The organism is Rhodococcus sp. 5G237 (genome assembly GCF_053764735.1).
This window is the reverse complement of record NZ_JBSNCD010000007.1, coordinates 228,863-344,205: the sequence shown is the minus strand read 5'-3', so window position 1 is coordinate 344,205 and position 115,343 is coordinate 228,863. Positions and strand designations below refer to the sequence as shown.

Below are 115,343 nucleotides of genomic sequence, written 5' to 3'. Positions count from 1 at the left end.
GCCGAGGAGGCCGCCTTGCGCGAGCTGCACGAGGAACTCGGACTCGACCTCGGCCCCGAGGCCGTGCTCGGCCGGCTCGACGACTACATCACGCGCTCCGGTTACGTCATGTCGCCGTTCGTCGTGTGGTCGGACACCGCCGTGACCGATCTGAAGCCCAGCCCCGACGAGGTCGACGTGCTCTTCGCCGTCACCACCGACGAACTCGACGTCGATCCGCGCTTCGTCACCATCCCCGAATCCGACAAGCCGGTGATCCAGTGGCCCTTCCGCGGTCACCTCGTGCACGCACCGACCGCCGCGGTGGTCTACCAGTTCCGCGAGGTCGTGCTGTGCCGGCGGGCCACGCGCATCGACGGTCTCGAGCAGCCGGTCTTCGCCTGGCGTTGACACCCCGGAATCTCCGGTCGCGCGGCTGTGGAAGGCTGGACTCCGTGCCCGAACGGAACTCCGGCGGGGCACCACGCGAACGACCTCACGAGAACACGGAGCGGCCCACCATGACCGATGCGACCGGAACCGCCGACGCGCGCGGATCGGACCGCATCCTCACCGTGCCGAACGTCCTCAGCTTCGTCCGACTGCTGGGTGTGCCCGTCTTCCTCTATCTCGTCCTCGTCGCCCACGCCGATGTCTGGGCGCTGATCCTGCTGGCCGCGAGCAGTATCACCGACTGGGCCGACGGCAAACTCGCCCGGCTGCTCGACCAGACCTCCCGACTCGGCGCCCTTCTCGATCCCGCCGTCGACCGCCTCTACATCGTGGCCACCCTCGTCGCCCTCGTGGCGCGCGACATCGTGCCCTGGTGGATCGCGGTGATCCTCGTCGGCCGCGAACTCGTCCTGGCCCCGACGCTGGCCGTCTACCGGCGCCGGGAACTGCCCCCGCCGGACGTGCTGTACCTCGGCAAGGGCGCCACCTTCCTGCTCATGTGCGCACTGCCGCTGATGCTCGGGGCCGTCGCAGTGCCCGCCTCGGAGCCGATCACCGGCCCGCTCGGCTGGGCTGCCCTGATCTGGGGGACCGTGCTGTACGTGTGGACCGGCCTGCTGTACCTCGGGCAGGCCGTCGTGACGGCACGGATCGTGCCGGCCGGGCGGTGATCCGATGAGCCGCGCATGGGAACGCATCCGGCGCAATCCGGTGCCCTCGCTCCTGAAGTCGCTCCTCGAGGATCATCTCGACCCCGGCTACGCCGCGTCCGCCGCGGACCGGGCGGCAGGGCGCTCGAGCACCTCTCCGCGCGCGTCGCGCGCGTGGCTCGGCGTCGGAGTTCTCCTCGCCGGCCTCGTGATCGGCGTCGCGTACGCGCAGAACGCCGACGTGCAGGCCGGCACCGACAGCACCCGCGCCGAGATCCTCGACTCCCTTCGGGCAGGGGACGAACGCATCGCCGCGCTCACTGCCCAGCGGGACGAACTCGGTGCCGCGGTCGACGAACGACGCACCGCCCTGTTCTCCGACGGAGGCGACGGCGCGACCATCCTCGACCGACTCCGCGACGCCGAGACCGCAGCCGCGGCAACACCGGTGCGCGGTCCGGGGATCACGGTCACCCTCACCGAACCGACCGCGCGACCGAACCTGTCGGATGCGGCGCGACTCGAGGACCGACCCACCGCGCTCGTCCTCGACCGCGACCTGCAGTCGGTCGTCAACGCGCTGTGGGCGGCCGGTGCGGAGGCCGTCGAGGTCGGGGGCGTGCGGGTGGGTCCCGGCGTCACCATCCGGCAGGCGGGGGGAGCGATGCTCGTCGACAACCGGCCCGTATTCTCCCCGTACACGGTCTCGGCGGTGGGATCTCCCTCCCGGCTGCAGACGTCCTTCGTCGTCAGCGACGCCTACCTGCGCATCGCGGGGATACAGCAGCTCTACGGGGTGGGATTCACCCTCGCCGAGGAGGACGATCTCGAGTTTCCGGCCGCCACGGTCCGGAAACTCGGCAGCAGTGGAGAAACGGGGTACAGGTGAAGCGACTCGAACACGGTCACGCGCTCTACGCGGTGCTCGCACTGGCGATCGGGATCGGCGCCGGAATCGTGTTCAGCCCACAGGTACCCGACGTCGTACAGCCCTACCTGCCCATCGCGGTGGTCGCCGCGCTCGACACGGTCTTCGGCGGTCTGCGCGCCTATCTCGACGACATCTTCGACGCGAAGGTGTTCGTGGTGTCGTTCGTCTTCAACGTCCTCGTCGCCGCACTGATCGTGTGGCTCGGCGACCAGCTCGGGGTGGGCACCCAGCTGTCGACCGCAGTCATCGTCGTCCTCGGCATCCGCATCTTCGGAAACGCTGCCGCCCTACGTCGTCGCCTGTTCGGAGCCTGACCGTGACCGAACCGCAACAACCCGGCCCCACGCGCGACACCGGTACCACGCCCGAGACCGGCGCCGGCGCGGGCGACGAGACCACCACCGGGTCCGACGCGAGCCGCACCACCCGCTCGCAACGCGTCTTCCTCGTCCTCGCGGCGATTCTCGTCGTCCTGCTCGGCGCCGGCATCGCCACCCAGGTGCGCACGACCGACACCGGCGACGACCTCGACTCGGCGCGCCCTGCGGACCTGCTCGTGCTGCTCGACAACCTCAACCGCCGCGAAGCCGCTCTCCGCCAGGAGATCACCGAACTCGAGCGCACCCTCTCGAGTCTCGAACAGGAAGGCTCGGAAGCGGCACTCGAGGAAGCCCGCACGCGCCTGTACACGCTGTCGGTGCAACTCGGCACCGAACCCGCCACCGGGCCCGGAGTGGTTCTCACCGTCGACGATCCGCGCGAGGGCGTCGGATCGGAGGTGCTGCTCGACATGATCCAGGAGCTGCGCGCGGCGGGTGCCGACACGATGCAGATCGCCGGGGCGAACGGCGAGACCGTGCGCATCGGGGTCGATTCGTGGGTCACCGGACCGGGCGGCGACATCGTCGTCGACGACCGCGGACTCGACGCTCCGTACACCGTCACCGCCATCGGCGACGGACCGACTCTCGCCGCCGCATTGAACATTCCCGGCGGAGTGGTCGACACGGTCGCCCGTGCGGGCGGATCATTGTCCGTGGAACAGTCTCCGCAGGTGGAGGTGTCCGCCTTGCGGGAGATCGAGCCACGCCAATACTCTCAGCCCGGTAACTGAATCCGACGTTCCGGTCGAACGTCGTCTCCGAAAGGACCAGTCTTGACCGATTTCGCGACACCCGAGGATCTGCGGTACACCCCCGAGCACGAGTGGGTGCGCAGGACGGGCGCGACGACCGTGCGCATCGGGATCACCGACTACGCACAGTCCCAACTCGGCGACGTGGTCTTCGTGCAGCTGCCCGAGGCGGGCGCCGAGATCGCCGCCGGCGAGTCCTTCGGAGAGGTCGAGTCCACCAAGAGCGTGTCGGACGTGTTCGCGCCGCTGACTGCGAAGGTGACCGCCGTCAACACGGAACTCGACGCGAATCCCGAACTGGTGAACAGCAGCCCGTACGAGGACGGCTGGCTCGTCGACGTGGAGATCGGCAGCGAGAGCGACCTCGACGAGGCGCTCGCGGAGACGCTCGACGCGGAAGGTTACCGCGGGATCACGGAAGGCTGACGGACCCGACAGGTAACGTGACCGCGACTGTCTGCGTCAGTACCCCCGAGCGGGGTACGGTCGGATATGGCGTGTGCCGTGTCGGACCTGAACGGGGCGAACGAATCAGCGACCGTCCGGGATCACCCGGGTGGTCGAACGGATAAGGAGAAACGGTGAGCGAGAACGGCAACGCGGGCTACGAGGAGACTCCTGCAGAGACCACTTCGGTATTTCGCGCCGACTTCCTGAACGAAGTGGAGGGCGCGGGTTCGGCCACCACCGAAGCGCCCGTCTCGGGTGTCGAGGGCCTGCCCGCCGGATCGGCGCTGCTGGTGGTCAAGCGGGGACCCAATGCAGGATCGCGCTTCCTGCTCGACCAGCCCACCACCTCGGCGGGTCGGCATCCCGACAGCGACATCTTCCTCGACGACGTGACCGTCAGCCGTCGGCACGCCGAGTTCCGCCAGGACGAGGGCGAATTCCAGGTCGTCGACGTGGGAAGCCTCAACGGCACCTACGTCAACCGCGAGCCGGTCGACTCCGCCGTTCTCGCGAACGGCGACGAGGTGCAGATCGGCAAGTTCCGGCTGGTGTTCCTGACCGGTCCGCGAGGTAACCAGGGCGCGGGTAGCTGATGACCGCGGCCCGCCAGCCGGCGCCGGCCGGAATGTCGATCGGGTCGGTGCTCGACCGCCTGCGTCCGGAATTCCCGGACGTGACGATCTCGAAGATCCGGTTCCTCGAGGCCGAGGGACTGATCAGCCCGGAACGCACCCCCTCGGGCTACCGACGCTTCTCGATCGCCGACTGCGAGCGTCTGCGGTACGTGCTCACCGCGCAGCGCGATCAGTACCTTCCGCTCAAGGTGATCAAGGAGCAGCTCGAGGCGATCGACCGCGGCGCCGCCACGGTGGGATCGGTCGAGACCCGGATCACCCGGCCGCGCCCGCTGGCGGTCGCCCGCGGCGAGGTCTCGCCGGAGGATCTGCGCACCGACCGCGAGATCCGGGTGAGTCGCGACGATCTGTGCACCCGTGCGGGGATCGACGCGGCCTTCCTCACCGAGCTGGTGGGGGCGGGCCTGGTCAAGCCGGGCCCGGCCGGTTTCTTCGACGAGGACGCGGTGCTGCTCGCCCGCACGGCGAAAGCGATGGCGGAGTTCGGCCTCGAGGTTCGGCACCTGCGGGCGTTCAAGCTCGCCGCCGACCGCGAGGCCGCGCTCGTCGCGCAGATCGCCGGTCCGATCGCGAAGGGCCGCGACGCCGGGGCGCGGCAGCGCGCCGAGGAGATGGTGCGCGAACTGGCCGCACTGTCGTTGACATTGCACACCTGCCTGGTGAAAGCGGCGGTGCAGGGGGCCCTCGACCGTTAGGCGACGAATTCATCGCCGTGTGCGACCACGGGCCCTTCGTCGGGTGGTGACGTACGGCACCTGACGGATGCGCTGGAGGACACTAGAATTCCAGGCAGTACCTGTCGGGTGGTCCCACCACCGACGAGCAGCAGGACGGAGGCATCGCGATGAGCGAGATGCGGATAGTAGGGATTCGTATCGAACAGCCGCAGAACCAGCCTGTCCTCCTGCTGCGGGAGGTCGACGGCGATCGGTATCTGCCGATCTGGATCGGGCAGAACGAAGCGACCGCCATCGCCCTCGAACAGCAGGGGGTCGAACCGGCGCGGCCGCTGACCCACGACCTGATCAAGAACCTCCTCGAGGCGTTCGGTCACAACCTGCGCGAGGTGCGCATCGTCGACCTGCGCGAAGGGACGTTCTACGCGGATCTGGTCTTCGACGGAGGGATGCGCGTGTCCTGCCGGCCCTCCGACGGGGTCGCGGTGGCCTTGCGCATCGGCGCGCCGGTCCACGTCGAGGAACCGGTGCTCACGGAGGCAGGACTGGTCATGCCCGACGAACGGGAGGACGAGGTCGAGAAGTTCAAGGAGTTCCTCGACTCCGTCTCGCCCGACGATTTCAAGGCGACGGACGGCTGAGCGCCGTCCGTCCGCACGGCGACGAGCGTTGGCGCGCGCGTCGGCCGTGACGGTAGTAATGTCGAACGTTGCCTTCCGGTCGGCGTGTTGCAGCCCGACGCCCAACACCGGAGCGTACGCTGAGTTGATCCGCCAGGGATGACTCGGTGAGCCTGGGAGCGCTCGATGATCGGATGTGGTCGGGGGGATCCGCCAATCGATCGTTGCGAGGCAGAACTGGGCGCGCGAGAGGGAGTCAGTAGTGCGAGATCGGACGAAGGGACAGCCACTCGGCGTCGATTCCGGCGATCGCTCGAATCCGGCGCCGCGGACGAACGAGACCGACGAGATCCAACCGGGCCTGTTTCCGGACAACTCGGTACCCGACGAGCTCGTCGGCTACCGCGTGCCCATCGCCTGTCAGATCGCGGGAATCAGCTACCGCCAGCTCGACTACTGGGCCCGCACGAATCTGGTCGTACCGTCCATCCGCGGGGCCGCCGGCTCCGGTAGCCAGCGGCTGTACTCGTTCAAGGACATCCTCGTCCTCAAGATCGTCAAGCGCCTGCTCGACACCGGTGTCTCGCTGCAGAACATCCGCGTCGCCGTCGACCATCTCCGCAGCCGCGGGGTGGGCGACCTCGCGAAGATCACCCTGTTCTCCGATGGCACCACCGTCTACGAGTGCACGTCGCCCGAAGAGGTCGTCGACCTGCTGCAGGGCGGGCAAGGTGTCTTCGGGATCGCGGTGAGCGGCGCGATGCGCGAACTCACCGGCAGCATTGCCGATTTTCCCGCCGAACGCGCCGATGGCGGCGGCGTCGAGGAACGCCCCGAGGACGAACTCGCGTCGCGTCGCCGCGAACGCATCAACCGCCGCATCGGCTGACCCCACCACTGATGTCGCATCGGCCGACGACACCGCCGATCCATCTCTGCTGATCCATCTCCACCACCTGCGGCGCTTTCCGCACCTGCGGTATTTCGACCCCTGCGACGTGATCTAGACTCGAAGATGCGTCGCCATCACGCGGGAGAGACCCGGACACCGAGCCGGGCGCCGAAGGAGCAGCACCTCCCCGTCAATCTCTCAGGCAACCGGGACCGCGTGAGCTCCGACGTCTCTGGAAAGCGGCGGGAGCACCCGCCCGCCCACGGGGAAAGGCTCTGGCCGGCCGAATCTCTCAGGCGCTCGCTCCGCGAGCTCACGACAGAGGGGGAGGAACCACCTCGCGCGACCGCGCGCATGTGGACCTCGCCGACCAGCCCGGGAGCTGCGATGACAGATGCCGTCACCTCGAACTTCGCCGATCGCCACATCGGCCCCGACACCGCCGGCCTGAACCGGATCCTCGACGTCGTCGGAGTCGATTCCCTCGACGCCCTCGCCACCGCCGCGGTACCGGCCGCCATCCTCGACGACCGTGCAGACAACGTGCCGACCGGCCTCGACGTCCTCGACGCGCCCCGCTCCGAGCACGACGTACTCGCCGAACTGAAGGCACTCGCGTCGCAGAACACCGTGGCGACGTCGATGATCGGTCACGGCTACTACGACACGCTCACGCCGCCCGTGCTGCTACGCAACATCATCGAGAACCCCGCCTGGTACACGGCCTACACCCCCTACCAGCCGGAGATCAGCCAGGGACGCCTCGAGGCGCTGCTGAACTTCCAGACCATGGTCGCCGACCTGACCGGCATGGAGATCGCGAACTCGTCGATGCTCGACGAGGCCACCGCCGCCGCCGAGGCAATGACCCTGCTGCGCCGCGCGAACCGCAAGTCCAAGAGCCCGCGCCTGGTCGTCGACGTCGACCTGTTCGCGCAGACCGCCGCGGTGCTGGCGACCCGCGCCGAACCACTCGGCATCGAGATCGTCACCGCCGACCTCGCTGCCGACGGACTGCCCGAGGGCGAGTTCTTCGGCGTGATCCTGCAGGTGCCCGGCGCTTCGGGACGCATCATCGACGCCGCTCCGATCATCGCGGCCGCCCACGACCGCGGCGCGCTCGTCGCCGTCGGTGCCGACCTGCTGGCCATGACCCTGATCACCCCGCCCGGGGAGCAGGGCGCCGACGCGTGCTTCGGCACCACCCAGCGGTTCGGTGTGCCGATGGGCTTCGGTGGGCCGCACGCCGGCTACCTCGCCGTCGGTAGCGCCCACACCCGCACCCTGCCGGGACGCCTCGTCGGTGTCTCGGTGGACGTGGACGGCAACCCGGCCTACCGGCTCGCGTTGCAGACCCGTGAGCAGCACATCCGCCGTGAGAAGGCCACCAGCAACATCTGCACCGCCCAGGTGCTCCTCGCCGTGCTCGCGGCCATGTACGTCTCGTACCACGGCGCCGAAGGCCTCACCGGCATCGCCCGCCGCGTCGCCGGGCACGCCCGCCGCCTCGCCGACGGTCTGCGCGCCGGTGGCGTCGAGGTCGTCCACGACGAGTTCTTCGACACCGTCCTCGTGCGCGTCCCGGGGCGCGCCGACGCCGTGCTCGCCGCCGCCCTCGAGGCCGGCATCAACCTGTACCGGGTCGACGACGATCACGTGTCGATCTCGTGCGACGAGGCCACCACCGCGGCGCACGTGGACGCGGTCTTGGGCGCTTTCGGCGTCGACGCCGGGGAGGCCGCCGAGGGAACGGCGCTGCCGCAGGCCCTGGCCCGCACCAGCGAGTTCCTGCAGCACGAGGCGTTCACCCGCTACCGCACCGAGACCGCGATGATGCGTTACCTGCGGCGTCTGTCCGACAAGGACCTCGCCCTCGACCGGACGATGATCCCACTGGGCTCGTGCACGATGAAGCTCAACGCCGCCGCCGAGATGGAAGCCATCACCTGGCCCGAGTTCGCGGGTCTGCATCCCTTCGCTCCGGCGGACCAGACGGGCGGCATCCGCCGTCTCATCGCCGACCTGGAGGGTTGGCTCGCCGCGGTGACGGGCTACGACGCCGTGAGCCTGCAGCCCAACGCCGGCAGCCAGGGTGAGTACGCGGGTCTGCTCGCGATCCGCCACTACCACCTCGACCGCGGCGACACCGATCGGGACATCTGCCTGATCCCGTCGAGCGCGCACGGCACCAATGCCGCATCCGCTGTGATGGCGGGCATGCGTGTCGAGGTCGTCGCGTGCCGTCCGAACGGCGACGTCGATCTCGACGACCTGCGCGCCAAGATCGCCGACCACGGTGCGCGACTGGCCGCGATCATGATCACCTATCCGTCCACGCACGGTGTCTACGAGCACGACATCGCCGACATCTGCGGTGCCGTGCACGACGCCGGCGGTCAGGTGTACATCGACGGCGCCAACCTCAACGCTCTCGTGGGTCTGGCGCGGCCGGGCAAGTTCGGGGGCGATGTCAGCCACCTGAACCTGCACAAGACCTTCTGCATCCCGCACGGTGGTGGCGGTCCGGGTGTCGGCCCGATCGGTGTCCGTTCGCATCTGGCCCCGTACCTGCCGGGTCATCCGGCGGAGCCGGGACTCGGGGGAGCAGGACCGGTCTCGGCGGCGCCCTACGGGTCGGCGTCGATCCTGCCGATCACCTGGGCGTACATCAAGATGATGGGTGCCGAGGGACTGCGTCGCGCGTCGCTGACGGCGATCGCGTCGGCCAACTACATCGCGCGTCGTCTCGACGAGTACTTCCCGGTGCTGTACACGGGGGAGACCGGCATGGTCGCCCACGAGTGCATCCTCGATCTGCGTCCGCTGACGAAGGCGACGGGGGTGACGGTCGACGACGTCGCGAAGCGTCTGGCCGACTACGGCTTCCACGCGCCGACGATGAGCTTCCCGGTGGCCGGCACCCTCATGGTCGAACCCACCGAGAGCGAGGACATCGCCGAACTCGACGCGTTCATCGACGCGATGATCTCGATCCGCGGTGAAATCGACCGGGTCGGGGCAGGAGAGTGGCCGGTGGACGACAATCCGCTGCGCGGGGCTCCGCACACCGCGGAATGCCTGGTGGGTGAGTGGAACCACCCGTACTCGCGGGAGATCGCGGTGTTCCCGATGGGGAAGAGCCGGGCCAAGGTGTGGCCGGCGGTGCGGCGTATCGACGGCGCACACGGCGACCGGAACCTGGTGTGCTCGTGCCCGCCCTTGGAGGCGTACAGCGGCTGACGCCGGGGATGGCCGACGGACATGTCCGTCGGCCATCTTCATCGGTGGGGCAACTCCGAACAGTACGGAAACCAAAGAAATACAGAAATACCACCGGGTAAGGACACATCTCACCGAGCCCTGAGGGCAAGGCCGTCAGTTCGCGGCGGTCAGCTCGAGGACGGAGATCTCCGGTGGGGTGCCGACCCGCACGGGCGGTCCCCACGCGCCGGTGCCCTGGGATGTGTAGATCTGCGTGTCGCCGAAGCGGTCGAGTCCGGTGACGGTGGGGTTGGCGAGGGAGACGAACGGCCGCAGCGGCCACATCTGTCCGCCGTGGGTGTGCCCGGACAGCTGCAGGTCGACTCCGCGTTCGCGGGCCTCGTCGATGTGCCGGGGCTGGTGGGCGGCGAGGATCACGGGGGTACCGTCCGCGATGCCGTCGAGGGCGGTGGGCATGTCCGGGTGGTGGGGTTCGGTGGCCGTGTAGTCGTGGACGCCGGCGAGCGCGACGACGTCGCCGTCGCGTTCGAGGACGACGTGCTCGTTGCGCAGGGTGCGTACACCGAGCGTCTCCCAATGGTCGAGCCATGATTCGGCGTCGTCGGAGTAGTACTCGTGGTTGCCGCTGACGCCGTACACCCCGAGCGGGGCCTGCAGCTGCCGGAGCGGTTCGAGGTCGGAACCGACGAGGTCGACGGTGCCGTCGGCGAGGTCGCCGCCGAGCACGATCAGGTCGGGCTGCTGTTCGGCGACGAGGTCGACGACGCGTTGCACGAAGTCGGCGCCGCGGGCAGGTCCGACGTGCAGGTCGGTGACGAGCGCGATCCGGGCGCCGTCGAAGCCGGTGGGCAGGTCCTGCAACGCGACGGGCACGGTGACGATCCGCGGCCGGTCGGCTTCGACCGTGCCGTATCCGACGGCGGCGACCGCGGCCACGACGAGCACGGCGGTCGCGATGCGCAGACCCCGTCGCGGGGTCACGTCGGTGGTCGGCCCGGGGCGTCCGCGCCAGACGAGGCGGGCGACGAGCAGTCCCGCTCCGACGAGCAGGAGCCCGAGCATCAGGTACAGCACCACCGCCATCCAGCTCCAGCCGAGGAATCCGATGGGGCGGGCCCAGGCGGGGTCGAGCGCCGTGCCCACCCCGGAGGCACCAAGCGTGAGGACGAACATCGCCGCCAGGACGAGGTCGGCGGCGAGGGCGGCAGGACGCGGCAGGCCGGGTGCCCGGACGAGTCGTCGATGCAGCAGGTAGGTGAGGAGGGCGAGGAAGACCCCCATGACGAGAAGTCGGAGCACGGTCAGGACGTCAGCTTTCGGAGGAGGTCGGTGAGATCGGCCGGGTCGGTGGTGTCGACGACGGTGAGGTTGCCGTCGGTGGCCTCGGCGGCTTGCTCGAGGACGGGGTCGGTGCGGTCGCCGAGGATGACGACGTCGATCCGCACAGGGGTGGCAGGGGACGCGAGTTCGTCGATCGCCGCGCGCAGGTCGCGGGCGGCCGTCTCGTCGGGGTCGTCGCTGTCGACGACGACGAGCACGGAGTTCGGTCGGCCCGGGTCGTAGTTGTCGACGGCGTCGCGGTAGGCGGCGGTGAGGGTGGCGTAGACCGGTTCGCGGTCGACGAGGTCGATGTCGTCGAGGACCGAGGACATCGCCGCGCGCTTGGACTCGGTGAGGCCGTCGCGGATGACGGCGACGCGGTGCCCGCTGGGGGTGTCGGCGAAGACGTACATGCCCATCACCGAGTTGATGGAGGCTCGGCGCATGGCCTCGCGCAGGGCCCCCGCGGTGGCGGTGAGGCGGGTGTCGTCGCCGGCGGGGGTGCCCATGGAGGTGGAGGTGTCGACGACCATCGTGACCTTGCGCGGGGACACCGGGGCGAGACGCAGTGCGACGAGGACGTCGTCGACGGTGGGGTCGGCGGGGGCGAGGACGGTGTCGACGCGGGGCAGCGGCAGTTCCCCGGCGGGTTCGGGGACGGCGTCGGCGGTGCGGAAGCCGTGGGCGGTGAGGATGCCGGTCTGTTCGGGGCGACGCGCGTAGTCGGTGAACTCCGCGGCGGCGCGGGCGAGGGTCTCGTCGACCCAGGGGGCGTCGACGACGGCGGTGGGGAAGTCGACGACGGGTGCGACGCCGATCGGCAGGTGGCCGGTGAGGCCGCGGACCTGCCCGTCGGTGAGGGCGCGGTGCAGTTGCTGTTCGACGACCGGCACGGCGTGGATGGGGGCCTCGGTGTCGGGGCGGGCGCCGAGCGCGGCGAGGGTGTCGGCGGTGGTGCCGACTGCGCCGAGGGTGTCGGCGCCGAGCGCGAGGGTGCTCACGGCGGTGATGGCGGTGGGGGTGGCGGCCTGTTCGAGGGTGACCGGTCCGGCGCCGATGCCGGTGGTGGCGGCGGTGACGGCTTCGAGGGCGAGGGTGGTGGCGTGGGTCTCGGTGCCGGTGGGCAGGGCGAGGCCGAGGGTGCCCCAGATGTCGAGTCCGCTCTCGCGCATGGCGGCGGGGTCGTTCTGGAGTCGGGGCAGGTCCTGCCAGCGGACGGTGGCGGTGGTGAGGGCGCGGCCGAGGTCGGTGGGGACGGCGAGCACGACCGGGGAGGTGGCGAGGGAGCGGGGGGTGCCGTCGATGGTGTCGGCGGCGCGGGCGCTCATGCGGGTGTCGAGGGGCACCCACAGGGCGGGTTCGGGGCCGAGTGCCGGATCCCAGGTGCCGGCGGTGAGGGTGTCGGCGGCGGCGAGGCTGTCGACGGCGGTGATCTCGGCGGTGACGCAGTGGTCGCGGATGACGCGGACGCCGCCGTCGGTCCACTGGTCGGCGAGTTCGGTGAGGGCGGGAGCGATGAGGGGGTCGGCAGCGATGTGCAGGACGGTGTCGCCTTCGACGCAGGTTTCGGCGGCGGCGGTGGCCTGGTCGTCGATGTTGTCGCGGAGGCGGAACCAGCCGAGGACGGCGAGCAGGGCGAGTACTACGCCTACGGCGACCACGATGACGCTCGTGCTGATTCCTCGTCGTCCGCTACCGCGATGTCGCCCGCCCACGTCGTGTCCGCCTCGTTTCGTTCGTCGATCCGATGGTCGAGTCTAGTGAGAGACGGGATGTGACCTGGCTTCGCCGCGCGGTGCGGGGACGGGCAGGGCCCCGATCCGGTGTGGATCGGGGCCCTGGGGTGTCGGTGTGCGGGTCAGGCGTACTTGGCCTTGTTCTCGCGGCGACGGCGGTGCAGGATCGGCTCGGTGTAGCCGCTGGGCTGCGTGGTGCCTTCGAGGATGAGTTCCTTGGCGGCCTGGAAGGCGATGTTGTCGTCGAAGTTCGGGGCGAGCGGCCGGTAGCCGGGGTCGCCTTCGTTCTGCCGGTCGACGACGGGTGCCATGCGCTCGAGGGAGGCGATGACCTCGTCGGCGGTGACGACGTCGTGGCGGATCCAGTTGGCGAGGAGCTGGCTGGAGATGCGCAGGGTGGCGCGGTCCTCCATGAGCGCGACGTCGTGGATGTCGGGGACCTTGGAGCAGCCGACGCCGGCGTCGATCCAGCGCACGACGTAGCCGAGGATGGACTGGCAGTTGTTGTCGAGTTCTTCGCGCTTCTCCTCGTCGGACCAGTTCGGGTTCTCGGCGAGGGGGATGGTGAGGATGTCGTCGACGGTGGCGCGGCTGGTGCCCTTGAGCTCGTTCTGGACGGCGAAGACGTCGACCTCGTGGTAGTGGGTGGCGTGCAGGGTGGCGCCGGTGGGCGAGGGCACCCAGGCGGTGTTGGCGCCGGCCTTGGGCTGGCCGATCTTCTGCTCGACCATGTCGCGCATGAGATCGGTCATGGCCCACATGCCCTTGCCGATCTGGGCCTTGCCCTGCAGGCCGCAGGCGAGGCCGGTGTCGACGTTCCAGTCCTCGTAGGCGGCGATCCAGCGCTGCTGCTTCATCGCGGCCTTGCGGACGACGGGGCCGGCCTCCATGGAGGTGTGGATCTCGTCGCCGGTGCGGTCGAGGAAGCCGGTGTTGATGAACACCACGCGGTCGGAGGCGGCCTTGATGCAGGCGGCGAGGTTGACGGTGGTGCGTCGTTCCTCGTCCATGATGCCGACCTTGAGGGTGTTGGTGGGCAGGGAGAGGACCTCTTCGACGCGGCCGAACAGTTCGGTGGTGAAGGCGGATTCCTCGGGGCCGTGCTGCTTGGGCTTGACGATGTAGATCGAGCCGGTGCGGCTGTTGGCGAGCGGGCCGTGGTCCTCGTCGATGTGCAGGCCGTGGATGGCGCACAGGCTGGTGACGAGCGCGTCGAGGATGCCTTCGGGGACCTCGTTGCCGTCGCGGTCGAGGACGGCGGGGTTGGTCATGAGGTGTCCGACGTTGCGGACGAACAGCAGGGAGCGGCCGTGCAGTTCGAGGTCGCTGCCGTCGAGGGCGGTGTAGACGCGGTTCGGGTTGAGCGTGCGGGTGAGGGTCTTGCCGCCCTTGTCGAAGGATTCGGACAGGTCGCCGCGGTTGAGGCCGAGCCAGTTGCGGTAGCCGATGACCTTGTCGTCGGCGTCGACGGCGGCGACGGAGTCCTCGAAGTCCATGATGGTGGTGACGGCGGATTCGAGGACGACGTCCTTGACGCCGGCGGCGTCGGTGCTGCCGACGGGGGACTCGGGGTCGATCTGGATGTCGATGTGCAGGCCGTGGTTGCGCAGCAGCACCGAGGACGGGGTGGCCTTGTCGCCGAGGTAGCCGACGAGCTTGTCGGGCTGGGCGAGTCCGGTGACGGTGCCGTCGCCGAGGGTGACCTTCAGTTCGGTGCCGTCGATGCGGTAGCCGGTGGAGTCGGCGTGCGAGCCCTGCGCGAGGGGTGCGGCCTTGTCGAGGAAGTCGCGGGCCCAGGCGATGACCTTGTCGCCGCGGACCTTGTTGTAGCCGGTGCCCTTCTCGGCGCCGCCTTCTTCGGGGATGACGTCGGTGCCGTAGAGCGCGTCGTAGAGCGATCCCCAGCGCGCGTTGGAGGCGTTGAGCGCGAAGCGGGCGTTGAGGACGGGCACGACGAGCTGCGGGCCGGCGGTCTCGGCGATCTCGGAGTCGACGTTCTCGGTGCCGATGGTGAACGGCTCGGGGGCCGGGACGAGGTAGCCGATCTCTTCGAGGAAGGCCTTGTAGGCGGCCGGGTCGTGGGGCTGTCCGGCGCGGTCGCGGTGCCAGCCGTCGATCTGGGCCTGGAGTTCGTCACGCTTGGCGAGCAGCGCCCGGTTCTTGGGGGCGAGGTCGTGGACGATCTTGTCGGCACCTGCCCAGAAGGTGTCCGCGTCGAGCCCGCTGCCGGGGATGGCCTCGTTGTTGACGAAGTCGTAGAGAACCTGCGCGATCTGAAGTCCGCCGACCTGCACGCGTTCTGTCATCACCCTCACTCTTTCCGGTTGCTGTGCGGCCGGAAACGTCCCGGCCGCACGGAATCGTCGATTATGTTACCCGCCAGTAGTATCGGGCGCAGTGGTTCTGTGCGCCTGCAGGGCGGTACATCGATTCACCAGCTCTTCTCTCAGAGCTGCGGCGCGACGGGTGAGCGCCGACTGCTCGCGGACGTACTGTGCGCGTCCGGCGGCAGTCTCGATCCTGATGGGCGAGTAGCCGTAGTCCTCGAGATCATACGGGCTTGCCCGCATATCCAATTCACGGGCTGCGGACGCGTGTCGCAGGCACCGCACCGTCAGCTCCGAATCCGTCAACGGCAGCAGCTTGTAGGCCCACTTGTACAGGTCCATGCCGGCGTGCAGGCAGCCGGGTTGCTCGCTGCGTACCTGCTGGTCGCGGGTCAGTTCGGTGGCGTTGCGCGGGACGGCGTCGGGGGTGAAGAACCGGAACGCATCGTAATGGGTGCATCGGAGCTGCATTGATTCCACCACCGTGTCGGTTCCGGTGTGGCCGAGCCGCAATGGCACCGACGAATGCCGCACCCCCTCGACCCCCGCCCGGTACACCATCGCCCACTCGTGCAATCCGAAGCAGCCGAGCTGCGGCGGCCGGGAGGCCGTCGCAGTGAGCAGCCCCGCGACGAAGTCGACGGTGTCGGCGCGCCGGTCGAGCACCTCCCGGCCCACCCGCACCCCCGGCTGCCCGTCGACGGTGACCCGCTCGTAGCCCGGATGGTCGCGGTAGCCGCGCACCGCGGCCGCGCCGAGCAGCACGGTGCCGTAACCGGGATGCCAGCGCCGCAGCTGGCTCGGCCGCAGGCTGTAGTAGGTGAACAGGAAGTCGTGCACCGGGTGGCCGCGCCCGGTGGCGCGTCGTTCGAGATGCCCGGCGAGCAGCTCGTCCACGACGGCGTGGTGGGCGTCGCGCCGCGCGGTCCATTCGGTCTCGGCCAGGATCGCCGGGCGGTCGGTCACGGACGGGGAGCGGGTCATGGTTCTCGTTCGGTCGATCGGGGTGCGGTCGTGCGGGGGCGGTTGCCCAGCGGATCCGCGACCCGGTGGGTGGCGTCGCGGACCGTCCCGACGAACTCTTCCACGAGGTCCTCGAGCGCGACGATGCCCCGCAGCGTTCCGGTGGTGTCGGTCACCCCGGCCAGATGCGCGTTGTTGCGGCGCAGCGCGGCCAGCGCCTCGTCGAGACCGTCGCCGATCCCGATGGCCGGCAGCTTCCGGATCACCGCGGTAGGGATGACGGTCTCGGGACCGGTGGACTGTTCCCGCACCAGATCGAGCACGTCCTTGATGTGCACATAGCCGGTGATCGTGCCGTCGGGTCGGCGCGTGGGATACCGGGAGAAGCCGGTGGTGGTGACCGCGTGCTCGACGTCGCCGAGGGTCGGGCCCGCGCCGGTGTGCGGGACGGTGCGCACCCGGGCGAGCGGGATCATCACGTCGGCGACGGTGCGGTCGCCGGTGGCCAGAGCACGGGTGAGGCGCTTGTGTTCCTCCGCGTCGAGCAGCCCCTCGGAGCGGGATTCACCGATCATCTCGGTGAGCTCCACGGCGGAGACGGAGGTGTCGAGTTCGTCCTTCGGGTCGATGTGCGCCGCGCGCAGGGTGGCGTTGGCGCACAGATTGTAGAACGCGATGACCGGCCGGGCGGGTCGCATGAACAGTAGGTGGATCGGCACGAGCAGCATCGCGGCGCGTTCCGGGCCGGCGATGGCGATGTTCTTCGGCACCATCTCGCCGAGCAGGATGTGCAGCACCACCACGATCGTGAGCCCGATGGTGAACGCGATGGGGTGCAGCAGCGCGTCGGGCACCCCGGCCGCATGCAGCGGCACCTCGATCAGGTGCGCGATGGCCGGTTCGGCGACGCGGCCGAGCAGGATCGAGCAGATCGTGATGCCGAGCTGGGAGCCGGCGAGCATGAGCGAGAGGTGTTCGCCGGCGTGGATGACGGTGCGGGCGCGGGTCTTGCCCTGGGCGAGCAGTGTCTCGAGGCGGTCGCGGCGGACGGTGATGAGGGAGAACTCGGCGCCGACGAAGAAGGCGTTGCCGGCGAGCAGCAGCACGGCGAGGACGATCGCGAACCAGTCGCTCATCGACGCTCACCACCCTCGTCGGCAGCGGGGGCGTCGTCGCTGTCGTCCCTGTCCCCATCGCTGTCGCCGTCGGGGTTCTCGGGGTCGGGGGCGGCGCCGGGGACGAGCAGCACCCGGTCGATGCGGTGTCCGTCCATCTCGAGGATGCGCGCGTACCAGGTGAGGTCGCGTTCGCCGCGGCGCAGCGGCAGCTGGATCTCGTCGTCGACCTCGGGGATGCGGCCGAGTTCGGTGAGGATCAGTCCGGCGAGGGTCTCGTAGTCGCCGTCGGGGGCGCGGTAGCCGGTGAGCTGGGCGAGCTCGTCGGTGCGCAGCAGACCCGTGCACGACCAGCCGTCCCCCTCGCGGTGGGCGTCGAGTTCGGTCTCGTCGTGTTCGTCGCGGACGTCGCCGACGATCTCCTCGACGAGGTCCTCCATGGTGATCAGTCCGGCGGTGCCGCCGTATTCGTCGACGACGAGCGCGACCTGCATGCCGTCCGAGCGCACCCGTTCCATGACGGTGTCGCCGTCGAGGCTGGACGGCACGGTGGGCACGCGGCGGGCGAGGGCGCCGACGGCGGTGGTGCCGCGCGCCGGGCCGGGCACGGTGAATGCGTGCTTGACGTGCACGACGCCGAGAGGGGCGTCGAGGTCGCCGTCGACGATCGGGAAGCGTGAGTAGCCGGTGCGGGCGGACAGTTCGATGAGGTCGAGGACGGTGGCGTTGCGGTCGAGGCTCTCGACGGTGCTGCGCGGGGTCATGAGGTCCTCGGCGGTGCGGTCCCCGAACTGCAGGGAGCGGTAGACCAGGCGGGCGGTGTGCTCGTCGAGGGTGCCGCTGCGGGCCGAGGCGCGCACCAGCGACCCGAGTTCCTGCGGGGAACGCGCCGAGCGCAGTTCCTCGGCCGGTTCGATGCCGAGGCGCCGCACGATGTGGTTGGCGGCGCCGTTGAGTCCGAGGATGGCCCAGCGGAACAGCAGCGAGAACGCCAGTTGGAGGCCGGCGGTGGCGCGGGCGGTGCCCATGGGCCGGGCGATGGCGATGTTCTTGGGGACCAGTTCGCCGAAGACCATGGAGAAGGAGGTGGCGATGAGCAGCGCGAGGACCAGCGAGACGGTTGCGGCGACGGAGGTGCTCAGGCCGATCGCGTCGAACAGCGGGGTGAAGAACTGCGCGAGGATCGGTTCGGCGAGATAGCCGGTGATCAGTGTGGTGATGGTGATGCCGAGCTGGGCGCCGGACAGCTGGAACGACAGGGTGCGGTGCGCGTGCTGGACCTGCCGGGCGCGTCGGTCGCCGTCGTGGGCGTGCGCGTCGACGGCGCTGCGTTCGAGGGCGGTCAGGGAGAACTCGGCGGCGACGAACAGGGCGGTGCCTGCGGTGAGCGCCACGAAGCCGAGGAGGGCGGCGATATCGAGCAGGACGGACATCAGGGGCGGTCCTGCCGGGCGGGGTGGTGGCCGGGGTGGTGACCCGGCCCGCTAGAGGATCCTTCCGGCCCGGAGTCGCACTCCGGGCAGGGGGAGCTGGTGTCGGGTGGTGGGCTGGTGGTGGGTGCCGCGGGCACCGGTGTCCTCTCGTCGGGTCCGGTCGCGGACGGTGTCCGCCTGCCGGAAGTGGTTTCGACGGGTACCGATTCTACTGAGCGGGGTTGCCGTGTGTCGCGGTGCAGGCGACGGTGCGGCGCCTACGGTGGGGGTCGAGCAGGTGTCCCGGTGGAACGAAGGAGCGTGGATGAGCGGCGGCGAGGGTCCGGAACACGGCGGCAGCGGCGAGCGGGTGCCGAGCCGGTGGGAGGAGATCGTGGCGGAGAATCCGGCGCATTCGTCGTGGTACGTCGAACGGTTCCGCACGATGGTTGCTCAGGGGCAGGACACCGTCGGGGAGGCCCGGTTGATCGATGCGATGGTGCCGCGCGGGGCACGGATCCTCGATGCCGGGTGTGGACCGGGCCGGCTCGGCGGCTATCTGCACCGGGCCGGGCACCGTGTGGTGGGGGTGGATGTCGATCCGGTGCTGATCGCGGCGGCGGAGGAGGATCATCCGGGGCCGGAATGGCTGGTCGGGGATCTGGCCGAGCTGGATCTGCCGGCCCGCGGTGTCGACGCCGACTTCGATGTGATCGTGTGCGCGGGGAATGTGATGACCTTCGTGGCGCCGTCGACCCGAGTGGCGGTGCTGCGCAATTTCGCGGCGCATCTGGCGCCGCAGGGCCGGGCGGTGATCGGTTTCGGGGCGGGCCGCGAGTATCCGTTCGAGGAGTTCTTCGCCGACGCGCAGCAGGCGGGTCTGGCGGTGCAGGTGCGGCTCTCGACCTGGGATCTGCGGCCGTTCAGCGACGACGCGGAGTTTCTGGTGGCGGTGCTGGGTCGGGCGTAGCCGCGGTCTCGGCGGGGGTGTCGGCGGCCTGGGCGCGCGAGAGCGCCACGGTGGTCACGAGCATCACGACGACCGCGGCGCCGACGAGGATCCGTCCGGGGCCGTCGGTGCGCAGGTGTTCACCGAGCACGGTCATGCCGAGCACGATCGCGGCGAGCGGTTCCCCGACGGTCAGGGCGGGCAGCGATGCGGTGAGCGATCCGGCCTGGAAGGCGCGTTGCTGCAGGTAGATCGCGGCGGCGCCGGCGGCGACGAGCGTCCAGGTCTGCCACGAGGTGAGCAGTGGGCCGATGCCGTCTTCGGCGAGGTCGGTGACGTGTTTGGTGAACGCGCTGGTCACGCCGTAGAGGATGCCGGCGGCGATCCCGAACGACAGCGCCCGTAACCGCGGTGAGAGCAGGGCGACGACGACGGCGGCGGCGGTGACGGCGAGTACCGCCCCGAGCGGCAGCGCCCAGCGGACGGCGGCGGCGTCACCGGTGCCTTCGCTGGGGTTGCCGACGAGCAGGAAGATCGCCAGCGCCGCGCACAATGCGCCGGCGAGCAGCCAGGTCGTGCGGGTGACGCGGCGGCCGGTGGTGGCGGCGGCGAGCGGCAACGCGAACAGCAGCGACGCGACGAGCAGGGGCTGGACGAGCAGCACCGACCCGAACACGAGCGCGATCACCTGCAGGACGTAGCTGCCGCCGTCGCCGAGGATCCCCGCCCACCAGCGGGGGCTGCGCAGCAGCGAGCCGACGAGCGAGTCGGTGTCGGGCACGGCAGCGGCCGAACTCTGTTGCGCGACACTGCCGACCGCGATGAGCGCGGCGGCGGCGAGTGCGCACAGGACGGCGACTGCCGTGCCCGTCATCGGGTCAGGCCTGCACTTCGGAGCGGTCCCCGCTCCACAGGGTGTGGAACTTGCCGGGGCGGTCGGTGCGCTCGTAGGTGTGGGCACCGAAGAAGTCGCGCTGGCCCTGGGTGAGGGCGGCGGGCAGCCGGTCGGCGCGCAGTCCGTCGTAATAGGACAGCGACGACGCGAACGCCGGGACGGGGATGCCGAGCTGGGTGGCGGTGACCACCACGCGACGCCAGCTGTCGATGCCGATCTCGATGGCGTCGCGGAAGTACGGCGCGAGGATCAGGCTGGGCAGGGCCGGGTCGGCGTCGTAGGCCTCCTTGATGCGGTTGAGGAACTGGGCGCGGATGATGCAGCCGCCGCGCCAGATCGTCGCGAGCGCGGCGCGGTCGACGTTCCAGCCGTATTCGGCGCTGCCGGCGGCGATCTGGTCGAAGCCCTGCGCGTAGGCGACGATCTTCGACGCGTACAGGGCAGCGCGGATGTCCTCGGTGAACTGCGCGGCGTCGGTGGGGGCGGCGCCGAGGTTGCCGGCGGCGAGGCCGCGGGCGGCGGCGCGCTGGTCGCGGGAGCCGGACAGGGCGCGGGCGAAGACCGCTTCGGCGATGCCGGTGACGGGGACGCCGAGGTCGAGGGCGGCCTTGACGGTCCAGCGGCCGGTGCCCTTTTGTTCGGCGGCGTCGACGATGACGTCGACGAGGGGCTTGCCGGTGGCGGCGTCGGTCTGGCGCAGCACCTCGGCGGTGATCTCGATGAGATAGGACTCGAGGGTGCCGGTGTTCCAGTCGGCGAAGACGTCGGCGATCTGCCCGGCGTCGTAGCCGAGGGCGTCGCGCAGCAGGTGGTAGGCCTCGCCGATGAGCTGCATGTCGGCGTATTCGATGCCGTTGTGCACCATTTTCACGAAGTGGCCGGCGCCGTCGGGGCCGATGTGGGTGCAGCAGGGGGTGCCGTCGACCTGCGCGGCGACCTTCTCGAGCAGCGGGCCGAGCGCCTCGTACGATTCGGCGGGGCCGCCGGGCATGATCGACGGGCCGTTGAGGGCGCCTTCCTCGCCGCCGGAGATACCGGCGCCGACGAAGTGCAGGCCGCGGGCGCGCAGGGCGGCTTCGCGGCGGATGGTGTCGGTGTAGAGGGCGTTGCCGCCGTCGATGATGATGTCGCCGGGTTCCATCGCGTCGGCGAGCTCGTCGATGACCGCGTCGGTGGCGTCGCCGGCCTTGACCATGATCAGGACGCGGCGTGGCTTCTCGAGGGCGGCGACGAACTCGTCGATGGTTTCGGTGCGGACGAAGGTGCCGTCGCTGCCGTGCTCGGCGAGCAACGCGTCGGTCTTGGCGATGCTGCGGTTGTGGAGGGCGACGGTGTAGCCGTTGCGGGCGAAGTTGCGGGCGATGTTCGAGCCCATCACGGCCAGTCCGGTCACGCCGATCTGGGCCTGCGGTGTTTCGGTGCGTTCGACGGTCATGGTCTACAGCTTCCCCCGAAACGGGGGCCGATCGAAATCGGGGCGGGTCGAACGGTGCGGCGTGTCGCGGCTCAGAGGCCGAGCAGCAGGGACAGTTCGGTGAGCCAGGGCACCGCCACGGCGATGGTGGGCACGACGAGGATGGCGGCGGCGGTGGTGTAGGCGGCGGCGGAGATCCCGAGGTGGGGGCCCGGTCCGGTGAGGCGCTGCACGCGCAGCACGGTGCTCGGTCCGCCGACGGCGAGGGCGCCGGTGGGGGTGTGGGCGCCGGCGCAGGCGACGAGGGCGCGGGCCAGTGGTGCGGGGCCGGTCTTGCGGACGGCGGAGTCGTCGGCGAGCAGCTCGACGAGCAGTTTCACCGAGCCGAGCGCCGAGCCGGAGCGCACGACGCGGGGGAACGCTTCGTAGACGGCGGTGAACGCCTCGAGGATGAGGTCGTGGCGGGCCCGCAGGTGGGAGTGTTCGTGGCGCAGGATCGCGCGCAGTTCGTCGTCGCCGAGGTTGTCGAGGGTGCCTTCGCTGAGCACCACCCGGTGCCGCAGCCCGGGCAGGCAGTAGGCGATGGGGTCGGCGGTGTCGAGGATCCGCACGTGCGGGTGGTGGCGGACGGCGGCGCCGCTCTCGCGGCGGTCGAGCAGGTCGACGAGCATGCGGTGGCGGGAGCGGCGGCGGCGGGTGCGCACCGCGACGCGCAGCATGGAGAAGGTCAGGCGGGCTCCGATGAACACGGTCAGGGCGAACACGATGACGTAGGTCAGCCACAGGGGCAGACCGAGGGCGTCGATCTCTTCGAGGGGGCCGGTGGTGGGTCGGCCGTCGGCGCCGGGCGCGAGGAGGCGGGCGGCGATGGCCAGGCCGCAGGAGAACGCGGAGAGCACCGCCGCCAGCGCCACGGACTGCCACAGCACGAGTGCGGCCCGGGGGTTGCGGTGCGGCCAGGTGGCGCGGGCGAGCAGCCCCGGCACCGGACCGGCGAGGAGAAGCGCTGTGGTTCCGAAGAACAGCGCCGTGGTCGCGTTCATGACATCGAGTGTGTCAGCCGGCCCGCTCGGTGTCGTGGCCGGTGTTGTCGTCGCCGTGTTGCGCTTCGAGTTCGGCCAGCGCCGCGCGCAGGGCGGCGGCTTCGTCGGCGCCGACGCGGCCGACGAAGTGGACGAGGGCAGCGGCGCGGCCGGCGGTCTCGTCGGCCTGGTCGAGGGCGTCGACCATGAGGCTGGCGACGAGTTCGTCGCGGCCGTGCACCGGCAGGTAGCGGTGGGCGCGGTCGTCGCGTTGCTGGATGACGAGGTTCTTCTTGGCGAGGCGCTGCAGGACCGTCATGACGGTGGTGTACGCGAGGTTGCGTCGAGCCGAGAGGGCTTCGTGGACCTGCCGGACGGTCTGTGGTTCGGGGGTGGACCACAGGTGATCCATCACTGCGCGTTCGAGTTCGCCGAGTGCTGCCATGGGTCGATTCTACGGATTTCTCCGACGAATGTGCGTACTACCCCTGGTCGTAGGGTCTGACCTGCGGTGAGACCCTCGTCACCCCTTGTGAGGACCTCCGGCGGCGCCGTAGACGTGGCGGGTGCCGATGGGCACGATCAGCGGCCGGTCGGACACCGGATCGTCGATGACCGAGGCGTCGAGATCGAACACTTCGCGCAGCAGTTCCACGGAGATCACCTCCGAGGGCACCCCGGAGGCGACGACGCGGCCGTCCTTCATCACCACCAGATGGTCGCTGTAGCGCACGGCCAGGTTCAGGTCGTGCAGCACCATCACCACGGTGCGGCCGAGTTCGCTGTGCAGCCGGTCGACGAGGTCGAGGACCTCCACCGAGTGCGCCAGGTCGAGATAGGTGGTCGGTTCGTCGAGCAGCAGGATGTCGGTGCCCTGCGCGAGCGCCATGGAGATCCAGGCGCGTTGCCGTTGCCCGCCGGACAGTTCGTCGATAGGCCGGTCGGCGAGGTCGGCGATGCCGGTGCGTTCGAGGGCGATGGCGACCTCGTCCTCGTCGTCGGAGGACCACTGCCGGAACCACGACTGGTGCGGGTGCCGGCCGCGGGAGACCAGATCGGCGACGGTGAGCCCTTCGGGGGCGACGGGGGCCTGCGGCAGCATGCCGAGCACCCGGGCGACCTCGCGGGTGCGCATGGTGGTGATGTCGTGCCCGTCGAGCAGCACGGTGCCGGTGCGGGGTTTGAGCAGCCGGCTCAATGCGCGCAGCAGGGTGGACTTGCCGCAGCCGTTGGGGCCGATGACGGTGGTGACGACTCCGGTGGGGATGGACAGGTCCAGGTCGTCGACGATGAGCCGTTCGCCGTAGCCGAGGCTGATGTGTTCGGCGACCAGCCGCGGCGCCGCGTGCTCGATCGGGCCGGGGGCCGGGGCGGGGGGCAGATGGGTGTCGGTCATCGGGAGACCTTTCGGTTGGAACGCACCAGCAGGTACAGCAGGAAGGGACCGCCGAGCGCGGAGGTGACCAGGCCGACCGGCAGCGGCACCGGCAGGATGGTGCGGGCGATCAGGTCGGCGGCGACGACGAACAGCGCCCCGGTCAGGGCGGAGGCGATGATCGGGCTGCCCGCCGAGCCGACGAGGCGCAGGGCGATCTGCGGGGCGGCGAGGGCGACGAAGCCGATGGGCCCGGCGGCGGCGGTGGCGACGGCGGCGAGCGCGCACGCCGCGATGAGCAGCAGCGCCTGCTGGGTCTGCAGCTTGACGCCGAGGGAGCGGGCGGTGTCGTCGCCGAGGCGCAGCGCCCCGACGGTGAACGAGGCGGTCGCGGCCCAGCCGCCGACGAGCAGCAGCGCGATCGCGGCGGGCACCACCTGGTTCCACGACACGCCGTTGAGGGAGCCGGTCAGCCACACCTGGGCGCGGCTGACGTCGTTGATGTCGGCGGAGACGAGCATCCACTGGGTCAGGGCGATGAGCATGGCGTTGATGCCGATGCCGATGAGCACGAGCCGGAAGCCGTCGGCGCCGCGCCGCCAGGCCAGCAGATAGATGACGGTGGCGGTGAGCAGCGCGCCGAGCAGCGCCGACATCGGCAATCCGAGGGTGGCGAGCAGTCCGACGATGGAGCCGCCGCTGGTGACGACGATCAGGGCCACGGCGGCGGCGGAGGCGCCGGCGGTGATGCCGAGGATGTCCGGGCTGGCCAGGGCGTTGCGGGACACCGATTGGGTGATGGCGCCGGAGACGGCGAGGGCGGCGCCGACGACCACGGCGGCGACACCGCGCGGCAGCCGCAGGTCGAAGACGATGAACCGGTCGAGGCGTTCGCCGCCGCCGAGGAGCACCTCGACGACCTGCAGGGGGCTCAGGGGGTAGTCGCCGCGGCCGAGGGAGATCGACAGCAGCACCGCGGTGGCGACGACGATCAGCGCGCACACGATGACCATGCGGGCGCGCCAGACGACGGAGACGGAGCCGAGCCGGAAAGCGGGCCGGCCCGGCACGCGGGTGGAGACCTGCACGGGTGAGCGGCGCGTGCCCGTCGTGGGTTCGTCCTTGTCGAGGGAGGGGGTGGGGGTGTCGTTCACAGGGCCACCAGCTTCCGGCGACGGACGAGGGCGATGAAGAAGGGGGCGCCGATGAGGGCGAGCACGATCCCGACCTGCAGTTCGCCGGGGCGCACCACGATGCGGCCGATGACGTCGGCGAGGACGAGCAGCGCCCCGCCGAGCAGCCCGGCGTAGGGCACGAGCCAGCGGTAGTCGGGGCCGGTGACCGCGCGGGCGATGTGCGGGACGATCAACCCGACGAACGCGATCGGCCCGCACGCCGCGGTGGCGGCGCCGGTGAGCACGGTGATCGCGGCGATGCCGATCACCCGGGTGGTGACGACATTGGTGCCGAGCGAGCGGGCGACGTCCTCGCCGAGGCTGAGCAGATTCAGGGCCGGGGTGGAGGCGAGCGCGACGAGCAACCCGACGACGATGAACGGCAACACCTGCCAGAAGACGTCCATGCCGCGGCCGGCGACGGAACCGACCACCCAGAAGCGGTAACCGTCGAGGCTGGTCTGGTCGAGCAGCACGATGGTCTGGATCATCGCCTGCAGGAAGAACGCGACCGCCGCGCCCGCCAACGCGAGGCTGAGTGGACTCGAGCCGCCGTTGCCGATGGACGCGAACCCGAACACCACGATGCTGGCGAGCGCGGAGCCGGCGAAGGCGAACCACAGATACTGCGCCGGGGTGGAGAGCCCGAACAGGTAGATCGACAGCACCACCAGGAAGGCGGCGCCGGCGTTGATGCCGAGCAGGCCGGCGTCGGCGAGTGGGTTGCGGGTGTGCCCCTGGATCAGCGCACCGGCGACGCCGAGCGCGGTGCCGACCAGCAGCGCGAGCAGGGTGCGGGGGATGCGCAGTGAATGCACGATGACGTCGGTTTCGGAGCCGTCGTTGACGACGAGGGCGTGGAAGACCTCCGCGAAGGTCATCGGGCGGGCACCGACGGCGATGCTGGCGAGCGCGCCGAGCACCAGCAGCGCGAGCAGCGCGGCCAGGCCGAGCAGGCGCCGGCGGCGCAGGGCGGCGACGCTGCCGTCGGTGGGGCGGGGGGTGAAGTCGTCGTGGCGGGCGTGGCGTTCGGTGACGATCTCGGTGCCGCGGCGCAGTAGGGCAGGGCGGGTACCGGCCGGTCCGGTGGTGGCGCGGTCGCGCAGCACGAGCCCGGTCCACTGCAGGCCCAGGCTCTGGCCGGTGCGTCCGGCGCGGTAGCCGTGGTTCCACCACAGCAGCCCGGCGGCCGCGGCCAGGGCGGCGCCGCCGAAGACGATGCGGTCGGTCTGGCCGCCGCCCTTGGCGTCGGCGAGGGTGTCGACGACGAGGGCGCCGACGAGCAGGGGGATGGCGAGGAGCGCGAGATCGCACAGGACGGCGGCGATCCGGCGGCCCGCGTGGGGCGGGGCGGTCGGGTCGGCGTCCGGTGGGGCGTGAGGGGTGACGGTCACGGGCGCGGGGTGCTCCTCGGGAAGGCGGTGGTGCGGTTCGGGTCGTCGCGGATCGTGGGGAACGCGAAGGCCTTCGGAGTTAGGTTACGGAATCCTATGTCTCGGCGGGAGTAGGGGGATGGGGTTGCGCACACCACCCCCGGATGCAATGGTTAGGCTTACCTAATCATGATTCACCGTCGATCAGGAGGTGTCGGATGACGACGCTGCTGCTGCCGCCCACGGCGGCACCCGTCCGCCCGTTCGAGGACACGCGCGCCCGGCTGCGCGCACTCGCCGCGGGAGCCCCCCGCGTGTATGCGGTGGCCTGTATCGACGAAGAACCCCGCCGCCGCTGGTGGTTCCTCGGCGGCGGTGAACGGCAGCAGCGCATCGAGGCGCTCTACGACCGCGCGCTGCTCGACACCGAGGACCCGCGCATCGCCGTCGAACAGGTCGCCGGCGCCCTCATCCACGCCGTGGTCGGCCGCGTCCTCGCCCCCTACGCCCTCGAGGGTCGCGTCTGGGATCCGGGTCTGGACAATCTGTGGCTGCATCAGGACAGCGACGGCTGCATCGACTGGGCCGGTCTCGCCGACGACACCCTGCGGGTGCTGCCCGAGGACCGCGCCGTGGGGCAACGCGACGTGGTGGTGCTGCCGTGCGAGCAGGCGATGGCGGTGTGGACCGCGCACCGCGCCGCGACCGCACTCAATGCCGTCCATCTCGCGCTGCGGTCCCTCGCCCCGCTCGACCGGAACCGGTTCTGGGGGATCGTCGGGCGCACCGTCGTCACCGGCGCCGCCCAGCTGCCCGTGCTCGGTGGCGCCTCCCGCCGCACCGCCGCGCGCCGCGGTCAGGCGTTGCTCGACGCCTTCGTCGCCGCCGGCTATCCCGTCCGAGGCCTTGCCGGATTAGGGCAGCCTTCCCTATAATCGAATCCGTTCCGACTGCCGGACCGCAGCGGAGTCCTGAGGGCTGCAGTGACTCCCGGTCCCTTCCCGCGGCGGGCCCCACATCCATGTGGGGCCCGCCGTCGTGTGTCCGGAGCCCTGCGCCGTCGACGCACAGCGCAACCGGCCGATCGCAGGCGCGGCGGTGGCGAACCCGGAGGATGCTGGAGGAATCCGCGCCGCGACCTGGGAAGCACCGAGAGATGACCACCCTGTGGATGATCGAAGACCTCGAACCGTGGCCCGATCAGCCTGCTCCCGGGCAGGTGTGTGAACCGACCACCTCCTGGACCACCCCCGGCGCGAGCGACTGCATCCGCGAACTCGTCCGGCACGTGCCCGCCCGCGTCGAGCAGATCACCGTCGACGATCGGGTCGAACTGCTCGCCCATCTCGGTCACGGCTTCACCACCGTGCTTCCCCCGCAGCTCGACACCCTCGGTGACGTCGTGCTTACCGGGCATCTGGTGTGGGACCGCTATCTGTGGACGCTGTACCGCACCCGACCGCAGGGGCGCGCCCTGGTCGCCGAACGTCACCCGGTGATCCAGCGGACCATCAGGATCCCGACCGCGGACGCGGGCTGGTACGGCGTCGAGTACGAGGGCGCGCGGACCGTGCACCGGTTCGGGTCGATCCCCGACGGCTACTCGATCGTCGCCTACGCGCTGCTGGTGACCCTGCAGTGACCACCCCTGCGCGCCGCGGTCGGAGGTGGGACGGCCGAAAACCGCCATGTCCTACCATCGTTCGACGGCCACCTGTCCCGGCGGCCGGTCGACCCCACGCACGAACAAGGGAAGCCCGTATGAGCGACCAGTCCACCTCCGCCCCGGCCCAGCACGACGTGCAGGCGATCAACACCGTCAACGACACCGGCTTCAACACCGCCCTCGGCCTCGAATTCGTCGAACTCGGCCCCGATCTCGCGCGCGCCCGGTGGACGATCACCCCCACGCAGCACCAGCCCTACGGCATCGTGCACGGCGGGGTGTACTGCGCGGTGATCGAGACCGTCGCCAGCGTCGCCGGCGCCAACTGGTTGGGGGACAAGGGCAACGTCGTCGGGGTCAACAACAACACCGACTTCCTCCGCGCGACCCGCGAAGGGGTCCTCACCGCGACCGGCACCCCGGTGCACCGCGGCCGCACCCAGCAGCTGTGGCGGGTGGAGATCGTCGACGAACAGGACCGCCTCGTCGCGCAGGGACAGGTACGGCTGGCGAACATCACCAACGCGGACCGTATCGGGCACTGACCCGGTAGCCGGGCGGCTCCGGCCGGGACACCGCGTCCGGCCGGAGCGCCGACGGTCAGCCCGCGGCCTGCGTCCCGCCGCGGCCCCGCCCGGCCGGAGCCTGTGCGGAGCGGTCCCCGTCCTTCGTCGAGGTCTCGCCGTTCTGCGAGTCGCCGTCGGGTTCGTCCGCGCGCATGTGTTCGAGCGCGATCCGCGCGAACACCTGCTGTTCGGTCGCGGCCATCTCGTTGCGGCCGGTGGAGAAGAACGCCTGCGCCCAGGACAGCAGCGTCGACAGCTTCGACGAGAACCCCACCAGATACAGCAGGTGGATGAACAACCACGCCACCCAGCCGAGAAACCCGCTGATCTCGAGTTTGCCGACCTTCGCGACCGCACTGAACCGCGAGATGGTCGCCATGCTGCCCTTGTCGAAATACTTGAACGGTTCCCGATGGCTGGGGTCGGCGCCGTCGAGGGAGGCGATGATCTGCCGGGCCGCGTACTTGCCGCCCTGCATCGCCACCTGCGCCAGCCCGGGCAACTTGTTCAGCGACATCATGTCGCCGATGACGAACACGTTCGGATGCCCCGGCAACGTCAGATCCGGCAGCACCTCCACCCGGCCCGCCCGATCGACCTGCGCCCCGGACTGTTCGGCGAGCTGCTTGCCGAGCGGACTGGCCGACACGCCCGCCGACCACACCTTGCACTGCGACTCGATGCGCCGCTGCGAACCGTCCTTCTCCTTGACGACGAGACCGTCGGCGTCGACGTCGGTGACCATCGCACCGAGCTGGATCTCCACCCCGAGCCGTTCGAGGGTGTTGCGGGCCTTGCGGCTGAGTTTGCCGCCGTAGACCGGCAGCACGTCGGAGGCGCCGTCGAGCAGCACCACCCGCGCCTCGGTCGGATCGATATTACGGAAGGTGCCCTTGAGGGTGCGGCGCGACAGCTCGGCGATCTGCCCGGCCAGTTCCACCCCGGTCGGGCCGGCGCCGACCACCACGAAGGTCAGCAGCCGGGCGCGTTCCTCGTGATCGTGAGACAGTTCGGCCTGCTCGAACGCCCCGAGGATCCGGCCGCGCAGCTCGAGGGCGTCGTCGATGGTCTTCATGCCCGGCGCGAACTCGGCGAACTGGTCGTTGCCGAAATACGACTGGCCGGCGCCCGCGGCGACGATGAGACTGTCGAATTCGGTGGTGGTGTAGCGCTCGAGGAACCGGGAGGTCACCGTCCGATTCTCCAGGTCGATCTTCTCGACGTCCCCGAGCAACACCTGCGCGTTCTTCTGTTTGCGCAGCACCATGCGGGTCGCCGGGGCGATGTCACCGACCGACAGGATGCCCGTGGCCACCTGGTACAGCAACGGCTGGAACAAGTGATGGGTGGTGCGCGCCACGACCGTGACGTCCACATCGGCACGAGCCAGGGCCTGGGTCCCGAACAGCCCACCGAAACCGGATCCGATCACGACCACACGATGACGGCGGGGTTCGGTCTGCTCGACGCTCATGGATGCTCCTTCACGTTGCCGGATGGATCGATCCCCAGTCTTGCAGTTGCCGCGCCCGCCCACAGCGCAACCGACGAGCTAACCCGGCCCGTCGCCGAGCGACTCACGACCCGACCCGAGCAACCCGTAGACGGGGTTGTGGCGCGCCGCGTGCCGCACCGCATCGTTGGTCGCCGAGGTGTACACCTGCACGGTCTGCAACGACCGGTGCCCGAGCAGCTGCTGCAACTCGACCATCGTCGCGCCGCTGTCGGCCAGGCTCGTCGCGAAGGTGTGCCGCAACGCGTGGGCGAGCGCACCGCGTTTGCGTTCGGACTCGATACCCGCGCGGCGGTAGATGCGCCGCACCCGGTACTGCAGGGTGCCACGGGTGATGCGTGTGCCGTCCGCGCCGACGAACAGCGGGTCGGCCGGGTCGTGCCGCTCCCACACGGGCAACTCGTCGCGGTCGCGGGCGCGGCGCCGCGCGGCAGGGAAACGGGCGTAGCGTTCCTCGAGATAGGCGGCGACGATCGCCGTCCAGCTGTCTTCGAGGGGGATCTCCCGTTCGATCGCGCCCTTGCCGAGCACCCGCAGCACCGGGGCCTCGCGGCCGCCGAGGATGCTGCCCACATCGAGCCGGATCAACTCGTCCGAGCGGATCCCGGTGAGCAGCAGCGTCGCGATGAGCGCCAGATCGCGTTGCGGCCAGTCCCGCGCCGACTCCGCCGGGCGTTGCGCCTCCACGGTGATGGTGTCGACGAGTTGATTGATTGCGGTGGGGGAGAACGCCTTCGGGGTGTGCTGCGGCTTCTTCGGCTGCGCGATCGAGGCCATCGGGTTGCCTTCCGACACCCCTTCGGAGACGAGGAAGTTGCAGAAGTTGTTCCACACCGACCAGGCGCGGCGCACCGACGCCGGTTGCCGTTCGGCGGCGAACGCCGCGAACGCCGACCGCAACCCGCGCACCGTCACATTCCCGAGTGTCAACGCGTCCTCCGGCACCGCGCAGGTCGCGGCGAGATGCGCGCGCACCGCGTGCAGGTCGAGCCGGTAGGCCTTGATGGTGTGCGGGGACCGTTTCGCGGTCTGCAAGGTCTCGAGATACGACCCGATCCAGTCCGACAATCCCGGCTCGGTCGCGCTGCCCGCCACGATGCCCCTCCCGTGAAGATCCGCTCGTACAGATGTGCGAGTCCAGTGTGACAGCAGGGACCGACGGGACAGCAGGGACCGCGTCCGGATTCGGGGACACCGACGCCGGGTACGCGGTGGACAACCGCCCCTTCGTGGAGAGGAGCACCCCATGCCCGCCGGCGATGTCGAAACGTTCCACCAGGACGGATCCTGGCACAACCGCATCGAGGGCTCGAGCGACCTGCTCGGCACCTATCCCACCCGCGAGGAGGCCGTCGCCGCCGGCCGCGACGAGGCGCGCCGCCGCAAGGTCGAACACCTCGTCCACAACCTCGACGGGACGATCGGCGAACGCAACACCTACGGTCACGACCCGCGCGACATCCCGGGCTGATCGACCGCGACCGAGCGACACCGGCGCGGAGCGGTACCGAGGGGGTCAGCCGCGGCGGCGTTTGGCGCGCGCGGCGAACTCGTCGAGCACCCGCACCACGTCCTTGGCCTGCCAGATGCGATTGCGGCGCCCCTCGGTGATCTGTGTGAGGATCCCCGTATCCATCAACCGGTCGATGGCGATCTGCGCGTTGGCGCCGGTCACCGACAAGGCCGCGGCGGCCGACCGGTTGTCGATCACCGGCTGGCGTAGTAGCACGTCCACGAGCCGGTGCACTGCCGAATCCCGCCGCGCCGTCACCCGGGACCGCCACAGTTCGCGTACCGCCTCGAGATCGGCGACGAGGGTGCGGCCGTTGGCGACCGCCGCGAACGACGCATCGACGATCGAGTGCACGATCGGCCCGAGATCCCCGGCGCGGTAGGCGCCGAGCGCATCGAAGTACTCCCCGGTGTTGTGCAGCAGGCCTGCGGAGACCGGCACGGCGACACTGCGGGTGAGTTGCCCGCCGCGCAGCATCGCCTGGATCAGCGCGCGGCCCACCCGGCCGTTGCCGTCCGGAAACGGGTGGATGGTCTCGAACTGCGCGTGCGCGACCGCGATCTGCGCGACCACCGGCAGATCCACCCGATTGGCGAAGACCACCAGGTCGTCGATCAGCTCGGGCACCCGCTCGTGGTGCGGGGGCACGAACTGCGCGGTGTGCGGGCCCAGACTGCCCCCGCCGATCCACACCTGCTGGGTGCGCCACCGGCCGGCGATCGCCGGATCGTCGTGCTCGAGCAGCGCGTGGTGCATCCGCAGGATCGCGGCGGCGTCGATCGCGTCGGACAGCTCGAGCGCCGCGCGCATCGCCCGCACGTTGCCGACGATCAGGCGGGCGTTGCGGGAGGCGTGTTCGCCGAGTTCGGCGAGCGCGATCTGCCGCGCCCCGCTGGAGAGGTTCTCGATCTCCGAACTCGACGCGCTCTCGGTGCGCAGCAGGATGGAGGCGAACGGGGCGGTGATGTGCCCGACCTCGACATCGAATCGGGTCAGTTCCGTGGCGGCTTCCTCGGTGAGGGCCTGCAGTTCGCTGTCGAGCGGGACGGGCCGGTGGGCGATGAGCGGGGGGACCGCGGCGCGGTAGGGGCCGGTGGTCAGGCGCTTCTCGCGCCGCGAGCCGTAAGCATCGCTGCTCACCCACGGGTGCTGTTCGTAGGTGACCGCGGGCCAGCCGGATTCGACGTCAACCGATGCCATCCCCGGACCATACCATCGGATAATCGATGATCCGATGGTATGACTCGGGTGAGGGTTCGGTTCGCGCCGGTGTACACCGCCGGAACCGGGGGGTTGGGGTCGCGGGTGGTTCGGACGTATGGTGCAGGGCCATGGCACTACCGACCTTCGACATCGACACGCCCATGGCCTATCACGTTGCGCAGCACAACATCCTGCAGAGACTCGATGCCGGCGACGACGCCGGGACCGTGCGGGAGGAATGGCGGCAGGCCATCGGACGCATCATCGACAATCACCTCGCCGGCCACGACGCGCTGCGCTTCGTGACCGCTCCCGGGCTCGGCCCGGTCGACTAGATCCAGCGCACCCCGAGAACGGGACGCCGCCGTCGACGAGTACGGCGTCCCGTCCACCCTCTACGGTCGCCGTCGCGGCGGGATCCCGTGCGCCGAGAACCGGCGCGCCTCCGCGGCGGCGACCGCCCACTCCGGGTCTCCGGGTAGCGCACCCATCGGATCCCGTTCCGCGCACGGCACCCTCGCATCGGCGGGCAGCACCGCGCGCTGCAACGCCGGTACGATCCCCAACGGCCGATGGGTGGCCGGGACCAGGCGGCCGACCCACCGACGATCGCGGGCCGTCATGTCGTGCCGCAGGCTCTCCATCAACGCTGCCACGGTTCCCGACGGCACCTCCGTCAACCACGAGCCGAGCCGGCCGATCACCGCGCCCGGCAATCCGGCGACGGTGACCTGGGCGCGCGGCATGCCGGTGATCTGCCCGTAGCGGCGGAGCAACTCGGGATAGCGCAGCGACTGTCCGCAGCCCACATCGAACGAGTCCGTGGGAGTGTCCGCGACGGTCGCCCCGAGCACCGCGGCGACCAGGTCGACGACCGCGATCGGCTCGACCCGCGACTCCATCCAATCGGGCACCACGGTGACGGGCAGGCGCCCACCGAGCTGGCCGAGCACTTCGAAGCTCGTCGACCCCGAGCCGAGCACCATCCCGGCCCGCAGCGTGATCACCGTGCGGCGCGATCGGGACAGTTCCCGCTCGACCTCCCAGCGCGAGAGCAGATGCTCGGACAGCTCGTCCGGCGCACACTCGGGGACAAAGCCGGAGACGTAGACGACGCGCGTCACCTGCGCGGCATCGACCGCGCGCCGCACGGTGCGGGCCGCCGCCAGGTCGAGGTCGCGGAAGTGCGCCGAGCGCATCCCGTGCACGAGATAGACCACGACGTCGACATCGTCGAGCGCCGGTGGGAGAGTGTGCGCGTCGGTGACGTCCACCCGCGCGGTCTCGACCCGGTCGTGCCACCAGAAGCGTCGCAAGGCCTTCGGGTTCCGGGCGGCGGCGCGCACGGTGCAGCCGGTAGCGAGGAAGGTGGGGACGACCCGGCTGCCGACATAGCCGGAGGCGCCGATCACGAGAACTCTCATGCGCTGCCCCGTCCCTTGTCGACTTCGGGAGGGATGCACGCGCGGGACCGTCGCGAAACATCAGGAGTGGTTCCCATCACCAGAAATAGTGTTACCGTTGGTCACAAATACAGTGGCCGGTATCGAAGGAGGCCTCCCATGTCGATGCTGCGCGGCAGCCCACTGCGACATCGGATCCTGTTCGTCCTCGCCGTCCCCCTCGGCGCCGGACTGCTGTCCGCACTCGGACACCTCGTCCAGCGCCGCCACGGCCGGCCCACCTCCGTCTCCGAATCCCTCTTCGCCATCGCCAGCAGCCTGCGGCGCCGCACGCTGTTCACCCGACCCCCCGGCGACCACCCACCGGCCCCCGAGACGCCAGGACAACCATGACCACCCACACCGTCACCAACGGGCCCGTCCGACTCCACGTCGCCGAGGAAGGCAACCCGCACGGCCCGACCCTCGTCCTCGTCCACGGCTGGCCCGACACCCACGCCCTGTGGGACCGCGTCGCGCCCCTGCTCGCCGACGACTTCCGCATCCTGCGCTACGACAACCGCGGCGCCGGCGCCTCCACCGTCCCTCCCGAGGTGGCGCACTACCGGCTCGATCACCTCGCCGCCGACCTGCACGCCGTCATCGACGCCCTCGCCCCGAACGAACCGGTCCACCTGCTCGGCCACGACTGGGGCGCGGTGCTGTGCTGGGAAGCGGTGTGCGAACCCGACGCCGGCGATCGCATCGCCTCCTACACCTCGATCTCCGGCCCCAATCTCGACCATCTCGGCCTGTGGATGCGCCGTCGTCTGCGTCGGATGCGCCCACTCGGCCCCGCCGAACAGGCTCTCGCCTCCGCCTACACCCTCGCCTTCCAGATCCCCGGTCTGCCGAATCAGGTGCTGCGCGGCCGGCTCGCCCGCCACTGGCCGGCCTTCGTCGGCTTCTTCGACCGCACCGATCCTGCTGCGATCGCACCGGTCGCCCCGACCCTCGCCGACGACATGGTGCACGGACTGTCCCTGTACCGGGCGAACATCCGTGCGCGGCTCGCCCGACCCCGCGAGCGGCGCACGGACGTCCCGGTCCAGCTGATCCAGAACCTGCGCGACCGTGCGGTACGCCCCGTGAGCTACGAGGACACCTCCCGCTGGGTCACCGACCTGCGCATCCACCCGCTCGACGCCGGGCACTGGTCGCCGCGTTCCCATCCCCGCGACGTCGCCGACGCCACCGCCCGGTTCGTGCAGCAGATCGAAGCGGCGCGCACCTGACCGCCGGCTCGACGAGTCGTGACCTCAGCCGGACCACTCCGCGCGCGGCACCGACTCCACCGGCGGATCGTCGTGCACCGGTAGCCGACGCGGACCCGGACCCTGCTGCCCGAGCACATCCCCGGGATTCGCGAGCGGACACGACGCCAAACTCAGACACCCGCAGCCGATGCACTCGGTGAAACTGTCCCGCAACGCGGTGAGATCCTCGATGCGGCGGGTCAGCCGGTCGTGCCACGCCCGCGACAACCGCGCCCAGTCCTCCGTCGTCGGCACACGACTGTCCGGCAACGAATCGAACGCCTCCTTGATCTCGTCCAGCGACACCCCGACGCCCTGCGCGACCTTGATGAACGCGACCTTGCGCAGCGTGTCGCGACGATAACGCCGCTGATTGCCCGAGGTGCGGCGACTGGTGATCAGACCACGCGACTCGTAGTAGTGCAGCGCCGAGACCGCCACCCCGGAACGGTCCGCCAACTGGCCGGGTGTCAGCCATATCGCAGGGTTCATCGGCCCCCTCCTCGCCCCGCAGACATCGTGATCGGGTTGTGCTGCACAGTACCGGCCATCGGAGGCACCGAGCACCCGGATCGCGTGCCCACCCGGGGTCAGAACGACGGCGGCCCGAACTCGGCAGCGACCTCCGGCGCATCCATCCGCAACATGTCGTACGCGGTGTGTGCCAGCGTCCGCACCGACTTCGGATACGGCCGCTCGAACCGCTCGCAGACCCGCGCGGTCGCCAACGCCGCCTCGAACCGCCACTTACGCGAGCCGCTCACGAACGTCCGGGCCTGGAACAGATAACTCGATGCGGGGATCGTCACGCCGACCACCGTAGAACCTCCGACCGGCACAACGGGGGAGCGGCACCCCGCGTGCCACGCCGATCCCGCCCGTCCCGACCACATTCCTAAGGGAGTGTTAGGAACCGCCACAGACCCTTCCGCAACCGCTGTGACCCGAACCACTGTGGGGAGCGCACAGATCCACGCAGCGAAAGGAGTCCCGGGTGAGCACCACCTCGACGGGCGAACGCCGAGTCATCGGCAACGTGTTGAAAGGCTCGGTCGGCAACCTGATCGAGTGGTACGACTGGTACGTCTACGCCGCGTTCAGCGTGTACTTCGCGAAAGAATTCTTCCCCGAAGGCGACCCCACCGCCCAACTGCTGTCCACCGCAGCGATCTTCGCCGTGGGATTCCTCATGCGACCGATCGGCGGCTGGATCATGGGCCGCTACGCCGACCGGCACGGACGGCGCTCGGCGCTGACCCTGTCGGTCACCGTCATGGCCTTCGGCTCCCTCATCATCGCCGTCACCCCCGCCTACGCGACCATCGGACTCGCCGCACCTCTTCTTCTCGTCCTCGCCCGCATGATGCAGGGACTGTCCGTCGGTGGTGAATACGCCACCAGCGCCACCTATCTCGCCGAAGTCGCCTCACCCGGACGCCGCGGGTTCTACTCGAGCTTCCAGTACGTCACCCTCGTCGCCGGCCAGCTCATCGCCCTCGGCGTCCAGATCGTCCTGCAGCTCACCCTCTCCGCCGAGGCCATGCAGGCGTGGGGCTGGCGCATCCCGTTCGTCATCGGCGCCGTCGCCGCCGTCGCTGTGATGTGGCTGCGCCGCACCATGGACGAATCCGAAGCGTTCACCGAGGAAGTCGCGGCCAAGAGCGCCGTCGACCTCCCGCAGGGCAAGCCCGAGCAGGGCGGCATCCGGATGCTGCTGCAGTACCCCCGCGAATGCCTGCTGGTGTGCGCGCTGACCCTCGGCGGCTGCGTGGCGTTCTACACCTACACCACCTACATGCAGAAATACATGATCAACACCTCCGGCATCTCCAAGGACACCGTCGCCTGGATCAACTTCGCTGCCCTGCTGGTGTTCATCGTCCTGCAGCCCATCGGTGGTGCCCTGTCGGACCGCATCGGCCGGCGCAAACTGCTCATCTTCTTCGGGGTCGGCGGCACCGTGCTCACCATCCCGCTGATGACCGTGCTCGGCAACACCACGAACCCGCTGATCGCGTTCGGGTTGATGATGCTCGGCCTGACCGTCGTCACCGGCTACACCTCGGTCAACGCCATCGTGAAGACCGAACTGTTCCCCACCAAGGTCCGCGCGCTCGGCGTTGGCCTGCCCTACGCGCTGACCCTCGCGATCTTCGGCGGTACCGTCGAAACCGTCGCGCTCGCCCTCAAGCGCGCCGGCCACGAATCGCTATTCTTCTACTACGTGACCGGCTGCATCGCCATCTCGCTCGTCGTGTACTTCTTCATGCGGGAGACCTCCGACGGCTCACCCCTGGACCGCACGAGCACCCACACCCCCGACGAGCACGCCGACCTGCTCCTCGGCCACCGAGACCTCGACGTCGTCATCCTCGACCTCGGCCTGCCCGACGCCGACGGCCTGCAGGTGCTCCGGCAACTGCGGGCCGTCAGCGACGTCCCCGTCGTGATCCTCACCGCGCGCGGCGACGAACGCTCGGTGGTGCGCGGCCTGCGCGGCGGTGCCGACGACTACCTCGTCAAACCGGCCCGCCTGGCCGAACTGCTCGCCCGCGTGGACGTCGTCACCCAACGGCGCCGCGCGCTGTCCGAGGCCTCCCGCATCGTCCGGGCCGGCGACGTGGTCGTCGACCTCGACGCCCGCGAAGTCGAGGTGGGCGGCGAACCGGTCACCCTCACCCCGAAGGAATTCGACCTGCTCGCCGTCCTCGTCGCCCGACCCGGCGCCGCGGTCAGCCGCCAACAACTCATGGACGCCGTGTGGGGCGACGCCTACGTGGCGATCTCCCGGTCGCTCGACGTGCACATGACCGGGGCTGCGCGCGAAACTCGCCCGCCCCGGACTCATCTCCACCATCCGCGGCTACGGCTACCGGTGGGGCGGCTGACATGCGCCGGCGAGTCCTGGCGGTGCTGCTCGCCCTCGCCACCAGCGCCGGCCGCACCGCCGTCCTGGGAGCGAACCGGGAAGCCGACGCCCACCACTTCGCCACCCTCGCCGTCCAGATGCGCGCCCCCGGCAGCACCGCCCTGCTCGACGAGGAGGTGACCCGCTACCACCGGCTCTACGACGAAGGCGTGCTGATCGTCGACGCGCGCGGCGCACCCCGCGCGAGTGCGGACCTGACCCCGACCGACCCCGGTGTGCCGGAGGCGATCACCGCCGGTCTCCGCAACCAGAAACAGGGCATAGGCGGTCCGCTGACCCCGTGGTCCCCGCAGCGGGTCCTGCTCGCCGTGCCGGTGGGCACCGGCGCCCAGGTCGAAGGAGCCGTCGTCGTCGACGTGTCCACCGACGCCGCCCGCCACGACATCCGCACCTCGTGGCTGCTCATCGTCACCGGGGCGGCAGCGGCCCTTGCGCTCGTCACGATCCTCGCGATCGCCCTGTCGCGGTGGACGGTCCGCCCGCTCACCGCGCTCACCGCGCGGGTCGCGGCGCTCACCGACAGCGTCCCGGCGCTGCATCCACGCTCACGGACCGGCGACGCCACCGTCTCGGTCCGGTATCACGGTCCACCGGAGGCACGGGAACTCACACAGGCCTTCGACACCATGTCCGAGGCCGTCCGCACGTCCACCCGCGCCCAGAAACAACTCATCGCCGACACCGCGCACCAACTCCGGAACCCGCTCGCCGCCCTGCACATCCGGCTCGACTCCCTCGAACCGCACGTCGCCGCCGCCGGCGCGGAGACCTACCGGCGGACGGCCGTCGAAGTCGACCGGCTCGGCGGCATCCTCGACGGTCTGCTCGCCCTCGCCACCGCAGAATCACCCATCGACACCACGGACACAGAAGGGCACGACGGGTGCGATGTCGGTGTCGTCGTCGCCGACCGTGTGGACGCCTGGTCCGATGCCCTGGCCGAGACCGGCATGACCGTCACCGTGGACGAACCATCCGAACAGCGCCTGCACGCCTGCTTCTCCGCCGACCACCTCGCCCAGGTGCTCGACGTGCTGCTCAGCAACGCGAGCAAGTACGCCCGCGCGGCCACCGGGGTCCGCATCACCACCCGACACCACGGCGGGATGATCCGGATCCGCGTCGAGGACGACGGCGCTGGAGTCGCACCTGACGAGCTCGGCGCCCTCACCTCCCGGTTCTTCCGCGGGTCCGGAGCCGACGGGCCCGGCACCGGCCTCGGGCTGTCCATCGCGGTCGCGCTCGTCGAGAGCGGCGGCGGCACCCTCGACCTCGCCGCAGCCGTTCCGCACGGACTCGCCGTCACCCTGACACTGCCCGCCGACTCCCGCGCGGAGGCATCATGATCACCCGCCGTGATCTCCTGCGGTCCGTCGCGTTGCTGGCGGTGGGCGGAGCCGTCGCCGGCTGCACGCGCACCGGTGAGCGTGAGGAACTGATCCTGGCGGCAGGGGAGGAGGGCGGGTTCTTCTGGGAGTTCGCGGAACTCACCGCCGCCGCCGCCGACCGGGCGGGTCTTCCCATCGCGGTCGTGCCGGAACGCACCCCGGGATCGGTCACCAATCTCGCCGCGCTGACGGCAGGGGACGCGGAGCTGGCGCTGACCCTCACCGACGTCGCGGTGCGTGCCCACGACGAGGGCGCGCAGTTCACGGCGATCGGGCGGGTCTACGAGAATTACATGCAGTTGGCCGTGCGCGCAGACTCGCCGATCCGTGAGATCGCCCAGCTTCGGGGCGCACGGATCAGCCTCGGCGCTCCCGGATCGGGTGCCGAATTCACCGGCGAACGCATCCTCGACGTCGCCGGGCTCGCCGAGCCGGGAACCGTCACCCGCGTGCACCTGTCGATGGCCGACGCCGGTCGCGCGCTGGTGGACGGCGAGATCGACGCCGTCCTGTGGGCGGGCGGTGTTCCCACCCCGTCGTTCGCGAACGTGGGTGTGCCGCTGCGGCTGATCGATCTGTCCGTGCTCCTCGAACCGCTGCGGGCGCGATTCGGTCCGCGTTACGAACCGGTCCTCATCCAGCCCGGAACGTACGGGCAGCCGGACGCCGTCGCCACCATCGGCTTGGGCAATCTGCTGCTCGCCGGCGCCTCGGTGTCGGACGAGGCCGCCGCTGCGCTGGTCGATCTGCTCGTCGACCACGCCTCCGAACTCGTGCCGGCCCAGGCCACCGGCAGCCAGTTCCTCGACCGGCAATCGCTGATCGTCACCGCCGATGTCCCGCTGCATCCGGGAGCGGTGGCCGCGTACCGGCGCCATCACGGCTGACGAGACGGGGTGGGCAGGGGAGAAGGACCCCGAATTGTGCCGTCCCAAGGGCAGATAGTGGGGTGGAAGGCATGCGCTGGTGTCGTGGGGATGCGGTGCGGAGATCGGGCTCGCCCTCGAGGTTCGAGGAGATCGGGACCGGATCGGCTGTGCGGGGGACATGCGCGGGGCACAATGGAACCGTTCACTTCTGTGTACGTGAAATTTGTTGATTACCAACATGATTCATGGATAACGGTGATTATCCATCAAATGTGGAAGAGGTGAGAAGGGGTGATCGGTGGTCGCGGCACCCCGGGGGACGGGATGATCTCACACCACCAGCATGCGCATCGTCCGCGCGATCCAGTGCGCGCGCAACATGCACGCGACGACGACACGGTGCTGTCGCAACGCCGCATCGGCGAACCGTGAGTCGTTGCAGTGTGCGCGTCGCTGCAGCATGGCACCGATGCATGAGCAGCCGAACGCGCGTCGAGCGGATCGGCGGCTCGATCCGGTACGGGCGCCGGCGGGTTACGGCGGCGGAGTTCGGTCCGGAGGCGAGCCGGCCTCGGGTCGGAGGCCGGGTGACAGGCGGGGCCGGGTGACAGGTGGGGCCCATCGCATCGATCCGGGTCGAATCAGGGATTTCCGAATGTCTCGGACGCCCTTGCCGCACCTAGCCGGAGGAGGTCCGATTTCATTCTAGTTAACATAATGTAGATTATCGGCAGTTTTGTTATGCGCGGTGACCTGGGGTTCCGCGCCGATAATCCCGAGGTTCCGACGGGCGTCCGGATTCTTGTCTCTGCGGCGTCGTTGCGTGCACTGCCTCGCATTGTGCGCCATGTCGTCTATCGCGCGTTGTTCCCTTGCATCCCGCGGCATGCGAACAATCCCGCACCGACTCGCTCCCGGCATCCGAACTGCCACGCATCTGTCATGGCCGGCCCGCGCCGACCTGATCCACGGCTTGTGGTCCGCCCGGGGCCGCCGCCTCGCGCCCGTCTGCCGCTTCGGGCGTCCGAGGTGGCCTTCCGGGCCTGCCGACCTCGTCCCCTACTCGTCCGCTCAACCGCCGTCAAAACGTCACAGTGACGTTTCCATATGGGCTCCGCGGTCCTGCGGTGAACGTGAATCTCCGCCGATTCCATCGGCGCGGTAGTGACGACGCGATCCGGGAGGTCGACGGTGACGCAATTACGGCTCCTGCGCTTCTGGGTGGTCTTCGTGATCACCATCGTCCCGTTCGATCCCCGGGGTATCGCGGTCGTCCTGACTCTTCTGCGGGTCGCGTTCCGTCGGGTCGATGGCGTGGACTCCCCTTCTCCCCTCCGGGCGACCGGCCCTGAAACGTCACTGTGACGTATTGATCGCGGTGCACGGGAACTCGGTTCACCGGTGTCACGACGGTCGCCGCAACCGCCGCAACTGTGCGGACAGATAGTCCCGGGCACGACGATGGCCACCGACCCGGACGAGTTCGTCGGCGAGTTCCTCGAGCAGTCGCGTCAGCAGCTTCTCGTCGGGCGTCCAGCCGTCGCGCTGCCGGCACCGGTCGAGCCATTCGACCGGCGCGACGTGTCCGCGGTCGGCGTTGCAACGTCGGCACGCGGCGACCTCGTTGGCGGTGATGCTCGGCCCGCCCTTCAGCCGCGGCACCAGATGATCGGTGGTCGGGGTGATCAACCGCCCGAACTCCCGTCCGCACCACAGGCACCGCCCCTCCTGACGGTCGAGTGCGAGCGAGAGTCGGGTGACGCGGTCCATCCTCCGATCGTGGCCCATCGGCGCCGCCGGGGTCGCCGATGGGTCCGATCCGGTGTGCCGACGAGTGACTCAGGGGCGTGCTTCGAGGACGAGATTGAAGGGAGTTTCGGTGGCGCGCCGGAAGGTGCCGAAGCCGGCTTCGGCGGCGACGTCCGCGAGCCGCCGCTCCCCGGCCTGCGCGCCGAGCCCGAGTGCGACCGGCTGGTCGAGCGACGACGGGGTGCACAACACCGTCGACGCGGCGTAGTACATCCGGCCGACCGGATTGAGGTTCTCGGACAGGCTGTCGCGGGCGAACGGTTCGACGAGCATCACCGTGCCGTCGTCGGCGAGCGCGCCGCGCGCGTACCGCAGTGCGCCGACGGGATCGCCCATGTCGTGCAGGCAGTCGAAATAGCAGATCAGGTCGTAGTCGGATCCGGGGAAATCCACGGCCGAAGCGACCTCGAAGGTGGCGTTGTCGACACCCTCCTCCGCAGCCAGTTCGCGGGCTCGTGCGATGGACCCGTCGTGGTAGTCGAAGCCGCGGATGGTGGACTGCGGGAATGCTTGCGCGAGCAGGGTTGTCGAGACACCGTGGCCGCAGCCGATGTCGGCGACGGTGGCGCCGGCACGCAGTTTGTCGACGACCCCGTCGAGGGTGGGCAGCCACACGTCGACGAGGTTGGCGCGGTAGCCGGGGCGGAAGAACTGTTCGGTGCCGACGAACAGTTCGGGATCGTGTTCGTGCCAGCCGAAACCCTCTCCGTTGCGGATGCGTTCGGTGATGCGTAGCCGGTCCTTGTAGACCGAACTGATCAGGTGGAGGCCGCCGGCGAGGTAGACCGGGCTGTCCTCGCGGGCGAGTGCCATGGCGTGTTCCGGGGACAGTGTGAAGGTGTCGTTGTCCGGCTCGTAGGTCAGATATCCGCTTGCTACCTGTGCGGAGAGCCATTCGCGTAGATAGCGTTCGCGGAGGCCGGTGCGGGCCGCGAGTTGTTCGCTGGTGGTCGGGCCGGATTCGTCGAGGGCTCGCCACAGGCCCAGATCGACACCGATCAGGACCAGGGCGCCGTTCATGGCCGCGCCCATGTCGACGACGAGTTGTCCGAGGGTCTGTTCGAGTCGTGCTTGGTCGGGTTCCTGTATCTTCGTGGTCATCACGCACCTCCTGGCGATGGGAGTACTCGCTCACGGTAGGTCGCGTGGCCGGTTCCTCGGCGTCGGCTCGGGTTCGATCGGGTGTCGATCCGGGTGGTGGTGCGGACCGGGAGGTCACGAACCGGTGTTGAGGGAATGATGCGGGGGTGCACGTCGTGTTGCAGACAGCTACGCTTGTAGCAGACTGCAACATCAGGAGGCCGTCATGACGTCGTCCACCGACAAGGTCACCCGCTTCGACGCCGAACTCGTCGACAGCGCCATCGCCGAGGGCGGCCGCCAGAATCGCACCGGACGCCAGCAACTCGAATACTGGGCCCGCATCGGCCGCGCGATGACCGCCCACGAGACCGCCTCCCTGCACCGGGTGCACGAGGCGCTGGCCGGTACGCGGGAGCTGAGCGAACTCACCGCCGCCGAGGGCCGCTTGTTCGACGCGGAGATCGATGCGCGCCTGGCGGACGGGCTGGCCCGCACCGACTACGTCGAGATCCTCGCTGCGCGTGGGGTCACCACGGTGGTGCTCGACGACGAGGGCCGGTTGGTCGAGCAGCGTCCCGACGGTAGTCGCCGGGTGCTCGACGACGCATGAGGCGTCTGGATCTGATCGTCGGTCCCAACGGGTCCGGCAAGTCGACGTTCGTCGAGTTGTCCCTCGCTCCCCTGCTGCCGCGCAGTGTGTTCGTCAACGCGGATGTGATCGCGCGGCAGCGGTGGCCCGATCGTGCCGAGGAGATGTCCTATGAGGCGGCGCAACTCGCCGCGGCGGCGCGGGACCGGCTGTTGCGGCAGGGCCGGTCGTTCATCGCGGAGACGGTGTTCTCGCATCCGTCGAAGCTGGAGTTGATCGACCGCGCGCACGAGGCGGGGTTCACGGTGGTGCTGCACGTGATGCTGGTGCCCGAGATGATGTCGGTGCTGCGTGTGCAGCACCGGGTGGCCTCCGGTGGGCATGCGGTGCCCGAGGACAAGATCCGGGCGCGGTATCGACGGTTGTGGCCGCTGGTGGCCGAGGCGATCGGCCGCGCCGATCAGGCGTCGGTGTACGACACGGCGTCCGGAACCCCGGCGGTGGTGGCGCGGTTCGCGGGTGGGGTGCCGGTGGGTGCGGTGCGCTGGCCGGGGTGGGCGCCGGGGGCGCTCACCGGGCTCGGCTGAGACCGAGCCCGGTGAACTCGGGACGACGAGGTCAGTTCGCCGCGCTCGTAGTGAACGGCAGCACCAGCCGCGAGGGGTGCGCGGCGTCCCGGTAGATCTTGTGGGTCACCGGGCGGCCGACGGGCAGGTGGAAGGCGTCCGGCGGCAGCAGTGCGTTGTGTTCGTCGGCGAGCGGTTCGTTGTTCGACAGTTCCACGACGAGCTTGTGGCCCGGCATGAAGGTGTTGGCGAACGGATACAGCCGCAGCACGTATTCCTCGATGGTGCCGGGTTCGACGGGCACGGCGCGGGTGTGCGGGTGGTAGGGGTCGCCCTCGGTGGTGCGTTCGTCGAGCTCGCGGTGGGAGGCCTTGAGGTAGCCGGTGGTGATCAGCTGCCGCTTGCCGTTCGGGGCGTAGTCCCACATGCGGAGGATGAAGTTGGTGTCGGGTTGGTCGATTTCGGCGAAGAGGTGGGCGGCGCCGGTGCCGATCATCTCGGTGGGTTCGGCGAACACCGGGGTTTCCCAGCGCAGGATCTCGACCTTGTCGGTGACCGTGAGCGGGGCCTGGTAGAAGCCGTCCGGGGCGGCGTACTGCGCGCCCATCGGTTCGGGTTCGGTGGACAGCTTGCCGCGCGGCCGCAGATACAGCGCCCGGTGCTCGACGTCCTTCGGCGGCCACTGGTCGGCGGTGACGCGCCGGCGGGAGCCTTCGACGAAGACGTTCACGGCGGGTTCGTCCATGATGCCGTTGTCGATGCCCTTGATCCAGTAGTCGTACCAGCGGAACATCGTGTCGTGCTCTTCGATGAAGGGCCGCGACTGCATGGGCGGGTAGGGGCCGATGTCGAGCTTCTTCGGCCCTTGCAGGGCGTGGAACAGTTCGATGGTGCCGTCCATCGTCCAGCCGCGGCCCTGGTCGATCTGCAGGTAGACGGGGATGTCGATGTTCCGGGCGAGATTGATCGGGTTGCGTTCCTCGTACCACTCGCCGTCGAGTTCGTTGGTGATGATGTCGAACCACGCTTCGTGGTGCTTCGGGTAATGCAGCACGTGCACGAGATTCGGCCAGGCCGCGACATCCGGGTCGGCGAGCCGCTGGGCGACCCGCGCCCGGATCTCGTCGGGGGTGTAGGTCTCGAGCATGCGGGACTTGACCCGGTCGGTGAACGCCCAGCCGGAGTCACCGCCGCGGCCCTCGCGGGCGGCGCGGGGCATGAACCACATGACGCCGCCGTGGTAGGTGGTCTCGTAGAAGTCGTAGTGGCCACCGGAGACGAAGATGGCCTTCAGGTGCGGGGGTCGTTCGGCGGCGGCGAGGACCTGCATGGACCCGAAATAGGAGATGCCGATCATGCCGACGTTGCCGTCGCACCACGGCTGCGCGGCGACCCATTCGATGAAGTCGTAGGCGTCCTGCCCGAGGGAGACCCCGCCGGCGTTGTAGTTGCCGATGTGCTCGCCGTCGGAGTTGCCGGAGCCGCGGATGTCGCCGATGACGTGGACGTAGTCCTCGGCGACGACGCGGGCGATGTCGCCGGCCTCGATGCAGCCGTCCCACATGGGGCTGGGGCGGCGCTGCGGCGGGGTGGTCAGGGCGAGGGCCTGCAGTTCCTTGCCGTAGGGGCTCAGTGCGACGAGCGCGGGGCGGGGCTTGTCGTCGACGCCGTGGTAGGCGTCGGCGGCCAACTCGACGCCGTCGCGCATGGGGACCCGCAGGTGCTTGCGGATGTGGATGGTCTGTCCGCCTGCGTCGAACGTTTCGAACTCGGCCATGAGAACCTACGACTCCTCTTCGTGATCAGTGCTGGTGCGAGAACTGGGTGCGGTAGCCGTGCAGTGTGGTGAAGAACGGGGACGGCTCGAGGGTGGGATCGCCGGTGTAACCGAGGTCGTCGGCGACCGGGGCGAACGGCGAGTACGCCGAGTCGGTGTCGAGCAGTCCGTGGCACAGGCAGCGGTGCGTGGCGCCTCGCACTCCCCCTTCGATGTCGACGCTCTCCCGAAGGGCTTCGGCGGCCTGGTCGCGGTCGAGTTCGACGCCGTAGGGGGTGCCGTCGGCGCGGCGGTAGGGATGCCCGAGATAGAGCTTCTCGGGGCGGATCGTCTCGCGCAGGTAGGCGAGGCTGTCGCGGTAGGCGTCGGGGTCGGTGTAGCCGGGGAATCCGTTGGCGGCGCCGTGCACCTGGACGGCGTCACCGACGAACACGCTGTTCCGGCCTTCGACGACGTAGGCGACCGACCCCGGGGTGTGCCCGGGGATCGAGTGCACGGAGATCTCGACTCCCCCGCCGAGGGAGAGGGTTTCCCCGCCGCGCACGAGCATGGTCGGTTCCATCTCCCCGGAGATGACGGCCTCGGTGGCGGCGGTGACCTTCGCGGCCCCGTCGGGGTCGTTCAGGTACCGGCCGCGGCCGGTGAGGTAGTCGTCGACGTGGGCCTGCCGCGAGCGCAGCAGCGGGGCGTCGGCCTCGTGGATGACCACCTGGGCTCGGCGGCCGGTGGCCTCCCACAGGGCGTGGGCGCCGCCGATGTGGTCGATGTGCCCGTGGGTGAGCAGGATCCACCGCACGTCCTCGAGTCGCCGGCCGAGCTTTTCGAGGGTGGGGGCCATGCCCTCGGCCGGGGACGACGCGATGCCGGTGTCGACGATCGCGGGCTGTTCGGCGTCGATGAAGAAGGTGTAGAGCCCGAAGCGTCCCCATGGGGAGACGATCGGGTGGATCGGTGCCTCACTCATGCGCGGTGCCCTCATGCGCGGTGCCCTGCAGGAAGGTGGCGGTCTCGTCGAAGACCTGCGCGTATTCGGGGATCCACGAGAAGTTCTGCACGAAGCCGTGGTTGGCGCCGGCGTAGCGGCGCAGTGTCACCGGCACCCCGGCTTCCTCGAGCCGCCGGGCATAGAGTTCGCCTTCGTCGCGCATCGGGTCGAACTCGGCGGTGACGACCAGCGCCGCCGGCAGCCCCGACAGGTCCTGGCGCTTGATCGGTGAGACGCGCGGGTCGGCGGGGTCGGCTCCGCTGTCGAGGTAGAAGGCGTTGAACGGCTTCAGCCCGGCGGTTTCGAGGCCGTAGCCGACGGCGTTCTCCCGCATCGACGGGTAGCGGTCTTCGTCGAAGTCGAGGTCGAGGGACGGGTAGTACAGCACCTGGTGGGTGATGCGGTCGAACCCGTCGTCGTGGGCGAGGCCGGTGACGGCGGCGACGAAGTTGGCGCCGGAGCTGTCCCCCGCGACCGCGAGAATCTTTCCGTCCCAACCGAGTTCGTCGCCGTGCTCGGCGGCCCAGCGCACGACGCCGTAGCAGTCGTCGAGACCGGCGGGGAACTGCGCTTCGGGGGCGCGGCGGTAGCCGACGGACACGACCGTGCAGCCGGTGGCCTTCGCCAGGTGCCGGGCGACGTGGTCGTGGGTGTCGAGGCTACCGAGGAAAAACGCGCCGCCGTGGAAGTAGACGACCAGGCCACGGGTGTCGGCGTCGGTCGGGGTGTAGATCCGCACCGGCACCTCCCCTGCCGGGGTCGCCGCGATCGCGTCGCGGACCTCGTGCAGGGGCAGTCGCTCCTCGAGCGGCGGAACCTGCGCCTGCTCCCCGGCGCGCATCGCGGCCGGATCGAGCGGTCCGGGCGGCGGGGCGGGCAGGTCGGCGAGGATCCGGGCGATCTCGGGGTGCAACGGCATGGCCGGTCGTCTCCTTCGGGCGGTGAACGGGTGGGGTGGGGATCTACTGGGCGGGCTGCTGCGCGGCGGGCTTCTGGCCCGGGAAGACGTCCTGGACCTCGTCCTCGGTCCAGCCCTGGCGGGAGATGCGCTGCAGTTCGTCGGTGACCGGCTTGCGCTGCGCCTGGAAAGCGGCGAGCGCCGCGGCGACGGTGTCGGTGTCGCGCAGGCAGTCGGCGAGCACCCCGGCGTCGAGGATCGCCGAGTTCGCGCCCTGGCCCTGGTGGTGCAGCATCGAGTGGGCGGCGTCGCCGATGAGCACCACCGAGTTGCTGTGCCAGCGCTCGATCGGGTCGATATCGTAGACACCGCGGATGTTGACGATGTCCATGTCGAGGCCGGCGGTGATGTCGACGATGCGCTGATCGAACCCGGCGACGGTGGCGAGCATGTCGTCCTTGCTCACCTGCGGCGCCCAGTCGGGATCCGGGCACAGGGCGGTGATGTCGAAGGACACCTGGCCGCGGTGGCGCAGCGGCAGCAGGTACACCTTGGTGCCCTTGCCGATGTACATGCGCAGGTTGTCGTCGGTGACCATGCCGTGCGCGTCGGTGATGTCGATGACGGCGCGGTAGGCGCGTTCGCCGGAGAATACCGGTTCGGCGTCGGAGAACAGCTGCTCACGGACCACGGACTTGATGCCGTCGGCGCCGATGACCAGATCGGCGTCGACGCGGGTGCCGTTGGTGAAGGTCAGGGTGCTGCGGTCGCCGTGGTCCTCGATGCGCTCGAGCCGGTGGCCGAGTTTGACCATGCCGTCGGGCAGGGAGGCGATGAGGGTGTCGATGAAGTCGCCGCGGTGGATCAGGTGGGTGTGTTTCTGGTCGCCGTGCGCCGGCCAGGTGTCCTTCATGATCGGCTCGCCCGTGGCGGTGAGGATCTCGAAGTAGTCGCTCGGGGAGCTGACCTTCGCGATGTCGTCGAAGATGCCCCACTCGCGGAAGCGGGCCATGCTCGACGGGCGCAGGCCGATGCCGGCGCCGACCTCGCGGATCTCGGGGGCCTGTTCGTAGACGGTGACGTTCGCGCCGAGCAACGACAGGGCCCGGGCGGCGGCCGCACCGGCATAGCCCGCGCCGACGACGGCGATGGTGAGGTTGGTCGGATCCGAGGTCTGCATGTGAGTGTCTCTTTCGGAGGGCGCGGGGGTGCGCCGGGAGATTCGGGTCAGGGTTGCGCGATGGTGAGGAAGTCGGCGGGGTTCTCGACGAACAGCTTGGTGATGGTGGCCTCGTCGAGTCCGGCCTCGCGCAGGTCCGGGATGAGGTCCTCGAACAGGTAGTTCACGGTGTGTCCCTTGACGCCCGGCCAGCCGAGTGGGCTGCAGTTGGCGTCGACGCCGGCCAGGGCCTGATCGAGGTGGCCGGCGTTCAGGAAGCGCAGGAAGTGGGCGAGGCGCTCTTTGCGGGGGCGGGCCCAGAACGGCGGGTCCTCGAGTTCGGTTTCGTAGCCGAAGGTGTCGAAGCCGACCCGGCCGCCCTGCTGCGCGATCCAGGTGTCGCGGGTCTTGTCGGCGTTGACGCCGTCGTCGGCGTGCCCGAACAGCACCCGGTGCAGCGGCAGGCCCTCCTCGGTGAAGATGGCGATGGCGTTCTCGGCGTCGATCGCGAGGTGGGTGAGGATCGGTACGCCGGTGGCGAGGGCGGCGCGGGCGGCGGCGCGGTAGATGCGCTTGTCGAGTTCGGTCATCTTCCCGCCGCGGGAGACCCCGACCTTGATGACGCCGGCGCGGCTGCCGGTGTCGCCGATGCCGACGGTGATCTCGTGCACGAACTGGCGCATCAGGTAGTCGACGGAGGCGCGTTCGAAGAACGGCAGGGCGGTGTCGCCGCCGACGAAACCGGTGCAGGCGACGATGTGCACACCGGTCTTCGCCGAGAGGGACTTGTAGTAGTCGATGTCGCGGCCGTTGCAGATGCCGGTGACGTCGACGAAGGTGCCGCCGCCGTACTCGTGGAACTTGCGCAGCTTCGGGACGGTCTCCTCGTAGCGGACCTCGGGGCTCTTCCACCAGCGGGTGTCCAGCTCGGAGCCGGGCATGCCGTATCCGATGTGCTCGTGGACGGCGACGATGCCCAGTTCCTCGGGCGCGATCGGGCCCAGGACGGTGTTGACTCTCGACACAGCAATTCCCCTTCGGGACGAAGACTTCTCGGTGATGGGTGGTCGGCGGCGGTTCAGCGCGCGGCCAGCAGGTCCTGCGGGTTGGCGAGGAGGATCTGCTGCACGACGTCGTCGGTGAGACCGGCGGCGGTCAGCTGCGGCACGAAACCGGTGAGCACCGTCTCGTAGGGCAGATCGTTCGCCGGATGCCCCTTGGCGACGCCGGTAGCGCTCGACGACAGCAGGATCCGGTGTCCGAGACCGGCGTCGACGAGATCGCGGACCAGGGCCACGCGCTCGGCGTCGGAGATGTGGGTCTCGTCGTCGGTCCCGACGTGGTCGAGTGCGAGGTAGGCGCCGCGACGGGCGATCTTCTCCGGCGCGCCGGCGGCGACGGCGTCGCGGCGGTCCAGGCCGGCGACGACGAGGCGGTCGGCGGGCAGTTCCTCGCCGAGCGCGACATCGAGGTCGGCGAGGGCGTCGGCGCCGTAGCGCAGGATCGCCGCGACCCCGGTGTCGCGGGCGGCGCGGGCGGCGCCGCGGAACAGGCTCTCCTCGGTGGCGGTCATGCCGTCGGGATTCGCGGCGGTGGCGACCAGGCCGGCGGGGCTGCGGCGTTCGACGCGCGGCACGACCATGCCCTCGGTGATCTCCTTCGTGAACAGGTCGGCGAACTTGTCCGCGGGCCACGGGGTGGGCGGGTTGGTCTGCGGGGTCAGGAAGTAGCCGCCGAGCAGGGTCTCCGGGCCCAGGCCGGTGGAGGCGACGATGTGCACCCCCGCCGCGCGGGAGAGGTTCTCGTACATCGGCACGTCGCGGCCGTGGAACATGCCGGTGGCGTCGACGACGGTGCCGCCGCCGGCGGCGCGGAAGGCGCGGAGTTTGGCGAGCAGCGTCGCGAAGATCTCGGCGCGGTCGAAGTCGATGTCGTAGGCGTGCTCGGCGCCGGGCAGCACCGACAGCAGGGCCTCGTGGACCGCGACGACACCGAGGTCGTCGGCGGGGACGGGGCCGAGGACGGTGTGGACGGTGCGGGGCGCGGCGCCTGTCATCGGCACTTTCCTTTCGTCGACGTCGCCGGGAACGCGACGTGGTGACAGTCACAGTACGGATTCGGATTACAGACTGTCAAGTGAAATTGCTGAACGATGTGTGACTGTACTCGCCGGTAACTGCTGCGTCGAGGATAGGATTTCCGCCATGTCGCTCCGTGCCGCCCAGAAGCAGATGACCTACGAGCTGTTCCTCACCAAGGCGCTCGACCTGTTCGGCACCAAGGGCTACGCCGCGACCACCATCGACGACATCGCCACCGCCGCCGGTTCCACGAGAACCACCTTTTACCTGCACTTCTCGTCGAAGGCCGACGTGATGAGCGCGCTGCTGACGAAGGTCGACTCGATCCTCACCGCCGCCGACGACCCGTCGCTGACCGAGGTTGTCGCCTCCGGCTCACGCACCCTGATCCGGCAGTGGCTCGACCGCAAACTCACCCAGTGGGACGAGATGAAGCCGTACATGACCGCCTCCTACCAGGCGGCCCACGAACCGGACGTCGCGGCGACGACCGAGCAATGGTTCGAAGGCGCGGTCACCGATATGACCGCCGGTCTCGACCGGGCCGATCGACTCGACCCGGAGCGCCGCCGCATCCGCTGCGTGCTGGCCTTCGGGCAGCTCGAACACATGTCGCGCTGCTACTTCTCGGTCGGCTGGCGCACCCCGCGCGAGATCTGCCTCGACGAACTCACCGACTCGTGGTGCCACCTGCTCGACGCGCAGAACGACTGAACGGCGGGCGCGGTCACTCGCCGAGGTTCGCGCCGCTGGTGGCCTCGACGAGGATCGCCCGCAACCAGGAGATGAACGCGGTGTCGGCCAGGCGCGGATTCCACACCATGTCGATCCCCAACGGCGGCACCGGCAACGGGAACTCCTCGATCCGTAGCGGCAGCTGACGGCGCATCTGTGCCGCGACCCGCCAGGTGTGGATCGCGACCCCACCGGCACGCGCCACCAACTGCGGCACCATCAAGAAATCCGAGACCAGACCGCCGATCCGATAGGGCACCCCGGCCGCATCCAGCGCCGCATAGGGGGTGATGCGGTGCCGCGCGTCGTAGGCGGTGTGTGGCACCGATTCGAGCAACTCCAGCGCCCCGGCGTCGGGAGCGGTGTCGGGGTGGGCGACGACCACCCACCGGTTCTCGTAGAGCCGCTCGCGCGGATAGGGCGCGGCGAACGCCTCCGATACGAGCACCACGTCCACCCCGTCGTCGGTGAAGTCCGCCGGCTGGGGCTCGACGAAGGTGCGGAGGCGCACCGACGCGTGCGGGGCCCGCTCGCCGATCGCACGCATCAGCTCTGCCCCGACCACGAAGGCGGTGCTGGTGGTCATCGCCAGGGTGATGGTGCGCGTGTCGCGGGCCGGGTCGAAACCGGGGAAGTTCACCACCCGCGCGGTCTGCCGCAGCACCTCCCGCAGCGGCGCGATCAGCTCGACGGCGCGCGGGGTGAGCATCAGCCCGCTCCCCTGCCGCACGACCAACTCGTCATCGAGCAACCGGCGCATCCGGCCCAGCGCATGACTCATCGCCGGTTGCGTCATCCCGACCCGCGCGGCGGCGCGGGTCACCGAACGTTCCTCGAGCACCGCCAGCAGCGGCACCAGCAGGTTGAGGTTCACCGCGGCCAGCCGCGCGAGGTCGGGATCGGCCGGATGCTCCGAAGGGCGGGTCACCCTCACGAACCTACCGAGCCGCCGTCGCGGGGGTCGGCAGTTCCCCGGTGGCCGCGGCGCGCCGCAGCCGCGGGATGGGGATGCGGTGGTTGATCGCCACCGCCACCCCCGCGCCGTCCGGATGCCGCCAGTGCAGCAACGCCGCGTCGCGCGGATCCTCTCCGGTCAGGACGGTGGGCTCCCCGTCGACGGGCAGGTGCCCGACCGCCTTGAGATGCAGTCCGAACTGCTCGGTCCAGAAATACGGATCGGCATCGAACTCGGGTGCGGCGTCGCCGAGCAGCACGGCCGTTGCGGCGATGCGGGCCTGTTCGATCGCGCTGTTCCACAACGGGATCCGCCGCACCACTCCACGGATCGGTACATGCGCGACGTCGCCGGCGGCGACGATGCCCGGCGCGACCCGTCCACGCGAGTCGGCGACCAACCTGCCGTCGGTGAGCACCCCGGACTCGCGCAGCCACTCGACGTTCGGGATGTCGCCGATCGCGGCGACGACCAGCTCCGCGGTGACGCGGCTGCCGTCGTCGAGGGTGATCGTCCCGGCGGCGAAGCCGGTGGCGGTGCCGTAGACGAGTTCGACCCCCGCGGCGGTGGCGGCGGTGGTGAACAGGTCGGACAGATACGGCCCGAACTGCGGGCGCATCGGGGTGGTGTCGGCGACGACGGTGACCTCGCAGCCGGCCTGCACGGCGGCGGAGGCGACCTCCATGCCGAGCGGGCCGGCGCCGACCACCGCCACCGAGGGCCGCTCGGCGAGCCGCTCGCGCAGGGCGAGGGCGTCGTCGAGGGTGCGCAGCACCAGCGCCTCCCCCAGCGGCCGGGGCCGCGCACCGGTGGCGATGACGAGCCCGTCGAACTCCAGCGCGGTGCCGTCGTCGAGGTGCACGAGCCGTGCGTGCACGTCCAGGCCGGCCGCGGCGACGCCGAGGCGTTCGGTGGCGCCGTGCGCGGGGGCGGCGAGTTCGTGGGAGCCGCCGTCGGTGAGCAGCGCCTTCGACAGCGCGGGCCGCGAGTAGGCGGGGACCGGTTCGTCGCCGACGACGGTCAGCTGCCCGGTGAACCCGGCGCCGCGCAGGCTGTCGCAGGCGGTCTGCCCGGCGATGCCGTTGCCGACCACCACGATCCGCTCCATGACGGTGGGCATGTCGGCTGCGGTGCTCATGTCAGCCTCAGGGCCGCGACGGGGCACACGCGGACGGCGGCGCCGGCCGCGGCGGCCTCGGCGCTGTCCGCGGACACCTCGGTGACATCGAGGATCAGTTCGCCGTCGTCGTCGAGGTGCATCAACTCGGGGGCGGCCTCCTCGCACAGGCCGTGGCCTTCGCAGCGGGGACGGTCGAGGGTGATCTTCATGCGGGCACAACCTCCAGGATCTCGAGGGCGTCGATGGAACGGGTGGTGTTGCTGGGCACCCGGATCGGGTCGGCGGCGACGAAGCGGCGCGCGTGCCGTGCCAGGGCGGCGATGATCGCGTGCGCCTCGAGGCGGGCCAGGCCCTGCCCGGCGCAGCCGTGCGGGCCGTAGCCGAAGGACAGGTGATCGACCGGGTTGCGGGCCACCCGGAAGGCATCCGGGTCGTCGTAGTGCCGCGGGTCGCGGTTGCCGGAGCCGAGCAGCACCGCTGCCTGTGACCCGCCGGGGATCAGGTAGCCGTCGATCTCGACGTCGCGGGTGACCGCGCGGCCCCAGGCGTGCAGCGGCGCCCAGTAGCGCAGCACCTCCGCGAAGGCGGACGGCACCAGCGTCGGATCGGCGCGCACGAGATCGAACTGGTCGGGGAACGCCGCGAACAGCGCGATCAGGTTGCCGATCGAGGCGATGGTGGTGTCCACCCCGGCCCCGAGGTACTGGTGGATGATGTGCCCGGCGCTGCCGGTGGGGATGGCGCCGCGCGCCTCGGCGTCGAAGATGCCGCGCCCGACCGAGCCGGGGGTCAGATCCTCGGCCTGCACCTGCGAGCACCACGCGTAGAGCTCCCCGGCGATGGGGAAGTTCTCGGCGGTGCGCTGGTTCATCGGGCCGAGGACCTCCATGGCGGCCTGCCCCCAGCGCAGCATGTTCGCGCGCACCTCGCCGGTGAAGCCGATGAGGTCGGCGACGACCTCGAGCGGGAAGGCGCGGGCGAGGGCGTCGATCGCCTCGAAGGAGCCCGTGGCGACGAGGTCGGCGACGAGCGTGTCGGCCTTGGTCTCGATGGTGATCTTGAGTCCGCGCAGCGCGCGCGGCGAGAGATTCTCGGTGAGGGTGGCGCGCAGCTCGGTGTGGACGGGCGGGTCCGAGGCCAGGGAGGTGCCCTGGAGGGCGTCGTTGGCGGCGGGGTTGAAGGCGATGGCGCGGGAGGAGAACGTCGCGGTGTCCGCGAGGGCGCCGCGGATGACGTCGTAGCGGGTCAGGGCGTAGACGTCGTGGTGCGGCAGGTACACCACGGGTCCGAGTTCGCGCAGCTGCGCGAAGGTCGGGTAGGGGTCGACGAGGACGTCGTCGGCGAACAGGTCGACGTCGGCGGTGGGAGGGCTGCTGGTCATGCCCTCAGTGAATCGCCCCCCCGAGAATTAATCCAACTCATAATGTGCATCTCGGATCATGCAGTGCGTGCATGATGTGGGGTCAGTTGCGGCGGTTCCCGTTGCGTCCGGCGGCCTGCACTTCGATCCGCCCCCACCGGCGCAGTGTCGCGTCGCTCTCGGTCAGCCGCGCCGACAGCACCGCGATGATCGTCTCCACCGCCCGGGCGCTCACCATCTCGTGGTGGTCGCAGTCGAGCCGGTACTGGTGGATCTCCCCGGCGATCACGTTGTGCCAGGCCGCCACCGCCGGAACCGGGGCCTCCGAGCGGGCCGCGGTGAAGAACAACGCGTCCCCGTCGAAGGTGTCCGGTTCGTGCCGCCGCGCGGCGCGGGCGGTGTCGGTCGAGCCGGCGTGCAACCGTTCGAGGTGGGCGGCGGTCAATCCGGTGCCGCCGCCGAACGCCTCGTCGAGCACCGCGGCGGCGTGCTCGAAGCTCGGCTCACCGTCGTCGACGGGAAGACCGAGATCGCGCAGCATGTCGCGGGTGCCGACGGCCGGGGACGCCCCGACCACCAGGTGGCTGTCGAGCAGTGCGAGGGTGTCGACGATCTCCCCGGCGCGGCGCAGTTCCACGGCGACGGCGTGCGCGACCACCCCGCCGAGCGACCAGCCCAGCAGGTGATACGGGCCGTGCGGCTGCACCCGGCGGATCTCCCGCACGTAGTGGCGGGCCAGCGCGGTGATGGTGTCGTGCCGCGGACCACCGGACAGCGCCGGCAACTGCAGTCCGTAGACGGGCCGGTCGTCGTCGAGCCGGTGCGCGAGGGTGCTGTACGGCCAGGCCAGTCCCGCGGCGGGATGGATGCAGAACAGTGCGGTGCCGGTGCCGGGGCGCAGCGGCACGAGCACCCGGAACGCCTCGTCGATGTCGCTGCTCGCCTCGGACTCGCCGCTGCTCAGGTGCGCGGCGAGTTCCGCCGGGGTCGGGTGCGTGAAGATCGACGCGATCGGCACCCGCCGCCCGAGTCGTTCCCCGAGTGCCGGCAGCAGCCGGGTGGCCAGCAGCGAGGTGCCCCCGAGATCGAAGAAGTCGTCGTCGACCCCGACCCGGTCGAGACCGAGATGCTCGGCGAACAGGTCGGTGACGAGCGTGTCGAGGTCGGTACTCGGTGCCCGGTAGTCCCCGGCCGGGGCGGTGAAAACGGGGGCGGGCAGCGCGGCGCGGTCGAGTTTGCCGGCCGGGGTGAGCGGGATGTCGTCGAGCACGGTGATCACCGCCGGCACCATGTGCGGTGGAAGATGCTGCGCGACGAAGGTTTTCACCTCGGCGGCGGTGACATCGGCGTCCGGGGCGAGGCGGAGGTAGGACACCGGCACCGCCTGACCGGACGGGGCGGTGTGGCCGAGGGTGTGGGCGAAGACCACCTGCGGGTGCGCGGCCAGTGCCGCGTCGATCTCGCCGAGTTCGACGCGGAAGCCGCGGATCTTGACCTGGAAGTCGGTGCGGCCGACGTAGTCGAGGCGATGATCGGTGGTCCACCGCACCAGATCCCCCGTGCGGTACATCCGCTCCCCCGAGCCGGTGGGGTCGGGCACGAACCGGGCGGCGGTCAGAGCGGGCCGGTCGTGGTAGCCGCGGGCCAGACCCGGCCCGGCGACATACAGTTCCCCGGCCACCCCGACGGGCACGGGCTGGAGCCGTCCGTCGAGGACCAGCGCGCGGAAGCCGCGGCTGGGGGTGCCGATGGTGACGGGCTCACCGACGGTGAGCGGGTCACCGAGGGAGGTCATGATCGTCGCCTCGGTGGGACCGTAGGCGTCGATCACCCGCCGCGACGCCGCCCAGCGCGCCACCAGCTCCGGTGGCAATGCCTCGCCGGCGACGAGCAGGGTGTGCAGCTCGGGGACGGTGTCCGGATCCAGCGAGGCCAACGCGGTGGGGGTGATGAAGGCGTGGCTGACCCGCTGCGCACGCAGCGCCGCGGCGAGCTCGTCGCCGCCGTAGACGTGCGGCGGCACGACCACCAGCGTCGCCGCCGCGCACAGCGCCATCATCTGCTCGAAGATCGACGCGTCGAAGCTCGGCGACGCCAGATGCGACACCCGGGCCGCGGCGGTGACCTGCAGCCGCTCGCGTTCCTCCCGGGCCAGGGAGGCCAGGCCGCGGTGGGTGACCGCCACGCCCTTGGGGCGGCCGGTGGAGCCGGAGGTGTAGATCAGGTAGGCCGGATGATCCGGGCGCAGCACCGTCGGCCGGTTCGCGTCGTCGACGGGTGCGACCGGCCCTTCGGTGAGGTCGAGGTCGTCGAGGACGAGCCAGTCCACTTCGTCGGGCAGTGCAGCGCGGTGCGCGGCGACGGTGATGCCGATGCGGGCGGCGCTGTCGTCGAGCATGAAGGCGATGCGGTCGGCCGGATAGGTGGGGTCGACCGGCACGAACGCCGCGCCGCTGCGCACCGTCGCCCACACCGCGGTGACCGACTCGAGCGAGCGCGGGATCGCCAGGGCGACGACCTGTTCGGGTCCGGCGCCGCGGTCGAGCAGGTGCCGCGCGAGCCGGTGCGCGCGGGCGTCGAGCTCGCGGTAGGTGACCTTTCGGTCGCCGTCGACGACCGCGACGGTATCCGGGGCGGCGGCAACAGCGGTGTCGAGCAGCTGCGGCCACAGCACCGCCGGTTCGGCCTCGGGTCCGATTGCGGGCACCAGGGCGGTGTGTTCGGCGGCGGTGAGCAGGTCGAGATCACCGACGGGGCGGTGCGGGTCGGCGGCGATCGCGTGCAGCAGCCGGCCGAACCGGTCGGCGAAGCCCCGCACCGTCTCGGCGTCGAACAGGTCGGTGGCGTAGACGAAAGCGGCGTCGAGACCACCCTCGGTGTTCTCCCCGACGAGCAGTTCGAGGTCGAAGTTGCACACCGTCGGGTCGAGGGCGACGCCCTGCACGCTCAGGTGCGGCAGCTCCACCGCGGGCAGCTCGGCGGTGTGGAATTCGATCGAGACCTGGAACAGCGGCGAGTGCGCGGTCGAGCGGGCCGGGGCGAGGGCGTCGACGACCCGGTCGAAGGGCAGATCCGCGTGTGCGAAGGCATCGAGGTCGCTGTCGGTGACGGCGGCGAGCAGCTCGGTGAACGACGCGTGTGCGGGCACCGCGGTGCGCAGCACGACGGTGTTGACGAACATGCCCACCAGATCGTCGAGGGCACGGTGCCCGCGACCGGCGACCGGGGAGCCGACGGCGATGTCGTCGCTGCCGGACAGCCGCGCGAGCAGCACCGCGAACGCCGCGTGCACGGTCATGAACACGGTGCTGTGCCGGGCGGCGGCGAGTTGCTGCAGCCGGGCGAGCAGATCGGCGTCGACGGTGAAACGGGTGATGTCGCCGCGGAAGGACTGCTGCGGCGGCCGGGGCCGGTCGGTGGGCAGCGGCAGCACCTCCGGCAGCCCCGCGAGGCGTTGCTGCCAGTAGGTGGTCTGGTCGGCGGCGAGGGTGCCGGGGCCGTCCGGGTCACCGAGCCGGTCGAGCTGCCACAGGGTGTAGTCGGCGTACTGCACCGGCAGCGGCCCGAACGCCGGGGTCTCCCCGCGGCTGCGGGCCGCGTAGGCGATCATCAGGTCGCGGGCGAGCGGACCGGTCGAACCGCCGTCGGCGGCGATGTGATGCACCACCAGCACGGCGAGATGGTCGTCACGGCCGAAGGAGAACACCCGCGCCCGCACCGGGATGTCGACGGTGACGTCGAAGCCGGCGCCGAGGAAATCGGCGATGGCGGTGTGCACGGTGTCCTCCCCGGCGGGCACCACGTCCAGCGGCAGCGGGGCGTCGGCGGCGGCGAGGATCCGCTGGTGCGGTCCGGCCGCCGACGCCGGGTAGACGGTGCGCAGGCTCTCGTGCCGGGCCAGCACATCGTGCAGGGCGGCGCCGAGCGCGGCCGGGGACAGGTGCCCGGACAATCGGATGGCCAGGGGGATGTTGTAGGCGGCGGAGGTCGGGTCGAACTGGTTGATGAACCACAGTCGCTGCTGCGCCGGGGACAGCGGGATGTGCTCGGGGCGCGGGCCGGCGACCGGGCCGGAGGTGGTGCCGGCGGCGGGTTCCTCGCTCTCGGGGGCGGGTCGGTCGTCGAGGTGCGCGGCGAGCGCGGCCACGGTCGGAGCTTCGAACAGTGCGCGCACCGGTACGGGTCGGCCGAGCCGGTCACCGAGGCGGGCGACGGCGCGGGTGGCGAGCAGCGAGTTGCCGCCGAGGTCGAAGAAGTTGTCGTCGACGCCGAGCCGGTCGAGGCCGAGCACGTCGGCGAGTTCGTCGGCGACGAGCGACTCGAGCGGGTCGGTGGGTGCCGGGCGGTCGCCGGCGGTCAGCTCCGGTGCCGGCAGGGCGGCGCGGTCGAGTTTGCCGACCGGGGTCAGCGGGATCTCGTCGAGCACACTGACCACGGTGGGCACCATGTGCGCCGGAAGACGCTCGGCGACATGGGTTTTCACCGCGACCGGGTCGATGTCGGCGCCGGGCGTCGGGTGCAGGTGGGCGACGAGGACCGTCTCCCCGCTCGGCGCGCGGTGCGCGACGGTGGCGGCGAATCCGACGGCCGGGTGGGCGGCGAGCACGGCGTCGATCTCGCCGAGTTCGACGCGGAAGCCGCGGATCTTGATCTGGAAGTCGCTGCGCCCGACATAGTCGATGCGCAGATCCCGCCGGTCGAGGTCACCGACCCAGCGCACCAGATCCCCGGTGCGGTACATGCGTTCGCCGGGGGCGCCGTAGGGGTCGGCGACGAACCGGGCGGCGGTCAGCGCGGGCCGGGCGTGATAGCCGCGGGCCAGGCCCCAGCCGGCCAGATACAGCTCGCCGACGGCGCCGAACGGCACCGGCCGCAGCGCGGTGTCGAGGACGACGGCGTGCACCCCGCGCAGCGGACCACCGAGCGTGAGTGGGTCGTCGACCCCCAGGGGGTCGCTGATCGCGGCCATGATGGTCGTTTCGGTGGGTCCGTAGGCGTCGACGAGACGCCGCCCGCGCGCCCAGGTGGCCTGCAGATCGGCCGGCCACGCCTCCCCCCCGACCGCGAGATCGGTGAAGGCGGTCAGATCCGCCGGATCGAGGGAGGCGAGCGCGGCGGGGGTGATGAACCCGTGGGTGACCCGCTGCTCGCGCAGCAGCGCGCCGAGTTCGGCGCCGCCGACGATGTGCGGGGGCACGACCACCAGCTCGGCGCCGGACCCGAACGCGAGGAGGTATTCGAAGATCGACGCGTCGAAGCTCGGCGACGAGACGTGCATGACCCGCGCGCCGGGACCGGCGTGGAAGCGGCCGCGCTGATCGCGGGCGAAGTTCTCCAGGCTGCGGTGGGTGGTGAGCACACCCTTGGGGCGGCCGGTCGAGCCAGAGGTGTAGATCAGGTAGGCGGGGTGATCGAGCCGCAGCGCGACGGGGCGGTCGGTGTCGTCGATCGTGGCGGTGCTCTCCCCCGCGGCGTCGCGGTCGAGGTCGTCGAGCAGCAGCCACGGCACCGTGTCCGGGAGCTGGTCGCGGTGCGCGGTGGTGGTCAGGCCGACGGTGGCGCCGCAGTCGTCGAGCATGAACGCGACGCGTTCGGTCGGATAGCGCGGGTCGACGGGCACGAACGCCGCGCCGGTCTTGGTGATCGCCCACATCGCGGTCACCGACTCGACGGAGCGGGCGATGCCGACGGCGATGAAGGTTTCCGGGCCGGCGCCGTGGCGCAGCAGCACCCGCGCCAGCCGGGTGGAGCGTTCGTCGAGGTCGCGGTAGGTCAGCACCCGTTCCCCGTCGCGCAGCGCCGGCTGATTCGGGTGTGCGGCGGCGGTCGCGGCCAGCAGGTGCGGCAGGGCGATGTCGCTGCCCCCGGCCGGTCCGTGCACCGGCAGCAGTGCGTCCTGCTCGGCGGTGGTGAGCGCCGGCAGCGTGGTGATCGGGGCGGCCGGGTCGCCGGTCAGGGCGTCGAGCACGGCGGTGATGCGTGCGGCGATTGCGGTGACGGCATCGCGGTCGAAGACCTCCGGCAGGTACTTCATGCGCAGGTGCACCGCGGTGTCGGTGTGCACGACCACCGACAGGGGGTAGTGCGCGGCGTCGCGGCCGGTGATGTCGGCGACCCGCATGCCACCGAGGTCGGTGTCGCGGTCGAGGCCGGCGCGTTCGACCGGATACGACTCGAAGACGGTGAGGGTGTCGAACCGCACCGCGGCCCCGAGATGCCGGTCGAGGGTGCCCAGGTCGAGATGATGGTGATCGAGCAGCGCGACCTGTTCGGCCTGCACCCGGTCGACGAGCCCGCCGACGGTGTCGCCGGGCCGCACGGTGATGCGCACCGGGACGGTGTTGATGAACAACCCGACCATCGCCTCGATGCCGGGGATCTGCGGCGGCCGTCCGGAGACGGTCGCGCCGAACACCACGTCGGTGCGGCCGGTGAGCGCGCCGAGCACCACACCCCAGGCGGTCTGCACCAGGGTGTTGACGGTGACGCCGCGGGCGGTGGCGGTGTCGTGCAGCCGCACCGACAGGCCGGTGTCCAGGTCCAGGTCGAGGTCCTCGGAGATCCCGGCGGTGGTGCCGGGCCGGTGCTGCGGGGCGAGCAGGGTCGGCTCGTCCACCCCCGCGAGGGCACGGCGGTAGGCGTCGAGGGAGGCCTGCGGGTCGCGGTCGGCGAGCCAGGTGAGGTAGCTGCCGTAGTGCGGTGCCGGCGGCAGTGCCCGCTGGTCCGCGTCGGTGGCGTAGAGCATCAGCAGTTCCCGGATCAGCACCGGGGTGGACCAGCCGTCGAGCAGCAGATGATGATTCGTCAATGCCAGCAGGTGCCGGCCCGGGCCGGTGTGCACGACGGTCGCGCGCAGCAGCGGCGCGGTCTCGGTGTCGAAGCGGGTGCGCCGATCGAGGGCGAGCAGCTGCGCGGCGGCGTCGTCGGGGTCGGGGTCGTCACTGGTGTCGGCGACGGTGAACGGCACCTCCACGTGGGTGGGGATGACCTGCACGTGCCCGTCCCCGGCGGCGGGGAACGCCGCGCGCAGCGCCGGATGCCGGTCGAGCAGCAACTGCAGGGAACGGCGCATCCGGCTCGCGTCGACCTCGCCGCGCAGGTCGAGCACGAGCTGCACGATGTAGGCGTCGGGGCGGTCCCCGGCGAGCAGGGCGTGGAAGAGCAGACCGGTCTGCAGCGGCGCGGTCGGCCACACGGTGTCCAGGCGCCCGTAGCGCTGCTCGAGGCGTTCGATGACGTCCTGGTGCAGTCGCACCAGCGGCAGATCCGAGGGGGTCAGGCCCCCGGCGTGCGGGCTGCGGGTGTGCCGGGTCAGCGCGGTGGCGGCGGTGGCGAAGTAATGCGCGAGGGCGGTGACGTCGGCGTCGTCGAGCAGCCCGGCCGGATACGACCAGTGCACCTTGAGCACCGGACCGGTGGGGGTGTCGGCGGTGACGGCGTTGATGTCGAGCACCGCGGCGGCGGGCATGTCCGGGCTCTGCGCCCCACCGCGCGGGAAACCGTCGATGGGCAGCCAGGGGGTGTCGGTGTCGGTGACCCCGGCGGTGGGGCGGCCGAGATAGTTGAAGCTGACCTGCGGGGCCGGCGCGTGCGCCAGGTCGGCCGCGGTGTCGGGGTCGAGATAGCGCAGCAGCCCGAAGCCGGTGCCGTGGTCGGGGACGGCAGCGAGGTGTTCCTTGACGGTCTTGACGGCGCGACCGGCGGCCGGGCCGGCGGCGAGCGCGTCGTCGAGGTCGATGCCGGTCAGGTCCAGGCGCAGCGGGTGGATGGTGGTGAACCAGCCGACGGTGCCGGACAGGTCGGCGCCGGCGGCGGCGGTGCTGTCGCGGCCGTGCCCTTCGAGGTTGAGCAGCAGCGAGGTCGGGTCGTGGCCGCGGTCGCGGCGCCACGCCGCCACCGCCAGGGCGAGCGCGGTGAGTAGCCCGTGGTCGACGGCGCCGTGGAAGGCGGTGGGCACGGCGGTGAGCAGCGCTTCGGTGACCGAGATGGGCAGTTCGGTGGCGACGGTGGTGACGGTGGCGTTGGTGTCGCGCGCCGGATCGAACGTCCGGTGCCCGAGCGGCGGGTTCGGTCCGTCGAGCACTCCGCGCCAGAAGTCGAGTTCGGTGCGGCGTGCGGGGGCGGCGTCGCGCAGGGCGTGGGCCCAGCGGCGCACGCTGGTGCCGGTGTGCGGGGGCAGCAACGCACCACTCGTGGCGCCGCCGGCCGCGGCGGCCGCCCACGCGGCGACCAGATCGGGGACGAGGATGCGCCAGGACACCCCGTCGACGGCGAGATGGTGGATGACGATGAGCAACCGGCCGGCGCCGCTGGTGGCGTCGAACCACACCAGCTGCACCACTGCCCCGTGGTGCGGGTCGAGGCGGTCGGCGGCGGCGTCGAGTTCGGTGGCGGCCAGGGCGAAGAAGTCGTCGCTGTCGGCGGCGCTGGTGACCGGCACCCGGTGGACGACGGTGTCGACGTCGACGCTGCCCGGGGCGGGTACGTGCAGTACGTGCAACACGTGTCCGCCGGGGGCGTCCGGCGCCGGACGCAGTTGCACGCGCAGCATGTCGTGCCGGTCGAGGACGGCGGTGACGATCGCCCGCAGCGTGGCCGCGTCCAGTCCGGTGGGCAGGCGCAGCAGCAGGGCCTGCGAGTAGCGGCCGATGCTGCCGCCGCGGTCGAGCATCCAGTGCGCGATCGGCGGTAGCGGCATGTCCCCGACCCCGCCGCCGGGCAGCTCGGCGAGGGTCTCCGCGGGGGCGGTGGTGCCGACGACGGCGGCGAGCGCGGCGGGGGTCTTGTGTTCGAACACCTCGCGGGGGGTCAGGTCCAGGCCGGCGGCCTTGGCGCGGGAGACCAGCTGGATGGACATGATCGAATCGCCGCCGAGGGCGAAGAACGAATCGTCCACCCCCACCGTCGGCAGGCCGAGGACCTGGGCGAACAGTTCCACCAGCACCGTTTCGGGGCCGCGCGCCGGGGCGCGGGAGACGGTGGTGCGGGCGGCGAAGTCGGGGGCGGGCAGCGCGCGCCGGTCGAGTTTGCCGGTCGCGGTGACCGGCAGCGTGTCGAGCACCACCAGGGTGGACGGCAGCATGTACGCGGCGAGTTCCCCGGCGGCGTGGTCGAGCACCACGTCGACGTCGAGATCGTGGCCGGTCTCGGGCACCACATAGCCGACGAGACGCCCGGTGCCGGCGGTGCCGGAGGTGCCGGCGATGTCAGAGCTGTCCGAAACGTCGTCGGTGTGGACGACGACCACGGCGCGGCCGACACCGGGGGCGCGCAGCAGCGCCGCTTCGATCTCGCCGAGTTCGATGCGGAATCCGCGCAGCTGCACCTGGAAGTCGGCGCGGCCGAGATATTCGATCTCGCCGTCGCGGGTGCGGCGCGCCAGGTCCCCGGTGCGGTAGAGCCGGTCGCCGGGGGCGCCGTGCGGGTCGGCGACAAACCGGGTGGCGGTCAGATCCGGGCGGTGCAGATAGCCGCGGGAGAGCTGGGCGCCGGAGACGTACAGTTCGCCGATCACCCCGGCGGGCACCGGATGCAGCCGGCTGTCGAGGATGTGCAGGCGCAGCGACGGAAGTGGTTGGCCGATCAGGCTCGCCGCGGCGGTGGCGGCGAGGTCGCGGGTGATGGTGCGGGCGGTGACGTGCACGGTGGTCTCGGTGATGCCGTACATGTTCACCAGCGTCGGGGCGGTGTCGTCGTGGCGCCGGTACCAGCGGTCGAGCTGCCCGAAGTCGAGGGCTTCCCCACCGAAGATCACCCGGCGCAGCGCCGGCAGGTCGGTGCCGGCGGCGCGGTCGGCGTCGATGAGCTGGTAGAACGCCGTCGGGGTCTGGTTGAGCACGGTGACCCGTTCGCGGCGCAGCAACGCCAGGAACTCCTGCGGGTTGCGGGCGGTGTGGTAGTCGACGACGACGAGCCGGCCACCGTGGGCGAGCGCGCCCCACAGTTCCCACACCGAGAAGTCGAAGGCGTAGGAGTGGAACAACGTCCACACATCGGAGGCGTCGACACCGAACATCTCGGTGGTGTCGGTGAGCAGGGTGACGACGGTGCGGTGCGGCACCATCACACCCTTGGGGCGGCCGGTGGACCCGGAGGTGTAGATGACGTACGCCGCCGCATCCGGGTGCACGCGCGGCAATCCGTCACCGCCACCGGGCATCTCGGAAAGTCGGGTGCGCACCGCCGGGTCGTGCAGGTCCACGACCGGTGGGGTGTGCGGGGGCAGGGCGGTGGCGTGTTCGGCGGTGGTGAGCAGGCACACCGGGGCCGCGTCGTCGAACATGTACGCAAGCCGGTCCGGCGGGAACGCCACGTCGATGGGCAGATAGGCGGCGCCGCTGTGCAGCACGGCGAGCAGCGCGACGATCAGGTCGGTGCCGCGCGGCAACGCGACCGCGACGAGCCGGTCCGGTCCGGCGCCGTGCTCGACGAGCAGCCGCGCCAGGCGCTGCACCCGGTCGGTGAGTGCGTCGTAGCGCAGCGACCCGTCGGGGGCGGTGACCGCGATCGCGGCCGGGTCGAGTCCGGCGCCGCGGGCGTACAGATCGAGCAGGGTCTCTGCGGCCGGGCGCAACGGAGCGGGGGCGGTGGGACGTTCGTCCTCGGTGAGCAGATCGACGTCGCCGATGGGGCGGTGCGGGTCGGCGGTGACCGCGTCGAGCAACCGCACCAGCCGCTGCGCGAACGAGGCGACGGTGTCGGGATCGAACAGATCGGTGGCATAGGTGAACGCCGCCGGCATCCCGCCCGGCTCCCCCACCCCGGCCGGATCGGTGTCCTGCAGGGTCAGTTGCAGGTCGAACTTGGCGACGGGCAGTTCCGGGTCGAGGGCGTCGACCTCGAGCTCGGGCAACACCAGATGGGCCTGCTCGGTGTTGCCGTATTCGAGGACCACCTGGAACAGCGGGGACCGGTCGGTCTCGCGGGCCGGGGCCAGCACGTCGACGAGGGTCTCGAAGGGCAGCTCGGCGTGCCCGAAGGCGGCGAGGTCGATCTCGCGGGTGCGGTGCAGGTGGTCGGTGAACGACAGGGCCCCGTCGACGGGGGTGCGCAGCACCACGGTGTTGACGAACATGCCGACCAGCTCGTCGAGGGCGCGGTGCCCGCGACCGGCGACCGGGGAGCCGATGACGATGTCGGATGTGCCGGTCAGGCGGGCCAGCAGCGCCGCGAACGCCGCGTGCGCGGCCATGAACACGGTGGTGTCGTGCTCGGCGGCCAGCGCCTCGAGGCGCCGCTGCACGTCGGCGGGCACGGTGAAGCGGTACAGGGCGCCGTGGAAGCTGCGCTGGGTGGGGCGCGGCCGGTCGGTGGGCAACGGCAGCAGTTCGGGGGCGTCGGCGAGGGTGTCGCGCCAGAACCGCAGCTGCGCGGCGGCGAGGGAGGTCGGGTCGTCCGGGTCGCCGAGCAGCCGGCGCTGCCACAGGGCGTAGTCGGCGTACTGCACCGGCAGCGGTGCCCGGTCCGGGTCCGTCCCGCCGGTGCGGGCGGTGTAGGCGAGCATCAGGTCGCGGGCCAGCGGCGCCATCGACGAGCCGTCCGCGGCGATGTGATGCACCACCACCGCCAGGACATGGGCGTGCTCGTCCAGGCGCCACAGCCGCAGCCGCACCGGCACGGCCGCGGCCACGTCGAAACCGGCACCGACGAACTCGCCGAGCTCGGTGGGCAGTTCCTCGGCGGTGACCGGCCGGGCAGTCAGCGCGCCGAGCACCCGGTCGGTGTCGACGACGACCTGGCGGGGACCCTGGTCGTCGCCGGGATACCAGGTGCGCAGGCTCTCGTGCCGGTCGAGCACGTCGCGCACCGCCGCGGTGAGCGCCGCGACGTCGAGGCGGCCGGACAGGCGGATCGCCAGGGGAATGTTGTAGGCGGCGGAGGTGGTGTCGAACTGGTTGACGAACCACATGCGTTGCTGCGCCGGCGACAGCGGTAACCGTTCGGGCCGCTCGGCGGCGACCAGCGGCACCCGCCCGTGCCCGCCGTGATCGTCGAGGATCCGTGCGGCGAGCGCCCGCACCGTGGGGGCCTCGAACAGGGCACGGACCCCGGCGTCGGTGCCGAGCGCGGCGTTGAGGCGGGCGACGACACGGGTGGCGATCAGGGAGTTGCCGCCGAGATCGAAGAAGTTGTCGTCGACGGAGACCTGCGGGTGCCCGAGGACCTCGGCGACGATCTCGGCGACGGTGGCCTCGAGATCGGTGCTCGGGGCGCGGTAGTCGCCGCCGAGCCGCGTCAGATCCGGCACCGGCAGGGCGCGGCGGTCGAGTTTGCCGACCGGGGTCAGCGGCAGCTCGTCGAGCACCACCACCGCGGCGGGCACCATGTGGCCGGGCAGCCGCGCCGCGGCCCAGGCGCGCAGCGCCCGCGGATCGATCTCCCCGGCGGTGGTGTCGGTGGTGTCGGGCAGCACGTAGGACACGAGCACGGTGTCGCCGCTGGGTGCGGTGTGCCCGATGGTGTGGGCGAAGGCGATCGCGTCGTGGGCGGTGAGCGCGGCGTCGATCTCGCCGAGTTCGATGCGGAAGCCGCGCACCTTGACCTGGAAATCGGAGCGGCCGAGATATTCGACGGTGCCGTCGTGCCGCCACCGCACCACATCACCGGTGCGGTACATGCGTTCGCCGGGGGCGCCGTAGGGGTCGGCGACAAACCGGGCGGCGGTCAGATCGGGGCGGCGATGGTAGCCGCGGGCCACGCCCGGCCCGGCGATGTACAGCTCGCCGGCCACCCCGACGGGGACGGGCCGCAGCCGGTCGTCGAGAACGGTCTGGTGGAAACCGACGGCGGGGCCGCCGATGGTGACGGTGTGCCCGGGCCGCAGCTGCGGGCTGACGCTGGTCTCGATGGTGGCCTCGGACGGACCGTAGCCGTTGAACATGCGCCGTCCCGGCGCCCAGCGCGCCACCAGTTCCGGTGGGCAGGCCTCACCGGCGACGACGAGCACCTCGAGGTCGTCGAGTCCGGTGGGGTCGAGGGACGCCAGCGCGGTGGGGGTGATGAAGGCGTGGGTGACCTTCTCCTCACGCAACAGCCGGGCGAGTTCGTCGCCGCCGTAGACGTCCGGCGGCACGATCACCAGGGTGGCGCCGGCGCAGAACGCCTTGGTGAACTCGAAGATCGACGCGTCGAAGCTCGGCGACGCCAGGTGCGAGACGCGGGCCCGGTGGGTGATGGTGAAGTGGCTGCGCACCTCGGCGTTGAGGTTGGTCATGCCGCGGTGGGTGACCACCACGCCCTTGGGGCGGCCGGTGGAACCGGAGGTGTAGATCAGGTAGGCCGGGTGATCGAAGTGCAGCGCGGCGGTGCGGTCGGCGTCGGTGATCGGCGCGTCGCTCGTCGCGGCGATCCGGGCGGCGACGGCGTCGTCGTCGAGCACCAGCCACGGCACCTGCACCGGCAGCGCGTCGCGGTGCGCGGCGGTGGTGATGCCGAGGACGGCGGCGCTGTCGGTGAGCATGTAGCTCACCCGCTCCGGCGGGTAGGCGGGGTCGACGGGCACGAACGCCGCGCCGGTCTTGGTGACCGCCCACACCACCGCGACCGATTCGACCGAGCGGGTCGACGCCAGCGCGACCACCGTTTCCGGGCCGATCCGGTGCTCGTCGACGAGCAGCCGGGCCACGCGGGTGGACCAGGCGTCGAGTTCGGCGTAGGTGACCTGCCGGTCGGCGAAGCGCAGGGCGACCGCGTCGGGCAGGATCGCGGCGATCGAGGTGAGCAGTTCCGGCCACAGTTGCGGGGAGACCGGCGGCAGGCCCCGCGCCGGGGTCAGATCGGCCAGTTCCCGGTCGGTGACGATGTCGATGCTGCCGACCACGATGTCGGGGGCGGCGGTGATCGCCTCGACGATGCGCACGAACCGGTCGGCGAACGAGGCGACGGTGGCGGGATCGAACAGGTCGGTGGCGTAGGTGAACGACGCGCGGATACCGGCGGGGCCGTCGGCGTCGGTGGTCTCGGCGATCGACAGCTGCAGGTCGAACAGCGCCAGCATCGGATCGAGATCGAGGACCCGCACCGACAGATCGGGCAGTTCGATCTCGGGGCGTTCGGTGTCCTGGAATTCGAGCAGCACCTGGAACAGCGGGGTGTAGGCGGTCGAGCGGGGCGGGTCGAGGACCTCCACGAGCCGCTCGAACGGCACCTCGGTGTGCCCGAAGGCGGTCAGGTCACCGGTGCGGATGCGATCGAGCAGCGCGGTGAACGGCTCGTCGTCGTCGACCCGGGCGCGCAGCACCACAGTGTTGACGAACATGCCGACCAGGTCGTCGAGGGCGCGGTGCCCGCGACCGGCGACGGGGGTGCCGACGACGATGTCGTCGCTGCCCGACAGGCGGGCCAGCAGCACCGTCAGTGCGGCGTGCACCAGCATGAACACCGACGCATCGTGGGCGCGGGCGATGTCGAGCAGCCGGCGGTGCGCGGCGGCGTCGAGGGTGAACGGGATGCGGGCGCCGCGCCGCGACGGCTGCACCGGGCGGGGCCGGTCCAGCGGCAGTTCGAGCAGTTCCGGGGCGCCGGCGAGCGCTGCGCGCCAGAACCGGAGCTGTTCGGCGGCCAGCGAGGTCGGGTCGGTGTCGTCGCCGAGCACCCGGTGCTGCCACAGGGTGTAGTCGACGTACTGCACCGGCAGCGGCGTCCACTGCGGGCCCTGCCCGGCGTGGCGGGCGCTGTAGGCGGCGATGACGTCGCGGGCCAGCGGCCCCATGGAGAAACCGTCGGCGGCGATGTGGTGGGCGACGAGCACGAGCACGTGCTCGTCCTCGGCCAGGGCCAGCACCCGGATGCGGATGGGGATCTCGGTGGCCACATCGAATCCGGCCGCGAGGATCGGGGTGAGCTCGCTGTCGAGGTCGGTGCCGTCGTCGACGGTGAGCACCGCCAGATCCGGCACGGCGGCGCCGGCGGGCACCACCACCTGCACGGGCCCGTCGTCGGTGAGCGGATAGCGGGTGCGCAGCGATTCGTGCCGGGCGACGACGTCGCCGATGGCGTGCTGCAACGCCGCCTGATCGAGCCGGCCGGTCAGGCGCAGGGCGACGGCGATGTTGTAGGCCGGGGAGGTGGTGTCGAACTGGTTGATGAACCACATCCGCTGCTGCGCCGGGGACAACGGGACCGGGTCGGGGCGCGGCCCGGACACCGGGGCGCCGCGCCCGGCGCCGGTGCGGTCGGGCTGGTCGAGGTGCGCGGCGAGATCGGCGACGACCGGATGGTCGAAGATCTCCCGGATGCCGAGCTCACCACCGGTGTCCGCGGCGAGCCGGGCGGCGGCGCGCATCGCGAGCAGGGAGGTGCCCCCGAGGTCGAGGAAGTGATCGTCGGCGCCGACCCGGCCGACGCCGAGCAGGTCGGCGAAGACGGTGGCGACGAGCTGTTCGGTGGGGGTGCGCGGCGCCCGATAGCCACCGGCGGCGGTCGGGGCCGGCGGGGCGGGCAGCGCATTGCGGTCGAGTTTGCCGTTGGGGCCGACCGGCAGCGCGTCGAGGACGACGAGGGCGGCGGGCACCATGTAGTCCGGCAGCTGCGCGGCGAGATCGGCGGTGACCGCGGCGGTGTCGATGCTGCGCCCCGGGGTGGGCACGAGATAGCCGGTGAGCCGGTCGTCGGCGCCGTGGTGGACGAGCACCACCGCCTGCCCGATCTCCTCGCGGGCGCGCAACACCTGCTCGATCTCGCCGAGCTCGATGCGCAGACCACGGATCTTGACCTGGAAGTCGGTGCGCCCCAGGTACATCAGGGCACCATCGGCGCGGCGGGTGGCCAGATCCCCGGTGCGGTACATCCGCTCCCCCGCCGCCCCGAACGGGTCGGCGACGAACCGGTCGGCGCTCAGGCCCGGGCGGTCGAGATAGCCGCGGGCGAGCTGGATGCCGGCCAGATACAGCTCGCCGGCGGCGCCGGCGGGCACCGGATGCAGCCGCGCGTCGAGCACGTAGGTGCGGGTGTTCCACACCGGCAGCCCGATCGGCACCGACCCGTGGTCGGTGCCGGTGGTGGTCCAGGCGGTGATGTCCACCGCGGCCTCGGTGGGCCCGTACAGATTGTGCAGGGCGGTGTGCGGCAGCGCCTCCCGCAGCGCGGCGGCGGTCTCGGCGGGCAGCGCCTCCCCCGACGCGAACACGTGCCGCAACGCGAGCGGATCCCGGTCCCGGCCGTGCAGGGCGTCGACGAACACCGCGAGCATCGACGGCACGAAATGCGCCACGGTGACCTGCTCCTCGGCGAACAGCCGCAGCAGATAACCGGGATCGCGGTGCCCGCCGGGGGCGGCGACGGCGAGGCGCGCCCCGACCTGCAGCGGCCAGAAGAATTCCCACACCGACACGTCGAAGGTGGCGGGGGTCTTCTGCACCACCGTGTCCTCGGCGGTCAGCGGATAGGTGTGCTGCATCCAGCGCAACCGGTTGACGATCGCCGCGTGCGGCACCGCCACGCCCTTGGGGCGGCCGGTGGAGCCGGAGGTGAAGATCACGTAGGCGAGATGCGCGCCGGTCGGCTCCGGCCGCTCCGCCGCCGTGAGGGCAGCCGGGGATTCGTCGTCGAGGTCGAGCCGGTCGATGCGCAGCACCTCGGCGCCGGTGTCCGGCAGGGCGTCGGCGACGTCACTGGTGGTGAGCACCGCGATCGGGGCGGCAGTGTCGAGGACGTAGCGCAGCCGCTCGGCGGGATGGTCCGGGTCGAGCGGCAGATAGGCGGCGCCGCTCTTGACGATCGCGTACATGCCGACGAGCAGATCCAGCGACCTCGGCGCGGCGAGGGCGATCACCCGGTCCGGTCCGGCGCCGGCGCGCAGCAGCCGCCGCGCGAGCCGGTTGGTGACCGCGTCGAATTCGGCGTAGCCGAGGGTGCGGCCGTCGACGGTGACGGCCGGGGCGTGCGGGGTCGCGGCGACCTGCGCGGCGAACAGTTCCCCGAGGGTGGTGGCGGGACCGGCGTCGGCGGCGGTGGCGTTCCACGTGTCGAGCACGGTGCGGCGTTCGTCGGCGGTGAGCAGATCGACGTCGCCGACCGGCACCGCCGGATCGGCGGTGACCGTCTCGAGCAGCCGCACGAGGCGCTGCCCGATCGCGGTGGCGGTGGCGGGGTCGAACAGGTCGGTGGCGTAGGACAGCGCGCCGCGCAGCGCGTGGGTGCGGCCGTCGCCGTCGGCGACCGCACCGAGCTGCAGGTGCAGGTCGAACTTGGTGGTGTGCGTGTCGATCTCGGCGATGTCGACGTCCAGGCCGGGCAGCGTCAGATGTGCGCCGGTGGTGTCGGCGAAGGCGAGCATCACCTGGAACAGCGGCGAATAGGCCGCCGAGCGGGCCGGCACCACGGCGTCGACGAGCCGGTCGAACGGCAGGTCGGTGTGTGCGAAGGCCGCCAGGTCGGTGTCGCGCACCGCGGCGAGGAACTCGGCGAAGGACAGTTCGGCGGGCACCGCGGTGCGCAGCGCGACGGTGTTGACGAACATGCCCACCAGGTCGTCGAGGTGGCGGTGGCTGCGCCCGGCGACGGGGGTGCCGACGACGATGTCGTCGCCGCCGGACAGCCGGGCCAGCAGCACCGCCAGGGCGGCGTGCACGACCATGAACTCGGTGGCGGTGTGGGCGTGGGCGAGCTGCCGGATCCGCCCGTACAGCTCCGGGGCGATCTCGACGTCGACGCTCGCGCCGCGGAAGGACTGCTGCGGCGGGCGCGGCCGGTCGGTGGGCAACGCCAGCAGATCGGGGGCGGCGGTGAGGATCTCGTGCCAGTACTCGAGTTGCCGGGCGGCGCGGGAGGCCGGGTCGTCGACGTCGCCGAGCAGATCCGCGAACCACAGGGTGTAGTCGGCGTACTGCAGCGGCAGCGGCGCCCAGTCCGGGGCGGTGCCGGCGGCGCGGGTGGCGTAGGCGGTGACCAGATCCCGCGACAGCGGCGCCAGCGATGCCCCGTCGGCGGCGATGTGGTGCACCACCACGGCGAGCACGTGCTCGTCGTCGGCGACACGGAACAGTCGCATCCGCAGCGGCGGGTCGACGGTGACATCGAAACCGGCCGCGACCACCGCCGCGACGTCCGCGTCGAGATCGTCGGTGGCCGTGGGGGTCAGGTCCACGGCGAGCGCGTCGACGGGCAGCACCTGCTGGATCGGCCCGGCCGGGGTGGCCGGGTAGACGGTGCGCAGTGCCTCGTGCCGGTCGAGCACATCGCGGGTCGCGGCGACCAGCGCCGCCTGGTCGAGGGCGCCGCGCAGTCGCAGCGCGACCGGGATGTTGTAGGCGGCCGAGGACGGGTCGAGCTGGTCGACGAACCACAGGCGTTGCTGGGCGGCGGAGACCGGGATGCGGTCCGGGCGCGGCAGCACCGGCGCCGGGGCGGGCCGGTCGACGTCGTCACCGGCGGGCAGATTCGCCGCGAGCGCCCGCACGGTGGGGGCCTCGAACAGCGACCGCACCCCCAGATCGGTGCCGAAGGCGTCGTTGATGCGCGAGATCACCCGGGTGGCGACCAGCGAGTTGCCGCCGAGCTCGAAGAAGCTGTCGTCGGCGCCGACCTCGGCGACACCGAGCTGGTCGGCGAAGATCGCGGCCAGCGCGGTCTCGGTGGGCGACATCGTCGCCGCCCCGCCGGCGCCGGTGAAGACCGGTTCGGGTAGCGCCTTGCGGTCGAGTTTGCCGACGGCGGTCAGCGGGATCTCGTCGAGCACCATGATCGCGGCGGGCACCATGTGGGAGGGCAGCCGCGCCGCCAGCGGCGCGGCCAGCTGCTCCGGGTCGAGGGTGCAGCCGGCGTCGGGCAGCACATAGGAGACGAGCATCTGCTCCCCGGAGGGTGCGGCGCGGCCGAGGGTGACGGCGAAGGCGACGTCCGGGCGGCCGCTCAGCGCGGCGTCGATCTCGCCGAGTTCGATGCGGAAGCCGCGGATCTTGACCTGGAAGTCGGAGCGGCCGAGATATTCGACGGTCACCGAACGGGCGGGATGGCGCGGGTCGCGGATACGCCAGCGGGTGACATCGCCGGTGCGGTACATGCGCGAGCCGGGCGGGCCGAAGGGGTCGGCGACGAAGCGGGTCGCGGTCAGGCCGGGCCGGTCGTGATAGCCGCGGGTGACGCCGGGGCCGGCGATGTACAGCTCCCCGGCGACCCCGGCCGGCACCGGGTGCAGCCGACCGTCGAGGATCAGCTCGTCGATGCCGCACACCGGATGGCCGATGGTGACGGTCTCCCCCGGCACCAGCATGTCGGTGATGTTGCAGACGATGGTGGTCTCGGTGGGCCCGTACGCGTTGTACATCCGCCGCCCCGGTGCCCAGCGCGCCACCAGTTCCGGCGGGCACGCCTCACCCGCGACGGTGACCGCCTCGCACTCGACGCCGGTCGGGTCCACCGACGCCAGCGCGGCCGGGGTGGAGAACAGGTGGGTGACCCGTTCGCGGCGCAGCAGCGCGGACAGTTCGTCGCCGCCGTAGATGTGGGCGGGCACCACCACCAGGGTCGCGCCGATGCCGAAGGCGGTCATGTACTCGAAGATCGACGCGTCGAAGCTCGGCGAGGAGAAATGCGAGACCCGCGCCGCCGGGGGCGGGGCCAGGCGGGTGTGCAGGGTCGCCGACAGGTTCGCCAGGCCACGGTGCGGCACCACCACGCCCTTGGGGCGGCCGGTGGAGCCGGAGGTGTAGATCAGGTAGGCGGGATGGTCGAACAGCAGCGTGCCCGGCCGGTCGTCGTCGGTGACCGGCTCATCACCGGCCTGCGCGATCCGTGCGTCGAGATCCGGATCGTCGAGGACGAGCCAGGGCACCGTGCCGGGCAGCTCGTCGCGGTGCGCGGCGGTGGTCAGGCCCAGGATCGCCCCGGAGTCGGTGAGCATGTACTCGATGCGTTCGGCCGGATATTTCGGGTCGACGGGCACGAAGGCGGCCCCGGACTTGGCGACCGCCCAGATCACCGCCACCGATTCGAGGGAGCGGGCGATGCCGACGGCGACGAAGGTCTCCGGTCCGGCCCCGGCGTCGATGAGGACGCGGGCGAGCCGGTTGGACCAGGTGTCGAGTTCGCCGTAGGTCATGCGCCGGTCCTCGCATACCACCGCCTCGGTGTCCGGCACGACCGCGGCGACCGCGCACAGGATCTCCGGCAGGGTCTGCGCGGAGCGCGCCGGGTCGCCGTGCGCCGGGACCAGCCCGGTGACCTCGTCGCCGCCGACGAACGGCAGATCCCCCGTGGGCAGGTGCGGGTCGGTGAGTACCGCGGTCAGGGCGCGGCCGAGTCGCCGGCCGGTGGTGGTGGCGGTGTGCGCGTCCACCTGCTCGGGCCGGTAGCCGGTGCGGACCTGCACGGTGGTGCCGGTGGTGTCGATCGCCACGCGCAGCACCGCCTCCGCAGGGGCGGGGGTCGGGTCGTCGAGGGCGAGCACCACCGGGCATGCGGGCCCGAGGTCGGCGAGCACGGCCGGGTCGACGTCGGTGTGGGCGGACAGGTCCGCGTCGAGGGTGCGCACGCGCCGCACCAACTCGGCGAAGGGTTCGGCCGGGTCCACGACGACGCGCAGCGGCAGCACCCGCCCGTCGCGGGCCACCCCGACGAGGACGTCGTCGTGGCCGGTCAGCCGGGCGGTGAGCGCCGCCGTGGCGGCGTGCAGCACCGCGGCGACGGTGGTGTCCGGGGCGCCCCCCTCGGTGGTGGCGAAGCGCGCGGCGAGCGCTGCGGCGGTGACCGCCAGGCGGTCCTCGACGTCGATGGGCGTGTCGTCGGTGGGTTCGGTGACCGGGCGGGGCAGTTCGAGTCGTTCGGGGGCGTCGGCGAGGCGTTCGCGCCAGAAACCGGCGGCGGCCGCGGCGCGGCGGCGCTGCTCGCCGAGGGTCACGCTGGCCGGATGGATCGCGGCGACCATACGGTCGGGGGCGCTGCGCAGGAAATCGTCGAGCAGTTCGACGAACCGGTCGTGGTGGGTGCGCAGTTCGTCCTCGTCGTAGCGGTGGGGGTTGCCGCGGAAGTCGAGGAAGGTCCGGGCCGGGTCGCCGCTCTGATAGATGTTGACCAGCAGGTCCTCGACGGGACCGGAGGTCATGATGTGGAACTCGCCGCGGATGGCGCCGAGCACGATCTCCTGCCGGAACAGCATGACGTTGACCATCGCCCCGGCATAGCGGTACGGATCGCCGGCCGCGCCGGTCTCGCGGCGGATGTCCTCGAGGCTGAACCGCTGGTGCCGCAGCGCCCCGGTGAGTTCGAGCTGCACCCGCCGCACCAGATCGGTGCGGGTGTCGCCCGGTTCGAGGAAGATGTGCAGCGGCGCGGTGTTGACGAGCATGCCGCCGGAGCGGCGGGCCATCGCGGTGGTGCGGGCGAAGACCGGCAGGTTGATCATCACGTCGTCGCGGCCGGTCATCCGCGCCAGATAGCACGCGAATGCCGCGATCACCGCCGCCGTCGACGACAGTCCCGGCTCGTCGTCCACTGCGGTCAGCGCGTCGACGAGCTCGTCGGGGAGGGTGTGGCTCGACAGCAGCGACACCGCCGCGGTGGGGGCGTCGCGTTGCGCGAGGGTCGAGCCGTCCTCGAGTCCGGCGACCCGCTCGATCCAGTAGTCGCGGTCGGTGCGGTAGCGCTCGGAGGTGCGGTAGTCGCGGTCCCAGTCGTACAGGGCGCGCAGGTCGGCGGCCTTGGACGGCTCCGCCTCGCGGCCTTCGATCGCCGCGGTGTACAGCGCGGCGATGCGGTTGACCATGGTCATCGCCGCGAATCCGTCGAGGGCGACGTGGTGGATGCGGGCGTACCAGAGGAACCGGTCGTCGGCGACCTGCAGGATCGTCATGTTCACCAGCAGGTCGTGCGCCAGATCCACCGGGGTGGCGTAGTCGGCGGTCATCCACTCGTGCGCCGCCGCCATCGGATCGGGTGCGCCGCGGAAGTCGAGCAGCCGGATCTCGTTGCGGTCCTCGACGGTGGGGTCGACGTACTGGACGGGTTCGCCGTCGACGTCGACGACCCGCAGATAGGCGGACTGGAACTCGGCGCCGGCGCGATATCCGCAGCGACGCAGCAGATCCAGGTCCGGGGTGCCGCGCAGATCCACATACTGCGCGATGCACACGGGTACCTCGGGTGCGAGCTGCTGCGCGAACCAGATGGCCCGTTGCGCGGACGACAACGGGAAAGCGCCGGCCGGTATCTGCGGACGACGGTGTCGCAGCGACATGTCCCCTCCGAAAGCGATGTTGTTGGCCGTGATCGGCGTGTGTCCCCCGACATCGCGTGCAGGGGCCGACCCCGGTGCCGCTGGGCGTGCGGCGCCGCGATCGGACCCCCGTTCGATCGTGTGATCCCGTGTGACCGGGACCACACAACAAGCTAGACCACCTGTGCGACCGGTACGACCGGATTGCGGCGACGACCGCACCACCACCGGCCGATGAGCTCCGGAGGTCGTGCCCGTGCCGCGGCAGGACCGGTGCGGCACCGCGGGTGACCTCGGAAATCGTTCCCCCGCAGGGCATCAGTCGCGTTTCGATAACGTTTTCCCGACGGCCGGGAGGAATGCCCTGTTCGTGACCGGAGTGACGAATGAGGTCGGCGTCGAAGCAGGATCGGGCTCGCCGGAAACGCTCCGAAACCGGATAGGTGTCCTTATTCTCGAAGCGGCCGTCACCTTCGTGCCTCCGTGCCGCGACCGGTGCGTGACCGGATCGCGACCGGATCGTCTCGTCCCGCCTGCTCGACCCGATTCGAAGGAGCCCGAGATGTTGCGTCGCCGATCCGCCCCGCTCGTCACCGCTCTGCTCGCCGCCGCCCTGCTCGCGGTCCCCGCCCAGGCCGCCGCCGACACCGCCCCGCCGGGGGTGCCGCTCGACCAGTTGCGCGCGGAAGTCGCCGACTCCCCCGAGACCCTCGCCGCGCTCGAGCGGCTCGTCGCCGAGTCCGGCTCGGCGAATCCGTTCGCGCCGCCACCGAAGAACATCCCGCAGCCGTTCTCGGCGCCCGCACCCACCGTCGGTCCGGGCTGCGGCGGCGGTGTCGTGCCGTTCGCGATGACCACCGCCTGGGTGCATCCCGGCCCGCACGGCCAGGTGCCGTTCGGTTCGATCGAGGTGTTCGTCGAACCCACCGCCGGCGCGCCGGTGACCGCCTCGGATCTGAAGTTCGTGTGGATCAACATGGAGAACATCCGGGCCGGGGTCGCCACCCTCGACAACAACGGCGGCGGGCTGCAGTCCGCGGTGATCGACAGTGGTCCCGGCGCGGTGCTCGGCGCGCTGTTCGGCTCGCTGCAGTACGCCAACGGCGCGTTCTGCCAGGTCGTCTACACCATGGGTGGTTTCTTCGCCTGAGCCTGTGCTCCCGACCGGGTGCCGTCGGCCCGATCGGGGGTAATCAGCGCAGTCGTTCGGCGTCGCGGGCCAGCTCGAGCAGCTCCGTACACAGGGCGGTCAGCTCGTCGGCCGCGGCGCCCTCGGCGACCGCGGTGGCGACGTCCTCGGCGGCGCAGCGCACCCGGAAGGCGCGGTCGGCGAGCGCCTCGACCTCGGCGGCGGTGAGCACCACGGAATCCTCAGGCAGGCCGGCGCGGCGGGCGCTGCTGCGCTGCTCGTAGGCGCGCTGCCGGCACGACTGGCGGCAGTACCGGCGTCGCCGGCCGGTGCCGATCTCCGGTACCGGGCGCCCGCACCACAGGCACGTGCTCGCTCGCGTGTCACGTCCGGTCACGAGCGTCACTGTACTGCCCGCCCGCACCCCCGGCGGGGCGGTGGGAACACCGGAGGCGCGGCCGGTGCGGGCACCGTGCGCGTGGCGGTGCGGCGGGTCGGTAGACTTGCCCTTCGGCTCCTCGGTGGGCCGCGGGAACGGAATCGGCTCCGCCGACGTTGAGCACAGTGGACGTCGAGCTCGGCGTCGATGCCGCACGGCATCGTCACCCGGGCGGAGCACACAAGGAAGGACACCACCATGGCAGATCGTGTACTGCGAGGCAGCCGACTCGGGGCGGTGAGCTACGAAACCGACCGCGACCACGATCTGGCGCCGCGGCGAATCGCGCGCTACCGCTGCGACAACGGCGAGGAATACGACGTGCCGTTCGCGGACGACGCGGAGATCCCCGGCACCTGGATCTGCAAGAACGGTCTCGAGGGCACCCTCGTCGAGGGCGCCGCACCGGAGCCGAAGAAGGTCAAGCCGCCGCGCACCCACTGGGACATGCTGCTCGAGCGTCGCTCCATCGAGGAACTCGAGGACCTGCTCAAGGAGCGCCTGGACCTGCTCAAGGCCAAGCGCCGCGGCGCCTGACACCCCGCCGCCGAAACTCGCACGTGTGCCGCCCCGGACGATCATCCGGGGCGGCACACGCCGTTACGGACCCGACGACGCCCTCCCGACGGGACGGTGGTTCCGCGAATTCGGTTGCGGCCCCGCCACGAATCGATCAATCGTCGGTATCGGCCGGACGGTGCGTGCAATCATGATCGCACGCCGATCGATCATGATCGGCACGCTCGATCCACGACCTTCGCGCCGGTGTTCCGGCGGGTCGCTTGCAAGGGGGTGAGTGTCCGTGACCGACCGTCACCACACTGCGGCGGACGCACCGCCGACCCGGGCCGCCGCCGAACTGGCCGATCTGCGCGCCGAACTCGACGACATCGACCGGGCCCTGCTCGACGGGGTCCGCGCCCGACTCGAGGTGTGCGGACGCGTCGCCGAACTCAAGCAACGCCACGGCCTCGACGTCATGCAACCCGGCCGCATGGAGGTCGTGCACCGCCGCGCCCAGGACTACGCGCACCGGCACGGCCTGTCCGGCGACTTCGTGCGCTCGCTGTACACCCTGCTCATCGACGAGGCCTGCCGGGTCGAGGACCGCATCGTCTCCGGCAACGACGCCGCGGAGCGGGTCGCCTTCGGCAACGACGCCGCGGAGCGGGTCGGCTCCGGTCGCCGCGGCGACGGCACGAACTGAGGCCCGTCGTGTCCGCGCCCCGACCGATCCGCACGCTGTTGATCGACAACTACGACTCGTTCACCTACAACCTCTACGACCTGATCACCCGCGTCAACGGCCTCCCGCCGCGGGTGCTCACCAATGATCGCAGCTGGGACGAGCTCGTCGCCGAACCGTTCGACAACATCGTCATCTCCCCCGGACCGGGCCGGCCCGACCGGGCCCGGGACTTCGGGATCAGCGCCCGCGCCCTCACCGACGCCGGGGTACCGCTGCTCGGGGTGTGCCTGGGCCACCAGGGACTGTGCCAACTGTTCGGCAGCGCCGTGATCACCGCCCCCGAACCGGTGCACGGCCGCACCAGCCCGATCCTGCACGACGGCACCGGCCTGTTCGCCGGTCTGCCGTCGCCGTTCGCGGCGGTGCGCTACCACTCGCTGATCGCCGACCCGGTCCCCGACGACCTCGACGCCACCGCCCGCACCCCGGACGGGCTGCTCATGGCCGTCGCGCACCGGCACCGCCCGCTGTGGGGGGTGCAGTTCCATCCCGAATCGATCGGCACCGCCCACGGCGCGCAGCTGCTCGCCAACTTCCGCGACGCCACCCCGCCGCGCAACCCGATCACCGTCACCGCCCCCGCCGAACCGGAACCGACACCCGAACCGGCCCCGCGGTACGTGCTCGCCAGCCGCCGGCTGCCGCTGCACCCCGACCCGTCCGCCGTCTACGAAGCGCTCTTCGCCGCCGGCCCGCACGGTTTCTGGCTCGACGGCAGCGCCGCGCTGGACCCGCAGTCGCGGTTCACCGTCCTCGGCAACGGCGCCGGACCACGTGCCGACTATCTGACCTACCGGGTCGGTGAGGGCATCGTGCGCGAACACCGCGCCGACGGCACCGTCGAAGAACACCGCCGCCCCGTCTTCGACCATCTCACCGCCCGGCTCGCCGAGCGCCGCGTCGCCGCCCGCGACGACCTGCCGTTCGGGTTCGCGCTCGGCTATGTCGGCTATCTCGGTTACGAACTCAAGGCCGACGCCGGCGCGCAGCTCGTGCACACCTCCCCCTACGCCGACGCCGCGCTGGTCTTCGCCGACCGCGCAGTCGTTGTCGACCACGACGGCCGCTGCTGCTATCTGCTGGCCCTGACCGAGGACACCGACGATCCCGAGACGCTCGCCTGGTTCGACGCGACCGCCGCGATCCTGTCGGCGCTGCCCGAACCGGCGACCGACGAGCAGATCCCGGTGCCGCTGATCGGCGCGGACGGTGGCCCGCAGCTGCGGCTGCGGCACTCCCCGCAGCGCTATCTCGATCTGATCGCCCAGTGCCAGAACGAGATCCGCAGCGGCGAGACGTACGAGGTGTGCCTGACGAACACCGTCACCGTCGACGGCGGCATCGACCCACTGAGCACCTACCGGGTGTTGCGCCGCATCAGCCCCACCCCCTACAGCGCGCTGCTCGACTTCCCCGAGGTCGCGGTGCTCAGCGCCTCCCCGGAACGGTTCCTGCGGATCGACGCCGACGGCACCGTCGAATCGAAACCGATCAAGGGCACCCGCCCGCGCGGCCGCACCCCCGGCGAGGACGCGGCGCTGCGGGACGGACTGCACGCCAGCGAGAAGGACCGCTCCGAGAACCTGATGATCGTCGACCTGGTGCGCAACGACCTGTCCCGGGTGTGCGTGCCCGGCTCGGTGCACGTGCCGGCGCTGTTCGCGGTCGAAACCTATGCCGCGGTGCACCAGTTGGTGTCCACGGTGCGCGGCACCCTGCGCCCGGACGTCTCGGCCGTGGACTGTGTGCGCGCCGCCTTCCCCGGCGGGTCGATGACCGGCGCCCCGAAGCTGCGCACCATGGAGATCATCGACAAGCTCGAGGACGGCCCGCGCGGGGTGTACTCCGGAGCGATCGGATATCTGTCGCCGACCGGCGCCGCCGATCTGTCGGTGGTCATCCGCACCCTCGTCGCCACCGCCCACGAGGTCACCTTCGGGATCGGCGGGGCGATCGTGGCGCTGTCCGATCCGGACGACGAACTCGAGGAGACCCTCGTCAAGTCCGTGGTGATGCGCCGCTGCCTCGCCGCGACCCGCGACACCATCCCGACGAACGGATCCGGCGCGGTCGGCTCCGCGGACCCGGCCGATCTCGTCGACGGGCCGCCGGCGCTGCCCGGGCGGGCCGGGCCGTGACCACGCCCGGCCGGGTGGTCGTCGCCGGCGGATGCGGCGCCGTCGGTGCCCTGCTCACCGCCGCGCTGCGCGAGGCCGGCCGTCCGGTGCTCGTCGTCGACCCGGCCGCCGACCCGGCCGCCCCCGGAATGCTGCGCGCCGATCTGACCGCCCCCGACACCCGTCTCGCCGCGGCACTCGACGGCGCCGACATCGTGGTCCTCGCCGTCCCCGACGTCGTCGCCGGTGCCGCCCTGCCGGTGCTCGCGCGGCTGCTGCCCCCGCACGCCCTGCTGGTGGAGACCCTGTCGGTGAAGACCCCGATCGCCGCGGCGCTGCACACCTACCGGCCCGGTGCCCCGGCGCTGGGCATCAACCCGATGTTCGCCCCCGACCTCGGGTTGCCCGGCCGGCCCGTGCTGACGGTGCGCCACCACGACGCACCGGTGGTGTCCGAGTTCGTTGCGGCGCTGCGCAACTGGGGTGCCACCGTGGTCGACACGACCGCCGACGAGCACGACCGCATCACCGCCGCCGTGCAGGTACTCACCCACGCCGCGATCCTCGCGTTCGGTATCGCCCTCGACCGGCTCGACGCGCCGGGCGTTGCCGCGCAGGTCGCCGCGCCGCCGCACACCGTGCTGCGGGCGCTGCTCGCCCGCGTCTCCGGTGGCACCGCCGAGGTCTACCACGACATCCAGCTCACCAACCCGTACGCCGCCACCGCCCGCCGCGCCCTCGCCGAGGCGGTCGCCGATCTCGACGCCGCCACCGACGCGCTGCCCGACTTCGCGGCGCTGCTCGACCGGTCCCGCGCCGCGCTCGGCGACGGGCAACCCGCCGCCGCGCAGCTGTGTGCGCAGCTGTTCGCGGCGCTGCCCCGCGATCCGGGTGCGGTGGACGGTCCCCGCGAGGAAAGGAGCCGGACGTGAGTGCGTCCGACATCCCCGGCCCGCAACTGCGCGCGCCGGACCTCCCGCAATACGATCCGTCCGATCCGGCGGAGAGCGCGGTGATCGCCGGGCTGACCCGCTCGTGGCCGCGCCGCGCCGCCGTCAAGAAACCCGAGGTCGACCTCGACGCGCTGTTCGAGGCGGACCGCGTCGACTATCCCGAGCAGATGCTGCCCTTCGCCGAGCATCCGCGTTATCTCGCGCTCGACGAGCAGCAGCAGGCGCGGCTGCGGGCCTGGGCGTGGATCGCTTACAACAAGAGCGTCGTCGACATCGAACAGCACGTCGTCAACCCCGGTTTCGCGTTGATCACCGAGGACGCCTTCGACATCGGCCCGTCCGACACGGTGGTCACCGGGGTGCTGCAGGCGATGGTCGACGAGCAGTACCACACCCTCATGCATCAGCAGGCCAATGTGCTCACCCGCCGCCGCCGCGGCTGGGCACTGCCGGAGTCGGTGCTGCCGCCGTGCCCGACCGTGCGCGAGCATCGCGCCGCGGTCGCGCACGCCGAGACCCCGCGGGACGCGGCGCTGGTGCAGCTGGCGTTCACCACCGTCGCAGAGACCTCGATCAGCGCCTATCTGGCGTTGCTCACCACCGACCCGGAGCTGCAGCCGGTCAACCGCGCGACGGTGGCGGTGCACCGCCGCGACGAGCTGTGCCACGCCTCCCTCGCGGGCGGGCTGCTCACCGCGGTGCTCACCGAACTCGACGACACCGATCGGGTGCGGCTGCTCGACGCGCTCGGCACCGCGGTCGCGGCGTTCACCGGCTCCGACACCTCCACCTGGGCGGCGATCATCGCGCACGAGAACATCCCCGGCGGCGACGAGCTGGTCGCCGACACCATCGCCGTGACCGAGGGCCGGCCGGTGGTGCAGGACTGCAGCGCCATCCGCCGGCTGTGCGCGGGCCTGGGGCTCGGGGAGGAACTCGACGCCCGCTGGCCGTGGCCGCGCAGCGCCTAGGGCATCAGGTTCAGCGGCCGAGCAGTGCCCGCAGGCGCGCGAGGCGGCTGCGCAAACCCCACACGGTGACCCGGACGAGGGCTTCCTGCACGATGTTGCCGTTCATCTTCGACTCGCCGATCTCGCGTTCGGTGAACGTGATGGGCACCTCGGCGACGGTGAACCCGGCCTGCAGGGTGCGCCACGCGAGATCGACCTGGAAGCAGTAGCCGTGCGAGGCGATCGCGTCGAGGTCGAGTTTCTCGAGCACCTCGCGGCGGTAGGCGCGGTAGCCGCCGGTGATGTCCTGGATCGACACCCCGAGCGCGAGGCGGGAGTAGATGTTGCCGCCGCGGGAGAGCACCTCGCGGTGCCACGGCCAGTTCACCACCGTGCCGCCGGGCACGTAGCGGGAGCCGAGCACCAGATCCGCGCCGGCGTCGACCTTCTCGAGCAGCAGGTGCAGCTGTTCGGGGGCGTGACTGCCGTCGGCGTCCATCTCCACGAGCACCGTGTAGTCGTGCGCCAGACCCCACCGGAAACCGGCGATGTAGGCGGCGCCCAGACCGTTCTTCTCGGTGCGGTGCAACACCGCGATGCGCTCGTCGGCGGCGGCGAGTTCGTCGGCGAGGTCGCCGGTGCCGTCGGGGCTGCCGTCGTCGACGACGAGCACGTGGGTGTGCGGCAGCGCAGCGTGCAGCCGGGTGATGATCCGACCGAGGTTCTCCCGCTCGTTGTAGGTCGGAATGATCACCAGGGTGCGGGCGCTGGGTGCGCTGTCGTTCCCGGCCGGCGTCGCCGCTGCCATCAGAGGTCCTCCTTGTCGAACCGGCCACCGGCCGGTGCTCCTGCTGCGCCGGTGCTGGTGCGAGCTGCCGCACCGGCCTTCTCCCGCCGTCCCCGCACCAGGGCGAGAGCGGTGGCGGCCACGGCCGCGGCGCAGAGCAGAAGCTCCGGCGCCACTCCGAGCCGACTAGCCAGCGTAACGTCTGCACGCACGGGCACCTGCGCCACCAGGGCATCGGGCACGAACAACGGTGTGCTCTGCTGCACCCGACCGTCCGGATCGACGATCGCGCTGACCCCGCTGGTCGCCGCGACGATCACGGCCCGGCCGTGCTCGACGGCCCGCACCCGCGACATCGCCAGCTGCTGGTAGGTCATCTCGGTGTCGCCGAAGGTGGCGTTGTTCGTCGGCACCGCCAGCAGTTGCGCGCCGGCGGCGATCGAGTCGCGGAACGCCCGGTCGAAGGCCACCTCGTAGCAGGTCGCCACCCCGATGTCGATGCCGCCGGCGGTGACCATGCCGTCGCCGTCGCCGGGCACGAAATGGCCGGCGCGGTCGGCGTACTCGGAGAACAGGCGGAAGAACGACCGCCACGGCAGGTATTCGCCGAACGGCTGGATGATCTTCTTGTCGTGCCGCTCCCCCGGACCGGTCTGCGCGTCCCACACGATCACCGAATTGGTGGTGGTGCGGTCGCCGTTGACGAGCACCGCCCCGACGAGGATCGGCGCATCGATCGCGGCGGACGCGGCGGAGATGTCGCGGGCGGCATCGGCGTTGCGCAGCGGATCGATATCGGAAGCGTTCTCCGGCCAGATCACCACCTCGGGGGCCGGGGCCCGTCCGGCGGCGACGTCCTCGGCGAGCGCGAGAGTGCGGGCGACGTGGTTGTCGAGCACCGCCTTGCGCTGGGCGTTGAAGTCCAGGCCCAGGCGCGGCACGCTGCCCTGGATCGCCGCGACCGTCACCGTCGACGACTCGTCGGTGGTGGTGCGCACCAGCGGCCACGCCGCCGCAGCGAGCAGCGGCCCGAGCAGCGTCACCGCGACCGGCACCGTCCAGGCCCGCGGCGGACGGGGACGGCGGGAGGCGGTCAGAGCGAGGGCGGCGAGCCCGGCGCCGGTCGCGGCCACAGCGAACGACACCAGCGGGGCGCCGCCGATCACGGCGAGGGAGACGAACCCACCGTCGGGTTGGCCGAACGCCAGCCGTCCCCACGGGAACCCGCCGAACGGCACGCTCGAACGCAACCATTCGGTCAGGCTCCACGCCGCCGCGATCCACAACGGCGCGACCGGCAACGACCGCAGGTGCACCACCAGCGCCCCGAACAGTCCGACGAAGACCGCCTCGGCGGCGGCGAGCGCCAACCACGGCAACGGACCGACGTACACGCCGATCCAGGGCAGCAGCGGCACCAGGAAGCCGAGACCGGCGAGATAGCCGTAGCCGAACCCGGCGCGTCGCCGCATCGGTACTGCAGTCAGTACACCGACCAGGAGCGCGATCGCGACGGGGGCGAGGAACCACAGCGGACGCGGCGGAAACGACGCGAACAGCAACACTCCCGCGACGACGGCGAGCAACGCGCGCAGCGCGACGACACGCACCGCCCGCGCGGTGACCGTCGCGAAGGGCCGGCCGGTCACCGTGCGTACACGACCCGGCCGCGGTGCACAGTGCGCACCAGCACCGGATCGGCGGTGCCCGGCGACAGATCCGGCAGCGGCGCCACCCGCGACCGCGGATCCGTCGACCAGCGCTGCACCGAATCCTTCGGGGCGCTGACCACGAGCTCCCCGACCTCCCAGATCGCATACGACGCCGGCGCACCCGGATCGAGGGTGCCGGCCAGACCGTCGCGGACCCCGCCGGCGCGCCACGCCCCGCGGGTCGCGGCGGCGAACGCCGCCCGCGGCGAGATCCCGCTGCCCTCGGTGCGGTGGTGCACCGCCGCCCGCAGCATCGGCCACGGCCGCGGCGCCGTCACCGGCGCATCCGAGCCGAACGCCAACGCCAGACCGGTCGCCGCCAGCGGCGCGAACGCGTTCAACGCCGCGGCGCGGTCGGCGCCGAGCCGCTGCGCGTACATCCCGTCCGGCCCGCCCCACAGCGCGTCGAAGCTCGGCTGCATGCTCGCGATCACCCCGTACCGCGCCAACACCTCGGCCTGCGCGACGGTCAACGATTCGACGTGCTCGAGCCGATGCCCGCGCGCGGCGAGCGCCGGTCCCCCGACCTCCGCGGCGACCGTCTCGAACGCCGCGACCGCGGCGGTGGTCGCCGCGTCACCGATGACGTGGAAACCGGCCTGGATGCCCGCCGAGGTGCACGCGCGCACGTGCGCGGTCAGTTCGTCCTCGGTCAGATAGGTGGTGCCGCAGCAGTCCGGCAGGTCGTCGTAGGGGCGGGCCAGCGCGGCGGTGTGCGAACCGATCGACCCGTCGACGAACAGATCCCCGCCCAGGGCATCGGCGCCGGTTTTCGCGAGCAGCTCCGCGGCTTCTTCGCCGGTGCGCACCGCCTGCCCCCAGTAGCCGCGCACCTGCACCGGATGGTCGGTGCCGAGCAGTTCGGTGAAGTCGTCGAGCCCGGAGATGTCGGGGCCGGCGCATTCGTGCACCGCGACGTAACCGTGCGCGGCGAAATCGTCGAGGGCCGCCAGTCGGGCGCGGGCACGCTGCGCGGCGGTCAGCCCGCGGCGGGCGGCGCCGCGCACCGCGTGATGCGCCGCGGCGGTCAGCGGCTGCTGCCGATCGAACCCGGCCAGCTCCTCGAGGGGTTCGGCGGCGGCCCGCAACGCGCTCGACGCCGCCGCCGAATGCGCATCGATCCGGCCGAGATAGACGAGCCGGGCCGGGGCCGCGGCATCGAGGTCGGCGGTGGTCGGCGGGGTCGGGTCGGGCCAGCGGGTCTCGTCCCAACCGTGCCCCCAGATCACCGCGTCGTCGTGCGCATCGGCGTGCGCGCGGACCCGGCGCAGCGCGTCGTCGCGGTCGACGGCGTCGGTCAGATCCAGCCCGGTCAGGGCCAGGCCGTGGCTGGTGGTGTGCACGTGGGTGTCGACGAAACCGGGGGCGACGAACGCGCCGTGCAGATCGACGATCTCGGCGTCCGGGTGCAGGGCGCGGCCGGGCCGGTCCTGCCCGACCCACACGACCGTGCCGTCGGAGACGGCCATCGCGGTGGCATCGGGGGCACTGGCGCTGTAGATGCGGCCGCCGACGAGAAGCTGGGTGTGCGGTGCAGGGCTCACGAGTGCCCAGTCTGCCCGGTTACCGCTCCTCGCGGCGGCGCGGGGTCTCCACGATCTCCCCTTCGAGCACGGTGCCACGGTCGTCGACCTGCTCGGTCACGGCCGCACCACCGGTCAGGTGCGGGGCACCCCCGACGACGCTGTGATCGACGATCTGCCCGTCGACCACCACCAGCCGCTGCGCGGAGAATCCGGTGGCGCGGGCCCGCCGCGCGACCAGCGTGCGTACCACCGGACGCAGCGCGGCGCGGGTCGGCAGCAACAACACCACCCCGAGCACGGTGCTGACGATGCCGGGGATCAGCACCAGCGCCGCGCCGGCGCCGATGAGCGCACCGTCGGTGAGCACCTGCTCCGGGGAATTCGCGTGCGGTGCCCGGCCGCCGCGCAGTTCACCGAGGTTGCGCAGCGCCCGGCGCCCCAGGGCGGCGAGCACGAGACAACCGGCGGCGCTGACACCGAGGACGATCAACACGGTGGCCAGGGCGCCGAGGGTGGAGCCGAGCCAGGCCAGCACCGCGATCTCCGCCACGACGTAGAGCACGAACAACAACGGGTACACGGCGGGGTTTCCTTCCGTCGGCGGTTTCTGCCCGGTCAACGAACGGGCCACCGGTTTTGCTCCCGCACCCGCCCCCGGGATGCGGCGCGTGATCGAATGGCCGCCATGACTGCAGGTGACTGGGCGTTGCTGATGACCGCCGCGACGGCCGCCGGATGGGTGGACGCGGTGGTCGGCGGCGGCGGGCTGATCCTGCTGCCCGCCCTGTTCCTCGTCGCCCCGCAGTTGACGCCGCAGGCGGCGCTGGCCACGAACAAGCTCACCGCGATCTGCGGGACCGGCGCGGCGGTGCTGACCTTCGCGCGACGCATCCCGCTGCGCTGGTCGCTGCTCGGCCCCGCCGCCCTGGTCGCCGCGCTGGCCGCCGCGGCGGGGGCGGCGGCGGTCTCACTCATCGACCGGGAAGTGTTCATCCCGATCGTGATGGTCGTGCTCGTCGCGGTGGCGGTGTTCGTCACCGCCCGCCCGAAACTCGGCACCGGCAGCATCCGCCGCCCGTCGACGCTGCGGCTGGTCACCGTCGTGGTCACGGCCGCTGCGGTGATCGGCTTCTACGACGGGATCCTCGGGCCCGGCACCGGCACCTTCTTCATCATCGTGTTCGCGGCGATGCTCGGCAGCGAGTTCGTCACCTCGGCGGCGATGGCGAAGGTGCTCAACTTCGGCTCGAATCTCGGGGCGCTGGTGCTGTTCGCCGTCGGCGGGCACGTGTGGTGGGCGCTCGGGGCGGCGCTGGCGGTGTGCAATGTCGCCGGATCGGTGCTCGGCTCCCGGATGGCGCTCGCGCGCGGCGCCGGGTTCGTGCGGGTGGTGCTGCTGGTCGTGGTGATCGCCATGGTGATCCGGCTCGGCATCGAACAGTTCGGCTGAGCCACCCCGCGGCGCTCGGTGCGGCAACCCCCGCGCCGCGTAGCCCGGCGTTACCGTGGGCGGGTGAATGCGGTGGACGACGATTTCCTGGCCCTGCCGTTGCACGCGGCCGCCGACGCGGGCCTGACGGTCGCGCGGGCGGCGGGCGCAAGTCACGCCGACGTGCGGGTGCATCGGATCCGGACCGGGACGAGCACCCTGCGCGACGGCGCCCTGCAGGCGGCGGTGGACGACAGCGACTGCGGGGTGGCGGTGCGGGTGCTGCTCGACGGCACCTGGGGATTCGCGTCGCATCCGGTGCCCGGCCCGGACGGCGCCGCCGACGCCGCGGGCCGCGCCGTCGCGGTCGCCCGCACCCTGCGCGCGTTGAACCGCGATCCGGTGCAGTGGGCCGACGAACCGGTCCACCGGGACGCGGTGTGGGTCTCGCCGTACGAGATCGACCCGTTCACCGTCCCCGCGGCCGAGCGCCTCGCGGTGCTCGAGGACCAGGGTGAGGTTCGCGGCGACTGCAGGGCGCCGCCGGCATCGACCACGTCGCCGCGAACCTCACCCTGGTCAAGGAACAGACCTTCTACGCCGATCTCGCCGGATCGACGATCACCCAGCAGCGGGTGCGGATCCACTCCGATCTCGAGGCGACCCGCGTCGACCGTGAGGCCGGCACCTTCGAGTCGATGCGCACCCTGGCCCCACCGACCGGCCGCGGCTGGGAACAGGTGGCCTCGGATCGGTGGTGGGACTGGAGCCGTGAGCTCGCCGAGCTGCCCGAGCAGCTCGCGGAGAAGGCGCAGGCCCCGTCGGTGACCCCGGGCCGCACCGATCTGGTGATCGACCCGACGAATCTGTGGCTGACGATCCACGAATCGGTCGGGCACGCCACCGAATACGACCGGGCCATCGGCTACGAGGCCGCCTACGCCGGCACCTCCTTCGCCACCCCCGACCTGCTCGGCAGCCTGCGCTACGGCAGCGACGTCATGCACGTCACCGCCGACCGCACCGAACCGCACGGCATGGCCACCGTCGGCTACGACGACGACGGGGTCGCCGCCCAGTCCTGGGATCTCGTGAAGGACGGGGTGCTCGTCGGCTACCAACTCGACCGGGCGTTCGCCCCGAAGCTCGGGGTGGCCCGCTCGAACGGCTGCGCCTACGCCGATTCCGCGCATCACGTGCCGATCCAGCGGATGGCGAACGTGTCGCTGCAACCCGACCCGAGCGTCGATCGCAGCACCGCCGATCTGATCGCCGGGGTCGACGACGGGCTGTACATCGTCGGCGATCGCAGCTGGTCGATCGACATGCAGCGACACAACTTCCAGTTCACCGGGCAGCGGTTCTACCGGATCCGCGGCGGCCGGCTCGCCGGTCAGGTCCGCGATGTGGCCTATCAGGCGTCGACCACCGAGTTCTGGGGTGCGCTCGAGGCGGTCGGCGGAGCGTCGACCTGGCAGCTCGGCGGCGCGATGAACTGCGGCAAGGCGCAACCCGGGCAGGTCGCGTCCGTCTCGCACGGCTGCCCGTCGGTGCTGGTGCGCGGCGTGAACGTGCTCAACACGGTGCAGGAGGGTGGCCGATGATCCCCGGAGACCGACTCGTCGAGACCGCGCTGGCGGCCTCGCCCGCCGACGAGACCATCGTGATGGTCACCGACAGTGCCGAGGCGTCGCTGCGGTGGGCCGGCAGTTCGATGACCACCAACGGTTCCGCCCGTGCGCGCGGTGCCACGATCCTCGCGATCCGCCGCACCCCCGCCGGGGCGCACTGCGGGGTGGTCAGCGCCCCGATCGTCGACGCCGACGAGATCGGCGGGGTGGTCGCCGCGGCGTGGGCGGCCGCGCAGCAGGCCCCGGCGGCCCCGGATGCGATGCCGCTGATCGACGGTGACGGCCCCGACCCGCAGTGGGGCGACGAGGCTGTCGGCACCGACGTGGAGGTCTTCGCCCCACTCCTCGACGGGCTCGCCGCCGGCTTCGACGACACCGACGCCCTCTACGGGTTCGCGCACCACCGGTCGACGACGATGTGGCTGGGTACCTCCACCGGGGTGCGGCGCCGCTGGGTGCAGCGCGACGGCTCGCTCGAGATCAACGGCAAACGCGGCGGCCTGACCGGGGCGAGCGCCTGGGTCGGCGCCGGCACCGTCGACTTCACCGACATCGCGATGGATCCGCTGCGTGCCGAGCTGGCGCGGCGGCTGGACTGGGCCGGCACCCGCGTCGACCTGCCCGCCGGGCGGTACGAGACGCTGCTGCCGCCGTCGGTGGTCGCAGATCTGATGATCCCACTGCTGTGGTCCCTCGACGGACGCGGCGCCGAGGAGGGCCGGTCGGTGTGGGCGGGGCCCGGCGGCACCCGCCTCGGCGAGCAGATCGCCGGACTGCCGGTGACATTGACGTCCGATCCGGCCGCCCCGGGGCTCGGTTATGCACCGTTCGTGGTCACCACCGCCTCCACCGACAGCATCTCGGTGTTCGACACCGGGATGAGCGCCTCGCGGGTCGATTGGCTCCGCGACGGCGCCCTGCACGCGCTGGCGTATCCGCGGGCCGCGGCCGCCGAATTCGGCGCCACCCCCACGGCGCCGGGGGAGAATCTGCTGCTCACCGGTGGCAGTACCGCCGATGTGGACGACATGATCGCCCGCACCGAACGCGGTCTGCTGCTGACCACCGTGTGGTACCTGCGGGAGGTCGATCCGGCGGTGTTGTTGCTGACCGGCCTGACCCGCGACGGGGTGTATCTCGTCGAGGACGGGCAGGTGCGGGCGGCGGTGAACAACTTCCGGTTCAACGAGTCCCCGGTGGATCTGCTCGGCCGCGCCACCGAGATCGGCGCCACCGAACGCACCCTGCCGCGGGAGTGGAAGGACTGGTTCACCCGCACCGCGATGCCGCCGGTGCGCATCCCCGACTTCCACATGTCGTCGGTCAGCGCCGCTCACTGACGTCCGGTCCGGTCGGCGGGCACCGACCGGACCGGCAGGGGTTCAGAGCAGGTCGGTGAGTTCCTTGCCGATCTCCTCGGGGGTGACCGTCGGCTCGAAGCGGCGCACCACTGCGCCCTGCGGGCCGACGAGGAACTTGGTGAAGTTCCATTTCACCTCGTCGGTGCCGATCGCCTCCGGGCGGGTCTTGCTCACGTGCTCGAACAGGAAACCGTGCTGCGGCCCGAAATCGCCGGGAGCCTCGGCGCGCAGATGCCGGTAGAGCGGGTGCGCGTCGGCGCCGTTGACGTCGAGCTTCGCGAACACCGGGAAGGTGACGTCGAAGTTCACGCGGCAGAACTCCTGGATCTCGTTGTCGCTGCCCGGTTCCTGACCGCCGAACTGGTTGCACGGGAACGCGAGGATCTGCAGGCCGCGCTCACCCAGCTCGCGGTGCAGCGCCTCGAGGGCCTCGTACTGCGGGGTCAGGCCGCACTTGCTGGCGACGTTGACGATCAGCAGATACCGGCCGGCGAAGCGGGCAAGATCTTCGCTGCCGCCGTCGGCGGTGGCCACGGTGTACTCGTGCACGGACATGCGCTCTCCTGTACTGGGTTCGATCGGCTCGGCCCCGCAGGTGAGGCCGAGATCACCACGGACCCTACGGGATCGGACGAACCGGGACGATCCGGACGCGCTGCCGGTGCGGGTCAGTCCAGGTCGCGGACGTGCCGGGCGGGGCTGCCCAGATGCAGTGTGTGCGGGGCGCAGTCCTTCGTCACCAGCGAGTTCGCGCCGATCACCGCGCCGGCGCCGATGCTCACGCCCGGCATGATCACCGCACCGGAACCGATCCACGCGCCGTCGCCGATGGTCACCGGCTCCCCCGTCAACGTCGACGCGCGCTGTTCGGCGGTGCCCATCCGGTGACTGCTGGTGAGCACCCGCACATGGTCGCCGAGGAACACCCGCTGCCCGACGGTGATGTCGGCGACCGTGTCGAAATAACAGCCGTGGTTGACGAACGAGCCCGCGCCGAGGGTGAGCCGGCCGAGGCCCTGCACCACCACGCGGGTGTGGATCAGGCTCGGCGGTGCGGCGTCGACACCGGCGCGGCGCAACCACTTCCAGCGCTTCGAACCGGAGATCAGCGGGCTGCTTGCGAGCGCCACCGCGATCGCCTGGGACCGGTAGGTGTGAGAGCGCGCCACGACGTCTACCGGCCGGCCGTGTCGTCGGCAGGATCGAGCACACACGCCAACCCGACGGTGCCGGTGCGGCCACGGCGCACCACGCTCGCGCCGACGATGATCCGGCCGAGCAACCCGTACTTGCGGGCGATCACCGACCGGGCGTGCGCCGAACCGTCGGCGTCGAGCACCTCCCCGATGCCGGGCACCGCCGCCGACCTCGCGTTGCCGCGCGCGTCGCAGATCGCCAGGGACACCCGCGGATCGCGGCGCAACCGCCGCACCTTGTAGGCGTCGGCGACCGTCCACACCAGCAACCGGTTCCCGTCGGGCGCCGCCCACACCGGGGTGTCCACCGCGCTGCCGTCCTTGCGGTAGGTGGTCAGCAGCACGAACTTGGCGGCGGCGAGGTCCGCGAAGGTGGGGGTCGTCGACTCGGGCATGGCCCCCACCCTACAAACCGGACGGTCTCACGGCAGCGCTCGTCCCGCGGGCGCCGCGTTCTACGCTGGCGGTCATGGCCGATACCGCTGTCGACGTGCACCTGCCCGCCGGGCACCTGACCTCCGCGCAGGTGCAGCTGCTCGCCGAACTCGCCCACACCCACGGCGGTGGCGAACTGCATCTGACCGCCCACGCCCAGCTGCAGGTGCGCGGCGACCACACCGCGATCGCCGCGGCCGTCACCGCCGCCGGCCTCACCGTCGACGTGCCCACCCGCGCACGGCTTCTCGTCTCGCCGCTCAGCGGCCGCATCGGCGGACACCACGACCTGCGCGACCTCACCGCCGCGGTGATCGCGCACCTCGACGACCGGCCGGTGGCAGCCGGCACCGTCCTCGGGCTCGACGACGGCACCGGCGACATCGTCGCCCTGGCCCCCACCGTCGCGGTCCTCGCCCGCCCCGACGGTCGCTTCGCGGTGATCCGCGACGGCGCCGACACCGGGGTGCGCGTCGCCCCGGACGACGCCGCCGACGCGCTGCTCACCCCACCGACCGACCCCACCGGTGCCCCGGAACCGGTGCCGGAGCAGCCGCGGCCACCGATCGGGTGGCTCGACCAGCCCGACGGAGCCGTCACCCTCGCCGGCGGGCTGCCCGGCGGGATCCTCCCCGCGCGCCTGGCGGAATTCCTCGCCGCCGTCGACCGTCCGGTGATCGTCACCCCGTGGCGGTCGGTGCTGCTGTGCGATCTGGACGAGTGGACCGCCGAGCAGGTGGTGCGGGTGCTCGCCCCCATGGGGTTGATCTTCGACGCCGACTCCCCGCACCTGCACTGAACCACCGCTGACCTGCACGAACGGGCGGACTTCGCGAACCGGACCGTCGCGGCCGATCCGGCCCGCCGACGGTTCGGCCGCGCCTATCGTGGACGGATGAGCGGTCCGACAGCGGAATCCGACAGCTATGACGTGATCGTCCTCGGCGCGGGTCCGGCCGGGGAGAACGCCGCCCAGTACGCCATCGCCGGCAGCGACCGCACCGCGGTGCTCGTCGAACACGAACTCGTCGGCGGCGAATGTTCCTACTGGGCGTGCATGCCCAGTAAGGCTCTGCTGCGTCCCACCCAGGTGCTCGCCACCGCCGCAACATGCCCGGCGTCGCCGACAAGATCAGCGCCCACGGAGTCGAGGTACCGGCCGTGCTCGCCCGCCGCGACAGTTTCACCCACAATCGCGACGACAGTTCCCAGGTGGACTGGGCCGAGGGCGCGGGCATCGCCGTCGTGCGCGGCCACGGTCGCCTCGACGGCGAACGCACCGTCACCGTCTCCGGTGCCGACGGGGAGCGTCGCCTGCAGGCCCGGCACGCGGTCGTGCTGGCCACCGGCACCGTCCCGTCGATCCCGGACCTGCCCGGGCTGCGCGACGCGCTGCCCTGGACCTCCCGGGATGCGACGAACCTACGCGAGATCCCCCGCCGGGTGCTGGTCGTCGGCGGCGGTGTCGTCGCCTGCGAAACCGCCACCTGGCTGCGGCAACTCGGCGTCGAGGAACTCACCCTCGCGGTGCGCGGCGACCGCCTGCTGCCGCGCGTGGAGCCGTTCGCCGCCGAACGCGTCGCCGCCCGCATGGCCGACAAGGGCCTGGATGTGCGGTACTGCACCGAGATCCGCTCCGTGCAGCGCCCCGACGTGAAGGACACCGGCGTCGGCTGCATCCACGGTGGTCCCGCCACCGCCGAACTGTCCGACGGCAGCACCGTCGAGGTCGACGAGATCGTCGTCGCCGCCGGCCGCCACCCCACCGTGGACGGACTCGGTCTCGACAGCGTCGGCCTGACCGACGGGAAGGTGACGGTCGCCGACGACCTCACCGTCGACGGGGTCGACGGGCAGTGGCTGTATGCGGTCGGGGATATCGCCGGTCGCGCCGCCCTGACCCACATGGGCAAATATCAGGCGCGGGTGTGCGGGGACGTCATCGCCGCTCGCGCCGAGAACCGCCCCACCGACGGGTCACGGTTCCGGGCGAGCGCCGACCACGGGCAGGTCCCGCAGGTGATCTTCACCGTCCCGGAGATCGCCGCGGTCGGCCGCACCGCCGAGCAGGCCCGCGCCGACGGACTCGACGTCGAGGTCCTCGAGGCCGACATCGACGTCGCCGGTGCCTCGTTGGCCCGCGACGACTACGCCGGGCACGCGGCGCTCGTCGTCGACCGCGCCACCGACACCCTCGTCGGCGCGACCTTCGTCGGCCAGGAGGTCGCCGAACTCGTCCACGCCGCCACCGTCGCCCTGGTCGGGAAGGTGCCGCTGGATGCGCTGTGGCATGCGGTGCCGTCCTATCCCACCATCAGCGAGATCTGGTTGCGGCTGCTCGAATCCCGCCGCAGCTGACCGCCTCTCGAACGTGCAGTTGTCGTCGCGACACGCCGAACCGCGACGACGGGAACTGCACGCCGGCGGTCAGCGCGGCAGCCGCCGCCAGATCGCGCGCGGCAACAGCCGCATCCCGAAGAACACCGGCCGCAGCACCGCCGGCACCCACACCTCCTCGCGCCCGCGGTGCAGCGCCCGCACCGTCGCGTCGGCGACCTGCGGTGGGGTGCTCGACAGCGGTGCCGGGCTCATACCTTCCGTCATCCGGCCGATCACGAAACCGGGGCGCACCAGCAGCAGCGAGATTCCGCTGCCGTGCAGGGCATCCGCCAGGCCGGACGCGAAACCGTCGAGGCCGGCCTTCGCGGAGCCGTAGACGTAGTTGGCGCGGCGCACCCGCCACCCGGCGACGGAGGAGAACACCACCAGCCGCCCCGAGCCCTGCGCGCGCAGCCGCTGCGTCAGGTCGGTGAGCAACGCGACCTGCGCGAGATAGTCGGTGTGCACGATCGACACCGCGTGCGCCGCATCGGTTTCCGCACGGGCCTGGTCGCCGAGGATGCCGAAGGCCAGTACCGCCACATCGATCGGCCCGAAGGCGGCGATGCGGTCGAGCACCGCGGTGTGGGTGTCGAGGGCGTCGGCGTCGAACTCGACCGGATGCACCGCCGTCGCTCCTGCCGCCCGCACGGCGGCGCACTCGTCGGTCAGGTCGTCGGCGCGACGCGCGGCCAGGATCACGGTGCGGCCCGGCGCGAGGCGGGTGGCGACCTCGACGCCGATCTCGCTGCGTCCCCCGAAGATGACGACGGTTCCCTGCGCGCTGTGGTTCATGCGGCCCAGTGTCCCGGGTCGATTTCCGGGAGGCAGTGTCGGGTCTCAGCCCGGCAGCACCGTCAGCCCGTGCGGACGCAGATTCATCGACTCGCAGCCGTCCTCGGTGACGACGACGATGTCCTCGATCCGCGCCCCCCATTCGCCGCGGAAGTAGATGCCCGGTTCGATGCTGAATGCCATGCCGGGCTGCAGGGTGTCGTCGTTGCCGGAGACGATGTACGGCTCCTCGTGCACCGACAGGCCGATGCCGTGCCCGGTGCGGTGCACGAACGCCTCCCCGTAACCGGCGGCGGCGAGCAGGTTACGGGCGGCGGCGTCGACGTCCTCGGCGCGCACCCCGGGACGCACCGCGTCGACCGCGGTCTGTTGTGCCTTCTCGAGCACCGCGATCTTCGTCGCGATCTCCGGGTTCGGTTCGCCGATGCTGTAGGTGCGGGTCGAATCCGAGTAGTAGCCCGGCTCGACGGGACCACCGATGTCGATGACGACGATGTCGCCGGATTCGATGACCCGGTCGGACACCTCGTGGTGCGGGTCGGCGCCGTGCGGGCCGGAACCGACGATGACGAACGCCGCCGCGGTGTGCCCCTCTTCGAGGATCGCGGCGGTGATGTCCGCAGCCACCTCGGCTTCGGTGCGCCCGGCGCGCAGCCATTCACCCATGCGGGCATGCACCCGGTCGATGGCGGCACCGGCGCGGCGCAACGCCTCGACCTCGTCGGCGTCCTTGACCATCCGCAGCTGCCGGATCACCGACGTCGCCAGCGCCGGGGCGCTGCCGAACCGGGCGGTCAGCGGCACCAGGTGCAGCGCCGGCATCGCCTCGGCCACCGCGAAGGCCCCTGCGGTCGCCACGAGTTCACGCACGAGCGCGTAGGGGTCCTGCCCGTCCACCCAATCCCGCACCGGCAGACCGAGTTCACCGATGGCGGAGTCGTTCAGCGACGCCAGTTCCAGCCGCGGCACCACCACGGTGGCGCCGGAACCGTCGGTGGGGATCATCAGGCAGGTCAGGCGCTCGAACGACTCGGCGCGGGAGCCGGTGAGATACCGCAGGTCCGGTCCGGGGGTGATGAGCAGCGCGTCGACGCCGGCGGCGGCACCGAGTTCGGCGGCGCGGGCCAGGCGGGCCGCGTAACGGTCGGCGGGGAATCGGGTGGCGGCAGTGGTCATGTCTTCGAGACTAGTGGCCGCGGCCGGATGGCAGGATGTGGTCCGTGACCGCACCGGAGAACCCCACGCCCGCACCGGACCCCACGTTGATGCTGCTCGACGGCGCGAGCCTGTGGTTCCGCGCCTTCCACGCCATCCCGGAGAAGGTCACCGCCCCCGACGGCAGCCCGGTCAACGCGGTGCGCGGCTTCGTGGACATGGTGGCCTCGCTGATCCGCACCCACCGTCCCACCCGGCTGGTGGTGTGCCTGGATCTGGATTGGCGCCCGGCCTTCCGGGTCGCGGCGATCCCGAGTTACAAGGCGCACCGGGTCGCCGCCGGGTCCGACGGCACCGTCGAGGAGGTCCCGCCTGCGCTGCTGCCGCAGGTGCCGGTGATCCTCGAGGTGCTCGCCGCCGCCGGCATCGCCACCGGCGGCGCAGCGGGTTTCGAGGCCGACGACGTGCTCGGCACCCTCGCCGCCCGCGAAACCACCGATCGGGTGATCGTGGTCAGCGGCGACCGCGACCTGCTGCAGGTCGTCACCGACAGCCCGGTGCCGGTGCGGGTGCTCTACGCCGGGCGCGGCCTGGCCAAGGCCGAGTTGTTCGATCCGGCGCTGGTCGCCGAACGTTACGGGGTGCCCGCCGAGCGGGCCGGCGCCGCCTACGCCGAACTCGCGGCGCTGCGCGGCGACCCGTCGGACGGACTCCCGGGTGTCAAGGGTGTCGGGGAGAAGACCGCCGCGTCGTTGCTGCAGCAGTACGGCTCCCTCGATGCGGTGCGCGCGGCGGCGCTCGACGCGTCGACGTCGATGGCGAAGGGCATGCGGGTCAAACTCGCCGCTGCGGCGGACTATCTGGATGCGGCGCTGCCGGTGGTGCGGGTCGCCACCGACGCGGACGTCGAATTGTCCCGCTCGGATGTGTTGCCGGCGGAACCGGCCGATCCGGAGCAGCTCACCGCGCTGGCGCAGCGGTGGGGTCTGGAACGGCCGGTGTCCGCGCTGGTCGCGGCCCTGGCCGAACGCTGACCGCGTCCGGTCAGTTGGGGCGGCCGACCTCGTAGGTGCCGTTGTCGTCGGTGACGGTGACGGTCACCTCCCGGAATTGGCCGTCGACGGTGACCGCGCACGTGAAGCTGTGCCCGGCCTCGACCTTCTGATCGCTCGGGCACTGCACGTCGCCGACCTGCCCGGCCCCGTAGGACTCGGTGAGCACCTTCGCGATGCCGGCCTGGGTGGACTCGGTGTCGAGGACCTTCCCGCCGAACATCGTCGCGGCGAGGATCCCGACGAGGGCGAGCACCACGACGAGCCCGACGCCGCCGAGGATCCACGGCAGTTTCGACTTCCCCGTCCGGGGGCCGTTCTGCTGCGGTGTGCCGGGCTGCTGCCAGGTGTTCGCGGGCGCACCCCAGGGCTGCGCCCCGGCGGGCTGCTGTCCACCCCACCCGGGGACAGGTTGTGCCGGCTGCTGACCGGGCGCGCCCCACGGCTGGGCTCCTGGCTGCTGGCCCCAGCCCGGTGCCTGCCCTGGTACCTGTTGACCGGGTGCCTGCTGCCCCCAGCCGGGGGCGGGGTGCTGCGGGGCCGGACCCCAGCCCTGTTGCGGCGCACCGGTCGGCGCACCCCACGGATTCTGGTGCCCGGGACCGGGCTGCCCGGGAGTCTGCTGCCCGACGGGCGGCGCCCACCCGGGCTGCGGAGCGTTCCCACCCGCACCGGTGTCGGGTTGCCACGGCGACTGCCCGGCGGGCGACTGCCCCCAGCCGGTGCCGCTGCCCTGCCCCCACTGCTGCTGCTGCTGGCCGGCGGGCGGCGCCCACGGTGATCCGGGCTGCTCACCGCCCCCGGAGGTCGGGTTCGGTGCCCACGGATCCGTCGATTCCGGCGGCCTCTGCCCCGGCGAGTCCTGCGGTTCGTTCGGCCCGGTCATCGTCGTCTCCACTCACCCTTCCCGTTGTGTGCCCATACGGTAGCGTCCACCCGCCGCGCGGGCATCCACGCCTACCAGGCGTCCCGGACACCCCGCAGGGGCCGGGTCATTCGGCGGTGGGATCGACGGCGACGACCCCGCGACGCACCGCCCCGACCGCCTTGCCGGCGGTGCGGGCGAGCTCCGGATCGTCCGCACAGGTGCGGATCTGGTCGAGCAGATCGATCAGCTGCCGGCACCACCGCACGAAATCGCCGGGTGAAAGTTCCTTGCCGGCGGCCTCCGCGGCGACGAGCGCCTCGGTCAGCGACGCGGTCGACGCCCAGGTGTAGGCGGCGGTGACGAAACCCAGATCCGGTTCGCGGGTCGGGGGCAGCCGGTGCCGGATCTCGTCGGCCCGCAACCCGTCGCAGATCCGGGTGGTCTCGGCCAGCGCGTGCCGGATCGGGCCGGTCGGTCCGACGAAGGTGACCGGCTCGTCGGTGCGCGACTCGTAGATCACCGCGGAGGCGACCGCCGCGAGTTCGGCGGCGGACAGTCCCGCCCAGGCTCGGCGACGCACGCATTCGGCGACCAGCAGATCCGATTCGGTGTAGATGCGGGCGAGCCGCTCCCCCGCCTCGGTGGTCGCCGGATCGTCACCCTCGGTGAGATAGCCGCGTTCGGTCAGCAGCGCGACGATCCGCTCGAAGGTGCGCGCCAGCGAATCCGTCGCCGCGGAGGCCTTGCGGCGCTGCTGCTGAGTTTCGCGCAGCAACCGGTGGTAGCGCTCCCCGGCCCGCGCCAGCGAATCCAGATCGGGATGCTTGCGGGCCGGATGATGCTTGAGCTCGCGGCGCAACGCGTCGATCTCGCGAGTGTCGCCCTTGGACTTGCTGCGCTTGGGACGGCGCGGCGGCACGAGGCCCTTCGACCGCAACGCCGACGCGATGTCACGGCGCCCGCGGCCGGTGCGGTGATCGACGTGCCGCGGCAGCCGCAGCGTGCCCAGCACCGTCGCCGGGGTCGGGAAGTCTCCGGCGGAGAGGCGACCGGACCACGCGTCGGCGGTGACGACCTGCGGCCGCGGATCGCCAGCGTCGGTGTCCGGCAGCACCACCACGGCCAGGCCGGTGTGTTTACCGGCGGGCACGGCGATGATGTCACCGCGCCGCAGGGTCACCAGCGACGCCACCGCCGCGGCCCGGCGATCCTGCTTGCCGCGCCGCTCGTGGGCGCGTTCGGCGTCGGTCAGCTCGGCGCGCAACCGCAGATAGTCGAGGATCTCGCTGCCCTCACCACCGAGCTGATCGCGCAGCTGCTCGAGGGTGGCCTCGTTGCGGTCGATGCCGCGTTTGAGACCGACCACCGACTTGTCGGCCTGGAACTGGGCGAAGGACATCTCGAGCAACGCCCGCGACCGCTCCACCCCGACGGCGTCGATGAGGTTGACCGCCATGTTGTAGGACGGGCGGAACGAGCTGCGCAGCGGGAAGGTGCGGGTGGAGGCGAGCCCGGCGACCGAGGCCGGTTCGATGCCCGGCTGCCACAGCACCACCGCGTGGCCCTCGACGTCGATGCCGCGCCGCCCGGCCCGGCCGGTCAGCTGCGTGTACTCGCCGGGGGTCAGCTCGGCGTGGGTGTCGCCGTTGAACTTGACGAGCTTTTCGAGCACCACGGTGCGGGCCGGCATATTGATGCCCAGCGCGAGGGTCTCGGTGGCGAACACCGCCCGCACCAACCCCCGCACGAAGAGTTCTTCGACGGTGTGCCGGAAGGCCGGCAACATCCCGGCGTGGTGAGCGGCGATGCCGCGTTCGAGGGCGGTGCGCCACGACGCGTAACCGAGGACCTCGAGGTCGCCGCGCGGCAGATCCCGGGTGTGCTCGTCGACGATCCGGCGGATCTCCGCGGCTTCGGTGTCGTCGGTCAGGTGCAGACCCGAGCGCAGGCACTGCTGCACCGCGGCGTCGCAGCCGGCGCGGCTGAACACGAAGGTGATGGCCGGCAGCAGACCGTCGCGGTCGAGGCGGACGATGACCTCCGGGCGCGGCGGCGGCCGGAAACGGGGTCCGCGTTCACCCCAGCGGTCCATCCCGGACAGGCTCTGCCGTTGCCGCACCGCCGACGCCAGCTCCGGGTTGACGACGATGTCGCGGCGCCGCCGGGTCGGGGCGGTGTCGGTGTCGGCGCGGCGGTCGAACAGGTCGTAGATGCGGGAGCCGAGCATCATGTGCTGGTGCAGCGGGATGGGCCGCACCTCGTCGACGACGACGGTGGTGTCGCCGCGCACCGTGGTCATCCAGTCGCCGAATTCCTCGGCGTTCGACACCGTCGCCGACAGCGACGCCAGCCGCACGTCCTCCGGCAGGTGCAGGATGACCTCTTCCCACACCGCGCCGCGGAACCGGTCGGCGAGGAAGTGCACCTCGTCCATCACCACGTGGGTGAGCCCGATCAGGGCGGTGGACGACGCGTAGATCATGTTGCGCAGCACCTCGGTGGTCATCACCACCACCGGCGCATCGGAGTTGATGGACTGGTCGCCGGTGAGCAGACCTACCGAGTCCCGGCCGTGCCGGGCACACAGATCGGCGTACTTCTGGTTGCTCAGCGCCTTGATCGGGGTGGTGTAGAAGCACTTGGAACCGCCCTGCAGCGCCAGATACACCGCGAACTCGCCGACGACGGTCTTGCCGGCGCCGGTGGGGGCGCACACCAGCACCGAATGCCCACCCTCGAGGGCGCGGCACGCCTCGATCTGGAACGGATCGAGCGGGAACCCGAGGCCGGTGGCGAACTCCGCGAGCTGCGGGGTGGGGACGAGCGGCGCGGTGCCGGTCTCGTCGTCACCGGGGCCGGGAGTGGGGTCGCCGGTCACAGGGTGTCGGAGTAGTCGGTGCGGGCCGGATCGGTCCGGACGGTGTCGGTGGGCGCCGTCGGCGCTGCCGGCTCCACCGGGCTCGGGGCCGGGATCGTCGAACCCTCGTCGTCGTCGAGATCGGCCCAGCCTTCGGCGCGGGCCTTACGGGCGCGGCGCCGGTCGGTCAGCCGGGCGATCTGGATGGCGAACTCCACGAGCAGCGTGAGCGCCAACGCCAGGGCGAGCATGGAGAACGGATCCTGGCCGGGGGTGGCGATGGCGGCGAAGACGAACACCGCCATGATCAGCCCGCGCCGCCACGCCTTGAGCTTGGCGTAGGGCAGCACCCCGACGCCGTTGAGCGCGACGATCACCAGCGGGATCTCGAAGGACACCCCGAAGATCACCAGCAGGTTGATGAGGAACCCGAAGTATTCGGCGCCCGAGAGGGCGGTGATTTGCACGTCGTTGCCGACGGACAGCAGGAACGACAAGGCGTGGGAGATCACCAGATAGGCCAGCACCGCGCCGGTGACGAACAGCGCCGCCCCGCAGGTGACGAAGCCGATCGCGTAGCGGCGTTCCTTGCGGTACAGGCCGGGGGTGACGAACGCCCACAACTGGTACAGCCAGATCGGGCACGCCATGACGATGCCGGCGGTCGCGGCGACCTTCAGGCGCAGCATGAACTGCTCGAACGGTCCGGTGGCGAGCAGTCGGCACGCCCCGTCGTTGCTCAGGTCGGCGCGGGCCGAGGCGGGCAGGTCGCAGTAGGGGCCGCGCAGGATCTCCCCGAGGCTGTCGAGGCCGAACAGGCTGCGGCTGTACCAGACGAATCCGAGGATGGTGGTGAGCACGATCGCAGCGAGAGCGATCAGCAGACGCGTGCGCAATTCGTAGAGGTGCTCGACCAGCGACATGGTGCCGTCGGGATTGGTCTTGCGCCGGCTTCGGCGCGGATCGAACGGGATGCGCACGGTGCGGTTCTCAGCTCCTGTCGAGACCACCGGCGTGCGGGCGTGCCGGGGTCAGCGGAACGCCGGGACACCCGTGGTGGGCGCCCCGGCAGGATGAACGTCGGTCAGGCAGACCGCGGTTCGGTGTGCGTGTTCGGCGCGGCGGGATCGGCTGTCGGCTGCGCGGCCGGCAACGGATTCGGCGCCGGCTGCTGCGGCGCGGACGCCCGGGCGTCGTCGTTCTGCATCTCCTTGACCTCGCTCTTGAAGATCCGGAGCGAACGACCGAGACCGCGCGCGGCGTCGGGCAGCTTCTTCGAACCGAAGAGAATCACGACCACCAGCGCCACGATGGCCCAGTGCCAGGGGCTCATTGCACCCATTTACAACAACCTCCACTGATCGGCTCCGATCGATGCTACCGGACCTCGAGCACAGCCCGAGGCTTCGCGCCGGTGTATCCACCCACAATTTGCGGAGGGTTCATACCGATGTTTCACATCGCCGCCCTCAGGGTGTCGGCCCCGCGCCGCGGGCCGGGTTCTCCCCGTCGAGCTCGGCATAGGCGGCCAGCGCCGCCTCGGCCCGCGCCCGCACCGCCGCCTGCAACTCCGGTGGGTCGAGCACCTGCACCCCGGCGCCGAGCCCGACGAGCAGCCGCGCCATCCACCCCGGCGAGGCGTACCGCATCGACGCCTCGCAGCTGCCATCGGAGAGCACCTGCACGTCGGTGAGCGGGTAGTAGTCGAGCAGCCAGGTGTACGACGGGGCGATGCGCAACCGCGCGGCGGGCAGCGACGGGTCGCCCTCGAACAGTTCGAGGTGCTCGTCGTCGGTGATCGCCCGATGCGGCGGGCGCGCCGGCTCGTCGAGCACGGTGGCGGCGTCGATGCGGTCGAAGCGGAACAGCCGCACCCCTTCGGCGCTGCGGCACCAGGCCTGCAGATAGGCGTGCTCGTCGATGATGACGATGCGGATCGGGTCGACGTCGCGTTCGGAGACGGTGTCGCGGGAGGCCGAATAGTAGGTCAGGTGCACGGCGCGCCCGTCGCGCACCGCGGCCCGCACCTGTCCGGCGGCGTCGGAGTCCCCGGCGGTGTCCGGATCGGGTTCGGCGACGGCGGTGGCGGTGTCAGTGGTGGTGGCGGTGTCAGTGGTGGTGGCGGTGTCGGCGGGCAGCGCGGCGGTCCCGGCCGCCGCTTCGATCTTCGCGATCGCCGACTGCGCCGCCGACGGGTCGACGACACCGGGCATCTCCTGCAACGACCGCAGCGCCACGAGCAGCGCGGTGGCCTCGGTGGAGGTCAACCGCAGAGGGCGTTCGATGCCGGCGGTGAAGGTCACCACGATGCTGTCCTCGGAGAACGACAGGTCGATCAGATCGCCGGGCCCGTAGCCGGGCAGCCCGCACACCCACAGCTGGTTCAGATCGTCCATCACCTGCTTCGGGGTGACCCCCAGGTCGCGGGCGGCTTCGGCCGCGCTGATCCCCGGGTGCGCCAGGAAATAGGGCACGAGATTGAGCAGTCGTCCCAGTCGCGCCGACAGTCGTGTGCTCATCGACCCTCTTCCCCCGCAGTCGTGGTTGCCTGTTCGAGGATGCGCTGCACCTCGGCCCGCAATTCCGGTGGGTCGAGCACCAACGCGTCCGCGCCCTGCCCGGCGACGATCCGGGCGATCCACTCCCACGAGCGCACCGGCACCTCGAGTTCCACCCCGTCGCGGTCGCCGATCCGCCGGGCCGCGCCGGCCTGTCCGAGCCGGCGCAGCTCCCAGGCGCGCCCGTCCGCCACCCACAGCCGCGCCGATCCGCTCACCTCCGCGGGGGAGGTCGCGGCGAGCACCCGCCCCCGCAGATCCACGCCCTCCGGGATCTGCACCGCCCCTTCGGGGCCGATCGCGGTGATCTCGTCGCCGATGCGCGAGAGCCGGAAGGTGCGCACCGCAGTGCGGTCGCGGTCGTGGCCGACGAGATACCAGCGGCCGTGCACGGTGACCACACCCCACGGTTCGACGGTGCGCGTCGACCACGGCTCGGTGGGGGAACTGCGGTGGGTGAACCGCACCGCGCGGCGCGCGTCGATCGCGGCGAGCAATGCCGTCAACGCGGGTTCGGAGCCACGGGCGCGCGGCGGCAGCGGCGCGACCACCTCCCCGCCGTCGGTGTCGACGCGGATCCCGGCGGCACGCAGCTTGAGCACCGCGCCCTGCGCGGCGGCGGTCAGCTCCGGCGATTCCCACAGTGCGGCGGCGACGGCCACGGCGGCGGTCTCCTCGCGGGTGAGGTCGATCTCGGGCAGTTCGTAGGCGTCGCGGTTGATGCGGTAGCCCTCCACCGTCGACGACCGCGACGGCCGGCCCGTCTCCAGGGGCACCCCGAGATCGCGCAGTTCGTTCTTGTCCCGCTCGAACATGCGGCTGAACGCCTCGTCGCTCGCGCATTCGGAGTAGCCGGCCACCGAGGCACGGATCTTCTCCGCGGTCACGAACTGTCGGGTGGACAGCAGCGCGATGACCAGGTTCACCAGCCGTTCGACTTTCGAGATCGCCACGCGCCAACCCTAGTGCCCGCGCGCCGCCGGCACCGCATCACCGTCCATCGGATCGGACCGGATGGTCCGCTCCGACGGGCGGCGGTGCTCACATGGAGGCGATGAGCCGTTCGACGCGTTCGTCCACCGACCGGAACGGGTCCTTGCACAACACCGTGCGCTGCGCCTGATCGTTGAGCTTCAGATGCACCCAGTCGACGGTGAAATCACGGCCTGCGGCCTGTGCGGCGGCGATGAAATCACCGCGCAGCTTCGCCCGGGTGGTCTGCGGCGGGGTGTTCACCGCGGCGTCGACGGACTCGTCGTCGGTGGCCCGCGCCGCCAGCCCCTTGCGTTGCAGCAGGTCGAACACGCCGCGGCCGCGCTTGATGTCGTGATAGGCCAGGTCGAGCTGGGCGATCTTCGGATCCGACAGCTCCATGTTGTAGCGGTCCTGGTAGCGCTGGAACAGCTTGCGCTTGATCACCCAGTCGATCTCGGTGTCGACCTTCGCGAAGTCCTGCGATTCGACGGCGTCGAGGACGCGGCCCCACAGGTCCACCACCTGCGCGACGTGCGGGTCGGGTTCGCGCTGGTGCAGATACTCCACGGCCCGCGCGTGGTATTCGCGCTGGATGTCCAGGGCACTGGCCTGCCGGCCGCCGGCCAGGCGCACCGGGCGCCGGCCCGTCAGGTCGTGGGAGACCTCGCGGATGGCGCGAATCGGGTTGTCGAGCGCGAAGTCCCGGAACGGCACCCCGGCCTCGATCATCTCGAGCACCAACGCCGCCGATCCCACCTTGAGCATGGTGGTAGTCTCGGACATGTTCGAGTCCCCGACGATCACGTGCAGGCGCCGATATTTCTCGGCGTCGGCGTGCGGTTCGTCGCGGGTGTTGATGATCGGCCGCGACCGGGTGGTCGCCGACGAGACGCCCTCCCAGATGTGCTCGGCGCGTTGCGACAGGCAGAAGGTGGCGGCCTTGGGGGTCTGCAGCACCTTCCCGGCGCCGCAGATCAGCTGCCGGGTCACCAGGAAGGGCAGCAGCACATCGGAGATGCGGGAGAACTCGCCGACGCGGGCGACGAGATAGTTCTCGTGGCAGCCGTAGGAGTTGCCCGCCGAGTCGGTGTTGTTCTTGAACAGGAAGATATCGCCGCCGATGCCTTCCTCGGCGAGACGCTGCTCGGCATCGATGAGCAGTTCCTCGAGGACCCGCTCGCCGGCATGGTCGTGCTCGACGAGCTGGAGCAGGTCGTCGCACTCGGCGGTGGCGTACTCGGGGTGCGAGCCGACATCGAGATACAGTCGCGCCCCGTTCCGCAGGAAGACGTTCGAGCTGCGCCCCCAGGACACCACCCGGCGGAACAGATAGCGGGCCACCTCGTCGGGGCTCAACCGACGATGCCCGTGGAAGGTACACGTGACGCCGAACTCCGTCTCGATACCCATGATTCGTCGCTGCACACCTCGACAGTACCGCGCGAACCCGACCCCCATGGGTCGCAACGACATCTACGGTCGTGGTGTGATCGTTCGCGAGCGTTACCGCACCGCCGACCGGGCCCTGTTCGAGCGCACCGGGGCGCTGCGCCCGTCCCCCGCCGACCCGTTGCTGCGCGATCTCGGGCGGGCCGCCAATCACAGTGTGCTGTGGGTCGCGTGCGCCGCGGTGTGCGCCGCCGCCAGCGGTCACGCCCGCCGCGGGGCGGTGCGGGGCCTGCTGTCGGTGGCCGGGGCCAGCGCCCTGACCAACGGGCTGCTCAAGCCGCTGTTGCCGCGCCGCCGACCCCCGGCGCGCACCGACCCGAAGTTCCGGCGCCGCAGTGTGCCGATCCCCCGCTCGTCGTCGTTCCCGTCCGGGCACGCCGCGTCGGCGGCGGCGTTCGCGACCGGGGTGGCGCTCGAATCCCCTGCGACCGGGGTCGTTCTGGCGCCGCTGGCCGCGGCGGTGGCCTATTCGCGGGTGCACACCGGCGTGCACTGGCCCGGTGACGTGCTCGTCGGCGGGGCGGTCGGGGCGACGGTGGCGTGGTCGACGCGTCGCTGGTGGGCGGTGCGCAGCCGCGAACCGGCGACCGTGCAGGTCGTGGCGGCTGCGCCCGCCCTACCCGGCGGTGAGGGGATGCTGCTGGTCGTCAACCGAGACGCCGGGACCGCCGAGGAGATCGCCGCGGCGGTCACCGCCGCGCTCCCGGGGCTGCGGCGCATCGACCTGGACCCCGAGCGCGATCCGGCTGAGCAACTGGAGCATTTGCTGACCGAGTATCGGCCGCAGGCGGTGGGGGTGTGCGGCGGGGACGGCACGGTCGCGGCGGTGCTCGACGTCGCCGTCGACGCGCAGCTGCCGGTGGCGGTGTTCCCCGGGGGCACCCTCAACCATTTCGCGCTCGACCTCGGCGTGGTGGATCTGGAGGAGACGGTGCGGGCGGTCACCGCCGGGCAGGCGGTGGCCGTCGGGCTCGGACAGGTGACGGTGACCGGGCCGGAGGGACGCACGGTGCGGCGGTTCGTCAACACCGCCAGCCTGGGCGGCTATCCGGATGCGGTGCGGTTGCGGGAGCACTGGGAACCGCGGATCGGCAAGTGGCCGGCGGCGGGGCTGGCGATGCTCGCGGTGCTGCGCACGGCGAGCCCGATGCCCGTACGGATCGACGGGGCGGGACGGGCCGTGTGGTTGCTGTTCGTCGGCAACGGCCGCTACACCCCGGCAGATCAGGTGCCGATGTCCCGCGCGCATCTGGATCCGGGCACCCTCGACGTGCGGTATCTGCCGGCCGAGAGCCGGTTCTCGCGGTTCCGGCTGCTCGTCGCTGCGGCGACCGGAACCCTCGGCGCCTCACCGATGTACCGGCAACGGCACAGCCCGGGCCTGTCGGTGGAGGTCATCGGGGATCCGGTGGCGTTGGCCACGGACGGGGAAGTCCTCGCCGACGGCACCTGTTTCGACTTCGAGGTGGTGCCGTCGGCGTTGACGGTCTATCGGCTCGCGGTGGATCAGCCCGCGTCGGGACCGGACCCGGTCTCCGAGCCGGTCGTGGTGTCGGACCCCGATTCGGGGGCCGGATCGGCGGGCGCGGCCGACGGCGCCGCCTGAGCGGACCCGGTGCTGGGCAGCAGCGCGTCGAGCGCCGCCCCCGAGATACGCCGGAAGGCGCGGCGCGGCCGCTGCTTCTCGAGCACCGCGACCTCGAGTTCGCCGCGACCGAGCACCCGCGGCGCCGCATCGGCGGTGGCGGGCTGCTGCAGCGCGGTCACCGCCACGGCGACCGCCTCGTCGAGCGGCAGACCCGGCTTGTACGACGAGCGCAGCGCGGTGACGATCGGTTCGGTGTTGCCGCCCATCACCACGAACTGCGACTCGTCGACGATCGACCCGTCGTAGGTGATGCGGTACAGCTGCGGGCCGTCGTCGGTGTCGGCGCGCCCGACCTCGGCGACACAGATCTCCACCTCGTACGGCTTGGGCTGCTCGGTGAAGATGGTGCCGAGGGTCTGCGCGTAGGCGTTCGCCAGCGCCCGCCCGGTCACGTCCCGCCGGTCGTAGGAGTAGCCACGCATGTCGGCGTGCATGATCCCGGCGCGCCGCAGATTCTCGAACTCGTTGTACTTGCCGACGGCGGCGAAACCGACCCGGTCGTACAGTTCGCTGATCTTGTGCAGTGCCTTCGACGGATTCTCCGCCACCAGCAGCACACCATCGGCGTAGGTCAACGCGATCACCGACCGGCCCCGGGCGATGCCCTTACGGGCCAGCTCCGAGCGATCGCGCATGATCTGCTCGGCCGATGCATAGTACGGAAGTGTCACCGGGCATCTCCTGCGGTGCGGTCGGCCACGATGGTGCGGGCCAGCTCGGACAGGGTTTCCTCCGCGACGGCCACGGCGCCGGCCGCGGTGATCACCACCGCGGTCGGGTAGATCCCGCGGGTGGTGTCGGGACCACCGGTGGCGGTGTCGTCGTCGGCCGCGTCGTACAGCGCCTCGACGGCGGTGCGCAGCGCGCTCTGCTCGTCGGCGTCGGTGCGGTAGAGCTTCTTGAGCGACGAGCGGGCGAACAACGATCCGGAGCCGACCGCGTGGTAGCCGGCGCGTTCCTCGTAGCGGCCCCCGACCACGTCGTAGGACACGATCCGCCCGGCGCGGTGCGCGTCGGCGGCGTCGAGGTCGAAACCGACCAGCAACGGCACCACGGCCAGGCCCTGCATGGCCGCACCGAGATTGCCGCGCACCATCGACGAGAGCCGATTGGCCTTGCCGTCGAAGGTCAGCGGCACCCCTTCGATCTTCTCGTAGTGCTCGAGTTCGACCGCGAACAGTCGCACGAGCTCGATCGCCAGGCCCGCGGTGCCGGCGATGCCGGCCGCCGAATAGTTGTCGGTGACGAACACCTTGTCGACGTCGCGGGAGGCGATCAGGTTGCCCATGGTCGCGCGCCGGTCGCCGGCGATGAGCACACCCCCGTCGAAGGTCAGCGCCACGATGGTGGTGCCGTGCGGGGCGAGGTCCACGTGGTCACCTCGTTCGAACCGGAACCGGTTCTCCGGCAGCATCTCCGGGGCGTGCATCCGCAGGTGGTCGGAGAACGACGACAAGGGCGACGCGAGGTGCAGCTTCGGCTGCACCTCGCGGTAGGGAAGAGAGGATCGTTCGGCTGTCACTGGCCACCTTTCTGCACATATGCCCGCACGAAGTCCTCTGCGTTCTCCTCGAGCACGTCGTCGATCTCGTCGAGAAGATCGTCGGTGTCCGAGGCGAGCTTCTCGCGACGCTCCTGACCGGCACCGCCGTCACCGACGACCTCGTCGTCGTCTCCGCCGCCACCGCGTGTGGTCTGCTCCTGTGCCATAGCCGCCGACCTCCTCCTGTACTCGGCGCGGAACCGTCACCGGTCGACGATCGGTGTGGTCACCGCTGCTTCGAACTCCTACCCTACCCAGCGAAACGGTCCACCGGTGGCGACACGCGTACTCGCGACCCGTGATCCGGCCACCGCCCACCGCAACAGGGGCGGTCAGTGGGTGAGCTGATCGACCAACTCCGCCGCCGACTGCGCCGTCTCGAGCAGCTCCCCGACATGCGCGCGGCTGCCCCGCAGCGGCTCGAGGGTCGGGATGCGCACCAGCGACTCGCGACCGAGATCGAAGATCACCGAATCCCAGCTCGCCGCCGCGATATCGGCACCGAAGCGGCGCAGGCACTCACCGCGGAAGTAGGCGCGGGTGTCCGACGGCGGGGTGTGCACCGCATCGAGGACCTGCTGCTCGGAGACCAGCCGCTGCATCGACCCGCGGGCGACGAGCCGGTTGTACAGACCCTTGTCCAGGCGCACATCCGAGTACTGCAGGTCGACCATGTGCAGGCGCGGCGCCGACCAGGACAGTCCCTCGCGGTTGCGGAAGCCCTCGAGCAGCCGCAGCTTGGCGGGCCAGTCCAGCAGGTCGGCGCATTCCATCGGGTCGCGTTCGAGCAGGTCGAGCACCATCGCCCACTTGTCGAGGATGTCGAGGATCCGTTTGTCCTCGGTGCCGTCGTGGAACTTCGCGACCCGCTCGTGATAGATCCGCTGCAGCGCCAGACCGGTCAGCTCCCGGCCGTCGGCGAGCGCGACGGTCTTGCGCAGCGACGGGTCGTGGCTGATGTGGTGCACCGCGGTGACCGGGCGGGCGAGCTGCAGATCCGACAGGTCGATGCCGGCCTCGATCAGGTCGAGCACCAGCGCGGTGGTGCCGACCTTGAGGTAGGTGGACATCTCCGCCAGATTCGCGTCGCCGATGATCACGTGCAGCCGCCGGTACTTGTCGGCGTCGGCGTGCGGTTCGTCGCGGGTGTTGATGATGCCGCGCTTGAGGGTGGTCTCGAGACCCACCTCGACCTCGATGTAGTCGGCGCGCTGCGAGAGCTGGAAACCGGGCTCGTCACCGGACTGGCCGATCCCGACCCGGCCGGAGCCGGTGATGACCTGCCGGGAGACGAAGAACGGGGTCAGGCCCGCGACCACCGCCGAGAACGGGGTCTCGCGGTCCATCAGGTAGTTCTCGTGGGTGCCGTAGGAGGCGCCCTTGCCGTCGACGTTGTTCTTGTACAGCTGCAGTCGCGGTGCGCCGGGCACACTCGACGCGTGCCGGGCGGCGGCCTCCATCACCCGTTCCCCGGCCTTGTCCCAGATCACCGCGTCGAGAGGGTCGGCGACCTCCGGGGCGGAGTATTCGGGGTGGGCGTGGTCGACGTACAGGCGCGCACCGTTGGTGAGGATCATGTTCGCGGCACCGACCTCGTCGGCGTCGATGACCGGGGCCGGGCCGTTGAACCGGCCCAGATCGAAGCCCCGCGCGTCGCGCAGGGGCGATTCGACCTCGTAGTCCCAGCGGGTGCGCCTCGCGCGCGGCACCCCTTCGGCGGCCGCATAGGCCAGCACCGCCTGCGTGGAGGTCAGGATCGGGTTCGCCGATGGCTCGTTGGGTGAGGAGATCCCGTACTCGACCTCGATACCGATGATCCGCTGCATGCCCTCGAGCCTAGGCGATCCGGACGCTCACGGTCGTGAACAGCCCCGCCACCGGTCAGCGGTGCGGCTGCGGGGTGCAGTCCAGATAGCCGTGCGCCCCGATCGCCTGCAGCGCCACCCGCACCGGCGGCGGCGCCCACCTCGCCTGCGGGTCGGTTCCGAGCCGCGGGTCGCGCACCGGGATCGCCCTGCCCCGGGTGTGCACCACCGCCTCGCCGGCGGCGCACACGTTGCGCACCCAGTCGGTGTCGGCGCCGTAGGTCAACGCGATCCGCAGGTCGTCGCCGACGGTGAACAGCAGAACCGGGGTGCGGAACATCCGGCCCGAGCGGCGCCCGCGATGTTCGACCACCGCGGTGCCCGGCAGCAGCTGAGCGAACGGGGTGGTGACCCGGTTGGTGACGAGCTTGTTGAACCGGGCCATGGTGTGCGGCAACGGCATGGACGGTCCTCCCCCCGAGAGGCCGCGACGGCCGGACCTTCCGGAGGAGGGAAGGCCCGGCCGTCGCGGATCGATTGTCGTGGTCGATTCCTACAGGTACTGGCCGGTGTTCGACTCGGTGTCGATCGCACGGCTCGCGCTGGCGTTCTTGCCGGTGACCAGGGTGCGGATGTACACGATCCGCTCGCCCTTCTTTCCCGAGATCCGGGCCCAGTCGTCCGGATTCGTGGTGTTGGGCAGGTCCTCGTTCTCGGCGAACTCGTCGACGATCGAGTCGAGCAGGTGCTGCACCCGCAGACCGGGCGCCCCGGTCTCGAGCACCGACTTGATCGCGTACTTCTTCGCCCGGTCGACGATGTTCTGGATCATCGCGCCGGAGTTGAAGTCCTTGAAGTACAGGACCTCCTTGTCGCCGTTGGCGTAGGTGACCTCGAGGAACCGGTTGTCCTCGGACTCGGCGTACATCCGCTCGACGACCCGCTCGATCATCGCCCGCACGCACGCGACCCGATCGCCGCCGAACTCGGCGAGATCGTCGGCGTGCACCGGC

At 71.3% G+C, this 115,343-nt stretch carries 90 protein-coding genes, 6 pseudogenes and 1 riboswitch (2 of these 97 running past the window's edge); of the genes and pseudogenes, 40 read left to right on the top strand and 56 right to left on the bottom strand.

The window, feature by feature from the left end:
• From ACWPOC_RS19065 to gcvP, 11 genes are all read left to right on the top strand, one after another.
• Window positions 1-390: the 3' portion of an NUDIX hydrolase gene (locus tag ACWPOC_RS19065; protein WP_455409172.1), read on the top strand. Its footprint begins 228 nt before the window's first position; the window shows 390 of its 618 coding nt (coding positions 229-618); the start codon falls outside the window, past its left edge; it ends in the stop codon at window positions 388-390.
• A gap of 110 nt (window positions 391-500) precedes the next feature.
• Window positions 501-1,103, top strand: a complete 603-nt coding sequence (locus ACWPOC_RS19060; RefSeq protein ID WP_006552741.1) for a CDP-alcohol phosphatidyltransferase family protein — start codon at window positions 501-503, stop codon at window positions 1,101-1,103.
• A gap of 4 nt (window positions 1,104-1,107) precedes the next feature.
• Window positions 1,108-1,971: a DUF881 domain-containing protein gene (locus ACWPOC_RS19055; RefSeq protein WP_455409171.1), complete on the top strand. Its 864-nt coding sequence runs from the start codon at window positions 1,108-1,110 to the stop codon at window positions 1,969-1,971.
• Complete coding sequence (locus ACWPOC_RS19050; RefSeq protein WP_006552743.1) at window positions 1,968-2,327, top strand: small basic family protein; 360 nt, start codon at window positions 1,968-1,970, stop codon at window positions 2,325-2,327. Before ACWPOC_RS19055 ends, ACWPOC_RS19050 begins: the two co-directional genes overlap by 4 nt.
• A 2-nt stretch (window positions 2,328-2,329) precedes the next feature.
• A complete protein-coding gene (locus ACWPOC_RS19045) occupies window positions 2,330-3,127 on the top strand; it encodes a DUF881 domain-containing protein (protein ID WP_120282956.1) in 798 nt (265 codons plus the stop codon).
• 42 nt (window positions 3,128-3,169) lie between these two features.
• Window positions 3,170-3,574: a glycine cleavage system protein GcvH gene (gcvH, locus tag ACWPOC_RS19040; protein ID WP_159418145.1), complete on the top strand. Its 405-nt coding sequence runs from the start codon at window positions 3,170-3,172 to the stop codon at window positions 3,572-3,574.
• A 155-nt stretch (window positions 3,575-3,729) separates the two neighbouring features.
• Complete coding sequence (gene garA / locus ACWPOC_RS19035; protein ID WP_006552746.1) at window positions 3,730-4,191, top strand: glycogen accumulation regulator GarA; 462 nt, start codon at window positions 3,730-3,732, stop codon at window positions 4,189-4,191.
• Window positions 4,191-4,928 (top strand): transcriptional regulator FtsR, encoded by a 738-nt coding sequence (gene ftsR / locus ACWPOC_RS19030; RefSeq protein ID WP_016694269.1) that lies wholly within the window; start codon window positions 4,191-4,193, stop codon window positions 4,926-4,928. The genes garA and ftsR overlap by 1 nt, the downstream gene beginning before the upstream one ends.
• A gap of 149 nt (window positions 4,929-5,077) precedes the next feature.
• Window positions 5,078-5,551: a bifunctional nuclease family protein gene (locus tag ACWPOC_RS19025; protein WP_059384135.1), complete on the top strand. Its 474-nt coding sequence runs from the start codon at window positions 5,078-5,080 to the stop codon at window positions 5,549-5,551.
• Between the two features lie 241 nt (window positions 5,552-5,792).
• Window positions 5,793-6,419, top strand: a complete 627-nt coding sequence (locus ACWPOC_RS19020; RefSeq protein WP_016694271.1) for a MerR family transcriptional regulator — start codon at window positions 5,793-5,795, stop codon at window positions 6,417-6,419.
• A 132-nt stretch (window positions 6,420-6,551) separates the two neighbouring features.
• A riboswitch (glycine riboswitch) is annotated at window positions 6,552-6,647 on the top strand.
• Window positions 6,648-6,809: 162 nt separating this feature from the next.
• Complete coding sequence (gcvP, locus tag ACWPOC_RS19015) at window positions 6,810-9,662, top strand: aminomethyl-transferring glycine dehydrogenase (RefSeq protein ID WP_455409170.1); 2,853 nt, start codon at window positions 6,810-6,812, stop codon at window positions 9,660-9,662.
• Between the two features lie 135 nt (window positions 9,663-9,797).
• Here the strand turns inward: gcvP and ACWPOC_RS19010 are convergent, their stop codons facing one another.
• From ACWPOC_RS19010 to ACWPOC_RS18985, 6 genes are all read right to left on the bottom strand, one after another.
• The gene (locus ACWPOC_RS19010; RefSeq protein ID WP_455409169.1) at window positions 9,798-10,943 is read right to left on the bottom strand and encodes a metallophosphoesterase; all 1,146 of its coding nucleotides are present in this window, start codon (window positions 10,941-10,943) and stop codon (window positions 9,798-9,800) included.
• A gap of 2 nt (window positions 10,944-10,945) precedes the next feature.
• Window positions 10,946-12,625: a substrate-binding domain-containing protein gene (locus ACWPOC_RS19005; protein ID WP_455409168.1), complete on the bottom strand. Its 1,680-nt coding sequence runs from the start codon at window positions 12,623-12,625 to the stop codon at window positions 10,946-10,948.
• Between the two features lie 197 nt (window positions 12,626-12,822).
• Complete coding sequence (locus tag ACWPOC_RS19000) at window positions 12,823-15,006, bottom strand: malate synthase G (RefSeq protein ID WP_455409167.1); 2,184 nt, start codon at window positions 15,004-15,006, stop codon at window positions 12,823-12,825.
• A gap of 66 nt (window positions 15,007-15,072) precedes the next feature.
• A complete protein-coding gene (locus ACWPOC_RS18995; RefSeq protein WP_120282946.1) occupies window positions 15,073-16,011 on the bottom strand; it encodes a 3-methyladenine DNA glycosylase in 939 nt (312 codons plus the stop codon).
• Window positions 16,008-17,126: a hemolysin family protein gene (locus ACWPOC_RS18990; protein ID WP_120282944.1), complete on the bottom strand. Its 1,119-nt coding sequence runs from the start codon at window positions 17,124-17,126 to the stop codon at window positions 16,008-16,010. Before ACWPOC_RS18990 ends, ACWPOC_RS18995 begins: the two co-directional genes overlap by 4 nt.
• Window positions 17,123-18,538 carry a hemolysin family protein gene (locus tag ACWPOC_RS18985; protein ID WP_120282943.1) on the bottom strand — a complete coding sequence of 472 codons (1,416 nt, stop codon included), beginning with the start codon at window positions 18,536-18,538 and terminating at the stop codon, window positions 17,123-17,125. The genes ACWPOC_RS18990 and ACWPOC_RS18985 overlap by 4 nt, the downstream gene beginning before the upstream one ends.
• A gap of 304 nt (window positions 18,539-18,842) precedes the next feature.
• Between ACWPOC_RS18985 and ACWPOC_RS18980 the strand changes: the two genes are divergently transcribed.
• On the top strand, window positions 18,843-19,487 hold the full coding sequence (locus tag ACWPOC_RS18980) for a class I SAM-dependent methyltransferase (RefSeq protein ID WP_052227319.1): 645 nt from the start codon (window positions 18,843-18,845) through the stop codon (window positions 19,485-19,487).
• On the opposite strand, the gene ACWPOC_RS18975 is transcribed toward ACWPOC_RS18980, so the two are convergent.
• The 7 genes from ACWPOC_RS18975 to ACWPOC_RS18945 all read right to left on the bottom strand — a co-directional run bounded on the left by ACWPOC_RS18975 (window position 19,441) and on the right by ACWPOC_RS18945 (window position 26,741).
• Window positions 19,441-20,340 (bottom strand): DMT family transporter, encoded by a 900-nt coding sequence (locus ACWPOC_RS18975; RefSeq protein WP_120282941.1) that lies wholly within the window; start codon window positions 20,338-20,340, stop codon window positions 19,441-19,443. The two genes, ACWPOC_RS18980 and ACWPOC_RS18975, sit on opposite strands and share 47 nt — an antisense overlap.
• A 4-nt stretch (window positions 20,341-20,344) precedes the next feature.
• Window positions 20,345-21,796, bottom strand: a complete 1,452-nt coding sequence (gene gndA / locus ACWPOC_RS18970; protein WP_120282939.1) for an NADP-dependent phosphogluconate dehydrogenase — start codon at window positions 21,794-21,796, stop codon at window positions 20,345-20,347.
• A gap of 71 nt (window positions 21,797-21,867) precedes the next feature.
• On the bottom strand, window positions 21,868-22,818 hold the full coding sequence (locus ACWPOC_RS18965) for a M56 family metallopeptidase (protein ID WP_120282937.1): 951 nt from the start codon (window positions 22,816-22,818) through the stop codon (window positions 21,868-21,870).
• A gap of 13 nt (window positions 22,819-22,831) precedes the next feature.
• Window positions 22,832-23,242 (bottom strand): BlaI/MecI/CopY family transcriptional regulator, encoded by a 411-nt coding sequence (locus ACWPOC_RS18960; RefSeq protein ID WP_159418152.1) that lies wholly within the window; start codon window positions 23,240-23,242, stop codon window positions 22,832-22,834.
• A gap of 78 nt (window positions 23,243-23,320) precedes the next feature.
• Window positions 23,321-24,193: an ABC transporter ATP-binding protein gene (locus tag ACWPOC_RS18955; protein WP_230791752.1), complete on the bottom strand. Its 873-nt coding sequence runs from the start codon at window positions 24,191-24,193 to the stop codon at window positions 23,321-23,323.
• Window positions 24,190-25,326: a FecCD family ABC transporter permease gene (locus tag ACWPOC_RS18950; protein WP_455409166.1), complete on the bottom strand. Its 1,137-nt coding sequence runs from the start codon at window positions 25,324-25,326 to the stop codon at window positions 24,190-24,192. The genes ACWPOC_RS18955 and ACWPOC_RS18950 overlap by 4 nt, the downstream gene beginning before the upstream one ends.
• Window positions 25,323-26,741, bottom strand: a complete 1,419-nt coding sequence (locus tag ACWPOC_RS18945; protein ID WP_455409165.1) for a FecCD family ABC transporter permease — start codon at window positions 26,739-26,741, stop codon at window positions 25,323-25,325. Before ACWPOC_RS18945 ends, ACWPOC_RS18950 begins: the two co-directional genes overlap by 4 nt.
• 197 nt (window positions 26,742-26,938) lie before the next feature.
• On the opposite strand from ACWPOC_RS18945, the gene ACWPOC_RS18940 reads away from it, so the two are divergent.
• The 3 genes from ACWPOC_RS18940 (at window position 26,939) to ACWPOC_RS18930 (ending at window position 28,931) form a co-directional block, all read left to right on the top strand.
• Entirely contained in the window at window positions 26,939-27,655 is a 717-nt protein-coding gene (locus ACWPOC_RS18940) for a hypothetical protein (protein ID WP_120282927.1), read from the top strand.
• 221 nt (window positions 27,656-27,876) lie between these two features.
• On the top strand, window positions 27,877-28,362 hold the full coding sequence (locus ACWPOC_RS18935) for a hypothetical protein (RefSeq protein ID WP_455409164.1): 486 nt from the start codon (window positions 27,877-27,879) through the stop codon (window positions 28,360-28,362).
• 119 nt (window positions 28,363-28,481) lie between these two features.
• Window positions 28,482-28,931, top strand: coding sequence for a PaaI family thioesterase (locus ACWPOC_RS18930; RefSeq protein WP_060653030.1), 450 nt, complete (start codon window positions 28,482-28,484; stop codon window positions 28,929-28,931).
• Between the two features lie 55 nt (window positions 28,932-28,986).
• Here the strand turns inward: ACWPOC_RS18930 and ACWPOC_RS18925 are convergent, their stop codons facing one another.
• Both ACWPOC_RS18925 and ACWPOC_RS18920 read right to left on the bottom strand, forming a co-directional pair.
• Entirely contained in the window at window positions 28,987-30,426 is a 1,440-nt protein-coding gene (locus ACWPOC_RS18925; protein WP_120282920.1) for an NAD(P)/FAD-dependent oxidoreductase, read from the bottom strand.
• Between the two features lie 78 nt (window positions 30,427-30,504).
• On the bottom strand, window positions 30,505-31,560 hold the full coding sequence (locus ACWPOC_RS18920) for a tyrosine-type recombinase/integrase (RefSeq protein WP_455409163.1): 1,056 nt from the start codon (window positions 31,558-31,560) through the stop codon (window positions 30,505-30,507).
• Window positions 31,561-31,711: 151 nt separating this feature from the next.
• On the opposite strand from ACWPOC_RS18920, the gene ACWPOC_RS18915 reads away from it, so the two are divergent.
• The gene (locus ACWPOC_RS18915) at window positions 31,712-31,936 is read left to right on the top strand and encodes a DUF2188 domain-containing protein (RefSeq protein ID WP_024101088.1); all 225 of its coding nucleotides are present in this window, start codon (window positions 31,712-31,714) and stop codon (window positions 31,934-31,936) included.
• Between the two features lie 45 nt (window positions 31,937-31,981).
• Here ACWPOC_RS18915 and ACWPOC_RS18910 read toward each other — a convergent pair whose 3' ends face one another.
• Window positions 31,982-33,178 carry a Fic family protein gene (locus ACWPOC_RS18910; RefSeq protein ID WP_455409162.1) on the bottom strand — a complete coding sequence of 399 codons (1,197 nt, stop codon included), beginning with the start codon at window positions 33,176-33,178 and terminating at the stop codon, window positions 31,982-31,984.
• 131 nt (window positions 33,179-33,309) lie between these two features.
• Here ACWPOC_RS18910 and ACWPOC_RS18905 point away from each other — a divergent pair, with 131 nt between their 5' ends.
• Complete coding sequence (locus ACWPOC_RS18905) at window positions 33,310-33,516, top strand: hypothetical protein (RefSeq protein WP_455409161.1); 207 nt, start codon at window positions 33,310-33,312, stop codon at window positions 33,514-33,516.
• Window positions 33,517-33,576: 60 nt separating this feature from the next.
• Here ACWPOC_RS18905 and ACWPOC_RS18900 read toward each other — a convergent pair whose 3' ends face one another.
• A complete protein-coding gene (locus ACWPOC_RS18900) occupies window positions 33,577-34,605 on the bottom strand; it encodes an NAD(P)H-binding protein (protein ID WP_455409160.1) in 1,029 nt (342 codons plus the stop codon).
• A gap of 138 nt (window positions 34,606-34,743) precedes the next feature.
• Between ACWPOC_RS18900 and ACWPOC_RS18895 the strand changes: the two genes are divergently transcribed.
• Both ACWPOC_RS18895 and ACWPOC_RS18890 read left to right on the top strand, forming a co-directional pair.
• The gene (locus tag ACWPOC_RS18895; RefSeq protein WP_016696411.1) at window positions 34,744-34,977 is read left to right on the top strand and encodes a hypothetical protein; all 234 of its coding nucleotides are present in this window, start codon (window positions 34,744-34,746) and stop codon (window positions 34,975-34,977) included.
• Window positions 34,974-35,858, top strand: a complete 885-nt coding sequence (locus tag ACWPOC_RS18890) for an alpha/beta fold hydrolase (protein WP_455409159.1) — start codon at window positions 34,974-34,976, stop codon at window positions 35,856-35,858. The genes ACWPOC_RS18895 and ACWPOC_RS18890 overlap by 4 nt, the downstream gene beginning before the upstream one ends.
• A 24-nt stretch (window positions 35,859-35,882) precedes the next feature.
• Here the strand turns inward: ACWPOC_RS18890 and soxR are convergent, their stop codons facing one another.
• Together soxR and ACWPOC_RS18880 are read right to left on the bottom strand one after the other, a co-directional pair.
• Window positions 35,883-36,371 carry a redox-sensitive transcriptional activator SoxR gene (gene soxR / locus ACWPOC_RS18885; RefSeq protein WP_159418163.1) on the bottom strand — a complete coding sequence of 163 codons (489 nt, stop codon included), beginning with the start codon at window positions 36,369-36,371 and terminating at the stop codon, window positions 35,883-35,885.
• A 98-nt stretch (window positions 36,372-36,469) separates the two neighbouring features.
• Window positions 36,470-36,688 (bottom strand): hypothetical protein, encoded by a 219-nt coding sequence (locus ACWPOC_RS18880; RefSeq protein ID WP_231912079.1) that lies wholly within the window; start codon window positions 36,686-36,688, stop codon window positions 36,470-36,472.
• A gap of 185 nt (window positions 36,689-36,873) precedes the next feature.
• On the opposite strand from ACWPOC_RS18880, the pseudogene ACWPOC_RS18875 reads away from it, so the two are divergent.
• The 4 genes and pseudogenes from ACWPOC_RS18875 to ACWPOC_RS18860 all read left to right on the top strand — a co-directional run.
• Window positions 36,874-38,220: pseudogene (locus tag ACWPOC_RS18875) on the top strand (MFS transporter); the annotation flags it as partial.
• Window positions 38,209-38,767: pseudogene (locus ACWPOC_RS18870) on the top strand (response regulator transcription factor); the annotation flags it as partial. The pseudogenes ACWPOC_RS18875 and ACWPOC_RS18870, both read left to right, overlap by 12 nt.
• Window position 38,768: 1 nt before the next feature.
• Complete coding sequence (locus tag ACWPOC_RS18865) at window positions 38,769-40,154, top strand: sensor histidine kinase (protein ID WP_455409158.1); 1,386 nt, start codon at window positions 38,769-38,771, stop codon at window positions 40,152-40,154.
• Window positions 40,151-41,083: a TAXI family TRAP transporter solute-binding subunit gene (locus ACWPOC_RS18860; protein WP_159418167.1), complete on the top strand. Its 933-nt coding sequence runs from the start codon at window positions 40,151-40,153 to the stop codon at window positions 41,081-41,083. Before ACWPOC_RS18865 ends, ACWPOC_RS18860 begins: the two co-directional genes overlap by 4 nt.
• A gap of 312 nt (window positions 41,084-41,395) precedes the next feature.
• On the opposite strand, the gene ACWPOC_RS18855 is transcribed toward ACWPOC_RS18860, so the two are convergent.
• The 3 genes from ACWPOC_RS18855 to ACWPOC_RS18845 all read right to left on the bottom strand — a co-directional run bounded on the left by ACWPOC_RS18855 (window position 41,396) and on the right by ACWPOC_RS18845 (window position 43,975).
• The gene (locus ACWPOC_RS18855; RefSeq protein WP_455409157.1) at window positions 41,396-41,527 is read right to left on the bottom strand and encodes a hypothetical protein; all 132 of its coding nucleotides are present in this window, start codon (window positions 41,525-41,527) and stop codon (window positions 41,396-41,398) included.
• Between the two features lie 942 nt (window positions 41,528-42,469).
• A complete protein-coding gene (locus tag ACWPOC_RS18850) occupies window positions 42,470-42,835 on the bottom strand; it encodes an HNH endonuclease (protein ID WP_120282900.1) in 366 nt (121 codons plus the stop codon).
• A 69-nt stretch (window positions 42,836-42,904) separates the two neighbouring features.
• Window positions 42,905-43,975 (bottom strand): class I SAM-dependent methyltransferase, encoded by a 1,071-nt coding sequence (locus ACWPOC_RS18845; protein ID WP_120282898.1) that lies wholly within the window; start codon window positions 43,973-43,975, stop codon window positions 42,905-42,907.
• A 205-nt stretch (window positions 43,976-44,180) separates the two neighbouring features.
• Here ACWPOC_RS18845 and ACWPOC_RS18840 point away from each other — a divergent pair, with 205 nt between their 5' ends.
• Together ACWPOC_RS18840 and ACWPOC_RS18835 are read left to right on the top strand one after the other, a co-directional pair.
• Window positions 44,181-44,567 (top strand): TA system antitoxin ParD family protein, encoded by a 387-nt coding sequence (locus ACWPOC_RS18840; protein WP_120282896.1) that lies wholly within the window; start codon window positions 44,181-44,183, stop codon window positions 44,565-44,567.
• Window positions 44,564-45,133, top strand: coding sequence for a zeta toxin family protein (locus tag ACWPOC_RS18835; protein ID WP_120282894.1), 570 nt, complete (start codon window positions 44,564-44,566; stop codon window positions 45,131-45,133). The genes ACWPOC_RS18840 and ACWPOC_RS18835 overlap by 4 nt, the downstream gene beginning before the upstream one ends.
• Before the next feature lie 31 nt (window positions 45,134-45,164).
• Here the strand turns inward: ACWPOC_RS18835 and ACWPOC_RS18830 are convergent, their stop codons facing one another.
• Genes ACWPOC_RS18830 through ACWPOC_RS18805 form a run of 6 tightly spaced genes read right to left on the bottom strand, consistent with a single transcriptional unit; the run spans window position 45,165 to window position 51,987 of the window.
• Window positions 45,165-46,889, bottom strand: a complete 1,725-nt coding sequence (locus ACWPOC_RS18830; RefSeq protein ID WP_455409156.1) for a CocE/NonD family hydrolase — start codon at window positions 46,887-46,889, stop codon at window positions 45,165-45,167.
• 25 nt (window positions 46,890-46,914) lie between these two features.
• A complete protein-coding gene (locus ACWPOC_RS18825; RefSeq protein WP_455409155.1) occupies window positions 46,915-47,853 on the bottom strand; it encodes an MBL fold metallo-hydrolase in 939 nt (312 codons plus the stop codon).
• Entirely contained in the window at window positions 47,846-48,793 is a 948-nt protein-coding gene (locus tag ACWPOC_RS18820) for an alpha/beta hydrolase (protein ID WP_455409154.1), read from the bottom strand. Before ACWPOC_RS18820 ends, ACWPOC_RS18825 begins: the two co-directional genes overlap by 8 nt.
• A 43-nt stretch (window positions 48,794-48,836) precedes the next feature.
• Complete coding sequence (locus tag ACWPOC_RS18815; protein ID WP_159418172.1) at window positions 48,837-49,952, bottom strand: FAD-dependent monooxygenase; 1,116 nt, start codon at window positions 49,950-49,952, stop codon at window positions 48,837-48,839.
• Window positions 49,953-49,999: 47 nt separating this feature from the next.
• Complete coding sequence (locus ACWPOC_RS18810) at window positions 50,000-50,956, bottom strand: phosphotriesterase family protein (protein WP_120282884.1); 957 nt, start codon at window positions 50,954-50,956, stop codon at window positions 50,000-50,002.
• A 53-nt stretch (window positions 50,957-51,009) separates the two neighbouring features.
• Window positions 51,010-51,987 (bottom strand): phosphotriesterase family protein, encoded by a 978-nt coding sequence (locus ACWPOC_RS18805; RefSeq protein WP_120282882.1) that lies wholly within the window; start codon window positions 51,985-51,987, stop codon window positions 51,010-51,012.
• A 148-nt stretch (window positions 51,988-52,135) separates the two neighbouring features.
• Here ACWPOC_RS18805 and ACWPOC_RS18800 point away from each other — a divergent pair, with 148 nt between their 5' ends.
• Window positions 52,136-52,726: a TetR/AcrR family transcriptional regulator gene (locus tag ACWPOC_RS18800; RefSeq protein ID WP_120282880.1), complete on the top strand. Its 591-nt coding sequence runs from the start codon at window positions 52,136-52,138 to the stop codon at window positions 52,724-52,726.
• A 13-nt stretch (window positions 52,727-52,739) separates the two neighbouring features.
• Here the strand turns inward: ACWPOC_RS18800 and ACWPOC_RS18795 are convergent, their stop codons facing one another.
• The 5 genes from ACWPOC_RS18795 to ACWPOC_RS18775 form a co-directional block, all read right to left on the bottom strand.
• Entirely contained in the window at window positions 52,740-53,675 is a 936-nt protein-coding gene (locus ACWPOC_RS18795) for a LysR family transcriptional regulator (protein WP_225623568.1), read from the bottom strand.
• 10 nt (window positions 53,676-53,685) lie between these two features.
• Window positions 53,686-54,840: an FAD-dependent oxidoreductase gene (locus ACWPOC_RS18790; protein WP_120282877.1), complete on the bottom strand. Its 1,155-nt coding sequence runs from the start codon at window positions 54,838-54,840 to the stop codon at window positions 53,686-53,688.
• On the bottom strand, window positions 54,837-55,031 hold the full coding sequence (locus ACWPOC_RS18785) for a ferredoxin (RefSeq protein WP_120282875.1): 195 nt from the start codon (window positions 55,029-55,031) through the stop codon (window positions 54,837-54,839). Before ACWPOC_RS18785 ends, ACWPOC_RS18790 begins: the two co-directional genes overlap by 4 nt.
• Complete coding sequence (locus tag ACWPOC_RS18780) at window positions 55,028-56,203, bottom strand: cytochrome P450 (protein ID WP_120282873.1); 1,176 nt, start codon at window positions 56,201-56,203, stop codon at window positions 55,028-55,030. Before ACWPOC_RS18780 ends, ACWPOC_RS18785 begins: the two co-directional genes overlap by 4 nt.
• Window positions 56,204-56,285: 82 nt before the next feature.
• Window positions 56,286-78,353: a non-ribosomal peptide synthase/polyketide synthase gene (locus tag ACWPOC_RS18775; RefSeq protein ID WP_455409153.1), complete on the bottom strand. Its 22,068-nt coding sequence runs from the start codon at window positions 78,351-78,353 to the stop codon at window positions 56,286-56,288.
• 541 nt (window positions 78,354-78,894) lie between these two features.
• Between ACWPOC_RS18775 and ACWPOC_RS18770 the strand changes: the two genes are divergently transcribed.
• A complete protein-coding gene (locus tag ACWPOC_RS18770) occupies window positions 78,895-79,482 on the top strand; it encodes a hypothetical protein (RefSeq protein WP_159418177.1) in 588 nt (195 codons plus the stop codon).
• Window positions 79,483-79,525: 43 nt separating this feature from the next.
• Here ACWPOC_RS18770 and ACWPOC_RS18765 read toward each other — a convergent pair whose 3' ends face one another.
• Window positions 79,526-79,867 carry a hypothetical protein gene (locus tag ACWPOC_RS18765; RefSeq protein WP_120284335.1) on the bottom strand — a complete coding sequence of 114 codons (342 nt, stop codon included), beginning with the start codon at window positions 79,865-79,867 and terminating at the stop codon, window positions 79,526-79,528.
• Between the two features lie 231 nt (window positions 79,868-80,098).
• On the opposite strand from ACWPOC_RS18765, the gene ACWPOC_RS18760 reads away from it, so the two are divergent.
• The 5 genes from ACWPOC_RS18760 to ACWPOC_RS18740 all read left to right on the top strand — a co-directional run bounded on the left by ACWPOC_RS18760 (window position 80,099) and on the right by ACWPOC_RS18740 (window position 85,190).
• Window positions 80,099-80,437 carry an RNA polymerase-binding protein RbpA gene (locus tag ACWPOC_RS18760; RefSeq protein WP_026061850.1) on the top strand — a complete coding sequence of 113 codons (339 nt, stop codon included), beginning with the start codon at window positions 80,099-80,101 and terminating at the stop codon, window positions 80,435-80,437.
• 265 nt (window positions 80,438-80,702) lie between these two features.
• Complete coding sequence (locus ACWPOC_RS18755; protein WP_455409152.1) at window positions 80,703-81,107, top strand: chorismate mutase; 405 nt, start codon at window positions 80,703-80,705, stop codon at window positions 81,105-81,107.
• Between the two features lie 8 nt (window positions 81,108-81,115).
• Complete coding sequence (gene pabB / locus ACWPOC_RS18750) at window positions 81,116-83,287, top strand: aminodeoxychorismate synthase component I (RefSeq protein WP_455409151.1); 2,172 nt, start codon at window positions 81,116-81,118, stop codon at window positions 83,285-83,287.
• On the top strand, window positions 83,284-84,198 hold the full coding sequence (locus ACWPOC_RS18745) for a prephenate dehydrogenase dimerization domain-containing protein (RefSeq protein WP_455409150.1): 915 nt from the start codon (window positions 83,284-83,286) through the stop codon (window positions 84,196-84,198). Before pabB ends, ACWPOC_RS18745 begins: the two co-directional genes overlap by 4 nt.
• A complete protein-coding gene (locus ACWPOC_RS18740) occupies window positions 84,195-85,190 on the top strand; it encodes an AurF N-oxygenase family protein (protein WP_455409149.1) in 996 nt (331 codons plus the stop codon). The genes ACWPOC_RS18745 and ACWPOC_RS18740 overlap by 4 nt, the downstream gene beginning before the upstream one ends.
• Before the next feature lie 10 nt (window positions 85,191-85,200).
• On the opposite strand, the gene ACWPOC_RS18735 is transcribed toward ACWPOC_RS18740, so the two are convergent.
• The 4 genes from ACWPOC_RS18735 to ACWPOC_RS18720 are packed head-to-tail and all read right to left on the bottom strand — an operon-like array spanning window position 85,201 to window position 89,825.
• Window positions 85,201-85,977, bottom strand: a complete 777-nt coding sequence (locus ACWPOC_RS18735) for a polyprenol monophosphomannose synthase (RefSeq protein ID WP_230791781.1) — start codon at window positions 85,975-85,977, stop codon at window positions 85,201-85,203.
• Window positions 85,977-87,566 carry an apolipoprotein N-acyltransferase gene (gene lnt, locus ACWPOC_RS18730; RefSeq protein WP_455409182.1) on the bottom strand — a complete coding sequence of 530 codons (1,590 nt, stop codon included), beginning with the start codon at window positions 87,564-87,566 and terminating at the stop codon, window positions 85,977-85,979. Before lnt ends, ACWPOC_RS18735 begins: the two co-directional genes overlap by 1 nt.
• A gap of 35 nt (window positions 87,567-87,601) precedes the next feature.
• On the bottom strand, window positions 87,602-89,212 hold the full coding sequence (locus tag ACWPOC_RS18725; RefSeq protein WP_455409148.1) for an amidohydrolase: 1,611 nt from the start codon (window positions 89,210-89,212) through the stop codon (window positions 87,602-87,604).
• Between the two features lie 19 nt (window positions 89,213-89,231).
• Window positions 89,232-89,825, bottom strand: a complete 594-nt coding sequence (locus ACWPOC_RS18720) for an FxsA family protein (RefSeq protein WP_455409147.1) — start codon at window positions 89,823-89,825, stop codon at window positions 89,232-89,234.
• Between the two features lie 54 nt (window positions 89,826-89,879).
• Between ACWPOC_RS18720 and ACWPOC_RS18715 the strand changes: the two genes are divergently transcribed.
• From ACWPOC_RS18715 to ACWPOC_RS18705, 3 genes and pseudogenes are all read left to right on the top strand, one after another.
• Window positions 89,880-90,644, top strand: a complete 765-nt coding sequence (locus ACWPOC_RS18715) for a TSUP family transporter (RefSeq protein WP_120284331.1) — start codon at window positions 89,880-89,882, stop codon at window positions 90,642-90,644.
• A gap of 63 nt (window positions 90,645-90,707) precedes the next feature.
• A pseudogene (locus ACWPOC_RS18710) lies at window positions 90,708-92,227 on the top strand (TldD/PmbA family protein).
• Window positions 92,224-93,594: a metallopeptidase TldD-related protein gene (locus tag ACWPOC_RS18705; protein ID WP_120282855.1), complete on the top strand. Its 1,371-nt coding sequence runs from the start codon at window positions 92,224-92,226 to the stop codon at window positions 93,592-93,594. Before ACWPOC_RS18710 ends, ACWPOC_RS18705 begins: the two are co-directional and overlap by 4 nt.
• Window positions 93,595-93,636: 42 nt before the next feature.
• Here ACWPOC_RS18705 and ACWPOC_RS18700 read toward each other — a convergent pair whose 3' ends face one another.
• The 3 genes from ACWPOC_RS18700 to ACWPOC_RS18690 all read right to left on the bottom strand — a co-directional run bounded on the left by ACWPOC_RS18700 (window position 93,637) and on the right by ACWPOC_RS18690 (window position 95,206).
• A complete protein-coding gene (locus ACWPOC_RS18700) occupies window positions 93,637-94,170 on the bottom strand; it encodes a glutathione peroxidase (protein WP_120282853.1) in 534 nt (177 codons plus the stop codon).
• Window positions 94,171-94,283: 113 nt separating this feature from the next.
• Window positions 94,284-94,784, bottom strand: a complete 501-nt coding sequence (locus ACWPOC_RS18695; RefSeq protein ID WP_120282851.1) for an acyltransferase — start codon at window positions 94,782-94,784, stop codon at window positions 94,284-94,286.
• A gap of 5 nt (window positions 94,785-94,789) precedes the next feature.
• A complete protein-coding gene (locus ACWPOC_RS18690) occupies window positions 94,790-95,206 on the bottom strand; it encodes a PPOX class F420-dependent oxidoreductase (protein WP_455409146.1) in 417 nt (138 codons plus the stop codon).
• Between the two features lie 74 nt (window positions 95,207-95,280).
• Here ACWPOC_RS18690 and ACWPOC_RS18685 point away from each other — a divergent pair.
• The 3 pseudogenes from ACWPOC_RS18685 to ACWPOC_RS18675 all read left to right on the top strand — a co-directional run.
• A pseudogene (locus tag ACWPOC_RS18685) lies at window positions 95,281-95,436 on the top strand (precorrin-3B synthase); the annotation flags it as partial.
• A gap of 363 nt (window positions 95,437-95,799) precedes the next feature.
• Window positions 95,800-96,042: pseudogene (locus tag ACWPOC_RS18680) on the top strand (precorrin-3B synthase); the annotation flags it as partial.
• A 99-nt stretch (window positions 96,043-96,141) separates the two neighbouring features.
• Window positions 96,142-97,604, top strand: a pseudogene (locus ACWPOC_RS18675) (dihydrolipoyl dehydrogenase family protein).
• A gap of 69 nt (window positions 97,605-97,673) precedes the next feature.
• Here the strand turns inward: ACWPOC_RS18675 and ACWPOC_RS18670 are convergent.
• A complete protein-coding gene (locus ACWPOC_RS18670) occupies window positions 97,674-98,420 on the bottom strand; it encodes an SDR family NAD(P)-dependent oxidoreductase (RefSeq protein WP_455409145.1) in 747 nt (248 codons plus the stop codon).
• A gap of 45 nt (window positions 98,421-98,465) precedes the next feature.
• On the bottom strand, window positions 98,466-99,596 hold the full coding sequence (locus ACWPOC_RS18665; protein WP_455409144.1) for a M24 family metallopeptidase: 1,131 nt from the start codon (window positions 99,594-99,596) through the stop codon (window positions 98,466-98,468).
• A 35-nt stretch (window positions 99,597-99,631) separates the two neighbouring features.
• Here ACWPOC_RS18665 and ACWPOC_RS18660 point away from each other — a divergent pair, with 35 nt between their 5' ends.
• Window positions 99,632-100,609, top strand: coding sequence for a 5'-3' exonuclease (locus ACWPOC_RS18660; protein WP_455409143.1), 978 nt, complete (start codon window positions 99,632-99,634; stop codon window positions 100,607-100,609).
• Window positions 100,610-100,619: 10 nt separating this feature from the next.
• Here the strand turns inward: ACWPOC_RS18660 and ACWPOC_RS18655 are convergent, their stop codons facing one another.
• The 7 genes from ACWPOC_RS18655 to pafA form a co-directional block, all read right to left on the bottom strand.
• Window positions 100,620-101,513 (bottom strand): DUF4333 domain-containing protein, encoded by an 894-nt coding sequence (locus ACWPOC_RS18655; protein ID WP_455409142.1) that lies wholly within the window; start codon window positions 101,511-101,513, stop codon window positions 100,620-100,622.
• Between the two features lie 106 nt (window positions 101,514-101,619).
• Window positions 101,620-104,373: a DEAD/DEAH box helicase gene (locus tag ACWPOC_RS18650; protein ID WP_455409141.1), complete on the bottom strand. Its 2,754-nt coding sequence runs from the start codon at window positions 104,371-104,373 to the stop codon at window positions 101,620-101,622.
• Window positions 104,370-105,332 (bottom strand): twin-arginine translocase subunit TatC, encoded by a 963-nt coding sequence (gene tatC, locus ACWPOC_RS18645; RefSeq protein WP_120282842.1) that lies wholly within the window; start codon window positions 105,330-105,332, stop codon window positions 104,370-104,372. The genes ACWPOC_RS18650 and tatC overlap by 4 nt, the downstream gene beginning before the upstream one ends.
• Before the next feature lie 104 nt (window positions 105,333-105,436).
• Complete coding sequence (gene tatA / locus ACWPOC_RS18640; protein WP_120282841.1) at window positions 105,437-105,694, bottom strand: Sec-independent protein translocase subunit TatA; 258 nt, start codon at window positions 105,692-105,694, stop codon at window positions 105,437-105,439.
• 127 nt (window positions 105,695-105,821) lie between these two features.
• Window positions 105,822-106,871, bottom strand: a complete 1,050-nt coding sequence (locus ACWPOC_RS18635; protein WP_230791791.1) for a helix-turn-helix transcriptional regulator — start codon at window positions 106,869-106,871, stop codon at window positions 105,822-105,824.
• A complete protein-coding gene (locus ACWPOC_RS18630) occupies window positions 106,868-107,863 on the bottom strand; it encodes a helix-turn-helix transcriptional regulator (protein WP_120282837.1) in 996 nt (331 codons plus the stop codon). The genes ACWPOC_RS18635 and ACWPOC_RS18630 overlap by 4 nt, the downstream gene beginning before the upstream one ends.
• Window positions 107,864-107,951: 88 nt before the next feature.
• Window positions 107,952-109,310, bottom strand: a complete 1,359-nt coding sequence (pafA, locus tag ACWPOC_RS18625) for a Pup--protein ligase (RefSeq protein WP_026061779.1) — start codon at window positions 109,308-109,310, stop codon at window positions 107,952-107,954.
• A 31-nt stretch (window positions 109,311-109,341) separates the two neighbouring features.
• Here pafA and ACWPOC_RS18620 point away from each other — a divergent pair, with 31 nt between their 5' ends.
• Window positions 109,342-110,940 carry a bifunctional phosphatase PAP2/diacylglycerol kinase family protein gene (locus tag ACWPOC_RS18620; RefSeq protein ID WP_455409140.1) on the top strand — a complete coding sequence of 533 codons (1,599 nt, stop codon included), beginning with the start codon at window positions 109,342-109,344 and terminating at the stop codon, window positions 110,938-110,940.
• On the opposite strand, the gene prcA is transcribed toward ACWPOC_RS18620, so the two are convergent.
• From prcA to arc, 6 genes are all read right to left on the bottom strand, one after another.
• On the bottom strand, window positions 110,841-111,653 hold the full coding sequence (prcA, locus tag ACWPOC_RS18615) for a proteasome subunit alpha (protein WP_120282833.1): 813 nt from the start codon (window positions 111,651-111,653) through the stop codon (window positions 110,841-110,843). The two genes, ACWPOC_RS18620 and prcA, sit on opposite strands and share 100 nt — an antisense overlap.
• Window positions 111,650-112,411 (bottom strand): proteasome subunit beta, encoded by a 762-nt coding sequence (prcB, locus tag ACWPOC_RS18610; protein WP_225623829.1) that lies wholly within the window; start codon window positions 112,409-112,411, stop codon window positions 111,650-111,652. Before prcB ends, prcA begins: the two co-directional genes overlap by 4 nt.
• Window positions 112,412-112,500: 89 nt before the next feature.
• Window positions 112,501-112,692 (bottom strand): ubiquitin-like protein Pup, encoded by a 192-nt coding sequence (locus ACWPOC_RS18605; RefSeq protein WP_006552173.1) that lies wholly within the window; start codon window positions 112,690-112,692, stop codon window positions 112,501-112,503.
• A 165-nt stretch (window positions 112,693-112,857) separates the two neighbouring features.
• On the bottom strand, window positions 112,858-114,351 hold the full coding sequence (gene dop, locus ACWPOC_RS18600) for a depupylase/deamidase Dop (protein ID WP_006552172.1): 1,494 nt from the start codon (window positions 114,349-114,351) through the stop codon (window positions 112,858-112,860).
• A 55-nt stretch (window positions 114,352-114,406) separates the two neighbouring features.
• Window positions 114,407-114,793 (bottom strand): nitroreductase family deazaflavin-dependent oxidoreductase, encoded by a 387-nt coding sequence (locus ACWPOC_RS18595; RefSeq protein WP_120282829.1) that lies wholly within the window; start codon window positions 114,791-114,793, stop codon window positions 114,407-114,409.
• Between the two features lie 90 nt (window positions 114,794-114,883).
• On the bottom strand, window positions 114,884-115,343 hold the final stretch of the coding sequence (arc, locus tag ACWPOC_RS18590; protein WP_120282828.1) for a proteasome ATPase. The gene runs 1,310 nt beyond the window's last position; the window shows 460 of its 1,770 coding nt (coding positions 1,311-1,770); its start codon lies beyond the right edge, outside the window — the gene reads right to left on this strand; its stop codon occupies window positions 114,884-114,886.

What these genes read in the sequence shown, in the direction of transcription:
- ACWPOC_RS19060 (WP_006552741.1), top strand. Translation starts at nt 501, where the DNA reads ATGACCGATGCGACCGGAACCGCCGACGCGCGCGGATCGGACCGCATC.
- ACWPOC_RS19055 (WP_455409171.1), top strand. Translation starts at nt 1,108, where the DNA reads ATGAGCCGCGCATGGGAACGCATCCGGCGCAATCCGGTGCCCTCGCTC.
- ftsR (WP_016694269.1), top strand. Translation starts at nt 4,191, where the DNA reads ATGACCGCGGCCCGCCAGCCGGCGCCGGCCGGAATGTCGATCGGGTCG.
- ACWPOC_RS19025 (WP_059384135.1), top strand. Translation starts at nt 5,078, where the DNA reads ATGAGCGAGATGCGGATAGTAGGGATTCGTATCGAACAGCCGCAGAAC.
- gcvP (WP_455409170.1), top strand. Translation starts at nt 6,810, where the DNA reads ATGACAGATGCCGTCACCTCGAACTTCGCCGATCGCCACATCGGCCCC.
- ACWPOC_RS19000 (WP_455409167.1), bottom strand. Translation starts at nt 15,006, where the DNA reads ATGACAGAACGCGTGCAGGTCGGCGGACTTCAGATCGCGCAGGTTCTC.
- ACWPOC_RS18995 (WP_120282946.1), bottom strand. Translation starts at nt 16,011, where the DNA reads ATGACCCGCTCCCCGTCCGTGACCGACCGCCCGGCGATCCTGGCCGAG.
- ACWPOC_RS18990 (WP_120282944.1), bottom strand. Translation starts at nt 17,126, where the DNA reads ATGAGCGACTGGTTCGCGATCGTCCTCGCCGTGCTGCTGCTCGCCGGC.
- ACWPOC_RS18985 (WP_120282943.1), bottom strand. Translation starts at nt 18,538, where the DNA reads ATGTCCGTCCTGCTCGATATCGCCGCCCTCCTCGGCTTCGTGGCGCTC.
- ACWPOC_RS18980 (WP_052227319.1), top strand. Translation starts at nt 18,843, where the DNA reads ATGAGCGGCGGCGAGGGTCCGGAACACGGCGGCAGCGGCGAGCGGGTG.
- ACWPOC_RS18975 (WP_120282941.1), bottom strand. Translation starts at nt 20,340, where the DNA reads ATGACGGGCACGGCAGTCGCCGTCCTGTGCGCACTCGCCGCCGCCGCG.
- gndA (WP_120282939.1), bottom strand. Translation starts at nt 21,796, where the DNA reads ATGACCGTCGAACGCACCGAAACACCGCAGGCCCAGATCGGCGTGACC.
- ACWPOC_RS18965 (WP_120282937.1), bottom strand. Translation starts at nt 22,818, where the DNA reads ATGAACGCGACCACGGCGCTGTTCTTCGGAACCACAGCGCTTCTCCTC.
- ACWPOC_RS18960 (WP_159418152.1), bottom strand. Translation starts at nt 23,242, where the DNA reads ATGGCAGCACTCGGCGAACTCGAACGCGCAGTGATGGATCACCTGTGG.
- ACWPOC_RS18955 (WP_230791752.1), bottom strand. Translation starts at nt 24,193, where the DNA reads ATGACCGACACCCATCTGCCCCCCGCCCCGGCCCCCGGCCCGATCGAG.
- ACWPOC_RS18940 (WP_120282927.1), top strand. Translation starts at nt 26,939, where the DNA reads ATGACGACGCTGCTGCTGCCGCCCACGGCGGCACCCGTCCGCCCGTTC.
- ACWPOC_RS18935 (WP_455409164.1), top strand. Translation starts at nt 27,877, where the DNA reads ATGACCACCCTGTGGATGATCGAAGACCTCGAACCGTGGCCCGATCAG.
- ACWPOC_RS18930 (WP_060653030.1), top strand. Translation starts at nt 28,482, where the DNA reads ATGAGCGACCAGTCCACCTCCGCCCCGGCCCAGCACGACGTGCAGGCG.
- ACWPOC_RS18925 (WP_120282920.1), bottom strand. Translation starts at nt 30,426, where the DNA reads ATGAGCGTCGAGCAGACCGAACCCCGCCGTCATCGTGTGGTCGTGATC.
- ACWPOC_RS18915 (WP_024101088.1), top strand. Translation starts at nt 31,712, where the DNA reads ATGCCCGCCGGCGATGTCGAAACGTTCCACCAGGACGGATCCTGGCAC.
- ACWPOC_RS18910 (WP_455409162.1), bottom strand. Translation starts at nt 33,178, where the DNA reads ATGGCATCGGTTGACGTCGAATCCGGCTGGCCCGCGGTCACCTACGAA.
- ACWPOC_RS18905 (WP_455409161.1), top strand. Translation starts at nt 33,310, where the DNA reads ATGGCACTACCGACCTTCGACATCGACACGCCCATGGCCTATCACGTT.
- ACWPOC_RS18900 (WP_455409160.1), bottom strand. Translation starts at nt 34,605, where the DNA reads ATGAGAGTTCTCGTGATCGGCGCCTCCGGCTATGTCGGCAGCCGGGTC.
- ACWPOC_RS18895 (WP_016696411.1), top strand. Translation starts at nt 34,744, where the DNA reads ATGTCGATGCTGCGCGGCAGCCCACTGCGACATCGGATCCTGTTCGTC.
- ACWPOC_RS18890 (WP_455409159.1), top strand. Translation starts at nt 34,974, where the DNA reads ATGACCACCCACACCGTCACCAACGGGCCCGTCCGACTCCACGTCGCC.
- soxR (WP_159418163.1), bottom strand. Translation starts at nt 36,371, where the DNA reads ATGAACCCTGCGATATGGCTGACACCCGGCCAGTTGGCGGACCGTTCC.
- ACWPOC_RS18865 (WP_455409158.1), top strand. Translation starts at nt 38,769, where the DNA reads ATGCGCCGGCGAGTCCTGGCGGTGCTGCTCGCCCTCGCCACCAGCGCC.
- ACWPOC_RS18860 (WP_159418167.1), top strand. Translation starts at nt 40,151, where the DNA reads ATGATCACCCGCCGTGATCTCCTGCGGTCCGTCGCGTTGCTGGCGGTG.
- ACWPOC_RS18855 (WP_455409157.1), bottom strand. Translation starts at nt 41,527, where the DNA reads ATGCTGCAGCGACGCGCACACTGCAACGACTCACGGTTCGCCGATGCG.
- ACWPOC_RS18850 (WP_120282900.1), bottom strand. Translation starts at nt 42,835, where the DNA reads ATGGACCGCGTCACCCGACTCTCGCTCGCACTCGACCGTCAGGAGGGG.
- ACWPOC_RS18845 (WP_120282898.1), bottom strand. Translation starts at nt 43,975, where the DNA reads ATGACCACGAAGATACAGGAACCCGACCAAGCACGACTCGAACAGACC.
- ACWPOC_RS18840 (WP_120282896.1), top strand. Translation starts at nt 44,181, where the DNA reads ATGACGTCGTCCACCGACAAGGTCACCCGCTTCGACGCCGAACTCGTC.
- ACWPOC_RS18835 (WP_120282894.1), top strand. Translation starts at nt 44,564, where the DNA reads ATGAGGCGTCTGGATCTGATCGTCGGTCCCAACGGGTCCGGCAAGTCG.
- ACWPOC_RS18830 (WP_455409156.1), bottom strand. Translation starts at nt 46,889, where the DNA reads ATGGCCGAGTTCGAAACGTTCGACGCAGGCGGACAGACCATCCACATC.
- ACWPOC_RS18825 (WP_455409155.1), bottom strand. Translation starts at nt 47,853, where the DNA reads ATGAGTGAGGCACCGATCCACCCGATCGTCTCCCCATGGGGACGCTTC.
- ACWPOC_RS18820 (WP_455409154.1), bottom strand. Translation starts at nt 48,793, where the DNA reads ATGCCGTTGCACCCCGAGATCGCCCGGATCCTCGCCGACCTGCCCGCC.
- ACWPOC_RS18815 (WP_159418172.1), bottom strand. Translation starts at nt 49,952, where the DNA reads ATGCAGACCTCGGATCCGACCAACCTCACCATCGCCGTCGTCGGCGCG.
- ACWPOC_RS18805 (WP_120282882.1), bottom strand. Translation starts at nt 51,987, where the DNA reads ATGACAGGCGCCGCGCCCCGCACCGTCCACACCGTCCTCGGCCCCGTC.
- ACWPOC_RS18800 (WP_120282880.1), top strand. Translation starts at nt 52,136, where the DNA reads ATGTCGCTCCGTGCCGCCCAGAAGCAGATGACCTACGAGCTGTTCCTC.
- ACWPOC_RS18790 (WP_120282877.1), bottom strand. Translation starts at nt 54,840, where the DNA reads ATGAGCACCGCAGCCGACATGCCCACCGTCATGGAGCGGATCGTGGTG.
- ACWPOC_RS18785 (WP_120282875.1), bottom strand. Translation starts at nt 55,031, where the DNA reads ATGAAGATCACCCTCGACCGTCCCCGCTGCGAAGGCCACGGCCTGTGC.
- ACWPOC_RS18780 (WP_120282873.1), bottom strand. Translation starts at nt 56,203, where the DNA reads ATGACCAGCAGCCCTCCCACCGCCGACGTCGACCTGTTCGCCGACGAC.
- ACWPOC_RS18775 (WP_455409153.1), bottom strand. Translation starts at nt 78,353, where the DNA reads ATGTCGCTGCGACACCGTCGTCCGCAGATACCGGCCGGCGCTTTCCCG.
- ACWPOC_RS18770 (WP_159418177.1), top strand. Translation starts at nt 78,895, where the DNA reads ATGTTGCGTCGCCGATCCGCCCCGCTCGTCACCGCTCTGCTCGCCGCC.
- ACWPOC_RS18760 (WP_026061850.1), top strand. Translation starts at nt 80,099, where the DNA reads ATGGCAGATCGTGTACTGCGAGGCAGCCGACTCGGGGCGGTGAGCTAC.
- ACWPOC_RS18735 (WP_230791781.1), bottom strand. Translation starts at nt 85,977, where the DNA reads ATGGCAGCGGCGACGCCGGCCGGGAACGACAGCGCACCCAGCGCCCGC.
- ACWPOC_RS18715 (WP_120284331.1), top strand. Translation starts at nt 89,880, where the DNA reads ATGACTGCAGGTGACTGGGCGTTGCTGATGACCGCCGCGACGGCCGCC.
- ACWPOC_RS18705 (WP_120282855.1), top strand. Translation starts at nt 92,224, where the DNA reads ATGATCCCCGGAGACCGACTCGTCGAGACCGCGCTGGCGGCCTCGCCC.
- ACWPOC_RS18700 (WP_120282853.1), bottom strand. Translation starts at nt 94,170, where the DNA reads ATGTCCGTGCACGAGTACACCGTGGCCACCGCCGACGGCGGCAGCGAA.
- ACWPOC_RS18690 (WP_455409146.1), bottom strand. Translation starts at nt 95,206, where the DNA reads ATGCCCGAGTCGACGACCCCCACCTTCGCGGACCTCGCCGCCGCCAAG.
- ACWPOC_RS18670 (WP_455409145.1), bottom strand. Translation starts at nt 98,420, where the DNA reads ATGAACCACAGCGCGCAGGGAACCGTCGTCATCTTCGGGGGACGCAGC.
- ACWPOC_RS18665 (WP_455409144.1), bottom strand. Translation starts at nt 99,596, where the DNA reads ATGACCACTGCCGCCACCCGATTCCCCGCCGACCGTTACGCGGCCCGC.
- ACWPOC_RS18660 (WP_455409143.1), top strand. Translation starts at nt 99,632, where the DNA reads ATGTGGTCCGTGACCGCACCGGAGAACCCCACGCCCGCACCGGACCCC.
- ACWPOC_RS18655 (WP_455409142.1), bottom strand. Translation starts at nt 101,513, where the DNA reads ATGACCGGGCCGAACGAACCGCAGGACTCGCCGGGGCAGAGGCCGCCG.
- tatA (WP_120282841.1), bottom strand. Translation starts at nt 105,694, where the DNA reads ATGGGTGCAATGAGCCCCTGGCACTGGGCCATCGTGGCGCTGGTGGTC.
- ACWPOC_RS18635 (WP_230791791.1), bottom strand. Translation starts at nt 106,871, where the DNA reads ATGAGCACACGACTGTCGGCGCGACTGGGACGACTGCTCAATCTCGTG.
- ACWPOC_RS18620 (WP_455409140.1), top strand. Translation starts at nt 109,342, where the DNA reads ATGGGTCGCAACGACATCTACGGTCGTGGTGTGATCGTTCGCGAGCGT.
- prcB (WP_225623829.1), bottom strand. Translation starts at nt 112,411, where the DNA reads ATGCACGCCCCGGAGATGCTGCCGGAGAACCGGTTCCGGTTCGAACGA.
- ACWPOC_RS18605 (WP_006552173.1), bottom strand. Translation starts at nt 112,692, where the DNA reads ATGGCACAGGAGCAGACCACACGCGGTGGCGGCGGAGACGACGACGAG.
- dop (WP_006552172.1), bottom strand. Translation starts at nt 114,351, where the DNA reads ATGCAGCGGATCATCGGTATCGAGGTCGAGTACGGGATCTCCTCACCC.
- ACWPOC_RS18595 (WP_120282829.1), bottom strand. Translation starts at nt 114,793, where the DNA reads ATGCCGTTGCCGCACACCATGGCCCGGTTCAACAAGCTCGTCACCAAC.